At 69.8% G+C, this 115,343-nt stretch carries 110 protein-coding genes, 1 tRNA gene and 2 pseudogenes (1 of these 113 running past the window's edge); 64 read left to right on the top strand and 49 right to left on the bottom strand.

The genetic code is table 11. From position 1 onward, the window contains the following. Both IH26_RS0122240 and IH26_RS58110 read left to right on the top strand, forming a co-directional pair. A protein-coding gene (locus IH26_RS0122240) for a GntR family transcriptional regulator (RefSeq protein WP_030438160.1) crosses the window boundary here: on the top strand, positions 1-22 show its final stretch. 791 nt of this gene lie to the left of the window's left edge; the window shows 22 of its 813 coding nt (coding positions 792-813); its start codon lies beyond the left edge, outside the window; it ends in the stop codon at positions 20-22. A 46-nt stretch (positions 23-68) separates the two neighbouring features. Then, positions 69-896 (top strand): glycosyltransferase family 2 protein, encoded by an 828-nt coding sequence (locus IH26_RS58110; RefSeq protein ID WP_084598995.1) that lies wholly within the window; start codon positions 69-71, stop codon positions 894-896. A 28-nt stretch (positions 897-924) separates the two neighbouring features. On the opposite strand, the gene IH26_RS0122235 is transcribed toward IH26_RS58110, so the two are convergent. After that, complete coding sequence (locus IH26_RS0122235; protein ID WP_030438159.1) at positions 925-1,392, bottom strand: NUDIX domain-containing protein; 468 nt, start codon at positions 1,390-1,392, stop codon at positions 925-927. 3 nt (positions 1,393-1,395) lie between these two features. Beyond that, positions 1,396-2,160, bottom strand: a complete 765-nt coding sequence (locus IH26_RS0122230) for a helix-turn-helix domain-containing protein (RefSeq protein WP_245665387.1) — start codon at positions 2,158-2,160, stop codon at positions 1,396-1,398. 163 nt (positions 2,161-2,323) lie between these two features. Between IH26_RS0122230 and IH26_RS0122225 the strand changes: the two genes are divergently transcribed. Then, positions 2,324-3,220, top strand: coding sequence for an SAM-dependent methyltransferase (locus IH26_RS0122225; protein WP_084598994.1), 897 nt, complete (start codon positions 2,324-2,326; stop codon positions 3,218-3,220). A gap of 29 nt (positions 3,221-3,249) precedes the next feature. Then, on the top strand, positions 3,250-3,615 hold the full coding sequence (locus tag IH26_RS0122220; RefSeq protein ID WP_030438156.1) for a hypothetical protein: 366 nt from the start codon (positions 3,250-3,252) through the stop codon (positions 3,613-3,615). A 7-nt stretch (positions 3,616-3,622) separates the two neighbouring features. Here the strand turns inward: IH26_RS0122220 and IH26_RS0122215 are convergent, their stop codons facing one another. The 4 genes from IH26_RS0122215 to IH26_RS0122205 form a co-directional block, all read right to left on the bottom strand. Further along, positions 3,623-4,114, bottom strand: a complete 492-nt coding sequence (locus IH26_RS0122215; protein WP_245665385.1) for a hypothetical protein — start codon at positions 4,112-4,114, stop codon at positions 3,623-3,625. 356 nt (positions 4,115-4,470) lie between these two features. After that, positions 4,471-4,845 (bottom strand): STAS domain-containing protein, encoded by a 375-nt coding sequence (locus tag IH26_RS0122210; RefSeq protein WP_034215821.1) that lies wholly within the window; start codon positions 4,843-4,845, stop codon positions 4,471-4,473. Between the two features lie 158 nt (positions 4,846-5,003). After that, on the bottom strand, positions 5,004-5,213 hold the full coding sequence (locus IH26_RS58105; RefSeq protein ID WP_084598993.1) for a hypothetical protein: 210 nt from the start codon (positions 5,211-5,213) through the stop codon (positions 5,004-5,006). A gap of 389 nt (positions 5,214-5,602) precedes the next feature. Beyond that, positions 5,603-5,692: transfer RNA gene (locus IH26_RS0122205), tRNA-Ser, on the bottom strand. Positions 5,693-5,810: 118 nt separating this feature from the next. On the opposite strand from IH26_RS0122205, the gene deoD reads away from it, so the two are divergent. Continuing rightward, positions 5,811-6,527 carry a purine-nucleoside phosphorylase gene (gene deoD / locus IH26_RS0122200; protein WP_030438153.1) on the top strand — a complete coding sequence of 239 codons (717 nt, stop codon included), beginning with the start codon at positions 5,811-5,813 and terminating at the stop codon, positions 6,525-6,527. A gap of 147 nt (positions 6,528-6,674) precedes the next feature. Here deoD and IH26_RS0122195 read toward each other — a convergent pair whose 3' ends face one another. The 3 genes from IH26_RS0122195 to IH26_RS63010 all read right to left on the bottom strand — a co-directional run bounded on the left by IH26_RS0122195 (position 6,675) and on the right by IH26_RS63010 (position 8,718). After that, positions 6,675-7,127, bottom strand: coding sequence for a nucleoside deaminase (locus IH26_RS0122195; RefSeq protein ID WP_281179764.1), 453 nt, complete (start codon positions 7,125-7,127; stop codon positions 6,675-6,677). A 247-nt stretch (positions 7,128-7,374) separates the two neighbouring features. Further along, positions 7,375-7,893, bottom strand: coding sequence for a tRNA adenosine deaminase-associated protein (locus IH26_RS0122185; RefSeq protein ID WP_030438150.1), 519 nt, complete (start codon positions 7,891-7,893; stop codon positions 7,375-7,377). A 351-nt stretch (positions 7,894-8,244) separates the two neighbouring features. Next, positions 8,245-8,718 carry a hypothetical protein gene (locus IH26_RS63010; RefSeq protein ID WP_245665383.1) on the bottom strand — a complete coding sequence of 158 codons (474 nt, stop codon included), beginning with the start codon at positions 8,716-8,718 and terminating at the stop codon, positions 8,245-8,247. Between the two features lie 562 nt (positions 8,719-9,280). Here IH26_RS63010 and IH26_RS0122170 point away from each other — a divergent pair. Continuing rightward, positions 9,281-10,237 carry a prephenate dehydrogenase gene (locus IH26_RS0122170; RefSeq protein ID WP_030438148.1) on the top strand — a complete coding sequence of 319 codons (957 nt, stop codon included), beginning with the start codon at positions 9,281-9,283 and terminating at the stop codon, positions 10,235-10,237. A gap of 44 nt (positions 10,238-10,281) precedes the next feature. Then, positions 10,282-10,854, top strand: coding sequence for a DinB family protein (locus IH26_RS0122165; RefSeq protein WP_030438147.1), 573 nt, complete (start codon positions 10,282-10,284; stop codon positions 10,852-10,854). A gap of 21 nt (positions 10,855-10,875) precedes the next feature. On the opposite strand, the gene mtnA is transcribed toward IH26_RS0122165, so the two are convergent. After that, entirely contained in the window at positions 10,876-11,838 is a 963-nt protein-coding gene (gene mtnA / locus IH26_RS0122160) for an S-methyl-5-thioribose-1-phosphate isomerase (RefSeq protein ID WP_030438146.1), read from the bottom strand. A 31-nt stretch (positions 11,839-11,869) separates the two neighbouring features. On the opposite strand from mtnA, the gene IH26_RS0122155 reads away from it, so the two are divergent. The 11 genes from IH26_RS0122155 to IH26_RS0122105 all read left to right on the top strand — a co-directional run bounded on the left by IH26_RS0122155 (position 11,870) and on the right by IH26_RS0122105 (position 23,885). Beyond that, positions 11,870-12,928: a PHP domain-containing protein gene (locus IH26_RS0122155; RefSeq protein ID WP_030438145.1), complete on the top strand. Its 1,059-nt coding sequence runs from the start codon at positions 11,870-11,872 to the stop codon at positions 12,926-12,928. Positions 12,929-12,971: 43 nt separating this feature from the next. After that, positions 12,972-14,642 (top strand): DUF885 domain-containing protein, encoded by a 1,671-nt coding sequence (locus IH26_RS0122150; protein WP_030438144.1) that lies wholly within the window; start codon positions 12,972-12,974, stop codon positions 14,640-14,642. A gap of 503 nt (positions 14,643-15,145) precedes the next feature. Next, a complete protein-coding gene (locus IH26_RS0122145; RefSeq protein WP_245665381.1) occupies positions 15,146-16,225 on the top strand; it encodes a hypothetical protein in 1,080 nt (359 codons plus the stop codon). Continuing rightward, on the top strand, positions 16,212-19,241 hold the full coding sequence (locus tag IH26_RS0122140; RefSeq protein WP_030438142.1) for a nitrate- and nitrite sensing domain-containing protein: 3,030 nt from the start codon (positions 16,212-16,214) through the stop codon (positions 19,239-19,241). The genes IH26_RS0122145 and IH26_RS0122140 overlap by 14 nt, the downstream gene beginning before the upstream one ends. After that, entirely contained in the window at positions 19,238-19,705 is a 468-nt protein-coding gene (locus tag IH26_RS0122135) for a roadblock/LC7 domain-containing protein (RefSeq protein WP_030438141.1), read from the top strand. Before IH26_RS0122140 ends, IH26_RS0122135 begins: the two co-directional genes overlap by 4 nt. Next, entirely contained in the window at positions 19,702-20,160 is a 459-nt protein-coding gene (locus IH26_RS0122130; RefSeq protein WP_030438140.1) for a DUF742 domain-containing protein, read from the top strand. Before IH26_RS0122135 ends, IH26_RS0122130 begins: the two co-directional genes overlap by 4 nt. Next, a complete protein-coding gene (locus IH26_RS0122125; protein WP_030438139.1) occupies positions 20,138-20,767 on the top strand; it encodes a GTP-binding protein in 630 nt (209 codons plus the stop codon). The genes IH26_RS0122130 and IH26_RS0122125 overlap by 23 nt, the downstream gene beginning before the upstream one ends. A 93-nt stretch (positions 20,768-20,860) precedes the next feature. Then, the gene (locus IH26_RS0122120; RefSeq protein ID WP_030438138.1) at positions 20,861-21,775 is read left to right on the top strand and encodes a chromosomal replication initiator protein DnaA; all 915 of its coding nucleotides are present in this window, start codon (positions 20,861-20,863) and stop codon (positions 21,773-21,775) included. 180 nt (positions 21,776-21,955) lie between these two features. Beyond that, entirely contained in the window at positions 21,956-23,050 is a 1,095-nt protein-coding gene (locus IH26_RS0122115; RefSeq protein WP_030438137.1) for a UDP-N-acetylglucosamine 2-epimerase, read from the top strand. Between the two features lie 16 nt (positions 23,051-23,066). Further along, the gene (locus IH26_RS0122110; RefSeq protein WP_030438136.1) at positions 23,067-23,417 is read left to right on the top strand and encodes a hypothetical protein; all 351 of its coding nucleotides are present in this window, start codon (positions 23,067-23,069) and stop codon (positions 23,415-23,417) included. 30 nt (positions 23,418-23,447) lie between these two features. Further along, the gene (locus tag IH26_RS0122105; RefSeq protein WP_030438135.1) at positions 23,448-23,885 is read left to right on the top strand and encodes a VOC family protein; all 438 of its coding nucleotides are present in this window, start codon (positions 23,448-23,450) and stop codon (positions 23,883-23,885) included. Between the two features lie 2 nt (positions 23,886-23,887). Here IH26_RS0122105 and IH26_RS0122100 read toward each other — a convergent pair whose 3' ends face one another. After that, positions 23,888-24,643 (bottom strand): dienelactone hydrolase family protein, encoded by a 756-nt coding sequence (locus IH26_RS0122100; RefSeq protein ID WP_030438134.1) that lies wholly within the window; start codon positions 24,641-24,643, stop codon positions 23,888-23,890. A gap of 78 nt (positions 24,644-24,721) precedes the next feature. On the opposite strand from IH26_RS0122100, the gene IH26_RS0122095 reads away from it, so the two are divergent. Next, positions 24,722-25,279: a TetR/AcrR family transcriptional regulator gene (locus IH26_RS0122095; protein ID WP_030438133.1), complete on the top strand. Its 558-nt coding sequence runs from the start codon at positions 24,722-24,724 to the stop codon at positions 25,277-25,279. 114 nt (positions 25,280-25,393) lie between these two features. After that, complete coding sequence (locus IH26_RS0122090) at positions 25,394-26,830, top strand: cellulose binding domain-containing protein (RefSeq protein WP_030438132.1); 1,437 nt, start codon at positions 25,394-25,396, stop codon at positions 26,828-26,830. 77 nt (positions 26,831-26,907) lie between these two features. On the opposite strand, the gene IH26_RS0122085 is transcribed toward IH26_RS0122090, so the two are convergent. Continuing rightward, a complete protein-coding gene (locus tag IH26_RS0122085; protein ID WP_030438131.1) occupies positions 26,908-27,507 on the bottom strand; it encodes a TetR/AcrR family transcriptional regulator in 600 nt (199 codons plus the stop codon). 99 nt (positions 27,508-27,606) lie between these two features. Here IH26_RS0122085 and IH26_RS0122080 point away from each other — a divergent pair, with 99 nt between their 5' ends. The 3 genes from IH26_RS0122080 (at position 27,607) to IH26_RS0122065 (ending at position 32,089) form a co-directional block, all read left to right on the top strand. Beyond that, the gene (locus IH26_RS0122080; protein WP_030438130.1) at positions 27,607-29,196 is read left to right on the top strand and encodes an MDR family MFS transporter; all 1,590 of its coding nucleotides are present in this window, start codon (positions 27,607-27,609) and stop codon (positions 29,194-29,196) included. Between the two features lie 38 nt (positions 29,197-29,234). Next, positions 29,235-30,803 (top strand): GGDEF domain-containing protein, encoded by a 1,569-nt coding sequence (locus tag IH26_RS0122075; protein ID WP_030438129.1) that lies wholly within the window; start codon positions 29,235-29,237, stop codon positions 30,801-30,803. 1,052 nt (positions 30,804-31,855) lie between these two features. Next, positions 31,856-32,089 carry a DUF397 domain-containing protein gene (locus IH26_RS0122065; RefSeq protein WP_030438127.1) on the top strand — a complete coding sequence of 78 codons (234 nt, stop codon included), beginning with the start codon at positions 31,856-31,858 and terminating at the stop codon, positions 32,087-32,089. Between the two features lie 189 nt (positions 32,090-32,278). Here the strand turns inward: IH26_RS0122065 and IH26_RS0122060 are convergent, their stop codons facing one another. After that, positions 32,279-33,184: a helix-turn-helix domain-containing protein gene (locus tag IH26_RS0122060; RefSeq protein ID WP_051808388.1), complete on the bottom strand. Its 906-nt coding sequence runs from the start codon at positions 33,182-33,184 to the stop codon at positions 32,279-32,281. Positions 33,185-33,495: 311 nt separating this feature from the next. Between IH26_RS0122060 and IH26_RS0122055 the strand changes: the two genes are divergently transcribed. Together IH26_RS0122055 and IH26_RS0122050 are read left to right on the top strand one after the other, a co-directional pair. Next, positions 33,496-33,843: a hypothetical protein gene (locus IH26_RS0122055; RefSeq protein WP_245665377.1), complete on the top strand. Its 348-nt coding sequence runs from the start codon at positions 33,496-33,498 to the stop codon at positions 33,841-33,843. Next, positions 33,840-34,031, top strand: coding sequence for a hypothetical protein (locus tag IH26_RS0122050; RefSeq protein ID WP_030438124.1), 192 nt, complete (start codon positions 33,840-33,842; stop codon positions 34,029-34,031). Before IH26_RS0122055 ends, IH26_RS0122050 begins: the two co-directional genes overlap by 4 nt. A 368-nt stretch (positions 34,032-34,399) precedes the next feature. On the opposite strand, the gene IH26_RS0122045 is transcribed toward IH26_RS0122050, so the two are convergent. After that, positions 34,400-35,167 carry a potassium channel family protein gene (locus IH26_RS0122045; RefSeq protein ID WP_030438123.1) on the bottom strand — a complete coding sequence of 256 codons (768 nt, stop codon included), beginning with the start codon at positions 35,165-35,167 and terminating at the stop codon, positions 34,400-34,402. Positions 35,168-35,457: 290 nt separating this feature from the next. Between IH26_RS0122045 and IH26_RS0122040 the strand changes: the two genes are divergently transcribed. Then, positions 35,458-35,757: a DUF3040 domain-containing protein gene (locus tag IH26_RS0122040; RefSeq protein WP_030438122.1), complete on the top strand. Its 300-nt coding sequence runs from the start codon at positions 35,458-35,460 to the stop codon at positions 35,755-35,757. Here the strand turns inward: IH26_RS0122040 and IH26_RS0122035 are convergent. Next, on the bottom strand, positions 35,744-36,580 hold the full coding sequence (locus IH26_RS0122035) for a phosphoribosylaminoimidazolesuccinocarboxamide synthase (protein WP_030438121.1): 837 nt from the start codon (positions 36,578-36,580) through the stop codon (positions 35,744-35,746). The genes IH26_RS0122040 and IH26_RS0122035 overlap by 14 nt on opposite strands. Before the next feature lie 102 nt (positions 36,581-36,682). On the opposite strand from IH26_RS0122035, the gene IH26_RS0122030 reads away from it, so the two are divergent. Together IH26_RS0122030 and IH26_RS0122025 are read left to right on the top strand one after the other, a co-directional pair. Continuing rightward, a complete protein-coding gene (locus tag IH26_RS0122030) occupies positions 36,683-39,790 on the top strand; it encodes a DUF3427 domain-containing protein (RefSeq protein ID WP_211268727.1) in 3,108 nt (1,035 codons plus the stop codon). 59 nt (positions 39,791-39,849) lie between these two features. Then, on the top strand, positions 39,850-40,722 hold the full coding sequence (locus tag IH26_RS0122025; protein WP_034215820.1) for a YDG/SRA domain-containing protein: 873 nt from the start codon (positions 39,850-39,852) through the stop codon (positions 40,720-40,722). Here IH26_RS0122025 and IH26_RS0122020 read toward each other — a convergent pair. The 3 genes from IH26_RS0122020 to IH26_RS0122010 all read right to left on the bottom strand — a co-directional run bounded on the left by IH26_RS0122020 (position 40,710) and on the right by IH26_RS0122010 (position 43,930). Next, positions 40,710-41,816 (bottom strand): outer membrane protein assembly factor BamB family protein, encoded by a 1,107-nt coding sequence (locus tag IH26_RS0122020; RefSeq protein ID WP_084598992.1) that lies wholly within the window; start codon positions 41,814-41,816, stop codon positions 40,710-40,712. The two genes, IH26_RS0122025 and IH26_RS0122020, sit on opposite strands and share 13 nt — an antisense overlap. Positions 41,817-41,969: 153 nt before the next feature. Continuing rightward, a complete protein-coding gene (locus IH26_RS0122015) occupies positions 41,970-43,247 on the bottom strand; it encodes a sensor histidine kinase (protein ID WP_034215819.1) in 1,278 nt (425 codons plus the stop codon). Then, entirely contained in the window at positions 43,244-43,930 is a 687-nt protein-coding gene (locus IH26_RS0122010) for a response regulator transcription factor (protein WP_030438116.1), read from the bottom strand. Before IH26_RS0122010 ends, IH26_RS0122015 begins: the two co-directional genes overlap by 4 nt. Before the next feature lie 36 nt (positions 43,931-43,966). On the opposite strand from IH26_RS0122010, the gene IH26_RS0122005 reads away from it, so the two are divergent. Next, the gene (locus IH26_RS0122005; RefSeq protein WP_030438115.1) at positions 43,967-44,536 is read left to right on the top strand and encodes a hypothetical protein; all 570 of its coding nucleotides are present in this window, start codon (positions 43,967-43,969) and stop codon (positions 44,534-44,536) included. On the opposite strand, the gene IH26_RS0122000 is transcribed toward IH26_RS0122005, so the two are convergent. Next, positions 44,517-45,578: an acyltransferase family protein gene (locus tag IH26_RS0122000; protein ID WP_169789795.1), complete on the bottom strand. Its 1,062-nt coding sequence runs from the start codon at positions 45,576-45,578 to the stop codon at positions 44,517-44,519. The genes IH26_RS0122005 and IH26_RS0122000 overlap by 20 nt on opposite strands. Positions 45,579-45,784: 206 nt before the next feature. On the opposite strand from IH26_RS0122000, the gene IH26_RS0121995 reads away from it, so the two are divergent. Further along, positions 45,785-46,036 carry a hypothetical protein gene (locus IH26_RS0121995; RefSeq protein ID WP_245665375.1) on the top strand — a complete coding sequence of 84 codons (252 nt, stop codon included), beginning with the start codon at positions 45,785-45,787 and terminating at the stop codon, positions 46,034-46,036. On the opposite strand, the gene IH26_RS59930 is transcribed toward IH26_RS0121995, so the two are convergent. Continuing rightward, positions 46,030-46,242, bottom strand: coding sequence for a hypothetical protein (locus IH26_RS59930; protein WP_157437320.1), 213 nt, complete (start codon positions 46,240-46,242; stop codon positions 46,030-46,032). The genes IH26_RS0121995 and IH26_RS59930 overlap by 7 nt on opposite strands. Positions 46,243-46,255: 13 nt before the next feature. Between IH26_RS59930 and IH26_RS0121990 the strand changes: the two genes are divergently transcribed. The 3 genes from IH26_RS0121990 to IH26_RS0121975 all read left to right on the top strand — a co-directional run bounded on the left by IH26_RS0121990 (position 46,256) and on the right by IH26_RS0121975 (position 47,227). After that, a complete protein-coding gene (locus IH26_RS0121990) occupies positions 46,256-46,519 on the top strand; it encodes a DNA repair ATPase (protein WP_030438112.1) in 264 nt (87 codons plus the stop codon). A gap of 175 nt (positions 46,520-46,694) precedes the next feature. Then, on the top strand, positions 46,695-46,868 hold the full coding sequence (locus IH26_RS62185) for a hypothetical protein (protein WP_157437319.1): 174 nt from the start codon (positions 46,695-46,697) through the stop codon (positions 46,866-46,868). A gap of 23 nt (positions 46,869-46,891) precedes the next feature. Then, positions 46,892-47,227: a cupin domain-containing protein gene (locus IH26_RS0121975; protein ID WP_030438111.1), complete on the top strand. Its 336-nt coding sequence runs from the start codon at positions 46,892-46,894 to the stop codon at positions 47,225-47,227. On the opposite strand, the gene IH26_RS0121970 is transcribed toward IH26_RS0121975, so the two are convergent. Both IH26_RS0121970 and IH26_RS0121965 read right to left on the bottom strand, forming a co-directional pair. Next, entirely contained in the window at positions 47,224-47,988 is a 765-nt protein-coding gene (locus IH26_RS0121970; RefSeq protein WP_030438110.1) for a glycosyltransferase family 2 protein, read from the bottom strand. The two genes, IH26_RS0121975 and IH26_RS0121970, sit on opposite strands and share 4 nt — an antisense overlap. Before the next feature lie 33 nt (positions 47,989-48,021). Further along, positions 48,022-48,744, bottom strand: coding sequence for a class I SAM-dependent methyltransferase (locus IH26_RS0121965; protein ID WP_030438109.1), 723 nt, complete (start codon positions 48,742-48,744; stop codon positions 48,022-48,024). Between the two features lie 116 nt (positions 48,745-48,860). Here IH26_RS0121965 and IH26_RS0121960 point away from each other — a divergent pair, with 116 nt between their 5' ends. The 3 genes from IH26_RS0121960 (at position 48,861) to IH26_RS0121950 (ending at position 53,545) form a co-directional block, all read left to right on the top strand. Next, positions 48,861-51,176 (top strand): hypothetical protein, encoded by a 2,316-nt coding sequence (locus IH26_RS0121960; protein WP_157437318.1) that lies wholly within the window; start codon positions 48,861-48,863, stop codon positions 51,174-51,176. A gap of 67 nt (positions 51,177-51,243) precedes the next feature. Next, the gene (locus IH26_RS0121955) at positions 51,244-51,699 is read left to right on the top strand and encodes a GtrA family protein (RefSeq protein ID WP_245665373.1); all 456 of its coding nucleotides are present in this window, start codon (positions 51,244-51,246) and stop codon (positions 51,697-51,699) included. A gap of 229 nt (positions 51,700-51,928) precedes the next feature. Continuing rightward, positions 51,929-53,545 (top strand): choice-of-anchor D domain-containing protein, encoded by a 1,617-nt coding sequence (locus tag IH26_RS0121950; RefSeq protein ID WP_030438106.1) that lies wholly within the window; start codon positions 51,929-51,931, stop codon positions 53,543-53,545. A 70-nt stretch (positions 53,546-53,615) separates the two neighbouring features. On the opposite strand, the gene IH26_RS0121945 is transcribed toward IH26_RS0121950, so the two are convergent. The 12 genes from IH26_RS0121945 to IH26_RS0121890 all read right to left on the bottom strand — a co-directional run bounded on the left by IH26_RS0121945 (position 53,616) and on the right by IH26_RS0121890 (position 67,342). Beyond that, positions 53,616-54,431, bottom strand: coding sequence for a phosphate ABC transporter ATP-binding protein (locus IH26_RS0121945; RefSeq protein ID WP_425394393.1), 816 nt, complete (start codon positions 54,429-54,431; stop codon positions 53,616-53,618). 13 nt (positions 54,432-54,444) lie between these two features. After that, positions 54,445-55,452: a sortase gene (locus IH26_RS0121940; protein ID WP_245665371.1), complete on the bottom strand. Its 1,008-nt coding sequence runs from the start codon at positions 55,450-55,452 to the stop codon at positions 54,445-54,447. Continuing rightward, a complete protein-coding gene (locus IH26_RS0121935) occupies positions 55,449-56,246 on the bottom strand; it encodes a hypothetical protein (protein WP_051808384.1) in 798 nt (265 codons plus the stop codon). Before IH26_RS0121935 ends, IH26_RS0121940 begins: the two co-directional genes overlap by 4 nt. A 13-nt stretch (positions 56,247-56,259) precedes the next feature. Next, complete coding sequence (locus IH26_RS0121930; protein ID WP_157437316.1) at positions 56,260-56,931, bottom strand: hypothetical protein; 672 nt, start codon at positions 56,929-56,931, stop codon at positions 56,260-56,262. Beyond that, complete coding sequence (locus tag IH26_RS0121925) at positions 56,918-57,919, bottom strand: WxL protein peptidoglycan domain-containing protein (protein ID WP_051808382.1); 1,002 nt, start codon at positions 57,917-57,919, stop codon at positions 56,918-56,920. Before IH26_RS0121925 ends, IH26_RS0121930 begins: the two co-directional genes overlap by 14 nt. Positions 57,920-57,989: 70 nt before the next feature. Continuing rightward, entirely contained in the window at positions 57,990-59,570 is a 1,581-nt protein-coding gene (locus IH26_RS0121920; protein ID WP_030438100.1) for an Ig-like domain-containing protein, read from the bottom strand. A 25-nt stretch (positions 59,571-59,595) separates the two neighbouring features. Then, positions 59,596-60,576 (bottom strand): hypothetical protein, encoded by a 981-nt coding sequence (locus IH26_RS0121915; RefSeq protein WP_030438099.1) that lies wholly within the window; start codon positions 60,574-60,576, stop codon positions 59,596-59,598. Between the two features lie 125 nt (positions 60,577-60,701). Further along, the gene (locus IH26_RS0121910; RefSeq protein WP_030438098.1) at positions 60,702-63,080 is read right to left on the bottom strand and encodes a hypothetical protein; all 2,379 of its coding nucleotides are present in this window, start codon (positions 63,078-63,080) and stop codon (positions 60,702-60,704) included. After that, positions 63,077-64,687, bottom strand: coding sequence for a phosphate ABC transporter substrate-binding protein PstS (gene pstS, locus IH26_RS0121905; protein ID WP_030438097.1), 1,611 nt, complete (start codon positions 64,685-64,687; stop codon positions 63,077-63,079). Before pstS ends, IH26_RS0121910 begins: the two co-directional genes overlap by 4 nt. A 2-nt stretch (positions 64,688-64,689) precedes the next feature. Further along, complete coding sequence (gene pstA / locus IH26_RS0121900) at positions 64,690-65,907, bottom strand: phosphate ABC transporter permease PstA (RefSeq protein ID WP_084598990.1); 1,218 nt, start codon at positions 65,905-65,907, stop codon at positions 64,690-64,692. Then, positions 65,907-66,896 (bottom strand): phosphate ABC transporter permease subunit PstC, encoded by a 990-nt coding sequence (gene pstC, locus IH26_RS0121895; RefSeq protein ID WP_030438095.1) that lies wholly within the window; start codon positions 66,894-66,896, stop codon positions 65,907-65,909. The genes pstA and pstC overlap by 1 nt, the downstream gene beginning before the upstream one ends. Before the next feature lie 146 nt (positions 66,897-67,042). Beyond that, complete coding sequence (locus IH26_RS0121890) at positions 67,043-67,342, bottom strand: hypothetical protein (RefSeq protein ID WP_157437314.1); 300 nt, start codon at positions 67,340-67,342, stop codon at positions 67,043-67,045. A 182-nt stretch (positions 67,343-67,524) separates the two neighbouring features. Here IH26_RS0121890 and IH26_RS0121885 point away from each other — a divergent pair, with 182 nt between their 5' ends. Further along, entirely contained in the window at positions 67,525-68,658 is a 1,134-nt protein-coding gene (locus tag IH26_RS0121885) for an aromatic ring-hydroxylating oxygenase subunit alpha (protein ID WP_030438093.1), read from the top strand. Positions 68,659-68,679: 21 nt separating this feature from the next. Here the strand turns inward: IH26_RS0121885 and IH26_RS53800 are convergent, their stop codons facing one another. Then, positions 68,680-69,672 carry an ABC transporter permease gene (locus IH26_RS53800; protein WP_051808381.1) on the bottom strand — a complete coding sequence of 331 codons (993 nt, stop codon included), beginning with the start codon at positions 69,670-69,672 and terminating at the stop codon, positions 68,680-68,682. Further along, a complete protein-coding gene (locus IH26_RS62180) occupies positions 69,669-70,217 on the bottom strand; it encodes an efflux RND transporter periplasmic adaptor subunit (RefSeq protein WP_051808380.1) in 549 nt (182 codons plus the stop codon). Before IH26_RS62180 ends, IH26_RS53800 begins: the two co-directional genes overlap by 4 nt. Between IH26_RS62180 and IH26_RS64555 the strand changes: the two are divergent. Next, positions 70,105-70,521, top strand: a pseudogene (locus IH26_RS64555) (sensor histidine kinase); the annotation flags it as partial. The gene IH26_RS62180 and the pseudogene IH26_RS64555 overlap by 113 nt on opposite strands. 213 nt (positions 70,522-70,734) lie before the next feature. On the opposite strand, the gene gabT reads toward IH26_RS64555, so the two are convergent. Then, complete coding sequence (gene gabT, locus IH26_RS0121865) at positions 70,735-72,057, bottom strand: 4-aminobutyrate--2-oxoglutarate transaminase (RefSeq protein ID WP_030438090.1); 1,323 nt, start codon at positions 72,055-72,057, stop codon at positions 70,735-70,737. Between the two features lie 82 nt (positions 72,058-72,139). Here gabT and IH26_RS0121860 point away from each other — a divergent pair, with 82 nt between their 5' ends. The 12 genes and pseudogenes from IH26_RS0121860 (at position 72,140) to IH26_RS0121805 (ending at position 86,720) form a co-directional block, all read left to right on the top strand. Beyond that, positions 72,140-73,612, top strand: a complete 1,473-nt coding sequence (locus tag IH26_RS0121860) for a PucR family transcriptional regulator (protein ID WP_030438089.1) — start codon at positions 72,140-72,142, stop codon at positions 73,610-73,612. Between the two features lie 61 nt (positions 73,613-73,673). After that, a complete protein-coding gene (locus IH26_RS64235) occupies positions 73,674-74,129 on the top strand; it encodes a DUF2752 domain-containing protein (RefSeq protein WP_342668295.1) in 456 nt (151 codons plus the stop codon). Positions 74,130-74,141: 12 nt separating this feature from the next. Next, positions 74,142-74,780, top strand: a complete 639-nt coding sequence (locus IH26_RS0121850) for an RDD family protein (RefSeq protein WP_030438087.1) — start codon at positions 74,142-74,144, stop codon at positions 74,778-74,780. Between the two features lie 193 nt (positions 74,781-74,973). Continuing rightward, positions 74,974-76,638, top strand: coding sequence for a DUF4331 domain-containing protein (locus tag IH26_RS0121845; protein WP_030438086.1), 1,665 nt, complete (start codon positions 74,974-74,976; stop codon positions 76,636-76,638). Between the two features lie 61 nt (positions 76,639-76,699). After that, entirely contained in the window at positions 76,700-77,989 is a 1,290-nt protein-coding gene (locus IH26_RS0121840) for a tetratricopeptide repeat protein (RefSeq protein WP_034215818.1), read from the top strand. Then, positions 77,986-79,578 (top strand): hypothetical protein, encoded by a 1,593-nt coding sequence (locus IH26_RS0121835; RefSeq protein ID WP_030438084.1) that lies wholly within the window; start codon positions 77,986-77,988, stop codon positions 79,576-79,578. The genes IH26_RS0121840 and IH26_RS0121835 overlap by 4 nt, the downstream gene beginning before the upstream one ends. 119 nt (positions 79,579-79,697) lie before the next feature. Further along, positions 79,698-79,949: pseudogene (locus IH26_RS64550) on the top strand (hypothetical protein); the annotation flags it as partial. A gap of 67 nt (positions 79,950-80,016) precedes the next feature. Further along, the gene (locus tag IH26_RS58090) at positions 80,017-80,175 is read left to right on the top strand and encodes a cellulose binding domain-containing protein (RefSeq protein ID WP_084599004.1); all 159 of its coding nucleotides are present in this window, start codon (positions 80,017-80,019) and stop codon (positions 80,173-80,175) included. Between the two features lie 112 nt (positions 80,176-80,287). Further along, positions 80,288-81,415 (top strand): serine hydrolase domain-containing protein, encoded by a 1,128-nt coding sequence (locus tag IH26_RS0121825; RefSeq protein WP_030438082.1) that lies wholly within the window; start codon positions 80,288-80,290, stop codon positions 81,413-81,415. A 1,109-nt stretch (positions 81,416-82,524) separates the two neighbouring features. Then, the gene (locus tag IH26_RS0121815) at positions 82,525-85,317 is read left to right on the top strand and encodes a helix-turn-helix transcriptional regulator (RefSeq protein ID WP_030438081.1); all 2,793 of its coding nucleotides are present in this window, start codon (positions 82,525-82,527) and stop codon (positions 85,315-85,317) included. Positions 85,318-85,353: 36 nt separating this feature from the next. Continuing rightward, a complete protein-coding gene (locus IH26_RS0121810) occupies positions 85,354-86,040 on the top strand; it encodes an FAD-dependent monooxygenase (RefSeq protein WP_245665367.1) in 687 nt (228 codons plus the stop codon). A 68-nt stretch (positions 86,041-86,108) separates the two neighbouring features. After that, positions 86,109-86,720: a hypothetical protein gene (locus tag IH26_RS0121805; RefSeq protein WP_030438079.1), complete on the top strand. Its 612-nt coding sequence runs from the start codon at positions 86,109-86,111 to the stop codon at positions 86,718-86,720. Between the two features lie 6 nt (positions 86,721-86,726). On the opposite strand, the gene IH26_RS0121800 is transcribed toward IH26_RS0121805, so the two are convergent. The 9 genes from IH26_RS0121800 to IH26_RS0121760 all read right to left on the bottom strand — a co-directional run bounded on the left by IH26_RS0121800 (position 86,727) and on the right by IH26_RS0121760 (position 96,349). Further along, on the bottom strand, positions 86,727-87,443 hold the full coding sequence (locus IH26_RS0121800) for a hypothetical protein (protein ID WP_034215833.1): 717 nt from the start codon (positions 87,441-87,443) through the stop codon (positions 86,727-86,729). A 95-nt stretch (positions 87,444-87,538) separates the two neighbouring features. Continuing rightward, positions 87,539-88,855, bottom strand: coding sequence for a lipase family protein (locus IH26_RS0121795; RefSeq protein ID WP_030438077.1), 1,317 nt, complete (start codon positions 88,853-88,855; stop codon positions 87,539-87,541). A gap of 81 nt (positions 88,856-88,936) precedes the next feature. Further along, on the bottom strand, positions 88,937-89,437 hold the full coding sequence (locus tag IH26_RS0121790) for a DUF6518 family protein (RefSeq protein ID WP_051808379.1): 501 nt from the start codon (positions 89,435-89,437) through the stop codon (positions 88,937-88,939). A gap of 18 nt (positions 89,438-89,455) precedes the next feature. Then, positions 89,456-91,960 (bottom strand): hypothetical protein, encoded by a 2,505-nt coding sequence (locus IH26_RS0121785; RefSeq protein WP_030438075.1) that lies wholly within the window; start codon positions 91,958-91,960, stop codon positions 89,456-89,458. A gap of 36 nt (positions 91,961-91,996) precedes the next feature. Next, a complete protein-coding gene (locus IH26_RS56005) occupies positions 91,997-93,436 on the bottom strand; it encodes a class I SAM-dependent methyltransferase (protein WP_051808378.1) in 1,440 nt (479 codons plus the stop codon). Next, the gene (locus IH26_RS0121775) at positions 93,433-94,398 is read right to left on the bottom strand and encodes an L-histidine N(alpha)-methyltransferase (RefSeq protein ID WP_157437313.1); all 966 of its coding nucleotides are present in this window, start codon (positions 94,396-94,398) and stop codon (positions 93,433-93,435) included. Before IH26_RS0121775 ends, IH26_RS56005 begins: the two co-directional genes overlap by 4 nt. Before the next feature lie 163 nt (positions 94,399-94,561). Further along, positions 94,562-94,942, bottom strand: coding sequence for a hypothetical protein (locus tag IH26_RS0121770; protein WP_030438072.1), 381 nt, complete (start codon positions 94,940-94,942; stop codon positions 94,562-94,564). Between the two features lie 95 nt (positions 94,943-95,037). Beyond that, positions 95,038-95,805 (bottom strand): hypothetical protein, encoded by a 768-nt coding sequence (locus IH26_RS0121765; RefSeq protein WP_030438071.1) that lies wholly within the window; start codon positions 95,803-95,805, stop codon positions 95,038-95,040. A gap of 31 nt (positions 95,806-95,836) precedes the next feature. Next, entirely contained in the window at positions 95,837-96,349 is a 513-nt protein-coding gene (locus IH26_RS0121760) for a SigE family RNA polymerase sigma factor (protein WP_245665365.1), read from the bottom strand. 93 nt (positions 96,350-96,442) lie between these two features. Here IH26_RS0121760 and IH26_RS0121755 point away from each other — a divergent pair, with 93 nt between their 5' ends. Next, on the top strand, positions 96,443-97,900 hold the full coding sequence (locus IH26_RS0121755; RefSeq protein ID WP_169789794.1) for an Ig-like domain-containing protein: 1,458 nt from the start codon (positions 96,443-96,445) through the stop codon (positions 97,898-97,900). A gap of 74 nt (positions 97,901-97,974) precedes the next feature. Beyond that, on the top strand, positions 97,975-99,900 hold the full coding sequence (locus tag IH26_RS0121750) for a prealbumin-like fold domain-containing protein (RefSeq protein WP_030438068.1): 1,926 nt from the start codon (positions 97,975-97,977) through the stop codon (positions 99,898-99,900). Here IH26_RS0121750 and IH26_RS0121745 read toward each other — a convergent pair. Further along, positions 99,879-100,337 carry a hypothetical protein gene (locus IH26_RS0121745; RefSeq protein WP_157437312.1) on the bottom strand — a complete coding sequence of 153 codons (459 nt, stop codon included), beginning with the start codon at positions 100,335-100,337 and terminating at the stop codon, positions 99,879-99,881. The two genes, IH26_RS0121750 and IH26_RS0121745, sit on opposite strands and share 22 nt — an antisense overlap. 75 nt (positions 100,338-100,412) lie before the next feature. Between IH26_RS0121745 and IH26_RS0121740 the strand changes: the two genes are divergently transcribed. The 9 genes from IH26_RS0121740 (at position 100,413) to IH26_RS0121700 (ending at position 109,234) form a co-directional block, all read left to right on the top strand. Continuing rightward, complete coding sequence (locus IH26_RS0121740; protein WP_051808377.1) at positions 100,413-101,222, top strand: IS110 family transposase; 810 nt, start codon at positions 100,413-100,415, stop codon at positions 101,220-101,222. Positions 101,223-102,378: 1,156 nt separating this feature from the next. After that, positions 102,379-104,127: an RICIN domain-containing protein gene (locus IH26_RS0121735; RefSeq protein ID WP_157437311.1), complete on the top strand. Its 1,749-nt coding sequence runs from the start codon at positions 102,379-102,381 to the stop codon at positions 104,125-104,127. Between the two features lie 11 nt (positions 104,128-104,138). Then, entirely contained in the window at positions 104,139-105,365 is a 1,227-nt protein-coding gene (locus tag IH26_RS0121730; RefSeq protein ID WP_169789793.1) for a NucA/NucB deoxyribonuclease domain-containing protein, read from the top strand. Between the two features lie 79 nt (positions 105,366-105,444). After that, complete coding sequence (locus IH26_RS0121725) at positions 105,445-105,891, top strand: hypothetical protein (protein ID WP_030438063.1); 447 nt, start codon at positions 105,445-105,447, stop codon at positions 105,889-105,891. Further along, positions 105,881-106,324 (top strand): hypothetical protein, encoded by a 444-nt coding sequence (locus IH26_RS0121720; protein ID WP_157437310.1) that lies wholly within the window; start codon positions 105,881-105,883, stop codon positions 106,322-106,324. Before IH26_RS0121725 ends, IH26_RS0121720 begins: the two co-directional genes overlap by 11 nt. Before the next feature lie 282 nt (positions 106,325-106,606). Continuing rightward, positions 106,607-106,969 carry a PadR family transcriptional regulator gene (locus tag IH26_RS0121715; RefSeq protein ID WP_030438061.1) on the top strand — a complete coding sequence of 121 codons (363 nt, stop codon included), beginning with the start codon at positions 106,607-106,609 and terminating at the stop codon, positions 106,967-106,969. A gap of 85 nt (positions 106,970-107,054) precedes the next feature. Further along, positions 107,055-107,471, top strand: a complete 417-nt coding sequence (locus tag IH26_RS0121710) for a hypothetical protein (RefSeq protein WP_157437309.1) — start codon at positions 107,055-107,057, stop codon at positions 107,469-107,471. A 93-nt stretch (positions 107,472-107,564) separates the two neighbouring features. After that, positions 107,565-108,443: an ABC transporter ATP-binding protein gene (locus tag IH26_RS0121705; protein WP_034215817.1), complete on the top strand. Its 879-nt coding sequence runs from the start codon at positions 107,565-107,567 to the stop codon at positions 108,441-108,443. Then, the gene (locus IH26_RS0121700; protein WP_030438058.1) at positions 108,440-109,234 is read left to right on the top strand and encodes an ABC transporter permease; all 795 of its coding nucleotides are present in this window, start codon (positions 108,440-108,442) and stop codon (positions 109,232-109,234) included. Before IH26_RS0121705 ends, IH26_RS0121700 begins: the two co-directional genes overlap by 4 nt. Positions 109,235-109,424: 190 nt before the next feature. Here the strand turns inward: IH26_RS0121700 and IH26_RS0121695 are convergent, their stop codons facing one another. Further along, the gene (locus tag IH26_RS0121695) at positions 109,425-109,619 is read right to left on the bottom strand and encodes a hypothetical protein (protein ID WP_030438057.1); all 195 of its coding nucleotides are present in this window, start codon (positions 109,617-109,619) and stop codon (positions 109,425-109,427) included. An 831-nt stretch (positions 109,620-110,450) separates the two neighbouring features. Here IH26_RS0121695 and IH26_RS0121685 point away from each other — a divergent pair. Both IH26_RS0121685 and IH26_RS63005 read left to right on the top strand, forming a co-directional pair. Next, positions 110,451-113,051, top strand: coding sequence for a right-handed parallel beta-helix repeat-containing protein (locus tag IH26_RS0121685; RefSeq protein WP_030438056.1), 2,601 nt, complete (start codon positions 110,451-110,453; stop codon positions 113,049-113,051). 357 nt (positions 113,052-113,408) lie between these two features. Beyond that, the gene (locus tag IH26_RS63005; protein ID WP_245665363.1) at positions 113,409-114,341 is read left to right on the top strand and encodes a transposase; all 933 of its coding nucleotides are present in this window, start codon (positions 113,409-113,411) and stop codon (positions 114,339-114,341) included. A gap of 87 nt (positions 114,342-114,428) precedes the next feature. Here the strand turns inward: IH26_RS63005 and IH26_RS0121675 are convergent, their stop codons facing one another. Then, positions 114,429-115,136 (bottom strand): IS6 family transposase, encoded by a 708-nt coding sequence (locus IH26_RS0121675; protein WP_030438055.1) that lies wholly within the window; start codon positions 115,134-115,136, stop codon positions 114,429-114,431. Here IH26_RS0121675 and IH26_RS62175 point away from each other — a divergent pair. Next, positions 115,096-115,343 (top strand): hypothetical protein (locus IH26_RS62175; RefSeq protein WP_211268731.1); only part of this gene is annotated, 248 nt, incomplete at its 3' end. The genes IH26_RS0121675 and IH26_RS62175 overlap by 41 nt on opposite strands.

Below are 115,343 nucleotides of genomic sequence, written 5' to 3'. Positions count from 1 at the left end.
GACTCCACTAAAGAAGTGGTAACCGCCTCCACCAATTCCACCTCCATTGCAGACAGAAAGAGGCCAACGTGCCAACATTGTCGATACTCACAGCCGCATATGCCCCGAGTGCCGGATTCCTGCCCGAGACGATAGCCAGCGTGGCGAGTCTGGAGATGCCGCCTGGCTGGGACGTTGAGTGGATCGTCCAGGAAGACGGAGACACGCCAGTGCTCGGCCGGCACTTCACCGACCTACCCGGCGTGCGGTACGCGGCCAACAGGACGCGGTTAGGCATTGGCGGCACGCGCAACCTCGCCTTGGAAAGGGCCTCGGGAAGCCTTTTGCGGGTGCTCGATGTTGACGACCTACTATTACCCGGTGCGGCTGCTGACCTGATTCCCTACTTCACAGACAACCGGATTCATTGGGCGGTGGGCCAAGCCGATGACCTAATGACCGACGGTCGGCGTATCTCATGGGATCCGTTGATTCCGACCGGGCTCGTTAAGGCGGGGGCCGTAAACGACTACGCGATAGAGAACGGCGGAAACTGGCCTATCCACTGCGCCGGGTTGACGGCGCGAACCGAAACGGTACGTGCCCTAGGAGGCTGGGCGGCCTCGATCACCGACGAAGACCTTATCCTTTTCGCAGCACTGTCGGAGGTGTCCGACGGCTACAACCATCCGGCGATCAGCTGGCTATATCGACAGCACTCCGGTCAGGCGACCCGCACAGACGAATGGCGCAGCAAGAGCGAATCAGGCCGCCGGATGGCACTCCAGAGGGCACACGCTGCACGAAGGCTGAAGCTCGCAATCGACCACAACTCGGCACCTGAACCTGGAGAGGCCGTCCGCGAGTTCCGGGTAGATCGAGCGCTCAAAGATCGAGAAATGAACGAGTATCTCTGACCCGTGGAACCGGCGAAGCAGGGTGCTCTTATTGAAGATAGGGCATCTTATCGTCTACGTAGGCAGCTATCTGCCGCCGCATGCTGGGATGAACGTCCAGCGTTCCCAACGCGTCTAAACTGAACCATCTAACATCGCTGGCTTCGTCGTTCGAGGTGGGTTCCCCACGGACAGGCCGGGCGAGATACGTTATCTCGAACTCCTGCCGAATCTCGCCATCGGTATACGCGACGATGTGGTTCGGCTCGGAGAAGATGCCGACAAGTGACAAGATTTCCACCCGGATTCCGGTCTCTTCCTCGGTTTCCCTGATGGCGCACTCGGTAGGGGTTTCGCCCAACTCCATCTTTCCCATCGGCAGAGCCCATTGCCCTGTGTCTCGTCGCTTCTGCATCAGGATCCGGCCGGTATCGTCGACGACAAGCGCCCCGCAGGCGGGTACTAAAGTGTTAGCGGTAGGCGCAGCTTCTTGAAACCAGTACTCGACGCGTCCCATAACTCAGACCTCAGCCCCTATCCACGGGAGGGCGGAATTCCACGTGCTCTCGAAGCTCTGCATGTAGTGGTCGAATATCGTCCCGCCATCTGTGCGGCGGAAATGATAGGTCGGATTCAGGCTGGCTGGCGCTCCGTACGCGTGAGTATTCGCCAACAGATCGTCATCGTATCGGAACATGCTTGTGTACAGAGTGGCGTCGTGTAGCCGGATCTCACAGCCTTCAACGTCGATTAGCGGCAGATAGTAGGTAAGGCTGGCCCGAATCTTTGCTGCTAGCGTGCCCCCCAAGCGCTCTTCGCGATCCCGAATAGCCACAGCCTCCGACTTTGGATTGCCGAAGCAAAGGCGAATACGGACATTGTGAGATGCCCGCTCAGTAAGCATCGCAGCGACCCGCGGTTGGGTCTGTGCAAAGAAAGTGCCGCTGTGAATCAAGACATCGATAGCCTGTTGCGAGTTCGTCAACAATCCGAGCCAGGTTTCACGCGGAACGCTGGCCCGATCTGGATACAGCTCGACCAGTTCAGCCTGAGACGCACCGGCGCGCCGCGACGGCGAACGGGTGAGAACGCGCGGCCACAAGAACGTTTCGTCAGCGTCGAGCAGCCTCGCAGCGATCCACCGATGCTTCCGATGCGGAACGCGGTCGAGGCTGATCCAACGTTCAACGCTCTTGGCGTCGACGCCACATTCAACGGCTAGTTGATCGGTAGAGACGCCCCGGCGGAGCATCGTCGTTCGTAACCGCTCGTTCACACCAACCATTTGACAGGGATGCGCGGGGACGTTTCAAGTCCGTCCGGTGACGTTCTGCGGGCTCCGAAAGGTCCCTCACACGGCCCGCAGAGTGAGGGAGACGTCCCGGGCGACGTGTTGGAGTGAGGACTAGATAGGAAGCCATGAAACCTGGGAGCGACCGGAGGCACTGATGCAAGACGTGGCAATCGGTATCGACGCCAGGTTGGCCGGAAGCCACCAGGGGGCTACGAGCGTGCGGGATCCGCTTGACGAATCCGTTCCGAATGCGGCTCGACGGTATGACCACTGGCTGGGCGGGAAAGACAACTTCGCCGCTGACCGTACTTCCGGCGAAGAGGTCAGGAAGCGCTGGCCGGGCATCGTCACGGCGGTCCGGGAAAATCGGCTGTTCCTCGGGCGTGCGGTCCGCTACGCCGCGAAAGAGCGGGGCATCCGGCAGTTCCTGGACATCGGGACCGGCATGCCCGCCGTCGAGAACACCCACGAGGTAGCCCAGCAGATCGCACCCGAAGCCCGGGTCGTCTACGTCGACAACGATCCCCTTGTGCTGGTCCACGCTCGGGCTCTGCTCACCAGCCGGCCAGAAGGCCAAACGGCGTACGTGGAAGCCGATCTACGCGACCCGGACCGGATCCTTGAACACGCGAGGCAGACCCTCGACCTCGGCCGACCGGTGGCGTTGATGCTGCTCGCCGTACTGCACTTCCTCCCCGACCTGGACCAGGCCTACAAGGTCGTGCGCCGTCTGACGGCCGAGTTGGCGCCGGGGAGCCTGCTCGTGCTCTCACACGGCAGCTACGACCTCATCCCGCCTGACATCGCCTGGCGGCTCACTCATGAGACCTATCCCGGCCGCGACGACTTCTTCCCGCGTACCGGAGATGAGGTCTCCCGGTTTTTCGAGGGCTGGGAGTTGCTCGACCTGGACGACACCGGCAGCGACGGCGGAACACGGCTCCCGGGCATCATCAGCGACTGGGGTCCAGGGCTACGCACGTCCAACGAAGTGATTCCCGGACCGCGCGAGGTGTCGATGTGGGGCGGGGTCGCCCGCAAGCCGAGCTAGCCGTTTCACCCGAGGGAGCACTGATCGAGATGGCCGAGCGACGCCACTACCCAGAAGCAGCGATCATCCACGTCCCGCACTGCGTCGAAGGGCAAGAGCTACCCGCGCTCCCCATCGGGTCCGTAGCCGAGTCGCTGCCCAATTACCGGCTGCACTTCTGCTTCCCCCTGGAGTGGGTGGACAAGCCGATTGCGGAGATCGCAAGGATCGGCATCGTCCCGATGGTCACGTGGGAGACGCCGGACTACGGACCACACACCTACGTCCCGGACCGATCCGGCAGGTGGCCGCTCCCGCCAGACGCCATCGACTTCCCGTGCAGGGTCTGCCGAGGCACGCACGGCGCGGAGCTGGAGAAGCTGCTCGGCGCGTCAACCCGGCAGCGGTCACGGTGAGCTGGGCCTACTTCGAGGTGCAGGCGTCCAACCGGACGTAGCCGCCGCACCAGGTCGGCGCGTCGACGGCCACGACCTGCCACCCGTTGTCTTCACGGGTCTGGAACCGCCACGTACGCGCCTGACTGCGATAGCCCCCTCCGCCACCTTGAGTGCCCCACCAGGTCGCGGAGACGTCCGTGGTCACCTCGGCGCGGCCGTTGACGACCGGGGCGACGGTCAGCGCCCCGTATTCGAGCTTGGACGGCGGCGGCGTCGTGCCATCCATCGCCTTGCGATAGGCGCGCCACCCTGCCAACAGCGTGTCCTGATGGTCGTTGTCCAGAACCGGCAAGAGGCCCTGGTCGTTGTTGTAGCCGAGGGCCGACAGGTACTCATCGGCCGCCGCGTCCGGCGACGGCGCGCCCTTGCTCGCCTCGATCGTCTCCCGCAGGACCCACGCGACCGGAACGCCCACCACTCCGCCCCCGCAGCACAGCAGGAACGTCGGTAGAAGCACGAACGTCGCGTACCGGCGACCGACCGACCAGTGAGCAAATCGGGCGGCTCTACGGCGCTCCCAGCGCTCATACCGGGCCTTGATCCTCGCCAAGCCTCGCGGCTCCTGCGCGCCCGTAGTGATCATTCGAGCACGGTAGGCACCATGGTCAACTTTGTCGATGCGGTTCTCGGAACCGTCTCAGTTTCCGTCTCGTTCGTCTCAGTCCGGCAGCGTTGCTGATCATCCTTGGGGCCGCAGACGGGCAGGTCGCGGATGGTACCGGGTGATCACGAACGTGGGCCCGCAGACTTGGAAAGCGTGTTGGGTTAACACCCTCACGAGTTCGAATCTCGTATCCTCCGCCAGCCGATCGATCAGGGCCGGACCCCCACGCGGGTCCGGCCCTGACGTTTCAGAGCTGCGGCGATCGCGTCGTCCACCTCGGGGAAGATCGCGAAGTACTTGCTCAGCCCCACCGTCTCCAGCAGGCGCTGCAGGAACGGGTTGGCACCGGCGAAACTCAGCCAGCCGCCGCGCGCGGTGATCACCTGCTTGCTCGTGATGAAGGCGCTCAGCCCGACCGAGTCGCAGAACTTGAGGTCGGTGAGGTCGACGACGATCCGCGGGACCGGGCGTTCCAGCAGATCGGCCAGGGTCGCTCGGAGGGCGCCGGCGGTGTCGGCGTCGAGCTCACCCTTGAGATGCAGCACCGCGATGTCGCAGCGGTGGTCGGTGACTGTGGCCTGCATGGGGTGAAACGTTAAATCCGGACCGTTGCTTGCCGCCGGACAAGCGGTCCGATTTGCCAGCCTTACGCGTACGGGCCGGACCCCCGAGGGGATCCGGCCCGTAGAAAAATCGGCTGGCCGATGAGGTCAAGCAGGCGGCGCAGCCGGCCCAAGGCGCTCTAGATCTCGCGCCACTGCCAGCGTGGCCCGCGCCACGCGTCCGCCAGGATCATCGCGGAAGCGCGTCCTGGACAGTTCTGCACCTTTGACTTGCCTTCCGGGCCGCCCATCTGAGCTTCGACTTCCCAGACGCTGCCATCGGTGCGTACGAAGACGTCGCGGCGCGCAAGCCGGACGTCACCATTCCACCAGTGATGCTCAACTCTCACATGTCAAATCTAGGACAGTTCCCGGACATTGGCCTAGGGCAATCTTGCGAAAAGTTCTCACCAGCCGGTTGGAGCGCATTGTCTGATCCGGTGGTTTTTGCCTGCGTGACTTGCGCGACAGCGACGGTATTAGGTCCGTCCCCCATCCGTGACTGCGGGTAATCGGCCCAGCTAGCCAGTTGGCCCATCGGACGGCGAAACGGGATCGTTACGTGCAGGACATCTGATCATGGAGAACACCCGAACGGCGGAGGCCCGGAGCGACGTACGGACGACCGCTCTTTCCGCACGGAGCGTAACTCTTGCCAGTAACTGAAAGCACGGACAAAGCGACCGCTCAGTGGCCACTAAAAAGGCCCGGCGACTCCGTCTGGAGCCGCCGGGCTTGATGGCGGTGGTGAAGGGATTTGAACCCTTGGAGGGCTTGCACCCTCACACGCTTTCGAGGCGTGCTCCTTAGGCCGCTCGGACACACCACCGCGAAGAAGGTTACCGGACGCTCGACCGGCCCCGCCGCCGGGTCACCCATTGCCCCGCCGTACCGCCCTGACCTGGCAGGATCGACGGCATGACCAAGCGAGCAGAGGAGCACGAAGCATGAGCGTGCACATCGGCGGGCAGCCGGGCGACATCGCCGAGCGGGTTCTGCTCCCCGGCGACCCGATGCGGGCGAAATGGATCGCCGAGACCTTCCTGCAGGACGCGAAGTGCTACACCCAGGTCCGCGGCATGCTCGGCTTCACCGGCACCTACCAGGGCGTCCGCGTGTCGGTGCAGGGCTCCGGCATGGGCATGCCGTCGGCGTCGATCTACACCCACGAGCTGATCAACGAGTACGGCGTACGGTCGGTGATCCGGATCGGATCGTGCGGCGCGCTGGCGATGGACCTGCGACTCGGCGACGTGATCGCGGCGATCGGCTCGGCGACCGACTCCAACATGAACCGGACCCGCTTCGACGGCCTGGTCGACTACGCCCCGGTCGCCGATTTCGGCCTGCTGCGTACCGCGGTCGAGGTGGCCGAGCGGCGCGGCACGGCGATGCGGGTGGGCCCGATCCTGGCCGCCGACGCGTTCTACACCGATCGGCCCGATCTCTACGACGCGCTGGCCGACTACGGCGTCCTCGCGGTCGAGATGGAGTCCGCGGCCATCTACACGATCGCGGCGCGTTACGGCGCCAAGGCGCTGACCATCCTCACCGTGAGCGATCACATCAAGACCGGCGAGAAGATGGACTCGGCCCAGCGGGAGCAGGGCTTCGGCGACATGGTGCGGATCGGGCTCGAGACCGCAATCTCCGGCGCGTCCTGAGCAGGCTGCCGCGGCGTCACTCTCCGCGACGCCGCGGCCGCCTTGGCCGTACGAGTGACTTCTGCGCCAACCGCAACGGCGACACCGACCGAGGTACTCCCCCGTCCGACCACCCCGCCACCGCCCTTGACCGGACTGAAGACTGGTCTACCGGAAGAAGTCCCGCACGAGCGCCGAGCACTCCGCCTCGAGCACCCCGGAGTAGACCGCCGGCCGATGATTGAGCCGGCGGTCGCGCACCACGTCCCAGAGCGACCCGACCGCGCCGGTCTTGGGCTCCCACGCCCCGAAGACGAGCGTCGACACTCGGGCCAGCACGAGCGCCCCGGCGCACATCGTGCAGGGCTCCAGCGTGACCACCAGCGTGCAGCCCTCGAGCCGCCAGCTCCCGGCGATGACCGCGGCCCGGCGCAGCGCCAGGATCTCGGCGTGCCCGGTCGGATCCCCGGTCGCCTCCCGCTCGTTGCCGGCGGCGGCCAGCTCGACCCCGTCCGGGCCGTAGACGACCGCCCCCACGGGCACGTCCTCCGGATACGCCGAGGCGACCTCGATCGCCCGCCGCATCCAGACTTCGTGTTGTGGAACGGGAGCGAGGCTCACGCTGAGCCGGCCGGGCGTGGACTCGTGGCCCTCGCGACGGAGTCACGCGCGGCGGCCCACTCGCGGTCGGTGCGCTCGCCCACGCTGAGCCGGCCCGGGCGTGGACTCGTGACCCTCGCGACGGAGTCACGCGCGGCGGCCCACTCGCGGTCGGTGCGCTCGCCCACGCTGAGCCGGCCCGGGCGTGGACTCGTGGCCCTCGCGACGGAGTCACGCGCGGCGGCCCACTCGCGGTCGGTGCGCTCGCTCACGCCTCGCGCAGCTCTTCCACCTCGTCGCCGCAGCCGATCCGCTGGCAGATCTCGGCGGTCACGTCGGAGGGCAGCATGCCCTCCTGGCCGCAGAGGGCCAGCAGCCGGTGCGCGCTGATCCCGAGGTCGGCCAGCAACTCCGCGTCGCCGACCGGGTCGGCGTCCGGATCCGTCGACGGCCGGTCGCCGTCCTCGTCGTCGCCCGAGCCGGCGGTCAGCTCGTCGATCTCGAGCGCCGGCGCCTCGATCTCACCGAGCAGCACCTGCCCGATCCGCGACTCCTCGACGAACGCCGAGTCGGAACCGAACACCCGCAGGTCCTCGCCCTCGTCCAGGCGCAGGACCGCCAAATACTGATCGTCGCTCTCGACGAAGAGCAGCGCCAAATCGGCGTCCGGCTCGACGTCGCGAAGCGCGTCCACCACCTCGTCGATGTCGGCGAGGCCGGTCAGGTCCAGCTCGGACGCCGTCCACCCGTTCTTGCCCCGTGCGGCGGCGGCAGCGAAAGTCGACAAGATCTCCCCCAACGCGACTTTTGTCTTCAGCGAGTGACGGTAGCCGGAAGAACGGCGGGCGCGGCGCGCCACGCCCCCAAATGGGTAGGAAGTCAGTTCGCCAGGCGACGGCGAACGGCGATGAGCTCCCGGAGACGCGCCCCGCGCAGCCGTTGCGGCTGGGCGGCCTCGCGGGCCTTCGCATCGGCGAGTGCCGCTAGCAATTCCAAACGGCGACGGCGACGATCGGGGTCGAGCCGTGGCGTTGAGGAGGCCATGCAGCCGAGATTGCCTACCGCCGCGTCACACGTCAAGTCCCCGTGCGGACCGCGACGAGGACGGCACATCCGGTCGCCGCAAAACCCGAGTGATTCACCACAAAGGCCAGTTGTACGTGTCGATCCAGCGGGCCCCGACGAAGGCCACCGCGATCGACAGCCCGAGCCCACTGGCCAGGGCGATCCCGACCGCGACCCCCCGGTCGCCGAGCACGGTCAGCACGATCGTCATCGCCCACGCGGTGATTGATGCCACGATCGTCCACCACGCGTACGAGGCGAGGTCGTGGGCGAGGCCGCCGAAGAGCGCGAGCCACAGCAGCGTCGCCCCGAACCCGGACAGCACGGGCGCCGCGAGGATCGGGTGCGGTTCCCGGTAGATCGGGTGGGAGTGGCCCGGAAAGAGCCCCGACGGCGGCCGGCCGTGCCCGCCGAGCCCATAGGACGGCGAACCGGGCACCGGCGCGCCCGACGACTGCCCGAACGGCGCGGGGCCGCCCGACGACTGCCCGAACGACGCGGGCCCGCCGGGCTGCTGCGCCGCGAGCGACGACTGCCCGAACGCCATCGGCGCGCCAGATGGCTGCCCGAACGGCGTCGGCGCGACCGAGGACTGACCGAACGGCGAAGGCGCGACTGAGGAGTGACCGAACTGAGGGGGAGCGGCGAAAGGGCCGGGCGGCGCAGGCACGGCGAAAGGGCCGGACGGCGCGGGCACGGCGGGATGGCCGGGCGGGGCCGGAACGGCGGGTTGGCCGGGCGGCCCGGGCACTGCGGTCGGCGGTGTCGCCGGCCAGGACGGCTGCCTGTCGGTCACTGCCCCTCCTCCGCGTGCCACGACTGCTCCCCGCAAGCCTAGCGAGCGCTTCCCGGAACGAGCGGCCGAGCGGGCGGACATACGCGCGGGGCCGCACCCTCGCCCAAGGGATGCGGCCCCGCACTGCCGGGAGAAAAGCCTGTCGCCGTGGATCTCGGAAGAAAGTCCACTTTCCGCCGGAAGATCACATATGAACCATAAGCCGCGGTAGATCACCTCAGCCAGGCGCAAAACGGGCAGAAAGCGCAGGTGAGACGGGGGATGCCCGACCTGTCCGAACGGCTGATCTTGGCAAGTGTGGGAGAGTTCCGGGGTGGACGTGGCGGTCATCGGTCTCGGGCTCATCGGCGGGTCCCTGCTGCAAGCGCTCGCCGCGGCCGGGCACCGGGCGATCGGCTACGACGCCGATCCGGCGACCTGTGAGCTGGCCCGCGCCGAGGGCTGGACGGTGGCCGGGTCGGTCGCCGAGGCGATCGCCGGTGCCGAGGTCGCGGCCCTCGCCGTACCGCTGCCGGTCCTGCCCGAAGTCCTCGCCGAGCTGACGGCGTACGACGGCCTGGTCACCGACGTCACCTCGGTCAAAGGCCCGGTGCGCGAGTTGGCCGCCAAGCACGGCCCGCGGCGCTTCGTCGGCGGGCACCCGATGGCCGGCAAGGAGACCTCCGGCTTCGCGGCGGCCGAGCCGGGGCTGTTCGACGGCTGCGCCTGGGTGCTCTGCCTGGAGCCGGGCGAGACCGACCTCGCCGATTGGCTGACCCTGGCCGCCCTGTTCACCGCGATGGGCGCCCGCGTCGTCCCGGTCACCGCGGCCGAGCACGACCGGGCGGTCGCCCAGATCAGTCACGTGCCGCACCTGTTCGCCAGCGCGCTGGCCCGCCAGCTCGAGGGCAACCCGCTGGCCGGCACTCTCGGGGCCGGCTCGTTCCGGGACGGCACCCGGGTCGCCGCCACCCGCGCCGAGCTGATCGTGGCGATGTGCGGCGGCAACGCGACCGCCGTCCGCGAGGTGCTGCGCGGCCTGCTCGACGGCCTGGAGCGGATGGACGCGGCGCTCGCCACCGACCCGGTCCGCTTCCTCACCCCGTTGGTCGCGGCCGGCTCGGAGCTGCGCCGCCACTGGCCGGCCCGCGGCGGCACCCCGGCCGAGCTGCCGGCCGACGCCGACGGGCTGCTCGATCTGGGTCGCGGCGGCGGCTGGGTCATCGCGGTCGCCGAAAGTCGTGTCAGCGTCACGACAATCCGGCCGGAAACTGACCGCAATGATTCTTAGGGTCATGGGTGACGGAGAAAGCACCCGGACTTAGGAGACATACCATGCCCGGTCAGGTCGGCCCGGTGAACAACGAGCAGGAGGGCCTGCTCGCCTACCTCGCCCAGATGCGGTACGTGGTCCGGTTGACCGCCTACGGCCTCACCGAGGAACAGCTGCGCGCCACTCCCACGGCCAGCGCGCTCAGCGTCGGCGGCATCATCAAGCACTGCGCCTCGACCGAGGAGAACTGGCTCGCCACCATCCGTCGCGAACCACCGTCGATGGACTACGAGAGGTACGCGGCGAATTTCAAGCTGGCCGACGGCGAGACGATCGAGGAGGTCTTCGCCCGCTACGACCGGGTCGCCGGGGAGCTGGAGAAGACGGTCAACGAGATCGGCGACCTCGACTACCGGATCGACATCGACCACCACGCGCCGTGGGACCGCAAGGACCTGACCCACTGGACCGTACGGTGGATCCTCCTGCACCTGATCGAGGAAGTCGCCCGGCACACCGGCCACGCCGACATCATTCGCGAGTCGGTGGACGGCGGCACGGCCATCGGGTTGATGGCCGCGGCCGAGGGCTGGCCGGCGACCTCCTGGCTCAAGCCCTGGAAGAAGGAGAGCTAGACGCGGAGCGAAGCGGAGCCATCAGACTCTGTCTCCCCGGTCCAGCCGGATCACCCGCTGGTCGGTGACGATCGCGGTGACCAGGTCGCGCGGTGTCACGTCGAAGGCCGGGTTCACCGCGTCGGACCAGGGAGTGACCTCGGCGGCGCCGCGGTCCTCGATCGGGACCGCGTCGCCGCCCGGGGTGCTCACGTCCACAGTCGACTCCGGGGCGACCACCACGAATGGCAGGCCGGCTCGGCGCGCGCCGAGGGCGTGCGCGTACGTGCCGATCTTGTTGATCACGTCGCCGTTCGCGCAGATCCGGTCGGCGCCGAGGATCACGCCATCCACCTCGCCGCGGGCCATCAGGAACGGGCCGGCCGAGTCGACCGCCACCCGGTGCGGCACGCCCCACTGGGACAGCTCCCAGGCGGTCAGCCGGGCGCCCTGCAACAGCGGCCGGGTCTCGCTGGCGATCACCCCGGTCAGCGCGCCCCGGCGGTGCAGCTCGTAGACCACGCCCAGCGCGGTGCCGAGGGTGACCGTGGCCAGCCCGCCGGTGTTGCAGTGGGTGAGCAGCCGGAGCCGCGGGCCGCACAGGTCGATCATCAGGTCGGCGCCGAGCGACGCCATCGCCTGCGAGGCCGCCACCTCCTCGTCGCGGATCGCACAGGCCTCGGCCAGCACGGCCTCCGGCCCGCGGGACAGCAGCCCGGCCGCCCGGTGGACGCCGCGGGCCAGGTTGACCGCGGTCGGCCGGGCGTGCTCCAGCCGGTGCACCGCGGCGGCCAGCGCCCGCGGATCGTCGCCGTGCACCCGCGCGGCCAGCGCCACGCCGAACGCGCCCGCCACCCCGAGGGCCGGGGCACCGCGCACCGCCAGCGACTGGATCGCGGCGACCAGCTCGGGCACCGTGTGCAGCCGCAGGACACGTACCTCCTTGGGGAGCACCGTCTGATCGATGATCTCGACGGCCCCGTCCACCCAGTCGATCGTCCGCACAGGCCGAGCGTAATCGTCTTAGGCTTGCGCAATGCCAACTCGTGATCCGGTCGACGATCTGCGGCGCATCGCCTTCTACCTGGAGCGGGCCAACGAGGCGACCTACCGGGTGCGTGCGTTCCGCTCGGCCGCCGCCGCGATCGCCAAGCTGCCGGCCGATGAGCTGGCCGAGCGCGCCGCCGCCGGCACGCTGGCCGAGCTGCCCGGGGTCGGCGAGGTCACCGCCCGCTGCATCGCCGAGTCGCTGGCCGGCGAGGAGCCGGTCTACCTGCGCCGGGTGCGTTCGACCGAGGGCACCGACCTGCCGGTCGCCGCGGCCGCGCTGCGGGCGGCGCTGCGCGGCGACTGCCACTCCCATTCGGACTGGTCGGACGGCGGCTCGCCGATCGAGGAGATGGCCCTCGCCGCGGTCGAGCTGGGCCACGAGTACCTGGTGCTCACCGACCACTCGCCCCGGCTGACCGTCGCCAACGGGCTGTCCCCGGCCCGCCTGCGCCGGCAGCTCGACCGGGTCGCCGCGCTCAACGACGCGCTGCCGGAGGGCTTCCAGGTGCTCACCGGGATAGAGGTGGACATCCTCGAGGACGGCGCGCTCGACCAGGAGGACGAGCTGCTGGCCCGGCTCGACGTGGTGGTCGGCTCGGTGCACAGCAAGCTGCGTGACGAATCGCCGCGGATGACCCGGCGGATGCTGGCCGCGATCGCCAACCCGCACCTGGACATCCTCGGCCACATGACCGGCCGCAAGGTCGCCGCGGCCGGCGAGGGCGACAAGGGGCACCGGGCCGGGCGTACCCGCCCGCCGAGCACGTTCGACCTGGAGAAGGTGATCGAGGCGTGTCTCGAGCACGGCAAGGCCATCGAGATCAACTCGCGGCCGGACCGGCTCGACCCGCCCAAGCGGATGCTGACCGTGGCGGTCGAGGCCGGGTGCCTGTTCAGCATCGACACCGATGCGCACGCGCCCGGCCAGCTCGACTGGCTGCGCAACGGCTGCGAACGCGCCGCGCTCTGCGGGGTGCCGGCCGAGCGCGTGGTAAACACCTGGCCGATCGAGCGGCTACGGGAGTGGACCGCCGGACACAAGTGATACAGGGCGGCGTACGGCCCGGGTCGTCCCGTAGGGTCGCGACGTGGGACGAATTGACGACCTCGCCGACCGCTATGTCGCCGAGTGGGCCGAGCTGAGCCCCCTCGGCGCCACCCATGTCGGCATTGCCGGCCACGACGACAAGATTGACGACCTTTCCCCGGCCGGCTATACCGCCCAGGCCGAGCTGGCCCGCCGCACGCTCAACGAGCTCGACATCACCGAGCCCGAGCACGAGACCGAGCAGGTGGCCAAGGACGCGATGATGGAGCGGCTCGGGCTGGAGCTGGCGACGTATGACGCCGGCTACGCCAAGAGCGCGGTCAGCGTGATCTCCAGTGCCCTGCACGGGCTGCGCGGGGTCTTCGACATCATGCCCACCGAGGGCGAGCAGGCGGTCGCCAACATCGCGGCCCGGCTCAACGGCTTCGCCCCGGCGCTGGAGCAGTACAAGACGACCCTGCGGGACGAGGCCGCGGCCGGCCGGGTCAGCGCCCGCGCCCAGCTGCTGGCCGTCGCCGAGCAGTGCGACGCGTGGAGCGACCCGGGCCGCGACGACTTCTTCCACGGGCTGACCCGCCGGCTCTCGGCGAGCGGTGCGCTGGCCGGCGAGCTCGACCGCGGGGCCACCGCGGCCACCGCCGCCACCGCCGACTTCGCCGCGTTCCTGCGCGACGAGATGGCCCCGGTCGGCCGGGCGAAGGAGGCAGTCGGCGAGGAGAGGTATTCGCTGGCCTCCCAGTACTTCCTCGGCGCCAAGGTCGACCTGCACGATACGTATCTCTGGGGCTTCGCCGAGCTGCACCGGCTCGAGCGCGAGATGGCCGTCGTCTCCGCGGCGATCGCCGGCTCGGGCGCCACGGTCGACCAGGCGGTGGCGACCCTCGACACCGACCCGGCCAAGCGCATTCCGGGCAAGGAGGCCTTCCGCGACTGGATGCAGCAACTGGCCGACAAGGCGATCAGCGAGCTCGACGGGACGCATTTCGACATCGAGCCGCCGGCCCGCAAGATCGAATGCTGCCTCACCCCGACCAGCGACGGCGGTATCTACTACACCGGCCCGAGCGAGGACTTCTCCCGGCCCGGCCGGATGTGGTGGGCGGTGCCCGAGGGCATCACCGAGTTCTCCACCTGGCGCGAGGTCACGACGGTGTACCACGAGGGCGCGCCCGGCCATCACCTCCAGATCAGCCAGACCATGCTGCGCGCCGACCTGCTCAACCGCTGGCGCCGCCTGCTCTGCTGGTGCTCGGGCCACGGCGAGGGCTGGGCCCTGTACGCCGAGCGCCTGATGGACGAGCTGGGCTACCTGGAGGACCCGGGCGACCGGCTCGGCATGCTCGACGGCCAGGCGCTGCGCGCGGCCCGGGTGATCGTCGATATCGGCATGCACCTGGAGTACGAGATTCCCCGGGACAACCCGTTCGGCTTCCACCCGGGCGAGCGCTGGACCCCGCAGCTGGGCTGGGAGTTCCTCCGGGCGCACACCCGGGTGGCCGACGAGGTGCTGCGCTTCGAGTGGAAGCGGTACCTCGGCTGGCCGGGGCAGGCCCCGTCGTACAAGGTGGGCGAGCGGATCTGGATGCAGGCCCGAGAAGAGACGAAACAGCGCAAGGGCGCCGATTTCGACCTCAAGGCGTTCCACCGTGACGCATTGAACTTGGGCTCGCTCGGCCTTGATCCGTTGCGTAAGGCACTCGCCCGCCTGTGACCTTTTTCGGCTTTTCCCCGGTGTGTGCCGGGGAAAAGCCCGTTTTGCACTGCGGCCGACATTACTAAGCGCAATTCTCATTCCGCTGCGCAATCAGACGACTACGCTGCGTCAATTAGACGCCGAGTCATAATCGTTATCTATTGCGAATCTTGTAGCTTTTCGTTAGACGGCCTTCCGGTTACCATCCTCGCGGTAGCCAACCGGCTCCGGAACCGGTGTGCGCTGCGGCTGAGCCCAACCTGACGGGGTCGAGACGCGCACCGACAACGACCGTCGGACGGGCCTGGCATCCCCCGATCAGCCGAGAGAAATCTGGCCCTTGGCGAGGGCGTTTCTGAGGATTTCTCGGAGTAGATTGGCCCGGATCCGTGCGCCCAACTGGCTACGGACAGTAGCCGGTCACCATCGGCTCATCGCGTGTTGCATGGCGGAGGACGAAAGCAATGAACAGCCGGCGAACCCGTTTACGCTCCGCGCTCGCGGTGATTTTGACGGTTTTGGTGCTGGTACCCAGTGCGGTCCTGTTCGGCCGGGTTTGGCAGGAGAACTCACGCCAGACCACGCAGACCGACCTGGAGAAGAAGGGCATCGAGTACATCGCCGCCCTGACCCCGCTGATCAGCGCCCTGACCGAGTCGCAGACCTCGGCGATCCAGGGCGTGACCGCGCCGCCCGACTCACTCAACGCGGCCGTCGCCAAGGTCGCGGCCGCCGACGCCAAGCTCGGCGACGATCTGAAGACCAAGGAGCGCTGGGCCGATCTCACCACCAAGATCGCCAAGCTGCCCAAGGCTTCCGGCGGTCCGCTGGCCGTCCTGCAGGCACACATCGAGGTGTCCGACCTCGCGCTCGCGCTGTACGGCGCTGTCCGCCGCAACTCGCAGCTGAGCCGCGACCCGGCCAGTGACATGAACAACCTGCAGCAGGCGGTGGCGATCGACATGCCGAAGACCGTCACGCTGGTGAGCCGGGCGGGCGACTTCGCGAACATCGCGCAGACCGCGACCGCCGCCACCCGCGGCACGATCGCGGTGCAGTTCGGCGCGGAACTAGCCGCCGCACAGGACGCGGTGAACGCCCTCACCGATGACCTGCAGGCCGCCGTGGACGACACCACCAGCCCGACGCTGAGCGGGTCGCTGGTCACCACGCTCGACTCGTTCCGCCGCGGCTTCGAGTCGATGACCCGCGGCGCCAACCAGGGCAGCACCCCGAACGTCGCCACCATGTCCACCGCCGAGACCGCTCTGCAGAGCGCGCTGGGCCAGTTGGCCACCGTCACCCTCCGGGAGATGGCCAAGCTGCTCGACGACCGGTCCGACTCGCTGGCGTACAAGCGGGCCGAGGCCGTGGCCATGGGCCTGCTCGCGGTCCTGCTGGTGCTCGCCGCGCTGATCCTGCCGGCGCTCGGCCGGCGCCGCGACGCTCAGCCGGTCGGCCGCCCGGTCGGCGAGTCCACGCGGGACATCCCGTCCGCCGCCGTCGCGGCGCCCGGCAGCTACGGCGGCCAGTACGACGTGGCCCCGGCGTACGGCGACATCGACCCGACACGGCGGGAGCGGTCCGGTGCTCTTCGGTAAGTTCCGCATCCTGGGCAAACTCGCCCTGCTCGTGCTCGTCCCGCTGCTCGGCGTCGTGGCGCTGAGCATCCCGATCATCGTCACGCGCATCAACGACGCCCGGGACGCGCAGACGACGTCCGACAACATCGAGCTGGCCACCAAGGTCAGCACCGCGGTGCAGCAGTTGCAGGAGGAGCGCCTGCTCTCGATCGGCTTCATGTTCGGCCTGATCCAGGAGCCCGAACTGGTCGTGCAGAGCGCCAACGCGACCGATGCCGTGGCCCGCATCGACGACGGCGGCCAGCCGCTCAACAAGGATCTGCGGCGCGCGATCCGCAACGTGTCCCGATTGGACAACACCCGGCAGAACGTGATCAACCGGGCCATCCGCCCGGACACCCTGGTCACCGAGTTCACCGAGAGCATCACGCCGCTGATCGACGGTTTGCAGCTGTCCGCTTCCGCCGATCTGAAGACCGGCGTCGGCCGGCAGGTCTTCGCCCTCGACCAGGCGCTGCGCACCGACGACATGATCAGCCAGGCGTCCGGCTACCTGGTCGTCGCCACGATCACCAGGAACCCCGGCTTCGTCAGTCTCTTCTACTCGACGCTGGTGCAACTGCAACAGGTGATCAAGAACGCGCAGGCGTTCTTCACCGACGCCCAGTACAAGCTCTACATCGGCGCCCAGGACGCGTTCTCGTCCCGGGTCGGCTCGGACTTCCTGACCCAGGCCGCGATCAACCCGAACACCGCGGTCGCCTCGCTGAACATCAAGACGCTGTTCCCGTCGCTGCGCTCGGTGCTCGTTCTCGGTGGCTTCGTGGAGAAGCGGGTCGCCGCGGACGTGCAGACGATCGTGACGAACAACCGGGACACGGCGCTGCGGGACGCCTTCCTCATCGGTGGCGGCTCGCTGCTCCTGCTGCTCCTGGTGATCGCGCTGAGCATCTTCATGGCCCGCGCGGTCGCCCGGCCGCTGCAGCGCCTCACCGGCTCCGCCGACCGGATCGCCCGCGCCGCCGAGGCCGAGCTCGAGCGGGTCGCCGACGACGAGGCGGAGGCGGTACGCCCGATCCGCCTCGACCCGGTCGACGTCGAGGCCCAGGACGAGATCGGCGACCTGGCCCGGGCGTTCGACCGGGTGCAGACCACCGCCGCCCGGCTGGTGGAGCGCCAGGTGCTCGGCCGGCGCAACGTCGCCCAGATGTTCGGGCACGTCGGACGGCGTACCCAGAACCTGGTCGGCCGCCAGCTGGCCCTGATCGACAACCTGGAGCGCAGGGAGACCGACAGCGATCGGCTCCGCGAGCTCTACCGGCTCGACCACATGTCGTCGCGTCTGCGCCGGAACGCGTCCTCGCTGGTCGTGCTCTCCGGTGGGGCCGGTGCGAACGAGCACATGGCGCCGCTGGCGCTGTCCGATGTGGTGCGTCTCGCCCTCGGTGAGATCGAGGACTACACCCGCATCGACGTCGACGTGCCCGAGGAGATCGTGGTCGTGCCGGCCGTCCTCGCCGACCTGACCCTGATGCTCGCCGAGCTGATGGAGAACGCGACCGCCTTCTCCCCGCCGCACACCCGGGTGCTGATCTCGGCGACCGAACTGCGCGGCGGCGCCCGCCTGGCGATCGTCGACAACGGCCTGGGCATGTCGCCCGAGCGGCTCGCCGAGGAGAATTCCCGGCTCACCCACCGCGAGCGCCTCGACCTGGTGCCCAGTGAGGTGCTCGGCCTCTTCGTGGTCGGCCGCCTCGCCCGCCGGCACGGCATCGAGGTCACGCTGACCGACACTCCCGGCGGTGGCATCACGGTCTGGCTCGACCTCAACCCGTCGCACCTGGTCTCCCGGGTGCTCGCCACCACGTCGATGGGCGTGCCGTCGTTCGCGGCCCCGGCGACCAACATGCCGACCCACCACACGGCCGAGTTCGCCCAGGTGATCGCCGGTTCCCAGGCCCGCGCCTCGGTGCCCGGCAGCCAGCTGCCGTTCGACGCGAACGTGCTTGAGCGGGCGACCCGTACGCTCGAGTCGGGGCACTCGTGGAACGCGTTCCAGGCGCCGGTCCGGGCCGACGCCGCCCCGGCCGTCGACGCTCCGGCCATCGACGGCCCGGTCATCGACGGCCCGATCTACGACGCGGAACCGGTCTACGACGCCGAGCCGGTCTACTCGCCCGCGCAGATCTACCAGCCGCCGGTCGGGCCCGACCTGGGCGTGCCGGTGGCCGGCCGGGTGCCGGCCTCGCTGCCGGAGCTGCCGGCGGCCGGCCCCTCGGCGTGGAACCAGCACCCGATCGAGGCGCCCCAGCCGACCTGGAACGCGCCGCGACCGTCCGAGACCGCGTGGAGCGTGCCGCAGCCGCTCGAGACGTCGCAGCCGACCTGGAGCACGCCGCAGCCGGAGATCGCGCCGCCGACGTGGAACAGCCCGGAGCTGGAGCCGGCCGCCCCACCCACGCCGGTCATCCCGCACCAGCGGACCGACGAGGACCAGCGGTACGGCACGCCGCCGGTTCCGGAGGCATACGCCCACCCGTACCCCGAAGCCCACCCGTACCCCCAGGCCCAGCCGTACCCCCAGGCCCAGCCGTACCCCCAGCCTCGCCCGGAGGTCCGGCCGTACCCGGAGGTCCAGCCCGAACCGGAGCGCGGCGCCGGCGCGCCGCTTCGCCGCCGGGTGCCCGGCAGCCAGTTGCCGCAGGAAACCGGCACCCGGCTGCCCACCGCTCCGCCCTCCCAGGACGACGCGGTCGCGGCCCGGGCCGCGTTCGACGCCTTCGAGGCCGGCGTCAGCCGTGCCCAGTGGGACGCCGCCGAGACCGAGATGACGGCGCCGCCATCGGCCGGTCACACCCCCCTCGCCCGGCGGGTACCGGGCGCCACCCTTCCGGCGGACGTGCAGAACACGCCGCCTCCGCCCGCTCCGGCACCTCCGCTCGATCCGGATGCCGCACGAGCACTGATGGAACAGTTCGAGTACGGCGTCGCACTCGCACTGAACGAAACTCAACCCGAGGGACAACCGCGATGACTAGCCCCTACTCCACGGAAACCGGCAATGGCCACTACGGCCAGGCCCAGCTGAGCGCCGAGGCGAAGACCTTCAATTGGCTTCTCGACTCGTTCACCTCCGGCACCGCGGGTGTGATCGAGGCCATCGCCGTCTCCTCCGACGGCCTGCTCATGGCGATGTCCGCGATCAAGGACCGGCCGAACGCCGAGCGGCTCGCCGCGGTGGTCTCGGGTCTGACCAGCCTGGCCGGCGGCGCCGCCAGCTGGTACCGGCTGGGCGCGCTGAACCGGGTCATCATCGACATGGCCGACGGCTACCTGCTGGTCACGGCCATCAGCGCGGGCTCGGTGCTCGGCGTCATCGCGGACCGTACGGCGAACCTGGGCACCCTCGCGTACGAGATGACCCTCTTCGCCACCCGGGCCGGCGGCGCTCTCAGCCCGCGTCTGATCGCGGAATTGAAGAACGCCGTCCAGCAATGACCTATTCGGACCCCGACGACCCGGCGCCCCCGGCTCGGCCGAGCGTCCGACCCTTCCTGCAGTCTGGCCCGTCGTCGGTCGGCGGCTACCGCCCCACCCCCAGCGGGGAACCGCCGGCCGACGACCAGGCCACGACCCTGCGCCCGTTCGTCATCACGTCCGGACGCACCGACGGCGCCGATCCCGAGATTGGGATGGAGACCCAGGTGACCGTCAACCACGCCGCGACGCCCATGCGGCTTTCGCCGGAGATGCGCGCCATCGTTGCGCTCTGTGGAGATCCTCTGTCCGTGGCCGAGATATCCGCTCGGCTGCGCCTGCACCTCGGCGTCACCCGGATCCTCGTCGGTGACCTGCGCGCCGCGGGCCAGCTGGACGTCCATGTGCTGGACAACGAGACCCCCGACCCCGAAACCATCATGCGAGTGATCCGTGGACTTCGAGCAATCACCTGACCATTTCGTCGGCACCGCGCGTGTCGGCGGCCGCGGCGCGCCGAAGAAGGCGCCGGTCCCGGTGAAGATCATCGTGGCGGGTGGCTTCGGTGTCGGAAAGACGACAACTGTGGGCGCGATCTCGGAGATCTCTCCGCTCACCACCGAGGCGGAGATGACCTCGGAGTCGGTCGGCATCGACAATCCCGGCCAGGCGACCATGAAGACCACGACCACGATCGCGATGGACTTCGGCGTGCTGACCATCGATCAGACGCTGAAGCTCTACATCTTCGGTACGCCCGGCCAGTCCCGCTTCGCCTTCATGTGGGACGACCTGATCAAGGGCGCGCTCGGCGCATTAGTAGTGGTGGACACGGCTCGGATCGACGACTGCTACCCCGCGGTCGACTACTTCGAGCGGGCCGGTCTGCCGTTCGTGGTCGGCGTGAACACGTTCAACGGGCAGATGAATTACAGCCTCGAGGAGGTCCGCTGGGCGCTTGCGGTGCGTGACGATGTGCCGGTTCTCTCATTCGACGCGCGCTTCCGCGCCTCGGTCCGCGACGCCCTCCTGGTGGTCCTCGACCAGGCTCTGGACAAGGCGATTCGAGCCAGGTCCACGTAGGGTGTGCGCTGCGTAGCACAGATCGAGGTTTTCAAATCGGCCTTCCAGCGGGCAGAGTGGATGGGACCCACCCGCACTAGGAAGGATGGTGACGTGCGAGGCGGACTGGACGACGCGCTCGACAAGCTCGCGCGCCGTGATGAGCTGCGCAGGCGCGCCGCCGGAGAGGCCACCGGGACCTCACCGGCCGTGACCGAGCTGGTCGAGGCGATCGCTGGAGTCGTGGCACGCCATCCCGAACTCGGTGTGACCGTGGGTGCGGAGGGCTCGGGCGAGCCCGTGCTGCTGCATTTCTTCTTCGCCGAGGGCCAGGTGCAGGTCAGCGCGGACAATCCGGTGCAGCCCGAGGTGCCGGCCGCCCGGCACGCCGACGTCGTCGAGATCGACCTGGAGCCGGAGCCGTATTCCGCGCCGCCGTCGCCGGCCGCCGACCCGCGCCGCTTCAGCCACGACGACCAGGATCGCTACGGACCGGCCAGTTACGGGTACGCCGAGACGCCGTACTACGCCGAGTCGGACACGGCCGAGCGCCGGTACGGGTCGTTCGACAACCCGCCGGCCGACGACCGCTACCCGTCGCCGGACCCCGGCGAGACCTCGCGCGACCTCGGGGCCCGCATGCGTGACCTGGGCATGGCCTCGCGCGACCCCGGGTTCCCCGCGCCGTCGGCTCCGGAGTACCCGCCGCACCCGTACGCGGCCACCCCGCCGCCGCCCGTGCCGCCGCAGACCTCGAGGTACCAGGACCCGCAGGCCACCCACCGGATCCGGGCCGACCGCTACCACGACCCGGCCGAGAACGAGGCCACCGAGCGCCTGGTCACCGAGCGGCTGGTCACCGAGCGCCTGGCGCCGCAGCCGCAGCGGGGCGACTCCATGCCCTCACCGCTGCCGAAGCCGATCCCGCTGCAGGTGGAGCGCCCGGAGGAGACCGAGATGGCCGCCCGTCGGCTCGCCGCCCTGCTGCGCGACGACCCGTCGCTGCTCAACAACGGCCACCAAGGGTAATCGTCCGCCGGTCGACATTGCGTTGAGTAACTGGGGAACCGAGAGTTCGCCCGGTTTGTTCGTGTCTGGGATGTCTGGGTTGGGCCGTTCGGCCACAATGAGTGGCGACGGCTTGCGTCACGCTGTGTGACTGCATAGCGTCCTGAATCGCCGCTGACCCCCGCAGTCCCCGGAGAGAACATGTCGCTGCCCGAAGTCCACCTCGCCGGTGGCACGTGCGCCGAGGCGCTCCGGCTCGTGCCGGTCGCGATCGCCATGCGTGAGCAGGGCCTTGTCACCCCGGTCCTGCTCGCCGGCGGGCCGGAGCCGACCGCCGTGGCCAAGACCTACATCGCCGGCGGGCTCGCCGCCGACGTCACCCTGCCGGCCTCGGCCGACCTCGCGACGGCGCTCCGGCGGTACGACCAGCTGTGGGCGGTACGCACCCCGGCCGCCGTCGTCGTGCGCGGCGACAACCTCGGCGCGGCGCTGGCCGCGTACTGGCGCCGCGTGCCGGTCATGCACATGGACGCCGGGCGTCGCTCCGGCTCGCTGGTCGCCGACGACGCGGACGGCGACCGCCGGCTGCTCGCCCAGATCGCCACCGTGCACCTGGCCCCCGCGCCGCTCGCCGCGATGAACCTGCTCGACGAGCGGGTGGTCGCCGGGGACGTGCTGCTCACCGGCGGCACCGCGGTCGAGGCGGCCCGGCTGCTCGCCGAGCGCACCCGGGAGCCGCTCGTGCCGCGGGCCAACCGCGTCCAGGCGGCCCGGCTGCTGGCCGAGCGCACCGGACGCCCGATCGAACCGCAGGCCAACCGCGTCGTGGTGGCCGGGGTCAGCGCCGAGTTCGAGGAGCCGGTGCGGGCGGCGCTCCTCGCGATCACCGCGAACCAGCCCGACCTGGACGTGTTCGGCGGGCTGACGATGCCGTACCCGGAGCGGTCCCGGCTGGTGGCGGCCGCCGAGGTGGTGCTCACCGACGACGCGGACCTGGCCGAGGAGGCGCTTGCGGCCGGCCGTCCGGTGCTGGTGCCGGGCGACGGTGGCGGCCTGACCGAGGCGATCCACGGGGGCAGCGCCCGGCAGGTCGACGCCGAGGCCGGCGCGATCGTGGCGGCGATGGCCGAACTGCTGGAGAGCCGGGTCCGCCGGGACTCGATGGGCGTCGCCGGCACCCCGTACGGCGATGGTCACGCCGCCGCCCGGATCGCCCAGGCCACCGCCGCGCTACTAGGCCACGGCCAGTTCCCCGACCCGATGCCCGCCCGGTCGCAGGCCGGCGTGCACCACTGAGAGCCAGGAGACGACCATGGACGTTATCGGGTTCTGGACCCGGTCGTGGACCAGCGACGACAGCACCGCCGTCCGCAAGCTGCTCGCGCCGGACGTCGAGGTGGAGTGGAACCTCGACGCGCCGGTCGACGACGAGGAGCTGCTGCAGGTGCAGCACCGGATCGCGGCGTTCGCCGAGACCGTCACGGTGGCCGGCGAGACGCTCGCCGACGACGGGGCGACGCTGGTGTATGACCTGGTCGCGCCGTTCGGCACGGCCCGGATGGTGGAGTTCCTCGCGGTCGTCGACGGCCGGGTCACCGAGGTGCGCCAGGTCTACGACGTGACGCTGCTCGACCGCTACTTCCCGGGTCTCTACGAGAACTGAAATGTCGTACCCCGGGGCTACCGTCCCTCCATGCCTTACGACTTCCAGGTAGTTGTCGACAGCGCCGACCCGCACACACTGGCCGACTGGTGGGCCGAGACGCTCGAGTGGCCGGTCGAGGAGCAGGACGAGTCCGTCATCAAGGACATGGTCGCCCGCGGCTTCGCGACCGACGACGAGACTATGACGCACCGGGGCCGGCTGGTCTGGCGAACCGGGGCGGCGATCCGGCACCCCGAGCCGTTTCCGGGCGGCAAGCCCCGGCGCGTGCTGTTCCAACACGTGCCGGAGGCGAAGACGGTGAAGAACCGCCTGCACCTCGACGTGTGGGTGGGCGCCGACCAGCGGGACGCCGCGCGCGACGCGTTGGTCGCCCGCGGCGCCACCTACCTCTACTCGCAGTCGCAGGGCCCGCATTCGTGGCACACGATGGCCGACATCGAGGGCAACGAGTTCTGCATCAGCTGAGGTCAGCTGACCGGCGACACGCGGTCGAGCAGGGCGAAGAGGGTGGTCCAGTGCCGCTGTTCGGCGGCCGCGTCGTACATTGCGGTGTCGCTCATGGTGAAGCCGTGCGGCGCGCCCTCGTAGACCTCGGAGGTGTACGTGACGCCGGCGTCGGCCAGTGCCGCCTCGAAAATCTTGATCTGCTCGGCCGACATCGACCGGTCGTGGTCGGCGAAGCCGAAGTAGACCTCGCCGGTGATGCTGCCGACCGCGAGGTGTGCGCTGTCCGGCTCGTCGGTGACGATCCCGCCGGCGTGGTAGCCGGCCATCGCCTTGATCCGGTCGGGGCGCTGCTCCATCGCGCGCAGCGCGTTGCGCCCGCCCATGCAGTAGCCCACGGCCACCACCGGCCCGGCGGCGACGCCCGGCTGGGCGGCGAGGAAGTCGAGGTAGGCATCGGTGTCCGCGCCGACCCGGGCCGGCGTGAGCAGGTGCATCATCGGCATCAGCCGGCCGAAGGCGGCGCCGCGCTTCTCCGGGTCGGTCAGCTCCTCGGCGCTGACCAGCGGCGGCCGGGCGCTGCGGTAGAGGAGGTTGGGCACCAGCACGGCGTAGCCGCGCTCGGCGATCCGCTCGGCCATCTCCTGCAGCCGTGGCCGCAGCCCGAAGGCGTCCATGAACATCAGCACGCCCGGGAACGGGCCGTCGCCATCCGGCTTGACCAGGTACGCGTCCGCCGCGCCGTCCGCGGTCGGAATCTGCACGGCTGTCATCTGCATCTCCGCATCTCCTTTGATCATGGGCAACCTAGCACCAACCGGGGAGGCATCCCCGGTCCGATCGGTACCCTGTCCCCCATGGCCACTCGACTCCGCGCCGACGCCGAGCGCAACCGCGCCGCGTTGCTGGCCGCGGCCCGGGAGGTCTTCGGCGAGCAGGGGCTGGACGCCTCGCTCGACGAGATAGCCCGGCGGGCGGGCGTGGGCAACGCCACGCTCTACCGCCGCTTCCCCACCCGCCGCGACCTGATCGCCGAGGTCTTCGCCGGCCAGATGACCGAGTACGTCGAGCTGGCCGAGCTCGCGCTGCACGAGCCCGACCCGTGGGACGCGTTCGTCGGCTACCTCACCCGGCTCTTCGAGCTGCAGGCCGCCGACCGCGGGCTGGCCGAGTTACTGGTCTCGACCGGCTTCGACGACGACGAGCGGCTCTCGGCGCTGCGCACGGCCGCCCAGCGCGGGGCCAGCGAGGTGATCGCCCGGGCCCAGCAGGCCGGCGTCCTGCGGGCCGATTTCACCCGGCGGGATTTCGGCCTGCTGATGCGCGCGAATGCCGGCGTGGTGCGCGCGTCGCTCGAGCCGGACGCCTGGAGACGCCAGCTCGTGCTGCTGCTGGACGGCCTCGCGAGCCGGTGACTCGCCCGCTACCAGCGGTCATTTAAGGATGTTTAAGGTCCATACAAGGTCGTTTAAACGCCCCGGACCGAAGAATCGACTCCCATCGTCAATCCCTGCGATCGGAGTCATCCCATGCAACGCAGCCGTCTGCGTCTCGCCATCTACGCCTCGGCGGCCGTGGTCGCCGTCGGCGGGGGCGTCGGCGCGGCCGTCGCGGCCACCACCCCGACCACCAAGGCCGCGGGCGTGCTCACCGCTACCTTCAGCAAGGACAGCGACTGGAGCACGGGCTACCAGGCGAAATACACGATCACGAACGGCACCGGGGCGGCCGTGAACGGCTGGCAACTGGCCTTCGGGCTGCCGTCGACCGCGAAGCTGGGCAGTTTCTGGGACGCCACGATCACCACCTCGGGCGGCGTCTCGACCGCCAAGAACCCGAGCTGGGAGACCTCGATCCCGGCCGGCGGCACGGCCTCGTTCGGCTTCGTCGTGGCCGGCAGCGGCGCGCCGACCAGCTGCACGATCAACGGCGCGTCCTGCTCGGGCGGCGCGACGCCGACCACGGCGCCGACGACCAAGCCGACCACGACCCCGCCGACCACGAAACCGACGGCGACGCCGACCACCAAGCCGCCGACCACGGCACCCACCACCACGCCGCCGGCCACCACGCCGCCCAGTGGCGGGAAGGTGCTGGTCGCCCCGTACGTGGACATGGGTTTGCTCTCGAATGGCACTACCTCCCTCGCCCAGCTGGGCAGCAGCGGGAACCTCAAGTCCTTCAGCCTGGCCTTCGTGACCAGCGCCGGCTGCAAGGCGAGCTGGTTCAACGCCTTCGACCCGCGGCAGAAGCAGTTCGCCGACCAGATCGCGGCGGTACGCGCGGCCGGCGGTGACGTGAAGGTGTCCTTCGGCGGCGCGACCGGCATCGAGCTCGCCCAGGCCTGCACCAGCGTCTCCGCGCTGCAGGCCGAGTACCAGGCGGTCGTCTCGGCGTACGGGCTCAGGTACATCGACCTGGACATCGAGGGCGCGGCGGTGGCCGACCCGACCACGATCGCCCGCCGCTCGAGCGCCCTGGCCGCCCTGCAGAAGGCCAACCCGGGCCTGAAGATCTCGCTGACCCTGCCGGTGCTGCCCGAGGGCCTCACCGCCGACGGCCTCAACGTGGTCAAGTCGGCCAAGGACGCCGGCGTGGACCTGGACCTGGTCAACATCATGGCGATGGACTACGGCCGCTCCGGCCAGGACTACGGCGATCTTGCCATCCAGGCCGCGAAGTCGACCAAGGACCAGATCAAGTCGATCTACGGCAACAGCGACGCCGCCGCCTTCAAGATGCTCGGCGTCACCCCGATGCTCGGCCAGAACGACGACGGCGGGAAGTTCCTGCAGAGCGACGCCAAGGACCTGGTCGGCTTCGCCAACGCCAACCACCTCGGGTTCCTCTCGTTCTGGGAGCTGAACCGGGACAAGAACGCCTGCACGGGCGCCCTCTTCCAGTGCACCAACGTGAGCCAGGCCCCGTTCGAGTTCAGCAAGATCTTCGCCGGCTTCACCGGCTAGGAAGCATTCCTCTCATCCCCAGTAGGGAGGGGGAGCGCGGCTCCGGGCCCCCACCCGGAGCCGCGCTCTTTCTATGGCTAGGCGAAGCCGCGGCCCGCGTTGGCCAGCGCTTCCTCCGCGATCTCCCACAGCGAGGTCCCGACCGGGGCGTCGAGCCACATGTTGAACGAGACCCGCAGCGCCGCCAGGAAGGCCGCGGCGGTCATCCGCGCGCGTATCCCTCGCGGGTCCGCCTCGGCCATCCGGCCGGCCACCTCGGCGGCCAGCTCGCGTTCGACCCCGGCGAACGTCTGCACCTGCGCGGCGATCAGCGTCGGATGGCTCCGCAGCAGCCGGCTCTGCGCCACCCGCCGGGCGTCGAGCTCACCCAGCTCGCCGTTGAACGTGGCGGCGGCCGCGGTGAGTGCCGCCCACGGCGACTCGGCGGTGGGCCGCGCCCGCACCGCCTCGATCAAACCCCGGATCCGGCGGGAGTCGCCGTACATCAGCGCTTCCTCTTTGCTCCCGAAGTAGTTCGAGAACGTACGCCGGGAGACGCCGGCCTCGTCGGCGATCGCCTCCACGGTGATCCGATCCAGGCCGTGCTCGGTCGCCAGCCGGACCGCGGCATCGTGCAGGGCCTGCCGGGTGGCGGCCTTCTTCCGTTCGCGCAGCCCCGGCTCCGCCGTCGTGCTCATGGACGAAGCGTACCGGCGTGTGACTTGCTTCTCAATGAGAAAGATTGCGCAATGCGCAAGCTTCGCCGGTTGTTGCTGAAGAACATGAGTACGAAACCCATGACGCACCGCCAGATCATGGAGGCCCTCTCCGGCCTCCTGCTGGTCCTCTTCGTGGCGATGGCCAGCTCGACCATCGTCTCCACCGCGCTCCCGAGGATCATCGGTGCGCTCGACGGGTCGCAGACCCAGTACACCTGGGTGGTCACCGCCAGCCTGTTGACCGCCACCGCCTCGACCCCGATCTGGGGCAAGCTGGCCGACCTCTACAGCAAGAAGCTGCTGGTCCAGATCTCGATCGTGGTGTTCGTGCTCGGCTCAATGGTGGCCGGCATGAGCCAGACCGCCGGCCAGTTGATCGCGGCCCGCGCCTTCCAGGGCCTGGGCATGGGCGGTGTGCAGGCGCTCGTGCAGATCGCGATCGCCGCGATGATCCCGCCGCGGGAACGCGGCCGATACAACGGCTACCTCGGCGGCGTGATGGCCGTGGCCACCGTCGGCGGCCCGCTGCTCGGCGGCCTGATCGTCGACACCAGCTGGCTGGGCTGGCGCTGGTGCTTCTACATCGGCGTGCCGATCGCGGTGATCGCGCTGGTGGTCCTCCAGAAGACCCTGAACCTCGCGGTCATCAAGCGCGAGAACGTCAAGGTCGACTACGTCGGCGCCACGCTGATCGCCCTCGGCGTGAGCACGCTGCTCGTCTGGGTGTCATTCGTGGACAGCTCGTTCGCCTGGCTTTCCTGGCAGACGTACGCGATGGTCGGCGCCGGCCTGGCGATCCTCGCCCTCGCCGTCCGGGTGGAGACCCGGGTCGCCGAGCCGGTGGTCCCGATCCAGATCGTCAAGCAGCCCACGACGGCTCTGTCGATCATCGCGAGCCTCGCGGTCGGCATGGCCATGTTCGGCGGCTCGGTCTTCCTCGGCCAGTACTTCCAGATCGGCCGCGGCTACAGCCCGACCGAGGCGGGCCTGCTGACCATCCCGATGATGGCCGGCGTGCTGGTCTCCTCGACCGTCGCCGGACGCCTGATCAGCATCAGCGGCCGGATCAAGCCGTACCTCGTCGCCGGGACCTTGATCCTGGTCGGCGGTTTCGCCGGGCTCTCGCTGCTCGACCACGACACCAGCCTTTGGTACGTCGGCGGCGCCATGGCGCTGGTCGGCATCGGCGTCGGCATGACGATGCAGAACCTCGTGCTCGCGGTGCAGAACACGGTGGCACTGAAGGACATCGGCGCGGCCAGCTCGACGGTGGCGTTCTTCCGGTCGCTCGGCGGCACGATCGGCGTCTCGGTGCTGGGTGCCGTGCTGGCCCACCGGGTCACCGACAACCTGACCCACGAGCTCGCGGCCGCCGGTGTTCCGGCGAGTGGCGCGTCCGCCTCGAGCACGCTGAACCTCTCCGCGCTGCCGGCCGCGATCCAGCACCTGGTCCGGGTCGCGTACGGCGACGCCACCGGGCACATCTTCCTGATCTCGGCGGCCATCGCGGTGGTCGGCGTGATCGCGGCGCTGCTGATGAAGCCCACGGCGCTGCGCTCGACGGTCGATGCCGTCCAGCCCACGGAGGAGCCCGCCGGTGATTCACCCGGCGTGGCGCGAGATGGATCACGTGGGCGCGCCGAAGATCTTGCGCTTACCGAGAGCTAGCCTTTGTAAGCGGAGTGCTGTTGGGAGGGGTGGACCGGGTGGACGAGGAGCGATTATCCGCTGCTCTCCTGGAGCTCGAGGATGAGATCAACTGGGACGCCGCGGCGATGCTCGAGCGGGCCGTCCACCTCGAGCGGGAGGCGCGCGCCCTCGGCGACGAGCTGCTCGTCGCCCGAGCCCGGCTCGCCCAGGCCAACCTGCACATGCGGGCCGGCGACGTGGCCGAGGCGGCCCAGCGCATCTGGAAGGTGCACCAGTGGGCGATCGAGCACGACGCCCGCCGGCTGACCGCGCGTACGCACCTGGTCTGGGCCAACATCCACCGGCACCTCGGCGATGCCGCGCAGTGCCTGGAGCATTCGGTGCTCAGCGTCGAGCTGCTCGACGAGACCGCGACCGACCACATGCGGATCTGGCATCGGGCCAAGCTCGGCGACGCGCTCAGCCTCAGCGGGTCGATGGACGCCGCCCGGCTGCGCTACCGCCAGGCCGCCGACCTGGCGATCCGCCTGGGCCGTCCGGATCTTCTGCTCGCCGTCCTGAACAATCACGCGTACGCCGAGTTCGCGGCCGGCCAGCACGAGGCGGCCCAGCGGCTCGCCGCCCGGCTGCAGGAGGTCGCCGAGCGGCACGGCTTCGAGCTCGACGCCTCGCTGCTGGACACGATCGGCGCCATCCAGATCGAGAACGGGCAGCACGCCGAGGCCGAGAAGACCCTGCTCGCCTGCATCGACTGGCACAACGACGGCAACCAGGACGACGCCGACGCGCTGCCGGAATACCTGCTGACCCTGGCCCGGGCGCAGCGCGGCCTCGGCGCGTACGGCCGGGCCCAGCGCAGCCTGGCGGCGTCCCGCCGGCTCTGTGCGGAGCGCGAGCTCGGAAACGTGCTGGTCCGGGTGCACCAGGAGCAGGCCGAGCTGCACGCCGCCCAGGGCCAGTTCGCCGAGGCGTACGCGACGCACAAGCTGTTCTTCGAGGCCCACCAGCGGCAGTATTCGCTGCAGCGGGAGGCGCAGGCGCGGACCAGGCAGGTGATGTTCGAGACCGCCGAGGCCCGGCAGGAGGCCGAGCGGTTCCGCGAGCAGGCCCGCCGTGACCCGCTGACCGGCCTGCGCAACCGGCGCTACCTCAACGAGCAGCTGCCCGGGCTGATCGCGACCGACCCCGGCCTGACCGTGGCGATCGTCGACATCGACCACTTCAAGCGGATCAACGACGAGCTCTCGCACGACGTCGGCGACCAGGTGCTGGTGCAGGCGGCCAAGCTGCTGGAGACCGAGCTGGCCGCGATCGCGCCGGACGGATTCGTGGTGCGCCTGGGCGGCGAGGAGTTCGTGCTGGTGCTGCCGGAGACGCCGGTCGCCCGGGCCGTCGATCGGCTGGACGGGCTCCGGCGTACGCTCCGGGGCTTCGCCTGGGAGTCGCTCACCGCGGGCGTTCCGGTCACGGTGAGCATCGGCGTGGCCGGCGTCGCGGACGCCGCGAAACCGACTCAAGCTGCGCTTTTGTCCATTGCGGACCAGCACCTGTACGCCGCCAAGCACGGCGGACGCGATCGCGTGGTGTGGTCCGGCGCCCGGCTGGGCCGAGCCTCGGCGGCCTGACGAACATTGCCGGGGGCGGACCGGGAACCGCCCTTGGGTAGCGGTCCCCGGCCAGTACCCCCTGATCCACCGAGCAGGCGTGAGTTACTCGGCAGCGGGTGGACCGGTCGGGCGGCCAGGCACGGGGGAACCAGACCGCCCGACCGGCGTCGGGCGCGCCCTTAAAGGGCGCTTGCGGGTGCTTCGGCGTTACACCCGCAATCGCGGCCTCTTCCGCGCCAGCGGGGCCGGAAGGCACTCCGCTCGTATCAGTATGTGGCGGCGGCCGGCCCACAGGCCGGCCTCGTTGAGCTCGACGGCCTCCGCCTGGAGCCAGGTGGCGCCGTCGCGGATGACCGATCTTTCCCAGGCGACGTGCACAATGCGTAACCGAAGCGTACCGCTGCCATGACGATAGTCCGACTCCGCGAACTCGTGCGCGGGCCAGCGGGGCAGGCGCGGCTCGAGGCGGCCGCCGCGGAAGATGAGCGCCGTCGGGACGGGCACCGGCGGGCCGGGCAGCTGCCCGGCGCGTCGGCCCCGCGCGCAACGCAGCAGATCACTCGCGCGCGTCGGAATCACCCTCCTCGGCCGGCGGCCGAGGAGCGGCCGACGTGGCATCGGGGCGGCTCAGGGCATACCTGACGCCGCCAAATCGGTGGGTCACCACGGCGGCTCGGGTCGTCGCGGCGAGCACGTCATCGGTCGGTGGCTCGTCTCGGTAGACGAGCGGCGGGTTGCCCCGACGCGGCGTTTCCGCCCCATCGGGGTCGCCCGGGTCAACATGTTCGGGGCCGATGTTGGGTATGGACATCTCGTCACCTCTCGCTCGGACGCCCCCGCCAGGGAGCCCATCGCCGAGGCCGCAGACGCCGTTTCCGCGACCGAGCCGTCACTTAAAGATGTCACCCTTAGTGACACCCATAGAGTTCCGTACGTGCGTTATCATGCTCACAATCACGTGAGTACGCAAGGCCAAATGCACGTGCATTTGCACAACGTGTGATGCGGCGGTTGCCACGAGAGACCACCTCCGGCCGATCCCCGGGCGGAGCAAACCAAGGGAGCTTCGAATGACGCACGCGGTTAACGGCATCCCCGCCGGCCAGTTGGACGGTGTCACCTGGCAGAAGAGCCGGCGCAGCAACCCCAGCGGCAACTGCGTCGAGTGCGCCGTGCTGCCCACCGGCGAGGTCGCCGTGCGCAACTCCCGGGACCCCGAGGGGCCGGCGCTGATCTACACGCCGGCCGAGATCGAGGCCTTCATCCTGGGCGTTCGTGACGGCGACTTCGACAACCTGCTCTGATCTCGCTCACTGAGCAGCCAAGCGAAGGGCGCCGGGCGTGACGCGCTCATAGCCGCGTCACGCCCGGGCCGAATCCGACAATCCTTCGACACGCGGCCCAAGGCCCCCCGCCAAACGCCTGGCCGCGCGAACGACGAAGGGCCGCGTCACCCCGCGGCCCTCGCTTTGATTTCCTTCTGGCGTACGCCGTCAGGCCGGCCGGCCGACCTCGTGCAGGAGCTTGCCGAGGATCTCGGGCGTGTGGTTCGGCGGCTCGGCGTCGATGCAGACCCGCTCCATCGCCATCGCGTACTGGTCGACGTCCTCGCGCTTGTCCAGGTAGATCGCGCTGGTCAGCTGCTCGACGTAGACGACGTCGGGCAGTTCCGGCTCGGGGAAGCGCAGGATCGCGAACGGCCCGCCAGCGGCGGCATGCCCGCCCGCGTTGAACGGAATGATCTGCAGCCGTACGTTCGGCTTCTTCGCCGCCTCGATCAGGGCCTCGATCTGCGCCCGCATCACCTCGACGCCACCGATCGGGCGGCGCAGCACGGCCTCGTCGATGACCGCCCACAGCTGCGGCGCATCCGGCCGGTCGAGGACCTGCTGGCGCTGCCGGCGCAGCTCGACCCGGCGATCCATCTGCTCAGGCGTCACGCCGGCGTGGCCGAGCATGATGACCGCCCGGGAGTATTCCGGGGTCTGCAGCAGGCCGGGGACGAACTGGATCTCATACGTACGGATCAGCGACGCGGCCGCCTCGAGCCCCAGGTACGACTGGAACCAGCTGGGCAGGATGTCGCCGTACTGCTGCCACCAGCCGGGGTTGTTCGCCTGGCGGGCCAGGACGAGCAGCGCCTCGCGCTCGTCCGGATCGTTCACGCCGTAGAGCGTCAGCAGGTCGGCGACGTCGCGTTCCTTGAAGCTGACTCGGCCGAGCTCCATCCGGCTGATCTTCGAGCCCGAGGCACGGATCTCCCACCCGGCATCTTCCCGGGTGATCGCTTTGGTTTCCCGCAGACGGCGGAGCTGGGCACCGAGCAGGATGCGCAGCACTGTCGGGCCGCTGCCCGGTGCCTCCTCCTGCGAACCCGCGCTCACCTGACTCCTCGTCATCGCTGTCCAGGGCTGCCGGCCGCAGTCCCTACGCATCCTAAAGGGGAGATCGTCCGCAACGAAACAGCACCAGCGTATCTCCGGAGCGTGACGCTCGAAGCATTCGCCCGGTGCGGATGCACGTGCAGACGGCCTTGCGGACGCACCGCATGGCGAGGATGATAGCTGACAGAAACGCTCCGCCCGTTGACACACCGTGCTGGCTGGCGAGGCGTGCCACACAGTTCGGCTTCTCGGCCGACGCGTACCGGATGGATGGCTATCAAAGTCACCCTGACGACCGAGTCCCCGAGATTTGGAGGGTCATCTCGATGTCCATGGCACCGTCCCCGCCTCCGCACGCCACGCCGACGACACCTGTCACGCCGACGATCGCCCCACCCCAGCGCGACCCGGCCGATGTGGCCCCCGCCGACAGCTACCACCCCGCCGACCCGGTCTGGGTCTACCGCGACGGCTGGCGCGCCGGGATCATCGAGGCGGCTTCCCCCCGCGCCGTGACCGTGACGTATCGCCCCGGCGCCCACCGTGGCACCGGCGTCGACACCTTCACCGCCCCGTACGTGACGGCCCGCTCCTCGGAGGACGCGCTGGACAAGCGCGATCGCGGCCGGCGGATCACCCCGGCCGGCCTCCCGCTGCGGGGCTCGGCGGCATGACCGGGGCCGTGGCGGTCGCGGCCCTGGTGGGCCTGCTCAGCCTGCTGAGCGGGGTGGCCCTGGGGTGGTATCTGCGGCGGTCCAACGACTGGTGCCCGGCCTGTGGCAACCAGCTCGCCTGTGAGGGGTGCGGATCGGGGGCGGCGTGGCCCAAGCGTTCGCTCGCCTCGACGACGCAACAGCACTGAGTAAGAGAGAAAGACAGAGCCGGCGCACTCGCGCCGGCTCTTTGCGTTTCCCCGGAACGGGTGAAATGCTGCCGCCAGCCGACTACGGACAGTGAGCATGGGCCGAGAATCGCTGCCGGCTAATCACCCAATGGGTCGAAATTGAAGTTGTGACGGAACAAGTCCTACTCCCTCTTGAGGCCTCAACGGCGGCAAAGTCGCAGGTGGCGGCGCCTCTCCGAGCCGTTTGGGGTGCTCGTCCGGTTCGCGGAAGAGGGGCAAATCCCGGAAAAGGGCGTCCAATCTCGACTTAGATGCGGTGAATGCGGCCACCGAGAGGTTTTCCGATCAGTGCGAATACGCCGTGGTCTCGTCCGCCGCCGTTCCGCTCAGGGGCGCGGGTCCGGGTCCTTGCTGCGGGACTTCAACTCGGCGACCTCGGCCTGGAGCTTGCGGATCTCGCGCAGCAGGAGGGCGATGTCGGCCCGGGTGGCGGCGCCGCCCGGACGCTCGTTGTCCGAGACCCGGTCGACGATCCAGCTGGCCAGGGAGCCGGTGGTGAAACCAATCAAGCCCAGGCCTCCGACCATCAGGGCGAGCGCGACCAGGCGGCCCTCGACCGTCTGCGGGTAGAGGTCGCCGTACCCGACCGTGGTGATCGTGCAGACCGCCCACCACAGGGCCTCCGGGTAGCTCTCGATGGTGCTGCCCGGGTGGCCGCGCTCGGCCTCCAGCACGGCCAGGCCGGCCACCAGCACGATCAGCACGGTGCCGGCGATGACGTAGACGGCCAGGCGGCCCCGCGTCCAGTGGGCGGCGTGCCGGTTGATCACCCGGAGGGCGTTGAGCAGGCGCAGGGCGCGCAGCGGGCGGAGCACGGGCAGGACCAGGATGGCCAGGTCGAACCAGTGCGACCGGATGAACCAGGACTTGTCGATCGCCAGCCGCAGGCGGATCAGGTACTCGACGCAGAAGATGGCCCAGAGCCCGACGTCGGCGAACTCGCAGGCGCGGCGCGCGACCGGGTGCATGGCCGGGTCCAGGATCGGCCAGGCGTATACGGCGATGAACAGCACCGAGAGCATGGTGAGGGGATAGGCGGTCGCGCGTTCCCACCGGCGGAGTCGGTGCTCAGAGCTGTGGCGTTCGGAGCTCATGATCGCAGCTTGCCTGATCAATGTTGCGGTTCGTCGGGCTTTTCGACCTTGGCGGGGGCGTTCGGGGGCTTTGCCGGGGCTACGGGGCGGCCTCTGGTGGCTTTCGCCGGGTTCGCTGGAAAGTCGGGGGCGAGGCGTTGGCGAGAAGTGCGGTTCGGCGGCCGCTGCGGGTGGGGCGTTGTCGCGCGTACGGTAAAAGCAGTCTGCTCTTGATCTGTCTGGGCAGATGGCGAAACCGGGCGTTTCGCGGGCGGGGCGCCGGGTAGCCGGTGGGGCGGAGGTGGTCCCCCGTGCTCGAGCCCAACGAGAAGGCGGCGTTTGACGGCATGGTCTGCCGGCTGCGCGCGGATGATCCCAAGTTTTCGCAGAAGGTCGACCGGATGTGCCGGCCTCGTCGACGCTTCTACCAGACGATGGCCATTCTGCTGTGGACGATGGCACCGTTCAGCATCTTCTACGGCGGCTGGACCGGCGTTTTCATGGCGATCGTGGGCGCCGCGTATGGCGGACACCTCTGGATCAAGCGGGGTGGCGGCGGGGGTCAGATGTTGGGCTCGTCCGCCCGCCGTCCCAGGACTAGCTCCAGCTAGACCCGGTCAGCCGCTCATATACCTCGATGTACCGGTTACGCGTGGCCTCGACCACCTCATCGGGAATCGCCGGGCCCGGGTCGGTGCGGTCCCAGTCGAGGCCGCCGGACCAGTCGCGGAGGAACTGCTTGTCGAGGTAGCGCTGGGTGCCGCCCGGTTTCCACTCGTCGGCGGCCCAGAATCGGGACGAGTCGGGCGTCAGGAGCTCGTCGGCCAGCTTCAGGGCGCCGTCCTCGGCCAGGCCCAGCTCGATCTTGGTGTCGGCGATGATGATGCCGCTCTTCTGCGCCACCTCCTGGCCGCGGCGGTAGACCTCCAGGGTGATCCGCCTGAGCTCGGCGGCGCGGGCCTTGCCTACCTCGGCCTCCACATCGGCGTAGGTCATGAACTCGTCGTGCCCCTCGCCGACGGGGGCTTTGGTCGTCGGCGTGTAGATCGGCTCGGGGAGCTGGGAGGCCTCGATCAAGCCAGGCGGCAGGCTGACGCCGGAGATGGCGCCGTCGCGCTCGTACTCCTTGAGGCCGGAGCCGGCCAGGTAGCCACGGGCGATGCACTCGACCATGACCATGTCGAGGCGCTCGCAGCGGATGGCCCGCCCTTGCCATTCACCCGGCACGTCGGTGGCGGAGATGACGTGGTTGGGGATGACGTCGCTGAGCTGGTCGAACCACCAGAGGGAGAGCTGGGTGAGGATCTTGCCCTTGTCGGGGATGGGCGTGGGCAGGATGACGTCATAGATCGAGATCCGATCGGAGGCGACCAGGAGGAGGTCAGCGCCGTCGGTGTAGATGTCACGGACCTTGCCCGAGTGCAACAGCTCCACGTGCTCCCCTTCGCGACACTCGCCCGTTTGCCAGCCTTACGCTATCCGACCCACCGGAGCTAGACAGACGGCGCCCGTAGATCAATGGGGCAGACTGACGCGGTGAGTGACGACCTGGTGGCGGGCCTGTACGAAACGGTGATGACCGAGGCGCTCGAGGCACAGCTCGAGGCGGTCGACGCCTCGCTGGTTCGGCGGGTCCGGTTGCGCGACGCCGAGGCGCCCGACCGCATCGCTCAACTGCTGGCCCGGCAGGTCATTCGAGCGCTCGAGGCCGTGCCACAGAGCGACCGGGTCGCTGTCGGCATCGAGGTCGCCCAGTTGCTGACCGACACGCTGGCCGCTCGGCTTCCTAAGGTCAACGTGGGGAACGATCGGCCCACGGCGCCGGGCGAAGTGCTGGACGCGATCGGCGAGTGGCAGGCGGACAACTCCGTCCGGTTCCCCGGCCGTCCGCTCATCCCGCTGCTGGACACAACCCTACTGACCAACGCGCCCGGCGAGCCGCGGGTCGGCAGCCAGGTGCTTCAGGAGATCGAGTCGGCGGACGCCATCGACATCGTGATGGCGTTCGTTCGCCGGAGCGGCCTGCGGCCCCTCCGCGACGCACTCCGGCGGCACCTCGAGAAGGGCAAGCCACTCCGGCTGCTCACCACCACGTACACCGGTTCCACGGAGGCCGCCGCGTTGGACGAGCTCGTCGGCATGGGCGCCCGGGTGCGGGTTTCCTACGACATTTCCACGACCCGGCTGCACGCCAAGGCGTGGCTCTTCCATCGGCACAGCGCGTTCAGCACGGCGTACGTGGGCTCGTCCAACCTGACCCATTCGGCGCAGAACGCCGGCATGGAGTGGAATGTCCGGGTATCCGCGGCCCGTAACCTCGACGTGATCGACAAGATCGAGGCCGTCTTCAACACCTACTGGGAAAGCGTCGACTTCGTCGAGTACGTCAAGGACGAGTTCGAGGAATCGCTCGATCGAATGCGCCGCTCCGACAAGCGCGAAGCGGCCGTCCTCAGCCCGGTCGAGATTCGCCCGGAACCCTTCCAGGAGCGTCTGCTTGAGTTGATCGAGGTATCGCGGCTCAAGGGGCGTCACCGCAATCTGCTGGTCTCCGCGACCGGCACCGGAAAGACCGTGATGGCGGCCGTTTTCTACGCCCGACTGCGAGCGAAGCTGCCGCGGGCGCGTCTCCTCTTCGTGGCACATCGCCGCGAGATCCTGGAAAAGAGTCGGGCAACGTTCCGGCAGACCCTGCGCGATCATGCGTTTGGCGAGATGTGGGTGGACGGCTCCCGCCCACAGGACTTCGACCACGTCTTCGCCTCCGTGCAGAGCCTGACGCACGCCAACCTCGACCGGCTCGCGGCCGATCACTTCGATGTGGTCATCATCGACGAGTTCCACCACGCGGCCGCGCCGTCCTATGAAACGCTACTCACCCGGCTAGCGCCTCGCGAGTTGCTCGGGTTGACGGCGACGCCGGAACGGACCGACGGGTTGCCGATCCTCCATTGGTTCGGCGACCGCATCGCGGCCGAGCTACGGCTTTGGGACGCGATCGAGCAGCATCGGCTCTCGCCCTTTCTCTACTACGGCATCCATGACGGCACTGACCTGAGCGACGTGCCGTGGCGACGGGGTCAGGGCTACGACGTCGAGGCGCTGACCGACAAGTACACCGAGAACGACGGCTGGGCCCGACTCGTCTTTGCGCAGCTCGCCGACCACGTCGACGACATAGCCACGATTCGGTGCCTAGGGTTCTGCGTCAGCGTCGCGCATGCCCACTACATGGCTGATCGGTTCGTGGAGCTGGGAGTCAAGGCAGTCGCCGTCTCGGGCAAATCCTCGGATCGGGAGCGTGAAAAGGCGTTGGCCGACTTGGCGGCCGGCCGCGTTCAGGTGGTCTTCTCGGTTGACCTATTCAACGAGGGCGTCGACATCCCCACCGTGGACACGCTGCTGATGCTGCGCCCGACCGAGAGCGCCACACTCTTCCTTCAACAGCTCGGCCGTGGGCTGCGGCAGGCTCGAGACAAGTCGGCGTGCACGGTCCTCGACTTCGTGGGCACGCATCGTCGGGAGTTCCGGTTCGATCGCCGCTACCGCGCGCTGCTTGGTGGTAGCCGCCGCGAGTTGGAGCGAGCGATCGAGAACGGCTTCCCGTTCCTGCCGGCCGGCTGCCACATGGAGTTGGACCGAGTCGCCCAGGAGATTGTGCTGCGCAGCATCCGGGAGGCGGTTCCGTCGACGTGGCGGGTCAAGGTCGAGGAGTTGCGGACGCTTCATCGTGATCGCAGTGCCGTGTCGCTCACCGAATACCTGGACGAGACCGGGCTTGAGCTCGCCGACATCTACGCCAACAACCGCACGTGGTCGGAGATGCTGGAGGCGGCCGGGGTGCCGGTGGCGCCGGCCGGCAGGTATGAGCAGCCACTGCGTCGAGCGGTCGGGCGCCTCCAGCACATTGACGACCGCCAGCGCCTCGACGGATACCGCGCGCTGCTCGACGGCGGAAAACCGGACACCGAATCGATGAGTAGAACCGAGCGGCGGCTGCTGCGGATGCTGGTGGCTAACCTCGGCGATCAGGTATTGACCGACAAGAATGGGCTGAAGGACGCTTCCCTCCAACGCGGCGCCGACATGGTGTGGGCGCATCCGCAAGTGATCTCCGAGCTTCGCGAGCTCGTGACGACGCTGCACGACGCCCCGAACCATCTGCAGCACGCCGCCCTCGACGGGATCCCGCTGCAAGTGCACAGCCGGTACACCCGGTTGGAGATGCTGGCCGCGGTCGGTGAGGAGACCCGCGCCAAGACTCCGGAGTGGCGCGAGGGCGTCTATGACGCGTCCGCGGTGCGAGCCGACCTGCTGGCCTTCACGCTCGACAAGACCAGTGGCGACTTTTCGCCGACTACCCGCTATCGCGACTACGCCATCAGCCCGGAGCTGATCCATTGGGAAAGTCAGTCGACCACCTCGGCGGACAGTCCGACCGGGCGTCGTTATCGGGAGCACGTCAAGATGGATCGCTCGATTCTGCTGTTCGCACGGGCGAGCACCGACGATCGGGCGTTCTGGTTCCTCGGGCCGGCTACGTATGTGAGCCACGAGGGCGAGCGGCCGATGGCGGTGACGTGGCGACTGCATACGCCACTCTCCGGTGACCTGTTTGCCGCCTTTGCTGCTGCGGTTGCCTAGGAAGTTGATCAAAAGGTTCTAGGCATGGGGCTACGGACGATCAAGGTTCCATCGGGACCATGCCTGAACGGACTTACGGGGAGATCGATGGATTCCCACCTGGCTCCACGTTCACCAGTCGCGAAGATCTCGCCGCAACCGGCGTGCATCGGCCCCTCCAGGCCGGTATTTGCGGAGGTCGGGACGGCGCCGAATCCATCGTCGTGTCCGGCGGATACCCCGACGACGAGGATTTCGGCGACGAACTGATCTACACCGGGCAAGGCGGCCTGAAGGGTAGAAAGCAGGTCAAGGACCAGGAGCTTAAGTCGGGAAACATCGGGCTAGCGCGAAGTGCCATCGAGGGCTATCCGGTGCGGGTCATCCGCGGCGAAGGCGGCGACACCTCCTACTCGCCCGCGAAAGGCTTGCGTTACGACGGCCTCTATCGGGTTGTGGACTTCTGGCATGAGACCCGCAATAGGCGCCGCATTTGGCGCTTCCGGCTGGTCGCGGAGGACGAGCAGGGCCTCGATCGGACCGAGCCGGGACGGCCAACCCCGACCGCTCGTCGAGCGACGACCATCCAGCGCATCGTGCGCAGCACGGCTAAAGCGCAGCGCGTCAAGCTGATCCACCGCCACCAGTGCCAGGTGTGCGACCTCGCCATCAGCACGCCGACCGGCGACTACGCCGAGGCGGCGCACATCAAGGCTCTCGGCAAACCACACAACGGACCGGACGAAGAGAGCAATATCCTGTGTCTGTGCCCCAACCACCACGTCATGTTTGACGCCGGCGCTATCTACATCGACGAGGTTTGGATGGTCTGGGACAGCGCGAACGACCAGCCGATTCGCGAACTACGGCGTCATGGCCGACACAAAATCAACCGCACCTACGTGGAGTACCACCGAAAACACCATGCTCTTTCCCGGGCTCAGGGTGCGTAGCTTAACAGGACGCCCTGGTTGACGACTACCAGGCGGCCGCCCGCGACGACGTCGTTGCCGCGGTAGGTGGGGGCTATGGCGACGCCGGTGACCGGGTTGAGGATGGGGCCGCCCAGGTAGAGGAGGTCGGCTGCGCGGACCGGCTGGGAGAGGGGCTTGGGCAGGGTGCGGGACCACAGGCTGCGGCCGCTGGGCACGCTCAAGGCCTCGACCACGCCGCCGACCACGCGGAAGACTCGCCAGCCGTCCGTGGCCAGCAAGTCGTTGGAGGCGCCGCGCGCGCTCCACAGCACGGCCCCGGTTGCGGCGCTGATTGCCGACAACGAGCCGCCGTTGGTGACCAGGAAGCGGTCGCTCGTAGGGGTCGCCGCCTTGGCTAGCCAGAAGCCTGGCTTTGTCCACAGGAGAGCGCCCGTCGTAATGGCCACCGCTGAGGTGTGGTGCGTATCCGTCAGGAGGAGGCGGCCGTTGGCGGAGACGTTCGTGGCCTGGAAGCCGGCCTTGCGCCAAGCCACCTTCCCGTCCCCGATGTGGTACGCGATGGTGGCCTGCGCATCCGACGGGGAATTGCCGGAGATGACGGCCATTCCCTTGTCGACGGCCAGGGAGTACACCGGGATGTCGGTCTTCACTTTCCAGCGGACGTGGCCGGTGCTCACGTCCAGAGCGACGACCAGGCCGTTCGGGTCGCTCTGGGAGAAGCAGTCGCTGGTGCCGAGGATCAGGCTGGTGCCGTCGACGGCCATGGCGGGCGTTTCGGTGCCGACCGGGTCGGGCCAGTTGAAGTGCCAGGACGGGGCGCCGGAAGCGGCGTTGTAGGCGGAAATGCCGTACTGGTCGGTGGCGATCACGCGGCCGGCGGCGACCAGCGGGGCCGAGAAGCCGGCGCAGGCGGCCTGTTTGCGGAGCTGGACGGTCCAGCTGCGCTTCAGGTGGGCGATCGTGCCCAGGGTGATCGCCGACTCGTGCGGGTTGTAGTAGCTGTCCTCGGCGTCGTAGCCGGGGTGCGGCCATTCGGCGGGAGTGGCCGCGCGGGCCGGCCCCGGGAAGCCGAGCGTCAAGATCAAAAGCCAGACCAAGGATGGTGTACGCACGGCGCGACCGTACGTCCCAAAGGGGTGCTGACGTGCGGAAACGGCGGAAGGCGGCCCGAAAGTTCCCCGAGACGGGCCGCCCTCCGTCTCTCACCAGCGCGACTGACCCTAGGGCGGGCCGTCATAAAGGAGCCTTAACGGATCCGAAAGGCATCATGAAACCAGTTGGGGGCCGAACATGATGCCGACCCGGGCGCCGCCGAGGGGACTGCGGGCGATCACCAGCCGGCCGGCGGCGGAGGAAGCGGCGCGGCGGACGATGTCCAGGCCCAGGCCGGTGGAGCCAGCGCCGCTGAAGCCGCGCTGCACCGCCCGGGACGGGTCGGGGATGCCGGGGCCGGCGTCGTCGACCAGCAGGCCGGCCGGGGAGATGCTCACCCGGAAGGCGGTGCGTTCGGGGGTGTGCGAGAAGACGTTACCGAGCATCGCGTCGACGACCAGGATCAGCTCGCTGCGCGGGAGCGGCAGCATCACCGGCACGTCGCCGCCGACCACCTCCCACGGGCGTTCCTGATCTTCGGCCAGCACCGACCAGAAGGCCAGCCGGTCGGCCAGCACCTCGACCAGGTCGGTGCGCTCCTGCCCGCGGGCCTCGACGCCGAGCCGGGCGCCGGTGATGATCGCCTCGAGCTCCTCGTCGAGCAGGTCGCAGGCCTGTCGCATCCGGTCGGCCACCGGGCCCGGTGGCATGGCCTCGGCGTCCAGGCGCAGCGCGGTCAACGGCGTACGCAAGCGGTGGGAAAGGTCCGCGGCCAGCTCTCGTTCCTTGTCCAGGAGGCTGCGCAGGTCGTCGGCCATGGTGTTGAAGGCGTTCGCGGCGTCGCGCAGCTCGCGCGGCCCGATCGGCTCGACCCGGGTGGCCAGGTCGCCGGCGCCGAGCCGGCGGGTGGAGCTGGCCAGCTGCCGGGTGGCCCGCACGAGCTGGCCGCCGAGCCGGTCGGCGAGCAGCGTCGAGCCGGCGACCAGCACGATCGCCAGGCCGCCGAGGATGAACCAGGCCGTCCACACGCCGCGGCGCATCTCGGCGTCCGGCACGTAGACCTCGACCACCACGGTCCGGCCGTCGGTCAGCACGGTCGGCTGCAGGTAGGCGACCCCGCCGGGCGCCGGCGCCAGCACCGAGCGGCGGTCCTGCGCGGCCAGCGAGATCTGCGCCTGGTCGGTGTGCGAGACGCCGATCGGAGAGACATCCGGCAGGTGTACGGCGAGCCGCCCCGCACTACCCGCGGCCGTGCTCGCCACCGCGTTGGTCAGCAGCGTCGGATCGGCGTCCACCCCGAGCACGGTGACCAGCGAGGTGGCCTGTTGCCGGGCGTCGCTGACCGCCCGGTCGTGCGCGATCTGCCGGGTCGCCACCGCCAGGGGCACGAGAAACGCGAGCGCCACCATCGAGGTGATGGCCAGCGCGAGCCGGTTCAGAGCCCATCTCATCGGGGATCGACCATCATCACGCCGACGCCGCGCACGGTGTGCAGGAACCGGGGCTGCGCCGCCGTCTCCCCGAGCTTCCGGCGCAACCACGAGATGTGTACGTCGATGGTCTGCTCCTCGCCGATCCGGGCCTGGTTCCACACCTCGTTCATCAGTTCCCGCCGGCTGATCACCTGGCCGACCCGCTCGGCCAGGTAGGCCAGCACGTCGAACTCGCGGCGGGTCAGCTGCAGCGGCTGCCCGCGCAGCTCGGCCCGGCGCTGCCGGGGGTGGATGACCAGCTCGCCGACGACGATCTCCTGCTGGATCGGCTCCGGCGCGGTGCGCGCCCGGCGCAGCACCGCCGCGATCCGGGCCAGGATGTGCCCGCCGGAGAACGGCTTGGTCACGTAGTCGTCGGCGCCGGCGCTGAGCAGGCTGATGATGTCGGACTCGGAGCGGCGCGCGGTGGCCACGATGACCGGCACGTCGGAGACCGAGCGCATCATCCGCAGCGCGTCGGTGCCGTCGATGTCGGGCAGCCCGAGGTCGAGGATGACCAGGTCGGGCCGCTGCTCGGTGACGATCTTCAGCGCTTCCGCGGCGCGGCCGACCGGCCGCACGACGTGCCCCGCATCGGTCAGCGCGCGGGAGAGCGCGGCCGTGATGATGCGGTCGTCCTCGACCAGCAGGATCAACGCCATGGCGTACACCATAGGGGCATCTGAGACCATGGTTACGTGGGATCTTCCCGGTGGACTCCGATCGCGGGGTGGGCGGCCGCCACCGCGACCAGCATCGTGCTGGCCAGCGCGGCCATCCTGCCGGTGCTGCGGGCGAGCGAGCCGCAGGACTCCGCCCTCGCCCAGCTCCCGGCGGCGGCGACGAGTTTCCCGGCTCCCTTGCCGAGTGTGACCACGCCCGAGACAAAACCGGGCGCGTCACCGACCAGCCACCGGCCGCGGACCAGCGCGGCCACGCTGAAGCCGACGACCAAGCCGGCGACCAAGGCCACCGCGCCGCCGACCACGACCGAGGACGGCTGGACGGTGACCACCGCGGACGACGGGCTGCGCACCTATGTGCGGTCGTTCCAGTGCGCGGGCGGCCAGGCGGTGATCAAGGTGACCTCCGACTCCGTGGTCTCGCTGATCACGGCCACCCCGGCCGACGGTTTCGCCGTGGAGAAGGTGCAGAACACGAAGGACAACCTGGCCGTCTACTTCAACGAGACGAACCACAGCTTCATCATCCACGTGACCTGGTTCACCGATAAGCCGTTCGCCGAGGTCAGCGAGGTCGGGAAGTAACGCTCCGGAGCGGGTCCTCCACCAGGGCGTACGTGAGAATCGCCAGCACCACGCTGAGCAGCACGAGCCCGGCCCGGGTGAGCCCGGTGAGCGGCCCGAAGGCCTCGGCCGCGATGGTCAGCACCGGCCAGTGCCAGAGACCGAGCGAGTACGAGATGCGGCCCAGCCAGCGCAGCGGCGCCACCCCGAGGATCGCGTCCCCGCGCCCGGCCAGCACCAGCACGGTGGCCACCACCGCCAGCACCGCGGCCGGCCCGGGGTACGGCGTGCCGTCGTCGAAGGCGAGCGCCGCCACGACGATGCCGGCCAGACCCGTCCCCGCCAGCGCGGCGGACACGCCGGCCGGTATGCGATCGAGGCGGCCGGCCACCAGCGCGAGCAGGCAGCCGGCCCCCACCTCCCACGCCCGGCCGGCCGGCGAGAAGTACGCCGGGGAGAAATACGCCGAGCCGGCCAGCGACGCGACGAAGGCGAGCGCGAGCACGACCGGTATGGCGTGCCGCAGGCCCAGCCAGATCAGCAGGGCCAGCAGCGCCGGCCAGACGAAATAGAACTGCTCCTCGACCGCGAGCGACCAGAAGTGCTGGAGCGGCGAGGGCGCGCCCGGCGACTCCAGGTAGTCGACGCCCTGAGCGGCGAAGTTGAAGTTGGACGCGAACAGCGCGGCCCACCGGCCGTCCGAGGCGATCTCGTCGCCGCGGAGCGAACCGAGCCAGTGGTAGCCGGCCAGGGTCACGGTGACCAGCACGACGCTCGAAGCCGGGAGGATGCGCCGGGCGCGGCGGCCGTAGAAACGTAGGAGCGCGAGGCGACCGGTCGCGGCCATCTCGCGCAGGAGCAAGGAAGTGATGAGGAACCCGGAGATGACGAAGAAGACGTCGATCCCGAGGTAGCCGCCCCCCAGGCCGGGCAGGCCGGCGTCGTAGAGGACGACCGCGGCGATCGCGATCGCGCGCAGCCCCTCGATGTCCGGACGGAAGGGGACCGCGGGCCCGGCCGCGCGAATCGCGACCGGGCGTACCTCGGTTGTCGTCCCTGCCATCGCCGAGGACATTAGCAATCAGATAGGTCGAAATCGGGCATTGACTCGACGATGACGCGTCCGGCGGGAAGATTTCCGAACGCCCGGCGCGATCCGGCGGCCCATGGTATTTCGATCGACTTGACCATAGCTGTCACCCTGGCCTTCGGCTCGGACGAAACGGGCGTCACCGGTCGGTGAAATGGCTCGATGTCCTCATCGGACTGTTGCGGCCGGCCGCCGCCGAATCCCGCGCCGACTTCGTCGGCCGCACCTGCGTCATCCGCACCGGGCGGGTGACCGGCACCTTCGGCCAGGCCGAGGTGCACGCCGAGGACGGCTCCTCCGCCATCGTGCAGGTCCGCCAGGTCGGCGCGGACGACCTGCACGCGGGCGTCGTCGCCCTGCTTTACGAATACGACCCGGCGGGCGAATTCTTCTGGGTCATTCCCTTCGACATCGCCATGAAAGGCTATTGATGGACGCTGTCTCCACCGGTCGTGCCATCCTGATTGTCGTCGTCCTCGTCGCTCTCGGCGGGCTCTTCTTCCTGAGCCGCCTCTTCCGCAAAGTCGAGCAGGGCAAGGCGCTGATCATCTCCAAGGTTCGGCGGGTGGACGTCACCTTCACCGGGGCCGTCGTGCTGCCACCAGGAGACCCGGCGGCGGTACCTGGTTTTCAACACGCGGACCCGGGACGTGCGGCGGCCGGACGGGATCGGGCAGGCGTGCCGGCGACTGCCCGAGGACCAGGGGATCATCTTTCCCGGCGGGTACTGCCTGGCCACCGGCGTGGCCCGGACGTTCGACGCGGAGACCGCGGATCTCGAATACGAGCGGGTGGTGCGGTCGGTCAACGGCGAGGACGTGCTCTACGTCTTCCACGCCCGCCAGACCGGCCGCTACCTGCTGCTCCCCTACAACGTGATCCGCAAGGAGGTCGCCACCCCGATCGCCTGCTGATCGGGGACAACCTGGCGCGGCAGATCGGGGCGGCCGAGCTCGCCGAGCGGATCGTGCCGGCCATGAACGACGACGAGGTCGAGGCGGTGCTCGACGACCACTACGCCGGCGAGGCGCAGACGCTGGCCTCGGCGCCGAGGCGAACCTGCTGAAGCTGGCCGAGCTGCGCGGACGGATGACCCCCGCGCAGGTGACCCGGTGGGCCGAGGTGAAGGCGGCCTACCTGCGGGCGAAAGCGCTGGGCGGCAGCGGCGAGGACCCGGTCGCCCGGGCGGTCGGCGCGGTCGGCCTGCTCGCCGATCGGGTGGGTGACATCTCGTCCGCGATCGGCCGGCTGCGGTCTTCTTGATCCGTTCCGGCTATCGTTCGGGCATGGATGGAGTTTCGGTGTTCCGCCTGGCCGACGTGGTGGTCAAGCACGCGCCCGCCGACCCCGGGGACGTGGTGTCGGGCGAGCCGACGCTCGGCACCACCCTGGTCACCACGCTCGGCGACACCGGGGTGGAGATCGGCGTCTGGGAGATGAGCGTGGGCACGGTCCGGGACGTCGAGGTGGACGAGGTCTTCGTCGTGCTGGCCGGCTCGGCGGTCATCTCGGCGTCCGGCTCGTCGGTGGCGGTCGGGCCCGGCGATCTGGTCAGGCTGACCGCCGGCACCGCGACCACCTGGGAGGTCACCTCCCCGATCCGCAAGCTGTACGTGGCCTAGCCACCGACCTTCACGCGCGGGCGGGCCTCGCCAGGCTGGTACCCCCGCCGGATCCGCCGTCGGGTGAACCTCATCCGGAACACCAGTCCGATCATCTCGAAACCGAGCTTGAGCGTCTTGCCGAGGTCGCCGGTGACCGACGACACTCCGACCCGCTGCTGGTAGTTGACCGGGACCTGGACGAGCTTGGACCGCATGATGACGGCCAGCAGCAACATCTCGAGGCCGTACGCCGACCCGTCCAGCCGGGACTTGTCGAGGATCATGTCCGCCTGCTCCCGGCTCATCACCCGGAAAGTGCAGCCGACGTCGCTCAGGTACGAGGTGTTGTACAGCACCTCGACCATCTTGGCGACGGCCCAGTTCCCCCACTGGAGGAACCAGCCCATGTTGGCGCCCTCCCAGATGAAGTTGGAGACCGTACGGGACCCGATCACGTAGTCGCACTCGGACTGGAAGGCGAGCAGCTTGTGCAGGTCGGCGGGCTTGAACGTGCCATCCGGCTCACAGATCGCGATGAGGTCGGTGTTCGCCTCGCGCAGCCCTCGCTTGATCGCCGCACCGTAGCCCTGTCGCGTCTCGATGACCTCCCGGGCCACGGTCTTGGCGACCTCGTCCGACGTACCCTCGGCGGCATTGTTGTTGACCACGATGATCTCGTCGACGAGTCCCAGGGCCGCGAACTGGTTGACGACCTCGGCGATGCTGTCCTTCTCGTTGTACGTCGGGAGTACGACCGACAGCGACTTGCCGTTCCACATCGGGGCTTACCTCCGTCGGATGCGATGGACTGACTAGCGGGCCGCGACGAGCAGCATCTGACCCGCGAACGGCTTGACGGGCGATCGCAGGTACCACGGGACGAGAAAAGTGAGCTTGGAGCCGCGGGACTTCATGGTGAGCGGCAGGAAGCGCGGCAACACCTTTTCGACGGTGAAGCCCTCGGAGACCAGATAGTCCTGGAGTGACTGATCCGTGAAGATCGCGACGTGGGTGAAGTCGTCGAAGTACCGACCCGGGTTCAGCCGGAAGTTGGGCTGCAGGAGAATCAGCCGGCCGCCCGGCCGCAACACCCGGCGGGCCTCCCCGAGAAGCCGGGACGCGTGCTCGCGGTCCAGGTGCTCCAGGAGGTTCGAGGCGAAGACGAGGTCGAAGCTGCCGTTCTCGAAGGCGCTGAGGTCCGTGCAGTCACCGACTACGGGCGTCACATGGCTCGCCGCCGCACGCTTGACAGTCGCGTCAAGATCCATCGCCACGACCCGCCGCGCCCGCACGTTGTTGGCGAAGTCGCACCAGCCGGCTCCGAGCTCGAGGACCTCCGCATCCGGCGTTATCCAGCGCGCGAGGTACTCGCAAAGGTGTTTCCACACCTTTGCCCGGTTTTCGTCATGCGTGAGCCTGGTCTCGAAGTAGCCACTGACATAAACGCCGGTGTCGGTGTCGGCGTCAGCACGATTGTCGCCCTCGAGTCCGGTTTGGACCGGAACGTCGGAGGGCTCAGGGTCGGTTTGCGGCACGGGGCAGAACCTTAGCGTCTCGACCTGCACTCTTTGAAGTCCGCGGAGGTACAGATCATCGGTCGCGTGCTGTCTATACTCCCTCCGGATCCGAGCCGCCCGAGGTAGGAGCGTGTGTGGCACAGCCCAAAGCTGACATCGAGCCGTCGCCGACACCCGTGACGCCGGTACCCGCTGCGCCGACAAGGTCCTCGGCGATCCCGCGGGTCCTCGGTGCCGCGGTCGCCGTGCTCCTGGTTGGCGGGCTGCTGGCGTGCGCGGTGGTGGGTGGGATGCCCGTGCCGCACGTACTCGTGGCGATTCTCGTCGTGCTCGTGACGCAGCTGCTGCCGGGAGCGCTGGCCTGGCGGGTGGCGCGGCCTCGGGACGGCTGGCTTCTCGAAGACCTGGCGATGGGCTTCGCGATCGGTTCGGTCCTTGCCATCGGAGCTCAGGTCGTGGCCGGGCTCACCGAACAGCGGTGGGTCGCCTTCAGCCCGATCGCCGTCGCGGTGGTCCTCGTTCTCGTGCCGGGGACGCGAAACCGGCTGCGCACCGCGCGAACCGGTCCGCTGCCGTGGTGGTGGGCGTCCTCGGTCGCCCTGGTGGCCCTGGTCACGCTGCCGCAGATACGCTCCTACTTCCGCGGCGTACCGCTGCACTGGGCCAGCGGCGCCCGGGCGATCGACGTCGACGCGTACCTTCATCTGGCGCTCGCCGCTCAGCTCGCCAACCGCGGGCCCACGACCTTCCCCTGGGTTCAGAGCGAGTCCCTCGCGTACCACTGGTTCAGCCATGCCTGGGTGGCTCAGGTCTCGGTGGCGTCCGGCGTCCCGCTCGACGAGGTGCTGTTCCGGTTCATGGCGGTCCTCATGCCGATCGTGGTGGTGTTCGCCATCGCGACGGCAGCCGTACGGCTGACCGGCCGCGCCTGGGCAGGTCCGCTCGCGGGCCTGCTGGCCTTCGCCGGTGGCGATCTCAATGTGCTCGGCGAACCACACGCGAGCGGCACCCCGGTCGCCCCGCTGTCGCCGAGCCTCGGACTCGCGATCCCCATGCTGGTGGCCGCCGCCAGCGTCCTCGCCCTTCGGTGGAACAAATCGATGTCCCGGGGCGCTGGCCTGCCCCTGCTAGTGGTGCTCTGCCTCGGCGCGTCGGGTACGAAGGGGTCGACACTTCCGCTTGTCGTCGCGGGACTCGGTCTCGCCCTGGTCGCGATGCTTGTCTTCGACCGTTCCCGCGTCCTGACCGTCGCCGGCGACCTCGCCGTGGTGGTCGGCTGCCTTCTCTTCACGCTCGTGGTCGTCTTCCACGGCTCGGGTGAGGGCCTGCACCTCAGTCTGTCGGACGCCGCCGAGCAGGTACCCGCGGCGAAATGGCTGGGCAACCCGCACACGCCGGTGCAGACGGCGCTGCTCCTGGCGATCAGTGTCGCCGGGATCCTCGCCCGCACCGCCGGGGTTTTCGTGCTGCCCTTCTCCCGCACCGAGCGCCGCAGCCCCATGCCGTGGCTGCTCATCGGTGCGGGGTTGGCGGGCGCCGGGGCGGCCGCGGCGTTCGCCCATCCCGGGGGGAGCCAGTGGTATTTCGCACGTACCGCGATTCCGCTGCTCGTCATCGGCTCGGCGATGGGCCTGGCCGCCCTGGCCGGCGTGCTGGGTCCGCGGCGGTTCACGCGAGCACTGATCGTGAGCGTCCCCGCCGGCGTCGCTCTCGTCTGGCTCGGACCCGCCGTCCTGGGACCCTTGCGGCCAGGTCGGTGGAGCCTGGCCGTGTCCATGATCGCCGTCGGTCTGGCCGTGGTGGTGGCCGCCGGCGCCGCCGGCGCGGTGTGGACTCGTGGCCGGGTGAACCGGCTGCGGCTGGCCGGCGCCGCCATGGTGCTGACCGTGCTGGCCGGCGGAGTGCTGATTTCGGTCTGGGACCTCATGTTCCCAGCGCCCGGGCAGACGCCGGTCTCACAGATAACCCAGGCGATCTCGGGCACGCCCGTGCGGACCGCGTCGGTCAACGGCCTCCTGACGGCAAGCCGCGGGCAGATCGACGCGGCCCGGTGGATCCGCGACCACTCCGACGTCGATGACGTGGTCATGACGAACCGCCATTGCACGACGCCGATGGAGCCGGTCAACTGCGACAGCCGCCACTGGACGGTCGCGGCCTTCAGCGAGCGGCAGGTCCTGCTGGAGGGCTGGACCGCGACGCCGATGTCCGCGAAGCTCGGGCCCAAGGGCCGAGACTCCATCACCGTCAACTATTGGAAGCCGGACCTGCTGCGACTCAATGACGGCTTCATCGCCGATCCCACCGAGAACGCCGCTCAGGAGCTGCGACGGCGGGGCGTGCGGTGGATCTTCGTCGATCACACCCGGCCGTACGCGGCGACGCTCGAGCCGTACGCGACACTTCGATTCCAGAGTCCAGGCGTGGATGTCTACGAATTCCCGAAGTAACGGAGGAATCAGGGTGGCCCCGCTCCGTCGCTGGTACGACGGGCTGCGTCGGCACAGCCTGCGCCTGATGAAGTACGGCCTGGTCGGGATCGTCGGCTTCGTCGCCGACGTGGGCGGTTTCAACCTGCTCCGCTTCGCCGGCGGACACGGCCCGCTCTATGAGATGCCGTTGGCCGCGAAGGCCATCTCGACCGCGATGGGCGTCGTCGTGGCCTGGCTCGGTCACCGCTATTGGACCTTCCGGGAGAATCGGCGCTTCGCGGTTCACCGCGAATTCGTCGAGTTCGTCGTGGTGTCGCTGATCGGCCTGGGGATCTCCTTGGCGCCGCTCGCGATCTCGCACTATGCCCTGGGGCTGCGCAGTCCACTGGCGGACAACATCTCCGCCAACATCGTCGGCCTGGGCCTGGCGACCGCCTTCCGCTATTGGGCCATGCACACCCGGGTTTTCACGGAGATGCGCTCCACCCACCAGGCGCCCGATGTATGGCAAAGCGACCCGTCCGACCGAAGCTCCCGCTGACCCGAATACAGGGCTGCCGGGCGTGGCCGGATCGTGATGAACTTCGACCTGCCGAACCATCTTTTCGGGCCATTCGCATTCAGCGCCATCGTGCTAACGTGCGTCTGCTCATCCACGACCACCTAAACGGGGGTAACGCGTGCGAAGTCTGCATGCCGCAATTGTCGGAGCTGTAGTCATGGCGTCCACTTTGGCCGCCACACCTGCTTTCGCTGCGGATGATCTGCCAGTGACCACCTCACCGGGCTCGTTGTCGTTCGGCGACCAGAAGGTGGGGGAGCCGGGAGCCGAAAGCCTGGTAACGGTCACGTCGACCAGCGCCACGGCGCTCACGTTGGGTACGGCGACCATCACCGGCACCGACGCCCAGGCATTCACCAAGAAGACCGACACCTGTTCCGGCGCGACGTTGGCGCAGAATCAGACGTGTCAGATCGGAGTGGTGCCGAACGCCACGAAGGTCGGCTCGCAGACGGCGACGCTGACCGTGTCGGACACCGGCACCTCCACCAAGACCGTTCCGCTGTCGCTCACCGGAAGCGTCGGCGCGAAGGGCGCGTACTACGCGGTCACGCCGGCCCGGGTGCTCGACACGCGTAGCGGCGTGGGCGCGCCCGCCGCGATGCTCGGCGCTCAGCAGTCCCTCGACCTGCAGGTGACCGGCCGTGGCGGCGTGCCGTCCGTCGGCGTGTCCGCGGTAGTCCTGAACGTCACCGTGACCGGCAGCACCGCGGGAAGCTTCCTGACGGTCTACCCGACCGGCGCGGACCGGCCCACCGCGTCGTCCATCAACTTCGCCAAGGGCTGGACCGGCGCCAACTCGGTGACCATCGGCGTCGGCGATGGCGGCAAGGTGCGGATCTACAACCAGTACGGCGCCACGCACGTGATCGCCGACGTGGTCGGGTTCTACGCGGCCGACAGCACCGTCATTCCCTCGGCCGGAAACACCGATGCGGACTTCTACCCGTTGACGCCCAAGCGCTGGATCGACACCCGGGCCGACGGCAACGCGGGCCGGCTCGGCAACGGCGATTACTACCAGCTGGGCTGGGACTTCGGTGCCTTCAACCCGTACGTCCGGGCGGTCGCGGTGAACATCACCGCGGTCAGCCCGACCGGCAACGGGTACCTGTCGGCGTGGAACGGCAACTCCAGCGCGTTCCCGACGACGTCGACGCTCAACTACACGACCGGCAAGAACGTTCCCAACATGGCCATCGTGCCGACCTCGCCCTGCAATGAGACGTGGTGCAACGCCAGCGGGATTCCCATGATCGGCGTCATCAACACGACGTCGGGGGGCGCGGCGACCCATCTCATCGTCGACATCGTCGGTGTGTACGACAACGCGACGCCCGGGGCCGCGGACAGCCTTCGGTTCCACCCGATCACTCCGCAGCGGATCACCGACACCCGCAGCGGCCTGGGATACCCGACGGCGTTCGGACCGGGCGTCTCGGGCACCGTGACGGCGCCCGCCAGTGTCTCGCAGGCGTCCGCACTCGCCTTCAACGTCACCGCGGTCAACCCGACCGCCAGCACCTACCTGACCCTCTGGCCGGCTGGTATCGCCCAGCCCACGGTCAGCAACCTCAACCCCGCCGCCGGCCAGACCGTTGCGAACGCCGCAATCGTCGGGCTCGGCACGAACAAGGCGTTCAGCATCTACAACGCCGGCGGCTCGACCAACGTACTCGTGGATGTCGTCGGTACCTTCCAGAGCCTCTTCCCGACGGCCGCGGCGAGCACCGCAGGCCAGCGGCAGGCGCAGGCCAAAGTCCAGTCGACCTCCGGCGCCAGCCGGAGCGGGACGGCGGTAAACGGAATCCACGGCACCCGCTGATCTGATCGCTTGACAAAAAGGCTCCGGCCGGGATTGACCCGGCCGGAGCCTTTGTCATAAGCGCGAGCAATTACCCGAAGCGGCCGTTGACGTAGTCGGCGGTGCGGGGGTCGATCGGCTCGTTGAACATCTTGTCGGTCGGGCCGTGCTCCACGATGTGCCCGGGCGTGCCCTGCTCGGCCAGGAAGAACGCGCACTGCTGGGAGACCCGCGCGGCCTGCTGCATGTTGTGCGTGACGATCACGATGGTCACCTCGTGGGCCAGCTCCCCGATCGTCTCCTCGATCCGGCGGGTCGAGGTGGGGTCGAGCGCCGAGCACGGTTCGTCCATCAACAACACCTGCGGGCGTACGGCCAGGGAGCGCGCGATGCACAGCCGCTGCTGCTGCCCGCCGGAGAGCGCGCCGCCCGGCTGCCGCAGCCGTTCCCGCACCTCGCGCCAGAGCCCCGCCTTGGTGAGACACTCCTCGACCAGGCCGTCCTTGTCGCCGCGGGACGCCCGGGTGCCGGTCAGCTTGAGACCGGCCAGCACGTTGTCGTAGATCGACATCGCCGGGAACGGGTTCGGCTTCTGGAAGACCATCCCGATCCTCTTGCGCGCCTCGGTGACCTTGACGCTCGGGTCGTAGATGTCCTGCCCGTCCAGCCACACCTCGCCGGCCAGCGACGCGGTCGGGATCAGCTCGTGCATCCGGTTGAGGATGCGCAGGAAGGTCGACTTGCCGCAGCCGGACGGGCCGATCAGCGCGGTCACCATCCGGGCCGGCATGCTCAGCGACACCCGGTCGAGGACCTTGTGCTGGCCGAACCAGGCGGAGATCGAGTGCGCGTCGAGCGCCACGGCGTCATAGGCGGACACCGCCGGCATGACTTGGGTTTCGGTCACGGTAGCTCCTCGATCAGATCAGGTTGGGCACGAGCTGGGCGCACTGGCCGGCGACCAGGACGCCGAGCAGGGCGACGACGGGCAGGCCGATCAGCCAGGCGTGCCAGGGGCCGAGGCGGTGCCGCACCCAGGTCAGGGCGAGGGCCGCGGCCACCAGCAACTGTCCCCAGAGGACGAGCGGGACGAGCGCCATCACGTCGATCTCCATGACCGCGTCCTTGTGCGGCAGGATCGCCGAGCTGATCGCGAGCCGTGGGGTGTCCTGGGCCGGCGAGGTGAGCTTGGCGTCGACCCGCAGCACGTCGCTGGGCTCGTAGGCCGGGCCGTCGGCGGTGACCAGGGTCAGCCGCCCTTCGCCGGCCGCGAGGGCGGGTGGTTGCGGTTCGCCGGTCCGGCGAACACCCATGACCACGTACGTGTGCCGGCCCTGCCCGGTGATCACGGTGATCGGATCGCCACCCTGCAGCTCGCCGAGCCGGGCGAACGGCCCGCCGAACGCGGCCCGGCGGCCCATGATCACGCTGGCCCCCTGCTGGCCGGGGAAGACCGTGTCGCGGCGGTGGCCCGGCCCGCGGGTGAGCACGCCCGAGTCGGTGCCCTCGAAGACCACCTCCTTGACGCCGATCCGGGGGATGACCAGCAGCGCGACCGCCTCGCCCGCGGGCAGCGCGTCCTTGCCGGAGTCGTCGAAGTGGTTCACCGGGGCGGTGGCCTTGGCGAGTTCGGCGCGGAAGTCGGCGTATGCGACCTGCTGCGCCCGCGCGTGCGAGAGCGACCCGAGCACGGTCATCTGCGCGACGAAGCCGAGGGCGACCGCGGCCAGGATGGTCAGCGCCGCCCCGGCCAGCGGCGGCCCGGAGAGGCGCGACCGCCGGGGCGCGGGCGGGGTGCGGCGCTGCGGCTCGGGGCGGGAGGCGGGCGGCGACGGCGGGGGCGGCGCGATCGGCGGGGCCGGGCTGACCGGCGCGGCCGGGTTCGGGGTCTCCGCCGCGCTGGTGACCGGGGCGCTGATGGTGCTCACCACCGAGCCGGTTGGGGCCGGTCGAACCGCATCGTGCCGAGCACGATGCAGCCGCCGGCGATGAGCAGCGCGACACCGAGGGCGAACAGCCCGGCGGCCGGCGGCCCGGTCTTCGGCAGGGTGCCGGTGGTGGCCGCGGCGGTGGTCGTCGCGGTGGTGGCCGGGGTGGTCGGCGCCGTCGTGGTCGACGAGGTGGTCGGTTCGGTGGTCGGCGGCTCCGTCGTCGGCTCGGTGGTGGCCGTGGCGGACGGCGTCGCCGAGGCGGATGCCGACGCCGAGCTGGATGCGCCGGCCGACGGCTCGCCGGTGCTGTCCGGGAAGACGTTGGCGCCGGTGACGTACGCGGTGGAACTGGTGAAGTGCATCCACCCGGTGAAGGTGCCGACGACATCACCCGGGAAGAGCGTCCGGCACTCGACGGTGACCAGATAGTAGCCCGGGTCGACCTGGGTGGCGCCGGCGTCCTTGGCCACGTCCAGCATGCTGTTCTCGAGCTGCACCGGGAACGGGTCGGTGGTGGAGAGGTTGACGCTCTGCGGGTTGGTGATCTGGAGTCCGGGCTGGAAGACGCCGGGGCCGGTGACCGTGGCCCGGTAACCGTCGGCCGCCTTCGGGCACGGGCCGGCGGTCAGCACGGTCGGCGCCGACTGGTCGGTGCCGGTGGCCGGGTTGAAGGTGAGCTGGTTGGGCGCCACCGCCGCCTGCGCCGGCGCCGCGGCCATCAGCGCCACCCCGCCGGCGGCCATCAGGACGACGCCGATCGACGCCGCCCACGTGCGGATTGATCGCTTCACGGTCGGTTCCTCCTCAGTGGTGGGTGGCGGACCGGCGGCCGAAGCGGCGCCCGGTCTCGAAGGCCAGCAGGACGGCGGCGCCCCCGGCGGCGATCCAGCCGACCGGGAGCCCGCCGCGAGACGTGGCCTGGGGCGCGGACACGAGCCGGGTGGCGCTCGGCACGGCCGTCTCGGGCTGCTCCTGGGTCGCCGCCGGCGCCGTGGTCGGGGCCGCGGCCGGCGGCGAGCTCATCGTGTTCGGGCCGGACGCCTTGTACCGGGTCGGCGAGGTGAACGTCAGGGCGCCGGTGAACTGCGCGAACTTGGTGCCCTGGAAGGAGTCGACACAGTAGACGGCGACGTCGTACCGGCCCTGGAGCGTGGTGCGGTTGTCGGCCGCGAAATCCTTCATCGTCTCGGCGAAGTAGACGTCGAAGGGGTCGGTGTGCGACATCCCGGCCGCGGTCGGCGTGGTGATGATCTGGCCGGCGGCCGGGAAGCCGTGCCCCTTCGCCACCGCCAGGTAGCTGTCCGCCTGGCTGGGGCAGCCGGCCGAGGTACGCGCCTTGATCGCCGCCTCGGCGATGCTGTTCGACGGGAAGAAGCTCAGCGTGCCGCTCGGCGTGGCGCCCGCCGGAACGGGGGTCGCGAGCAGCAGCGCGGCAGTCGCCAGGCCGGCGGCGCGGATCAGGTCACGCGGTCGCATCGGCACCCCGGCGGCGGCGCAGGTAACGGGCGCCGCACCAGGCGCCGGCCAGCAGCATGATCCCGCCGATGACCGCGAGCAGCCCCCACGAGACGGCCCAGTAGCCGTGGTCCCGGCTGACCGTGTAGAGCGGCAGCTTCTCGTCGCCGGCCTGGGCCATCGGGTCGGCGGTCACCGAGCCGGTCAGCCAGAACGCCGGGAAGCCGGTCTTCACCACGGCGATCATGTCGACCGCGTCGCCGGGCAGGATCTCCGGGACGTCGGCGATGCCGTCGGCGGTCGTGTGCGAGCCCCACAGCGTGCCGACCGTGACCTTCTGGTGTGCGCCCAGGCGTACGTTGCCGGTGTTGCGCACCCGGTAGGTCAGCGTGGTCCTGCCGCCGGCGAACGGGTTGGCGGTCGGGTGGTAGGTGGCGGTCAGCCCCTCGACCGTGAGCCGCGGCGTGAGCTCGCCGCTGACCCGCAGGTAGACCCGGGCGCCCACGCGCTGGTCGACGGCGACCTTGTTGCCCTTGGCGTCGTTGCCGATCGAGGTGAGCGAGGCGACGATGCCGGCGCTGTGGTCGCCGGGCGTCGCGCCGGTCGGGACCTTCAGCGTGAACGGGAGGACCACCCGGGCGCGGGCGGGCACCGTCACCGAGGACTTGGAGAGCGACACCCAGGTGCCGGCGTCGTCCGAGGTCCGGCCGGCGGCGAGCAGGTCGAAACCGCCGGTACGCGGGGTGAAGGCGTCGCTCGCGTACACCTTGAGGGTGAGCGGCCTGGTGCCGGCGTTGGAGATCTCCACCTGGTCGCTGAAGACGCCGCCGGGGGTCGCCGCGTACGCGAAGGTGGGCCGGTCGTCCGGGCCGTTCCTGCCGGTCGGGCGGACGCCGAAGGTCGCCCGTCCGCCGCTGTTGGCGTCGCCGGGCGCGGCCGTGGCGGGCGCCCCGGAGACGAGACCGAGCAGGACACCCAGCAGTGCCGTGGCAGCAATCGCTCGCCGCATGAGGACCGTCCTTCAAGCAAAGGGGGTGTGCGGGGCGGGCGGTGACCCGCCCCGCACGAAAACAGGTGGATCAGATGGCGGTGATGGTGAGCGTGGCCGAGTAGGTGCCCGCCACCGTGGTGGTCGGGGCCTGCAGGGCCACCGAGGCGCTCACGTGCGCCGTGCCCATGCCCGCGCCGGCCGCGGCGGCGGCGAGGGTGCGGCTGCTGGCCAGGCCGACGCCGGACGGGGCGGCCGCGCCGGGCGCGATCGCATCGGCCGGGTTGACCTGCGCACCGGCGGTGACGGTCTGCGACGGCGACTTGTCGACGACCTTCGGGGTCCAACCGAGGTTGGCCGCGTTGATCGAGTGGCTCTTGCCGTCGGAGAAGTCGGACACCTGGCCGGACACGTTCCAGCCGAGGTTGCCGGCCCGGGTGTCGGTCACGGTGAGCGAGTTCAGGTTGCCCGCGGTGGTCAGCTTGGACGCGTCCGACGCGAGCGCCGGGTCCGGGAGCACGACCGGGTCGGTGCTGCCGACGCTGATCGTCAGCGCGCCGCTCGCCACGGTGGTGGAGATCGTTTGCGACGCGGTGCCGCCCTTGAACGGCGTGACGGTCACGGCCACGGCCGGGGACTCGGAGGCGGCGTACGCGCCCGAGTCGGCCGGCACGAAGCGGGCGGCCAGCGAGTGGTCACCCTCGGCCAGGCTGCTGGTGGTGAGGGTGGCGGTGCCGTTGGCCACGGTCACGGCCGCGCCCAGGTTCGCACCGGCATCCAGGAACTGGATCTTGCCCGCGGCACCGCTCGGGCTGACCGAGGCGCTGAGGGTGATCGGCGAGAACTTCTCGACCGAGCCGCTCGGGTTGACGACCAGCGCGGTGGTGGTCGCGGTGGCCGCCGCCGCGTTCACGACCAGGTTCGTCGCGGCCGAGGCGGAGCCGTTGACCCCCGGCGAGGTGCTGGTGAACACCGCGGTGATCGCGTGCGTGCCCGAGGCCAGCGCCGCGGTCGCCAGCGAGGCGACGCCGCCGCTGACCGCCACCGCGCTGCCCAGGTTGTTCGCGCCGTCCTTGAACTGCACCGAGCCGGTGGCCGTCGCCGGGGCGACGGTCGCCTTCAGGGTGACGGTGTCACCGACGTTGACCGGGCCGGCCGGCGTGACGTCGAGCGAGGTGCTCGACGGCGTCGACGCGTTCGGGTCGGTGGACTGGTACGCGGTCGCCGAGGTGAAGTAGAAGGCGCCGGTGAAGGTGCCCTTCACGTCCTGCGAGAACGCGTCCAGGCACTGGACGGTCAGGTCGTACTCGCCGGCCACGATCGTGGTACCGAGGTCCGTGGCGACGTCCTTGAAGCTGTTCTCGACCTGGACGTCGAACGGGTCCGTGGTGGAGAAGTTGACCGACTGCGGCTGGGTGACCTGCACGCCGGGGGCGAACGCGCCCGGGCCGGTCAGCACGGCCCGGTACGAGTCCGAGTCGGTCGAGCAGCCGGCCGAGGTGTGCACCTTCGGCGCGGTCAGGTCGGTGCCGGTGGCCGGGTTGTTGGTGAGCGTGCCGAGGGTGCCGGCCGGCGGGGCGGCCAGCGCGGCGCCGCCGGTGACGCCGAGGACGGCGGCCGCGGTCGCCGCGGTGGCCACCGAGGCCACCGCGATCCGAGACTTGATACGCATGGCTATCTACTCGCCTTCGAGTCGATTACGGCGTGCGGAGGGTGGTGTCGCCACACGACGCGTGGGGCGCGAAGCCGTACTTCTTGATCGTGTTGCTGTTGGCGCAGACCTGGGAGGTCGGGCCGACGAAGACGCTCGCGTAGTTCGAGTCGGTCAGCTTCGCGGTCGGAACGACGTTGTAGACGTCGCGGACCATCGTCGAGGAGGTGTTCAGCACGGTCGGCGCGGTGCCGTCCAGCTGAGCGAGCACGATCTTGCCGTGCACGTCCGGGACCACCGCGGTGGTCTGCGACAGGTACTGGGCGATCGAGTAGGGCACGACCTGCTTCGGGTCGGTGATCAGCGTGCCGTTGTTCTCCTGCAGCGGGTTACCGGTAGCGTCGGTCTGCCCGATGCAGGTGTGGTTCGCCTGCGAGGTGAAGTCGGCCGCGTCGGTGAAGCCGAGCGACTTGAGGAAGAAGGAACGCGTGCCGGATCCGAACTGCGGGAGCATCGGCTTGTAGTTGGCGCCGGCGCCGCAGTTGTAGATCGTGGTCAGGTTCGCCTTGGTCAGCGTGCGGGAGATGCTGCTGTCCGAGCGCACGGCGTAGGTGACCGCGTCCACCCCGAACGGGATGTAGGTCAGGTTCTTGCCCGGGTACGACGCCGAGTTGTTGCTCGACGAGCGGGCGAAGTCGAGGCAGCCGTTGGCGGCGTCGAGCGAGGCGACCAGGGCGGTCACGCCGGCACCGGAACCGGCGGGCCGGTTGATGACGCAGGCGGCGTTGTCCTTGGTCTGGATCTGGGCGGTGCCGAACGCGTCGTACGACGCGATCACCTTCGTGCCGCCGATGGTCACGACGTTGGACAGGCCGTTCATGACGCCCTCGGTGGTGTCCGAGCCGACGCCGGCGAGGGTGCGGAAGGTGGGCGACCCGCTCGGGTCGGCCTGCGCCGGGGAGGCCGTGAAGGCGAGTGCCCCCACCAGCCCGACCCCGACCACAGCCAGGAACCGTTTGTTCTGCACTGCGGCTATCCTTTTCTGTGCGAATGCGCGTCGGGCTGATGCCCGGCCGCGATCCCGGCAGCTGCCGGCTGCCGGTGCTGTGGCCAGGAGCGCCAACTCCTGGCCACAGACGTCTTCAGTCGGACTTACCGACCCCCTCTCCGGGCCCGCAGCAGGAAGATCGGCCCGACGAACGCCGCGACCAGGCCGACGGCCAGCGCGACGATCAGGGCGTACCGCAGGTTCCCGACGGGGTGCCCGGGTGTCGGATTGGTCTGGGCGACCGGCACCGGCGAGCCGTGGCCGGCCGGGGTCGGCGCCTGCGCGGCGAGACTCGGCGCGACACCGGCGGCCGGCCCGGTCCTGGTCGGCTTCGGGCTGGCCGGCACGCCGGTGGCGGTGCCGCCGCCGGCCGGCGCCGGGGCCGGGGTGGTGACGACCGGGACCGGCTGGCCCGCGGTCTTCTCGATGGTGTCGGCGGCCCGCAGGGTCAGCGCGCGCAGCGCCTCCGGGAGCGGGGCGTAGCCGAACGGCAGGGTGCCCGGCTGGACGCCCGGGGTCTGGCCGTCGTTCGCGGCGTACCGGAGCAGCTTCGCGTAGTCGGCGCCGGCGTCCTGCTTGACCGCGGACGGGACGGTGGCCGCGTACACCACGGTGGTCAGCGGGTACGCCGAGGGGTTGGCGCTGGCCGGATTCGGTTCCAGCACGTTCGGCACGGTCTTCGACGAGGTCATCGAGGCCACCCCGGCGGTCAGCGAGGCCGTGGTCGGCGCCACGAACTGCCCGGCGTGGTTCTGCAGCTGGGCCATCGGCAGGCCGTACCGCGCGGCGGTCGCCACGTCGGTGACGGCCAGGACCGCCCGCTTGCCCGGGGCCTGCGGCGGCCCCTTCTTCCAGCCGATCACGTCGCCGCTGGAGTTCCGCGAGGTGGCGTTGTGCACGAGCGTGTCGCCGCGGGCGTCGAAGCGCGCCGCGTCGTGCATGTTGGTGGCGTACGGGTGCATGTCGAGCGTGCAGTACGGATGGAACTGGCCGTCGTCCGCGCGCTGCTGGATGCAGTACAGGTCGCTCTTCGGGAAGTTGTCCTTGGGCCAGGTCTGCGCCGAGTAGACCGGATTGACCTTCATGCCCCACGGGTCGGGGCTGCCGGTCATGAACGCCTTCCCGTCCGGGTCGGCCATGATCCAGTTCCACAGCCGGGTGGCGAGGTCGGTCTGGCCGGTGGGCAGCAGCATGTCGCCGATCCCGAGGGTCAGCTGCTTGGTGAAGTCCGGGTTGAGCTTCGTGAACTCCGGGTCCGAGCCGATCGAGATCGGGTTGTTCTTGACCGTCTCCCGGGAGATGTCGGCACCCGCCCGGTACGACTGGGTGAGCAGCTTGGCGACCAGGCGCGGGGTGAGCTTCAGGCTGCCGACGCGTCGGCCCTCGCGCAATCGGTCCTGATCGGACGCGTCGACGCCGGACTGCCACTCGATGTTCAGGGCGATCGCCAGGCCGGAGACGGCGACCGGCGCGTACACCTGTGGTCTGGTCGGGTCGGGTGTCGCGGGCTCGTCCAGGAAGACCAGGTTGGGCGCGGTGCCGGCCAGGTTCAGCCGAGCCAGGTCGTCGGTGACCTGGGAGTAGCCGAACACCCGCCCGCCGTTCGCGCACAGCGCCGGCTGCCAGCGCAGGATCGCCTCGGTCATCGGCTCGGCGCCCAGCGTGCGCTGCTCGGCCGTGCCGAGCGGGCAGGGCTGGCCGATCTTCTGGAACTTCAGCGGGATGGTGATGTGGTTGGCCCAGTTGGTCATCTCCAGCGGCGACGAGTCCAGCCAGTTGTGCGGCCGGGCATCGCCGGTGCTGCCGTTGATCTCCTTGTCGCCGCGCGGCACGACCACCAGGAAGCACTCCCGGGGGCTGCCGTCGGCCAGCGCCTCGCCGCAGCCCAGGCCGGGCGCCTCGGTGGCGGTCTGCACCTCGAAGAACTCCTCGCCGGTGCCGTCCGCGAGGGTCCGGCCGTACGGGATCTCGTTGGTGGTGGTGGCGTCGTAGAACTCGCCGAGCCCGGTGATCGGGACCGTCTTGCCGGTGGCCGACGCGAACGGCACGTACTCGGGCTCGCCGCTCGTCGACTTGATCGTCTCCTTCGGGTCGGTCCAGCCGGCGCCGAACAGGTTGCCGTAGGTCACCTGCCGGCTGCCGGTCCAGCCGCCGCCGCGGTTGTCGGTGTAGAGGGCGCCGAACTGGCACTGCGTACGGTCCGGGCCGGTGGCCGGGTCGCCCCAGCACTGCATGATCTGCAGGTAGTCGCGGAAGACGCTGGTGTCCACGGTGGGTGTGCCGCCGGTCCAGGTGACGTTCACGACCTGGTTGATCAGGTTCGTGGTCTGGCTGACCGTGACCTTGAGGTTGGCGAACTCGCCGGTGCCGGAGACGGTGACGGACGAGTCGTCGTCGGCCGACGCCGCGGACTGCGGGTAGACCAGCGCGGTGAGCGCGGCCAGCACGACGGCGACCAGGGCCGCCGACCATTTGCGGGTCATCGCCGACCACCCCGCAGCAGGCGCGCGGCGAGCGGCGGGCCGACCGTGAGGCCGAGCAGCAGGGCGCACGAGACGATGATCAGGACGAGCTTGAGCGTGGGGTCGAGCTGGTTGGAGAGCGAGACCGGGATGGCCGAGACGCTGTCCGCGCCGCCCCCGGCGCCCCCGACGACTTGCCCGGTATCGGGGTCGATCACCGCGCCCGCGCTCGGCACGCCGCCCGGTGTCGTGCCGGCCGCGGCGGTCGCCGATGCACTCGGGTTCGCCCCGGTCTTCGTACCCCCGGGGGTGTTGTTCTTGCCACCGTTGCCCGTGGTCGGGGTGTCGCCCTTCGCGCCCGCGGTGCCGCCGGTGCACTGGGTGGCGCCGACGTGGTCACAGGACTGCGGATTGGGCGCGTTCTTCGCCAGCGTGTTCGACCCGTCGGTGGAGAACGTCGGGTTGTTGCACTTCTTGATGTCGATGGCCTTCGCGTCCACGCCCGGGATCCGGCGCACCTGCTCGAGACCGGCCTGCACCAGGTTGATCGGCAGTGGCGAGTAGCCGAGGCTGTCCGCCTGTTGCTGGCCCTCGCAGAGGAAGTAGTAGGAGAAGTCGCCGAGCGTCTTGCCCTTGGCCGCCTTGAACCGGTCGTTCTCCTTGTCCACCGGAATGATCATGTAGCTGTAGCTGGACAGCGGGTACGTGCGCCGGTCCGGGTTGGTGTAGACCCCGCGCAGATCCTGGGTGAGGTAGTCGGGCGAGGACTTGTCCTGGTTGATCTTCGCGGCCAGCAGCCCCACCGCCACCGACTGGGCGGTCGGCTCGATGTAGTAGTCGGCGTGGTTGCGGATCTTCGCGACCGGGAAGTGCAGGTTCAGCGCGTACGAGTATTCGACATAGGTGATCGCGCCGACGCTGGCGTCCTGGGCGACGTACCCGGCCACGCCGGTCGAGCTCGATTGGGCCGTGGTCGACGTGCCCGGGATCAGCGGGTAGATCGAGGTGACCCCGCACGGCGACTTGCGGCCCGCCTTGGCGCAGTACGCGTTCCACAGCGCCGGGTACTGGCTGGCCATCCAGGTGGAGAACTGGGCCGTGGTGCCGGAGCCGTCCGACCGGACCACCGGGACGATCTGCCGGGCCGGCAGCGCGAGCCCCGGGTTGTCCTGGAGGATCGCCGGGTCGTTCCACTTGGTGATCACGTTCGTGAAGATCTTGACGAGCGTGTCGCCGGAGAGCCGGAGGTTGGTCACCCGGTTCTTGCCGATCGTCAGGTTGTACATGAACGCGGTGCCGCCGGCGACGATCGGCATGTACGCGTACGGGAACTTCGGCTTCGCCTCGGAGCCCGCGTTGTCGTCCTTGCCGTACGGGATCTCGCTGACCCCGAAGTCGGTGAGGCCGCTGGCGAACTGGTTCCGGCCGTCGGTCGAGCCGGTGCCGGCGTAGTCGATGCGCATGCCGTACTGCTGGACGTTGGACGCCCACTGCTGGATCGCATTCTGGCTCCAGGTCGAGCCGGCGCCGTTGATCGGGACGTACGCCGCGGCCGCGGCCGGCAGTTGGCCGGTCAGCAAGAGCGTGAGCGCCACGGCTGCCGCCACCGCGAACACGCGCCTGAGCATGGTCACTGTTCCTCTTTTCTGGTGGTGCGCATACGGCGGGCGAAGCGGGACACGTCGCGGGCCGACTGCCGGGCGCGCGCCCGCTGCTGCCGCGGCGACAGATCCTGCGGGGCGCGACCGCCGGCCAGCCGGGCGATGAGGAACAGGATCAGGACCAGCGCGAGCAGCAGCGCCGCGGTGCCGAAGCCACGGGCCACCACGTTCGGTTGCGGCGACTTGATCAGGGTGAAGGTGGCCAGCGGCAGCGACACCTGTGGCCCGTGGAACGGGTCGGCGTTCAGCGCCGCCGTGTACCCGGCGGTCAGCAGCACCGGCGAGGTCTCCCCGACGCCGCGCGCGGTGGCCAGGATGATCGCGGTGGCCAGGCCGGGCCGGGCGGTCGGCAGCACCACCGTGCGTACCGTCTTCCAGCGGCTGGCGCCCAGCGCGAGCGACGCCTCCTTGAGGTTGCCCGGCACCAGGCGCAGCACCACGTCGGCGGCCCGGATCATGATCGGCAGCATCATCACGGTGATCGCCAGCGACGCCGCGAGGCCGGACTTGTCGAAGTGCAGGTTCAGGCCGAGACGCTGCTGCTCGTCGTGGATCAGCAGCACGGCGGCGTAGATGAACAGACCGGCCACGATGGACGGCAGCGCGGTCATCGCCTCCACCACGGTCCGCACGAAGCGGGTGAAGCCGCCGCGCAGCTCGGCGAGGAACAGCGCGCAGAGCAGGCCCAGCGGCACCGTGATGACCAGCGCGAGGCCGATCTGCTCGAGCGTGCCGACCACCGCGTGCAGCGCGCCGCCGACGGTCAGCGGCTGCAGCGGCCCGGCCAGTTGCAGGTCCTGGGTGAAGAAGTTCCAGTGGACCAGCGCCCGGTAGCCCTTCCACACCGTGAAGCTCACGACGCAGACCAGGGCCAGGAGCAGCAGCGCGGCCAGCCCGTGCACGACCGCGCCGACCAGCCGGTCGCGGACCGCCGGGCCGTCGGCGTCCAGCCAGACCAGCGCGGCGTAGAAGACCAGGAACATGACGAACGAGACGACCACGAAGCCGAGCAAGCCGGAGAACGGGGCCAGCCAGTAGTAGATCAACGCGGTGGCGCTGATCCCGGCGATCAGGGCGCCCAGCGCGACCGTGACGTCGGCGCCGGAGACGGTCGCGGTGACCCGGCGCTCCTCCGGCTCGCTCGGTTCCGGCTGAACCCCAGGCACCAGATGCGGAACGGTGGTCATCAGGCCTCGCTCTCGGCGCCCGAGCGGCTGCGGGCCACGATCGAGCCGGCCGCGAAGTTCACGATCAGGGTGAGGACGAACAGCGCGACGCCGGCGGCCATCAGCGCGGAGAGGGCGACCGGGCCGGACTCGCCGTACCGCAGGGCGATCAGCGCGGAGACCGAGTTGGCGCCGTTCTGCAGCACGTGCGGCTGGATCACGAAGACCGGCGAGATGATCAGGTAGACCGCGATGGTCTCGCCGAGCGCCCGGCCCAGGCCGAGCATCGTGCCGCCGATCATGCCGCCCCGGCCGAACGGGATGACCACCGAGCGGATCATGCCCCAGCGGGTGGCGCCCAGCGCGTACGCACCCTCCCGCTCGCCGATCGGGGCCTGGGAGAACGCCTCCCGCATGATCGAGCAGATCACCGGGGTCACCATCAGCGCCACCACCATGCCGGCGATGAACGTCGATGAGGTGTAGACCGTCTCGGTGGCCAGCGGGTCGCGCGGGTCGGAGCCGGTCACCTTGAACAGCGGGAACCAGGCGAAGTAGGTGGACAGCCAGCGGGCCAGGCCGATCACGTTGCCCTGCAGGAAGGCGAAGCCCCACAGTCCGTAGACGACGCTCGGGACGGCCGCCATCAGGTCGACCATGTTGATCAGCAGCCGGCGCACGCGGGCCGGGGCGTACTCGGAGACGTACAGGGCCATGCCGGTGGCCAGCGGGACGGCGATGCTGATCGCCACGCCGGCGATCAGGATCGTGCCGGTGAGCACGGCGGCGATGCCGAAATGGTGGGAGTCGGGCTCCCACTCCTCGGTGGTCAGGAACGACCAGCCGGCGATCCGCAGCGCCCCGATCGCCTTGCTGAACAGGAAGGCGCCGACCAGCACCATCAGCACCAGCACGGCCGCGCCGGCACAGCGCAGGATGATGCGGAACACCCGATCCTGCCCGCCGGACGGCCGGAGCCGGCGTCGCTGCTCGAGCGGCGCGCTCGTCATACCTGTCCCGCCTTACGTGACTCTTAAGTAACACCGTGCGCGCTCAGCGAAACGATGTTGGCTTTACGTAAGGCCGGGGTTATGTGAACGACGGACGAATGCCGCCCATGGTTTGGCGCCGTAACGGGCGAGACGGCCCGCAACGCTCACCGGCGGGGATCGAGGTCGACGAGTTCGGCGGCCGGGATCAGATCGAGGGCTATCGTTGCAGCCTGATCGGCCTGGATGCGGCGCTGATAGTCGCGGCTCGACAGCGCCACCACCACGTCGCCGGCCAGGATGCGCCAGGACCAGGAGGACGGGCCGGCGCGCACGATGGTGATCCGCAGGTCGGCGACGTTGAGCTGGAGCCAGCGGACCGCCGTACGGCAGGAATCGGGGTCGGCATAGGCGATCGGGGCCCTGGCCAGGTCACGGTTGTTGGTGGCGAGGAGTCGCCAGGACATCGACCCGTCCAAGCGGTGTCGGAGCATCCGAAAACGCGCAGCAGCCACGGGGCCGGTCGCTCCTCGAGGAAAAGATCGTTTGGATCGCGCGCCCTATAACGTGGCGGCTTTGCGTACACAGCCGACGCACAGCGCATGAACAGCGGGCTTTAAAGAAACGACGGGCTGGAGATACTGGCCCCATGACCCAGCACACCCCCGCCGCGCCGATCGACGCCGACTCTCTCGATGCCGTGTTGCGGCCGTTCGGGCGGTCCCGCACGCTGCCCGCCGCCGCCTACACCGACCAGAAAGTTCTCGACTGGGAGCTCCGCCACCTGTTCGCCGGCGCCTGGACCTGCCTGGGCCGCGCCGACGAGGTCCGGCGCGAGCAGAGCCAGCGCGCCTTCTCGGTGGGCGGCATCGGCGTGCTGCTCACCTTCCACGAGAGCGCCGTCCGGGCGTTCGCCAACGTGTGCCGGCATCGCGGGCACGAACTGCTGCCGGAGGGCGGGGCGGCCGACCGGATCGCCGTGGTGTGCCCGTACCACGGCTGGGCCTACCGCCTCGACGGGACGCTCAGCACCGCCACCGCGATGCGCGAGGTGAGCGACTTCGACCCGGGCGCGCACGGGCTGGTCGAGCTGCCCGCGGTGGTGTGGGAGGGCTGGCTGTTCGTCAACGCGACCGGCGAGGCGCCGCCGTTCGCCGAGCATCTGGGCGAGCTGGACGGGCTGCTGCGCCCGTACCGGCCGGCCGAACTGCGGCTGCGCGCGGCGCACGACTACCGGGTGGCCGCCAACTGGAAGGTGATCGTCGAGAACTACCAGGAGTGCTACCACTGCCCGCAGATCCATCCCGAGCTGTGCCGGGTCTCCCCGCCGAACTCGGGCAACAACTGGGATCTGCCGGGCGCGTGGGTGGGCGGCTCGATGGACCTGCGGGAGCACGCGGAGACGATGTCGGTCGACGGGCGCGGCGCCGGGGTGTTCATCGACGGCGCCCCGCCAGGTACCGTCCGCTACGTCGCGCTCTTCCCGAACCTGCTGGTCTCCGCCCACCCCGACTACGTGATGACGCACCGATTGTGGCCGGTGTCGCCGGGCGTGACCGAGGTCGAGTGCCGGTGGTACTTCCCCGAGGAGATCACCGATCCGGCGTACGCGGTGGACTTCTGGGACCTCACCAACCGGCAGGACTGGGCGGCGTGCGAGTCGGTCCAGCGCGGGGCCGGCTCCCCGCACTTCCGGCCGGGCCCGCTCGCCCCGAACGAGGACGCGGTGTACCGGTGGACGACGCTGGTCGGCCGCGCGTACGCGACCGGCAGCGTCTACTGAGCGTCGTCCACCGAGCGGACCTCAAACCGTGCGCAACGCCTCGGTCGGCGAGAGCCGCGCGGCCCGCAGCGCCGGCACCAGCCCGGCGATCGCACCGATCACGACGGCGGCCGCGATCCCGCCGGCCCACGCCTCCACCGGCACCACCACCTGCCAGCCCTTGCCGCGGGCGTAGACCACGGTGGCGACGATCCCGGCGGCCACCCCGGCCGCGCCGCCGAGCACGGTGAGCAGCACCGCCTCGGCCAGGAACTGCCCGCGGACCTGCCGGCGGGTCGCGCCCAGCGCCCGCCGCAGGCCGATCTCCGAGCGCCGCTCCAGTACCGAGATGATCATGATGTTGGCGACGCCGACCGCGCCGACGATCAGCGCCACCACGCCGAGCCCGAGGAACAGGCTGTCGAACGCGCCCTCGGCCGCGGCCCGGGCGGTCAGCGCGTCGGACGGCTGGCTGATGTCGACCTCGCTCGGCGACTCCGGGTTCGCCGTCTGGGCCAGCACCGCCTGCACCTGCGCGACCCGGTCGGTGTCGGCCCGCACGTACAGCTTGCTCGGCGGCCCGGCGACCGCCCGGCCGTGCTCGATCTCGACGTAGTCCAGGTAGTGCTCGGCCGCCGGGTATCCGATCAGGACACTGCTGTCCAGCTCGGTGGCGAGCAGCGCGGGCTGCAGAATACCGGCCACGTAGAACCACTGGCCGCCGAGCCAGACCCGCCGGCCGGGGGTGACCCGGTCGAAGCCGAGCCGCTGCGCCGCGACCGCGCCGAGCACCGCCACCGGCTGGGTGGCGGTCGCCTCGTTGAGCCAGCGGCCCTGGGCGATGCCGGTCGCCGCACCGCCGGAAGGTTGAGGCTCGCGGCCCGTACGGTCAGCGCGTTGGTGCTGATCGCCGGGATCAGCGGGCTGCGGTAGACCTTCGCGTCGTCGATGGCCGCGCAGGTCGATGCCGTGCAGCACGGTCACGTCGCCGTACGCCTTGGTCACCTCGGCCAGCTCGAGAACGGGTTCGGTCATGTCGACGGCACTACCACTCGGTCGCCGGCCCGGAGATCGCCGGTCACCTGCACCATCCCGGCCGCGTCGTCGAAGAGGCCGAGCTTTACCGGCACGGTCTCCCGCCCGCCGGCCCCGACCCGCTCGACCGCGTATCCGGCGCCCGCCCCGATCAGCGAGGTCACCGGCACGATCAGCGCGTTCTTCACCCCGGCCGTGGTGATCTGCACCCGGACCGGCGCGGCGCCGAGCGTCCCGGCGTCCGCCGGCTTGTCCAGGCTCAGGTAGACCGGGACGGTCGCGCTGCCGTCCTTGCCCTGGGTGGCGACCGTGCCGATCCGGCTGATCCGGCCGCCGGTGACCCGGTTGTCCGGCAGCGTGATCTGCGCCTTGTTGCCGACCTTGACCTGGGCCTGCTGTGACGCGTTGAGCTGCACTACGACCTCTCGGCGGGTGGTCTCGGCGGTCCCGAACGGGCTGCCGGGCGCGGCCCGGCCGCCGAGTTGCGCGGTGCGGGTGGAGATCCGGACCGGCCCGGGGAGGACGACCGCATCGGCGAGGCTCAACGACGATTTATCCGATAAATCAGACAGGCGCGGCAGCAAGCGCGGCCTGGCCCGGCACGAACACGTCGATCTCTCCGAGATCGCCGGCCGGACGGTGGCGGCTTACCGGGTGGGCGCTCCGCTTGCGGGCGTACGCCTGGCGGCAAGCATCGAAACGGCGTGGACCAGCGGCGATCCGGCCCTGGTCGAGCGGTTGGTGGCCAACCTGGTGGACAACGCGCTGGCGTACAACGTGCCGAACGGCTCGGTGACGGTGACCACCGGCGTGCGCGACGGCCGAGCCGTACTCACCGTCGCCAACACCGGCGAGCCGATCCCGCCCGACCGGGTCGACGACCTGTTCGAGCCGTTCCAGCGGCTGGACCGCACGGCGGGGCCGGGCCGGGCACCACGGCCTCGGCCTGTCCATCGTGCGAGCCATCGCCGCCGCCCACGACGCGACTGTCGAGGCACGCCCCGGCCCGGCCGGCGGCCTGCACGTCGAGGTCACCTTCGGCGACACCCCGGTCGTACGGGCTCAGCCCGCCACCTTGCGGACGGCCTCGGCCAGCACGTCGACCGCGTCGTCGAGCAGCTCGAAGTCGATCACCAGCGGCGGCAGCAGCCGGACCACGTTCGAGTAGGTGCCGCAGGTCAGCACCAGCACGCCGCGCTCGTGGCAGTACTTGGCCACCGCCGCGGCCGTGGTCGGCGACGGTGTCTTGCCGCCGGGCTCCACGAACTCCAGGGCCAGCATCGCGCCCCGGCCGCGGACGTCGCCGACCGCCGGGACCGATCCGGCGAGCTCGCGCAGCCTCGGTAGCACCCGCGCGCCGATCTCGGCGGCCCGGCCGGCCAGGTCCTGCCGCTCGATCGACTCCAGCGCGCCGAGCGCGGCCGCGCAGGCGATCGGGTTTCCGGCGTACGTGCCGCCCAGCCCGCCCACGTGCACGGAGTCCATGATCTCGGCGCGGCCGGTCACCGCGGAGAGCGGCAGCCCGCCGCCGAGCGCCTTCGCCGTGCAGACCAGGTCGGGGACGATGCCCTCGTGCTCGACCGCGAACATCCTGCCGGTCCGGGCCAGCCCGGTCTGCACCTCGTCGGCCACGAAGACGATCCCGTTCGCCCGGCAGAACTCGGCCACCCGCGGCAGGAAGCCCTCGGCCGGCACGACGAAACCGCCCTCGCCGGCGATCGGCTCGGCCACCACGGCGGCGACCCGGTCCACCCCGATCTGGGTCCGCAGCACGTCCGCGAACCGGGCGTACGCCTCCTCGGCGGGCGCGCCGCGGAACGGGTCGGCGGTCGGCACCCGGTAGATCTCCGGCGAGAACGGGCCGAACGAGTGCTTGTACGGCATCTGCTTCGCGGTCATCGCCATGGTCAGCGACGTACGCCCGTGGTAGGCGTGATCGAAGACCACCACCGCGGGCCGCCCGGTGTACGCCCGGGAGATCTTGACGGCGTTCTCCACCGCCTCGGCCCCCGTGGTGAACAGCGCCGTCCGCTTCTCGTGGTCGCCGGGGGTGAGCCGGTTGAGGGCCGCCGCCACCTCGACGAACCCGTCGTACTCGGTGACCATGAAGCACGTATGGGTGAACCTCCCGGCCTGCTCGCGGACCCGCTCGACCACCCCCGGGTCGGACGCGCCCACGCTGGTCACCGCGATCCCGCAGCCCAGGTCGACCAGGTGGTTGCCGTCGACGTCGACGACGATGCCGCCGCCGGCCCGCTCGACGAAGATCGGCAGCGTGACGCCGAAGCCGGACGGCACCTCCCGCTGCCGCCGGGCGTGCCGCTCCCGGGAGAGCGGCCCGGGGATCTCGGTGTGCAGGATGCGCCGCTGCTCGATATCCGTCATGGAGTCATGCTAGGTTCGTCGGCTGTCGACCCCGACCTGCCGGAATGTCGAATCCCAGCCCACCGGACACTACAATCCGTCCATGCCGGTTACCGCCGCGGAGTTGCTCGCCATGCCGGCCCTCGGGCTGCGCCTGGTGACCGGCGACCCCGCCGCGACGATCCGCTGGGCGCACTCGGCCGAGCTGCTCGACCCGGCGCCCTGGCTGGCCGGCGGCGAGCTGGTGCTGACCATCGGGCTGCGGCTGCCGCGGTCGGCCGCCGGCCAGCGGCAGTACGTCGACCGGCTCGCCGACGCGCACGTCACCGGCCTCGGCTTCGGCGTCGGGCTGGGTCACGACCGCATCCCGCCGGCGGTCGCCCGCCAGTGCACGGCCCGCGGCCTGCTGCTGGTCGAGGTGCCGCTGCCCACCCCGTTCCTGGCGATCAGCGAGGCCGTCGCCGGCCTGCTCGCCCGGCAGGCGGGCGCCGCCGTCCGCCGTACGCTCGAACACCAGCAGCGGATGGCCCGGGCCGCGCTGAACGCCGGGGTGGCCGGCATCGTGCGCAGCCTCGCCCGGGCCCTGGACGCCGAGGTGGTGGTGACCGACGCGCACCACCTGATCCTGGCCGCCTCCCCCGGCGACGGCGCCGGCCTCCTCGGCCGGGCCACCGCCGAGCTGGGCGCCGAGGCCCGCTCCGGCACCCCGCTCGGGCTCAGCGTCTCGGCCGGCGACGAGCACCTGATGGTCCAGTCGCTCGGCGTCGGCGGCACCCGGCAGGGCCTGCTCGCCGTCGCCACCCACCGCGACCTGCACCACCCCGAGCAGCTGCTGCTCACCCACGCGGCGTCGCTGCTCTCGCTGGAGCTGGAACGCCCCCGCGAGCTGGTCGAGGCGCACCGCGGCCTGCGCTCGGCGGTGCTCGGCCTGCTGCTCGACGGCGACCTGCCGGCCGAGGTGGCGCGCCGGCCGCTGCGCTTCTTCGGCTTCGCCCCCGCCGACCGGCTGGTGGTGGTGCTGGCGCAGCCGGCGAGCCCGCACGTCGAGCCTTGCCTCGAGGGCCTGCCCGGCCGCCCCTACCTGCTCGCGGCCCGGGCGGACGGAGTGGTCGTGGTGGTACGCGCCGAGGACGAGGCGGCCGTGCTCGCGACGCTCGGGGCGGCCGACGTCACGCTCGGGGTCAGCGGCGCCACCACCGCGGGCGGCCTGCCGGCGGCGTTGCGGACGGCGGTGCAGGCCGCGACCGGCGCGCGCGCGGCGCGCCGGCGGGTGGCCCGCTTCGGTGACCAGCGGCTGCCCACCCTGCTGGCCCAGGAGGCGGTACGCAGCGCGGTCGGCCACCTCGCCGACGACCTGCTCGCCCCGCTCGCCGACCAGCCGCTGCTGTGCCGGTCGCTCGACGTCTTTCTGCAGCACAACGGGGTGTGGGAGACGGCGTCGCGGGCGCTCGGCGTGCACCGGCACACGCTGCGGCACCGGATGGCCCGGGTGGCCGAGCTGACCGGCCTCGACCTCGACTCCGCCCAGGACCGGGCCGCCCTGTTGCTGGCCCTGCTCGCGCGCAAACTGTCTTAAAGTTGGCACTACTCGCGGCGTTACCTGCGCTTTTGGTACTCGCGCCGCGCCGAATCCGGCAATTACTATCGCGTTCTCAGCTCATCAAACGATCACCCCGGGGGCCAGTCTGCGCACCTTCTCCGTCCCGGAACGAGTCGGCGGTTTCGGCCTGCTCGTCGGGTTCGGCGCTGCGCTCTGGCCGGCGTTCACCCAGCACACGGGCGTCGGGCTGCCGTGCCCGCTGCGGACGCTGACCGGCGTGCCCTGCCCGGTGTGCGGCCTGACGACCGCGGCGGTGGCGCTGGTCCGCGGCCAGGCCGCGGCGGCCTTCTCGGCCAACCCCATGATCTTCGGGCTGGCGACGCTGGCCGTCGCCGCCGTCCCGCTCGTGGTGTTGCGCGCCACGGGTGTACTGGAACCACCGGAACCGTGGCCGGCTGCTCGGCGACGGTGGGCGCAACGGCTCGTCTGGCCGCTCGTGTTCGCGAGCTGGCTCTTCCAACTGCATCGGCTCGGGATCGGCCGGGCCTCGTAAAGGAATGCCGAGATGACTTACCCACCCAGCAACGATCCTCAGTACGGGCAGCAGCCCCCGCCGTACGGGCAGCAGCCCCCGCAGTACGGGCAGCCCCAACCGCCGGTGTACGGCCAACCGCAACAGCCGCAGTACGGGCAGCAGCCGCAGTACGGCCAGCAGCCCGCACAGTACGGGCAGCAGCAGTACGGCCAGCAGCCCGCGCAGTACGGGCAGCAGTACGGCACGCCCGGCGGCTACGGCGTCGCGGCCGTCAACTACGCCAGCTGGGCGCAGCGCGTCGGCGGTTACCTCATCGACGGCGTGGTGCTCCTGCCGGTCTACATCGTCGCTGCGGTTCTGGCCGGCCACGGCACCATCGCCAACATCATCGCCATCATCGTCTACCTGGCCGGCATCGTCGCCGTGTTCTACAACCGCTGGTTCCTCGGCGGAAAGACCGGCCAGACGTGGGGCCGCAAGGCGCTCGGCATCCGCATGGTGAGCGAGGAAACCGGTCAGCCGATCGGCGCCGGCATGGCGTTCGTCCGCGACCTGTGCCACGCCCTCGACTCGCTCGCCTGCTACGTCGGCTGGCTGTTCCCGCTCTGGGACGCCAAGCGGCAGACCTTCGCCGACAAGATCATGAAGACCATCGTCGTCTCCGCCTGACCGTCAACTGAACGAAGGCGTGGCCCGGCCGGGATCGGCCGGGCCACGCTTTTACCGCAAGGCCCTCAGGTTCGTCGCCACGAGCGGCCCGGATGGGTCGCGGACGGGAATCTCACACGCACCTAGCCGCCACGCCGGCGGGGGCGAATCCGTGCCGAGAAGTCACTGCTCCGGCACGGGAGGACAGACCATCATGACCGTCAAACGTGTGGCGGCCGCGCTCGGCGTGAGCGCGCTGCTCGTCGGCACGGTGTACGGGCTGGGCCCCGGCACCGCCTCGGCCTCGAGTCACCGGGAGGCGCCGCTGGTCGCCGCCGACCCGGCGATCGACAACACCGACCTGTACGCGTTCGCCAGCCCGGAACGCCCGGGCTACGTCACCTTCATCGCCAACTGGCAGCCGTTCGAGGAGCCCAACGGCGGCCCCAACTTCTACCCGTTCGCCACCGACGCCACGTACCTCATCAAGGTCGACAGCGACGGCGACGCCAAGCCCGACGCGACGTTCCGCTGGACGTTCCACAACATCGACAAGCGCGGGAACAACACCTTCCTCTACAACAACGGCCCGGTCACCTCGATCGACGACGAGAACCTGCTCTTCCGGCAGACCTACACGCTGGAGTCGTCGTTCCACGGCGAGCCGTTCAAGGTACGCGCGCAGGACGTGCCGGTGGCGCCGTCCCGGGTCGGCCCGGCGTCGATGCCCGACTACGGCACGCTGCGCTCGCAGGCGACCCGCACCCTGCCCGGCGGCTGGAAGATCTTCGCCGGCCAGGCCGACGACCCGTTCTTCCTCGACCTGCGGGTCTTCGACCTGCTGTACGGCGGGAACCTGAGCGAGACCGGGCAGGACACGCTGGCCGGCTACAACGTGAACACCATCGCCATCCAGGTGCCGTTCAAGGACGTCGCGCTGCGCGGGGATGCGAAACGGAACCCGAACATCGGCATTTGGACCACCACCGAACGAGATCGCGTACGGGTGGCCGACGGCACCTCGTCCGGCGGCCGGGTGCAGGTGTCCCGCCTCGGCAATCCGCTGGTCAACGAGGTGGTCGTGCCGGCCGGGCTGAAGGACACCTTCAACGCGACCCCGCCCGACCGGGACGCGAAGATCCCGGCGCTGGTCAGGCGGGTCACCAACCCGGAGGTGCCGCAGCTGATCCAGAAGATCTACCAGGTGCCGGCGCCCGCGACGCCGCGCAACGACCTGGTCGAGATCTTCCTGACCGGCATCACCACGAAGGCCGGCGGCCCGATCAAGGCGGACCTGAACTCGCAGCTCGACAACGCGGACGTGGCGGCGGGCCGGTTCACCCCGTCGGAACAGTTGCGGCTGAACCTGTCGGTACCGGTCAGCGCCCAGCCGAACCGGCTCGGCGTGCTCGGCGGCGACCTGCAGGGCTTCCCGAACGGGCGGCGGCTCACCGACGACGTGGTCGACATCGAGTTGCAGGCCCTGGAGGGCGCGGCGCAGACCGGCAAGCTGGTCGACGCGCTGGCCGCGGGCGACAAGGTGGACGCGAACAACCAGCCGTTCGGGGCGAAGTTCCCGTACGTCGCCCTGCCCAACACCGCGAGCGTCAACACCACCGGTGGCATGACGGCGGCCCAGCCCCAAAGTGCCGGGTCCGGCACTCCTGACGTGGAGCAGTCGTCCGGCGCGGTCGCCGCTCCCGCCGACGAGACCACGCCGGGCAGGACGTGGATGACCAAGCCGGTGGCGTACGCGACCGGCGCGACCAGCGTCGGCGCGCTGATCCTGGCCGCCGGACTGTTCACCTTTCTGCGCCGGCGCCGCCCGACGCAGCCGGCAACCAGCGCCTTCGACCCTGACCAGACGATGCGGATGTGACCGCCGGGTGGGCGCGCTCTGGTGGGCGCGCCCATCCCGCTGTCCCCTTTGGAGGATCCCGATGCGCCGCATTCTGACCAGCCTCGCGCTCGCCGCCGCCGTCCTAGCGGTTGCCGGCATCGCGTTCCGGCCGCACACCGCGCCGCCCCGTTCCGTCGCCCAAGCCCAGCCCGTCGACGTCCTGGCCGACCGGGTCGCCCGCGCCCAGCAGCACCTGCGCGACGTGCCCGGCGACTGGGGTGGCTGGGCCGCTCTCGGCGCCACCTACCTCGAACAGGCCCGGGTCACCGCCGACTCGGCCCTCTACCCGCAGGCCGAGCGGGCCGCCCGCAAGTCGCTGGCGCTGCGCCGGGACGGCAACGGCGGCGCGCTGGTCGTGCTCGGCGCGCTGGCCAACGCCCGGCACGACTTCGCCGCCGCCCGCGACCAGGCCGAGGCCGCGCTGCGGATCGACAGCGCCGACGCCGACGCGTACGGCGTGCTCGCCGACGCGCTCACCCAGCTCGGCGACGCGCAGGGCGCGACCGGCGCGGTGCAGCGGATGCTCGACACCCGGCCCGGCCTGGCCGCCTACGCGCGCGCCTCCTACGACCTCGAGCTGCGCGGCCGGATCGCCGACGCCACCGGGCTCATGCGCCGGGCGCTGAACGACGCGGTCGACCCGCACGACGCCGCCTTCTGCCATACCCAGCTCGGCGATCTCGCCTTCGGCCGCGGCGACCTGCGTACGGCCGGCGACGAGTACGCGGCCGCCCGCGCCGCCGACCCGGCCTCGGTCGCGGCCCAGCGCGGTCACGCCCGGGTCCGGGCCGCTCAGGGCGATCTCTCCGGCGCGCTGGCCGACTATGCCGACCTGACCGCCCGGCTGCCCGGACCGTCCTACCTGATCGAGTACGCCGAGCTGCTCAACGTCGCCGCCCAGCCCTCGGAAGCCGACGGGCAACTGGCGCTGGCGGCGGCCGCCCAGCGGCTCTTCACCGCGAACGGCGGCCGGGACGACCTGGCCACCGCGCAGCTGGCGCTGGCCGAGGGCCGGCCCGCCGACGCGGTCAAGGCGGCGAGCGCCGAGTGGGCCCGGCGGCACCATCCGGACGTCGCGGACACGCTGGCCTGGTCGCTGCACCTGGCGGGCCGGGACGCCGAGGCATTGGCCTACGCGCGGACGGCGATCGCGGGCGGGGCGCATCCGGCCACATACGCGTACCACCTCGGCCTGATCCACCTGTCCCTCGGCCACCGCGCCGAGGCGCGCGCCGAACTCGCCCGCGCACTGGCCACCAACCCGTACTTCTCCCCGGTCGACGGGCCGAACGCCCGCCGCGCCCTGTCCGCCCTCGGAGACGCCCGATGAGCCGACTCGCCCGCCCGCTGCTCGTGCTGGCCGCCGCCGTCCTGGCCGGCCTGCTCGTCCCGGCCGCACCCGCCCAGGCGCACCCGATGGGCAACTTCTCGATCAACCAGTACGAGGAGCTCACCGTCCACGCCGACCGCGTCGACGTGCTCGCGCTCTCGGACATCGCGGAGATCCCGACCTTGCAGGAGAAGCCCCTGATCGACACCGACGGGGACGGCCGACTGTCGGACGCCGAGCGGGCCGCCTACGCCACCGCGGAGTGCCGGCGGTTCGCGGACGCGTTCGCCGTCACCGCCGACGGCAAGCCTCTGACGTGGACGGTCACCGATCCCGGCTATCGCCTCGCGCCCGGGGCGGGTGGCCTCTCCACCGGCCGGCTGTCCTGCTCCTTCGCCGCGCCGGCCCTCTTCGCCGTGCCGGCCCCCTTTGACGTGCCGGCCAGGGCCACGACCCTGCGGGTCGACAACCGCTATCGGCCCGGCCGGGTGGGTTGGCGTGAGCTCACTGCCCACGGCGATGGCGTACGCATCGACAGCCCCCTGCCGGCCCAGAGCGTGAGCGCCCGGCTCACCACGTATCCGCGCGAGCTGCTGACCTCGGCCCCCGACGTGCACACCGCGACGATCCGGGTCGGCGACGCCGCCGGCGGCGCGGCGGGCGGCGGCGCGGCGGGCGGCGGCGCGGCGGGTGGCGGCGCGGCGGGCACCCCGGCCCGGCTCGCCGCGAGCGGCCCGAGCTGGCTGACGTCCGCGCAGAGCCGGGTCGAGTCGGTGGTCGGCGGCCGGTTGACGCCGCTGGTGCTCGGCCTGGCGTTCGTGCTGGCCCTGCTGCTAGGTGCGGGCCACGCGGCCCTGCCCGGCCACGGCAAGACGGTGATGGCGGCCTACTTCGCCGGCCGCCACGGCCGAATCCGCGACGCGCTGGCGGTAGGCGGCACGGTCACCCTGGCCCACACCGGCGGCGTGCTGGCGGTGGGCCTACTGCTGAGCACGTCAACAGCCCTGGTCGGGGAGCAACTACTGGCCTGGCTCGGCGCCGTCAGCGGCATCCTGGTAGCGGCCGTCGGCATCGCCATGCTGATCTCCGCCCGCAAAGCCCGCCGCCACCCCACCCAGCACGCCCACGCCCACAGCGACCACAGCCACGCCCATGACGATCACAGCCACGCCCACGACGATCACAGCCACAGCGATGGCCAGGCGCACGGACACGAACACGGGCATCGTCACCACCGACCGGGCGGCCGGCTCGGCCTGGCCGGGATCGGACTCGCCGGCGGCCTTGTCCCCAGCCCCTCCGCGCTGGTCGTGCTGCTCGGAGCGATCGGGCTGGGCCGCGCCGGACTGGGCGTCCTGCTGGTGCTGGCCTACGGGATCGGCATGGCCGGCACCCTCACCGCGGTCGGGCTCCTGCTGGTCGTCGCCCAGCGCAGGCTGGGCGGGCTGATCGCCAGAGGCGGCCGCGCGGCCCACTTCGGCGGCCTGGTGAGCCGGGTGACCAGTCGCGTTTCGGCCGGCGCCCCGACAGCGACGGCTGCCCTCGTCGTCCTGGTCGGCCTCGGCATGGGAGTCCGTGCAGTGGTGTAGCCGCCGAACCGGCCGGTTAGCGCAAGACGGGCGCGCGGCGAGCGCGAGTAGGCAGCTCAGCCCGGAAGCGGCGGCAAAGGCGCAACCAACGACGGCGCCGGCCGGGAAGGCGGGGACCGGTGTTCGCCTCGTACTTTCGGAAGGTTTTGATCTTTCGGAAGTTTCGGGCCGTGCCGCCACTCCCGGACGCCGGCGCGCTGCCCGCTAACGCCAAGCTGCCCGATCCGTTCAAGAAGCTGGACGGCACCCGGACCGCCAGCCCCGCCGACTGGACCTGTCGGCGGGAGGAGATCAAGAAGCTGTCCGAGAAGTTCGTCTACGGGGAGCAGCCGTCGCTCGGCGACGCGTTCGGCTCGTTCACCGGCGCGCCGACCCGGCTGCCGGTGGACACGCACGAGGTGGTCGGCATGATCGCGCCGCGCGCCGACCGGCGCGACGATCACCAACGCCTGGAACGCCGACCGAAGCGGCAACAGCGGCGCGGTCCAGTTCAGCAACGTCGCCTACAACGGGCAGGTCCCGGCCGGTGGCTACACCGAGTTCGGCTTCCAGGCGACCGGCAACAGTAGGGCCATGGTCCCGACCTGTGGCACGTGATCGGGGTGGGGCTACCCCTACCCCGTTTTGTCGGGTTGCCGGGATCGGAACGGGCACCGCCATCGAGAAGCATCAAAAGAGTCGTTGATCGATTCCTAAAAGGAGCTTTTCGATGCTCACTCGCAAGGCGCTCGCCACCGCCGTAGCCGCCGCCCTGTTGACCGCCGCAGTCGCCCAGCCGGCGGTCGCGGCGACCGCCGCCCTGCCGACGCACGATCCGGTCCGCACCGAGTTGACCGCGCTGGTCGACACCGACGGGTTCCCCGGCGCGCTCGCCTCGGTGACCGACCGCCGGGGCCGGATCCGCCAGCCGACCGCCGGAGTCGCCGTGCTCGGCACCAACCGCCCGGTCCCCGTCGACGGCCAGGTCCGGATCGGCAGCAACACCAAGACCTTCGTCGCCGTGGTGATGCTGCAGCTGGTCGCCGAGCACCGGGTGCGGCTGGACGCGCCGGTCGACACGTACCTGCCCGGCCTGCTGCGCGGCGACGGCATCGACGGGCGGCGGATCACCGTACGGCAGCTGCTGCAGCACACCAGCGGTCTGCCGAACTACACCGAGTTCCTCGGCGTGGACGACCTCTCGCTGCGCTTCCGCCACTTCCAGCCGCAGGACCTGGTCGACGTCGCCCTGGCCCATCCGGCCGACTTCGCACCCGGCACGAAGTGGGAGTACAGCAACACCAACTACATCGTCGCCGGGCTGATCATCGAGAAGGTCACCGGCCGGCCGCTCGCCCAGCAGATCACCGACCGGGTGATCCGCAAGGCCGGCCTGCGGGACACCTACTTCCCGGGCAACGGCGAGTTCGGCATCCGCGAGCGGCACCCGCACGGCTACACCCCCGACGCGAACGGCGCGCCGTTCGACATCACCGTCCTCGACCCGTCCTGGGCCTGGGCCGCCGGCGAAATGGTGTCGACCCCCTCCGACCTGAACAAGTTCTTCGCCGAGCTGATCGCCGGCAAGCTGCTGCCCGCGGCCCAACTCGCCGAGATGCGCACCACGGTGCCCGCCGACCTCTGGCCCGGCGCCCGCTACGGCCTGGGCCTGATCAGCTCCCCCCTGAGCTGCGGCGGCGTCGCCTGGGGCCACGGCGGCGACATCCCCGGCTACGAGACCCGCACCGAGGTCACCGCCGACGGCCGCGCCGCGACGGTCGCCATCACCTCGCTGCCCGACACCGAGCAGAAAGCGAACGACGTCCTCCACGTGGTCGACACCGCCCTCTGCAGCTGAGAAGGTCGCTGGAAGTTGGCTCCCGGCATCGCCCGGGAGCCGCTTCGCGCCCCTACTTCCCAAAGATCAAAACCCTGCGAAAGTACGAGGCGAGCACGAGCCCCCACCTTCCCGGCCGGCGCCGTCGTTGGTTGCGCCTTTGCCGCCGCTTCCGGGCTGAGCTGCCCACTTGCGCTCGATACCCGACCGACTGTCCACGATCTACCGTTGATCCGCTCAAATGCATCGCCGGCGCGGGTGGGCGCTACGGCCGATACGTCGTCGGTAGCCGCCGGAAGTGCCTACCACAGCTACTGATGGTCGGGGTGGGTTGGACAACGAGCTGCACGACCGGTACCCGGGCGAGCCCGGTGCCGAGGAGTTCCGCGAGGCGCTGCGGGCCGTCAAGGCCACCGCCTGACGTCCGCCAGCAGGCACTACCCTCCTCCGATGGCCGACCGCACCACCGCGGAGGTGTAGCTGACCGTGGCCGAGGTCGCGGCTGCCGTGGATCAAACCTCGCGCCCATCGGCTCGCGCGGGGCACGGATCCGGGTCCGCTTATCCGGCTGGTGACGGCGCCATGGTCGGGCCGGTGCCGGTTCGGGGTATCGGCCGCCGGCTGTGATCGGGTGCCTGGAAGGGGACATGGAAGTGGCCGCCGGTGGCGCTTCGCGCGTTGGACGGGCTTGTCCCCCGAGGCCATCTGCGCATGCATGGACGGCACGCCGCTGCAAGGCCCGTGCGCTGAGGCTGCTCGATGCCAAGTGCCGGGCAACCGATAACGCCCGGCCCGGTAACTCGGTTGTACTAACGAGACAGCCAAGCACACAAACCGAAGGCATCGCCATCCATTGATCGATTGGACTCCGGCCGCCGAGTACGGCAGGGTGTCGCACCGACACGTTCCGTACTCAATGGTCAACCGGTTGAAAACCATGCCGTAACGGCGGTCGGGCGGAGCCCGGAACAATGAGGATTATTCACGACGGCCAAGGCCACTTGCATGAGCTGCGGCAAACCTGCAACTCGAGGTAGGTCGTGAATAACCCTCAGTCTTAATTTGATCACCTCCGGCGGCCACGGCCGGCGGATCACGGCCCGTCTTGTGAGAGGGACGGTGGAGCGCGGGTGAGAGACCATATCGTCGGCCGCGATCGGGAGCTCGCGGTCATCCGTAAGGCTTTGCAGGACACCGACGCCGGGGCAGGGGGCTGCCTCGTCGTCACCGGACCGCCGGGTATCGGCAAGTCGCGGCTGTTGCGCGCGGCCGGCGACTACGCGGACGAGCGGGACATCGCGGTCGCCGCCCGAGAGGCGTTCCGGCACGACCACACCGCGCCGCTGGTCACGCTGGCCGGGGCGTTGCGTGCGTGCAGCCCGCCGGCCAGCGAGTTCGGCTGGCTGTCCGATCCGGACGCGTCGGGGGGCAACTACGCGAAGATCGACCGGCTGCGGGACTGCCTGGAGCGGTACTCGAACCGGCAGCCGCTGCTGGTGGTGATCGACGACGCGCACTGGATGGACGAGCTCAGTGCCCTCGCCGTACGGGAATTGGTCCCTGCTCTTGCTTCTTCGCCGGTTCGCTGGCTGCTGGCCGGCCGGTCGCAGCCGGCCGAACTCGACGCCCCGGGCCGGCAGACCCTGGACTGGCTGGCCGAGCGGGCGACCACGATCCACCTGGACGTGCTCGACGACGCGGCCACCGCCCAGCTGTGCGCGGACGTGCTCGGCGCCGAGGTGGACGACACCGTGCTGGCCCTGGCGGCCGGCTGCGGCGGGCACCCGCTGCGCCTGGAGAAGCTGCTGTCCGCCCTGCTCAGCACCGATCAGATCATGGTCGCCGACGGGATCGCGACAGTGGTCGGCGAGGACCTGCCGTCGAGCTTCGTCGCGACCGTACGCGAGATCATGGGCTCCCTCCCGCCGGAGGCTCAGTGGCTGCTGCGCGCGACCTCGGTGCTGGACCGGCCGTTCACCATCGAGAACGCGGCCCGGCTGATGGGCCGCGAGCCGGTCGCCCTGTTCGACGCGATCGACCAGGTCACCGCCGCCGGCCTGCTGGTCGAGGACCAGGACGGCCTGGTCTTCCAGCACGACCTCGTGCACCAGGCGGTGCGCAGCACACTGTCCGGTTCGGTGGCCCGCCACCTGCATCAGGAGGCCGCCACGATGGCCCGCGAGCAGGGCCTCCCACCCGCCGAGATCGCCGAACACCTCTTGCGTACGGGCCCGGCCGGCACCCGCGCAGCAGTGGACATGCTCCGCGACACCGCCGCCTCGGTCGCGCTCACCGCCCCGGGCGCCGCGGCCGACCTGATGCTGCAGGCGCTGCACGCGGTCGGCGAGCACGATCCGGCCCGGCCCGCGATGGTGGCCGAGGCGGTCGGCCTGCTCGCCTCGGCCGCCCGCGTCTCGCTGGCCCAGGAGCTGGGCGAGGAGGCGCTGCGCAACGGCCTCGCCCCGGAGACCCGCACGGCGCTGCAGCTCGGCCTGGCCGAGGCGTCCAAGCACGCTGGCCAGAACGCCAAGGCCGCCGAGTACGCCGACGACGGCCTGAGCGAACCCGCCGTGGCGATGACCACCCAGGCCCGGCTGCACGCGATCCGCGCGCACGCCACGTTCTATCTGGACGACTACCCGGCCGCCGACACCTCCGGCGCGGAAGCGGATCGGATCGGCCGCGTGCACGACCCCGGCGCGGCCGTCTTCGGGCTCACCGCGCGCAGCCTGGTCGCGCAGGCCGAAGGCCGGATCACCGACGCGTTCACGCACGCGGCCGCCGCCACCGACCTGGCCGACACGGCCGGCGGCGCGGCGCTGCACCGGCATCCGCGGATCTGGCTGGCCAACGCGCTGACCTCGCTGGACCGCTTCGACGAGGCGGAACGGACGCTGCGCCGCGGCCGCCGGGAGGCCGAGGGCCTGGGCACCGGCTGGGCCCGCCCGCTGCTGCACTACTTCTCGGCCGCGCTGCTGACCGTGCGCGGCCGGCTGGACGAGGCGGTGGCCGAGGCGGACGCCGGGGTGGCCATTTCGGAGCAGGTCACCGCGTACGCGCTGACCGTGCCTTTGCTCGGCATCCAGGCCAAGCTGGCCGTGCTGCGCGGCGACCTCGACCAGGCGCGCTGGTGCGTCGGCCGGATGACCGAGCTGCTCGCCGGCGGGATCACCGCGCCGCCGGAGGACGTCGAGTGGCCGCGAGCCCGGCTGCTGATCGCCGAGGGCGCGCTGGGCGACGCCTTCGAGCTGCTCAGCCCGGTGTACGAGCGGCCGACTTTGATCGTGCAGGAGCCGCGGGCCGCCGCCACGCTGGTCGGGCTGGCCGTGCAGGTCGGCGCCCAGCACAAGGCCGCCGCGGTGGTCGAGGCGACCGCCCGGCTGGCCCAGCGCAATCCGGGCCTGCACGCGGCGGCCGGCGCGGCCGCGCACGCCGCCGGGATCCTGTATCGGGACCCGCGGCAGCTGTGCACCGCGGTGGCCGAGTTCCGCCGGGCCGGCCGCCCGCTCGCGCTGGCCTCGGCGCTGGAGGATTCGGCGCTGCTGGGCCGCGACCAAACCGATCGTTCGACCGTACGGGCGTGGTACGACGAGGCGATGCGGTTGCTCACCGCGGCCGGGGCGCACGGCGCGATCCGGCAGCTGCAGGAGGGCCTCGGCGCCTGGCGCGGCATGGCGCCCGCCCCGGCCCCGGTCGACGAGACCGCGCCCTGCCTGCCGCAGCTGTCCCGGGCCGAGCGGGCGGTCGCGATGCTGGTCGGGCAGGGCCTGACCAACATCGGGGTGGGCCGTCAGCTGCACCTGTCCCCGCACACAGTGGACAGCCACCTCCGCAAGATCTTCATGAAGCTGGATCTGCACAGCCGGGTCGAGCTGGCCGCGGTGGTCGCCCGGGAGTGTCACCACAATCCCGGAGTCACGTGATACCGCGAGCGGCCCGCGCCGCCCGAGCATGGCGTCATGCCGGATTTTCGTACGCGGGTGCTCGTGGTCGGGGCCGGCCAGTCCGGCTGTGTGCTGGCCCTGGAGCTGGCCCGTAACGGCGTGCCGTGCGTGCTGCTGGAGCGGGCCTCCCGCCCGCCGGGGCGCCCCGAGCTGGCCGTGCTGCGCGCCGCCGCGCGCGACCATCCGCTGATCGACCTGCGGGAGGGCTGGACCTTCACCGGCCTGCGGCTGGAGGCGGACCGCACGGTGGCGACCGTGATCGACCGGGGGACGCGCGCCCGGCACGTCGTCGAGGCGGAGTATCTGGCGGGCTGCGACGGCGGGCAGAGCACCGTACGCCGAAGCCTTGATGTTGTTCTCGAGGACGCGCTGCCGGTCGACGTTTCCCGGCTCCTCGAGGCGACGCCGTGGGACGGGGCGCTGGGCATCGCCCGCACCTACCGAAGGGGTACGTCCTTCCTGGTCGGTGAGTCGGCGCACCGCTTCCACCCGCCGTCGCGCTCGGCCGAGCTCTCCGTGCGGGACGCGGCCGACCTGGGCGCGAAGCTGGCGGCCGTGCTGACCGGCCGCGGCGAGATCGGACTGCTGGACAGCTACGAGGGCGAGCGGCGGCCGTGCGCGGTGCTCGAACGGGAGGCGCTGATACGCGCGCTCGGCGGCCCCGCGTCGGGACATCCAACCCAGGACCACGTGAACACGTGATGCGCGGGATGCCACCGTCCAGACACGCTCTGTCAGGGCACCAAAGGGGACAAACGTTAGGGATGGCGATGACGACGGCACCGACCGCACCGACTGCTTCGGAACGCTTCCAGCACACCGTCGTGGCTGGATGGATGAGGCGGCTCTCCGAGAACACGTCGCCGCGCCGCAACCACTGGCAGACCAAACTGATCTACTACCGGGCCGCCGCCGACGTGCTCGCGGCCCCGACCGGCGCGCCGCTGAACTGGCGCAGCATCGTCACCGCGGCCGGCCCCAAGGGCTGCCGCAGCACGTTCTACGAGGTCGCCGGCTCGCACGCGCGGCACCGGATGGTCGACGAGCTGATCAACGACGGCGGCTGCGACTCGATCCAGATCGCGCTGCGCTACCTGCGGTCCGACCCGGTCGAGCAGCTCATCGACGAGACGAAGGTGTGGTCGTTCTGGCCGTACCGGCAACGGCTGCTGCCCAGGCTGGCGCTGCTGCCGGCGGACGAGGCGGAGGCCGAGCTGGGCGAGACGCTGACCGCCTGGGCGCGCCGGTACCCGGCGCTGGCCGACGCGGTCGAGCACACCCCGCCGGCCTGCGCCGTCGAGGACCTCACCGTGATCCACGAGGGACTGGTCTCCGGCACCCAGGCCGCCCAGCGCCTGACCGACCGGCTCGCCGACCGCTGACGAGCGCTACGCCGCCTGCAGGGCCATGTCGGTCTTGAGGCACTGCTCGTCGGCCGGGGCGACGCCGTACGCGCGCAGCGCCGTGGAGACGCGCCGGGCCACCGCGGCGGCCTCGTCCACCGGGCAGCGGGCGGAGAGCTCCAGCAGGTACGAGCCGTCCGGGTAGTCCCAGCGTTCGGCGCGGACGCCGTGGTCGAGGCCGCGCAGCTTGACGCTCTGGCACCGTACGTCGATCGGCCCGAAGACGACGAGATCGCCGAGGTCCACCGCCGGCGCGTACCGATCGAGGAGTTTGCGCTGGCCCGGCGAGAGCAGCCGGGTCAGCGGCCGGCCCGCGGCGATCGCCTTGGCCACGGCGCCCCGGGCGAGCCGCTCCTTCAGCGCGCCCGAGCAGACCGCGTGCCCGGGCAGCGCGTCGATCTCCATCTGGAACCGGTCGGCCTGCCGCAGCCAGCGCGGCACCCGGCCGGGCACGACCGGCCGGAGCTTCACCACGGCGTCGTCCCGGCGGCCCGCCCGGTCCCGGAACCGGATGATCACGCCGCGCCGGTAGAGGTCGAGGGCGGGGGTGTCGAGGAAGTAGACGCGCCGGGCCGAGCCGGTCGCCCGGTCGAGGCCGAGCGAGCGGCCGTCGCGGACCGGCACGACCAGCTTGAGCTCGACCTGGTCGGCCTGGCGTGCCAGGGTCCGCAGCGGGTCAGGCTGCCAGAATCCCGTCTTCACCCGGTTGCCTCTCCGACTCGTGACGGAGCCGCATACCCCGTACACCAGTCGTTAACCTTACGTCAACCTAAGGGTGGTCTCCAAAGATCGGCGCGTCACGGCTGGATCGGCAGGATCCCGCACGTGGAGATCGCCGGCACGCCGGCCAGCCGCTGCCCGAGCCAGTCCACGGCCGTGCCCTGGTCGGCGAGCAGCGGCCCGACGTGGTTCAGCAGCGGGCTGCCCACGCTCGGCAGGAGGACCGGGGCGTACACGACCTTGGCGCCGAGCTTGCACCAGTCGGCCGCCATCGTGCGGGCCTGGGCGTGCGGCACCAGGTTGTCGCTGATGCCGGTGGCGACCCGGACGACGCCGGTCGGCTTCCTCGTGCCGATCAACTGCTCGGCCACGTACGCCTTGAGGCTGGGCTCGGACCTGATGATGTCGGCGAGCGACTGGCCGGTCGTCGTCCACGAGGAGCTGTGCTGGTCGAGGTAGCCGAGGATCGCGTCGCCGACGCACATGGTGGACAGGTCCTTGAGCGCGGCCCGGCCGGCGTCGCTGAGGTACTTGTCGAGCAGCGGCTCCAGCTCCGGCTCGGACTGGGCGAAACCGTTGACCGCCCAGGCCAGCGCGCCGACCAGCTCGGAGCCGTCGATCGCGGCGGTGACCGCGGCGAGGTCGGCCGGTGGGGCGCCGGCGTAGGTGGCCGTCAGGCTGACGTCCGGGGCGTAGGACGCCTGGAGTTCGGCGGCCGAGGCGACCGCGCCGCCGCCCTGGCTGTAGCCGTACAGGCCGACCGCGGACTTCGCGGTGAGCGACGTGTCCGGGAGCGCCTTGACCGCGCGGGCCGCGTCCAGCACGGCATGACCCTCGTCAACCCGATTGACGTACGTGTGCAGCCGGTCCGTCGTGCCGAGGCCCACGTAGTCGGTCTCCACGACGGCGATGCCCTTGGCGAGCAGGCGGTACATGGCCAGGATCTCGTAGCCGACGGAGAGGGTGGTCTGATTCCCCTCGGTCCCGATGATCAGGCCGCGCTGCAGGGCGAGCGAGGTGGAGCACTGGTCGCCCTGGCCCATCGTGCCGGGCGCGAGCACCACCAGCGGCCGCGGCCCGGACCAGGAGGCGGCCGGCTCGATGTAGGCGCCGGTCACCGCGACCGGGTTGCCGTTCGAGTCGGTGGACTTGTACATGATCCGGGTCGCCTTGCCCGGCAGGGTCGAGCCAAGGCCCGGCAGGGACAGCGCGAGCGGCAGGGGCTCGCTGCGGATCAGCGAGCCGTCGGCCGTCGGCAGGGTCGCCGGCGGCGTGTAGAAATCGGGGATGGTGACGCCGCGGGAGGTGACCGTGGCGTGCGCCGGAAGCGGGGAGAAGCTCGCCACGACCGCGGCGGCGAGCAGGGCGACGGGGATGCGGGTGCGCAGGGACATGTCCGGCCTCCAAGGGGGCTCCGCCTGCCTGGTTACCGGACGGTAACTTGGCAAAACGAGACCTTCCAGAGGCCAGAACTCTCACTCCCGCACAGCTCGCCGGCGCACCAGAACCGTCACCACCAGGGCAAGAACGACGAGCAGGACGGCGTACGACCGCTGCCCGGCACGCGTGGCCACGACCGCCGCCTCGGCCAGCAGCACCCCGCCCGGCAGGAAGATCGCGACGATCCGAGACCTTCCCGGCGTACGTGCGAAATAGCCCCCGGCCCCGAAGACCGCGCCGACCGCGACGCCCAGCGCCATCCAGACCAGCGCCGTCGCGTTGTACGCGTTCCCCAGCTCGTCGTGCTGGATCAGGTAGGCCGCCACGTAGTAGGCCGGCACCGCGATCACCAGCATCGCCGCCCCGGCCGCGGCGCTCGGCCACACCCGCCACCGGGCCCGCCAGGTCAGCAGGAACGCCGCCACCGCCCACACCGCCGGGGAGTTGCCGAGCCCGCCGAACGGGAACGGCACGTACTTGATCCAGACGAAGTCGAGGAACCCCAGCAGCAGCCCGGCCACGGGCGTGATCACCATGCCGGGAGGGTAGAAGCCTCACGCTCGTGCCGGTCGCCCCTTGTAGGTCAACCCCTCGTCCCACGCCGCGCCCCGGACGGCGCGGCCCAGCTCGATCAGCGCTTCAAGATCATCCGGATTGACCGGCGCCTTGAGCCGGTCCTCCAGTTCGAGGCAACGGGCGAGCCGCTGCTTGTCCCCCTCCACCTGCTGCCAGATGTCGCTGGCCCGGCGCAGGCTGTCCCGTTCCAGCACCGCGGAGCGATCCTTGATCCGATTCTCGAGTGTTTCCGCGATGGCCCTGGCCGCGCGCTTCCACCGTTGCTCGTTCGGCAGGAGCAGCAGACCACCGGACGGCGAGGTGCCCGCCGACGGCGGAGGCGCGTACACCGGGCGCTGCCGGGGCAGGCGCCGGACGGCCGTCTGTCCCAGGAGGGCCTCGCACTCCCGGGCGACCGACACCCGTACCAGGATCGCGAGTTGGGCCGCCGCGAACGGTGCACGCAACGCGTTCTCCGGGACGAACCGGGGCTCGGGCTGGCGGATCGTCTTGCGGTGGATCTCGGCGGTCGCCCAGTGCAGCAGGTTGAGGATGCGTCCGTACGAGGACCGCCAGTCCGCCGCGCCGAGCAACGTGGCCTCCAGGACCAGCGCCAGGTCGATCTCCCGGTCGGTCTTCGTCCACTCGCCGTCGCGCGCCCGCAGCCAGGCCAACGCCGTGTGCACCTCGGGCGCGTCGCCGTCACCGGCCCGGATCAGGGCGGCGACGCACATCGCCGTGGTCGCCTCGTCCCGGTTCCACGATCCGGTGCCACCCTTCCACCAGCCGCCGTACGGGCCGCCCTTGTCCCGGGGGCGCTTCAGCCACTCGCACGCCCGCCGGACCGTGGTGCTGTTCTGATAGGTCTCCCCGGCCCGGCACAGGCCCAGCACCACTCGCGCCGTCACCCACGGCACCCGGCTCGGGTAGAAGAAGCCCTCCGGCTGGCACTGCGCCTCGGCCGTCCGCACCAGCGAGCGACGGAGATCGTCCGCCTTGTGCAGGGCGGTCGCCTCGAAGCCCAGCAGCACCCCGAGCATCCAGGTCCGGTAGAAGCGCTCGAAGTCGATCTGATCGGTGTTCGCCGGGCCGAGGCCGAGGTCCGGCACGCTCAGATAGGCGTCCTCCAGGTCCATGTACCGGGCGATCTCGACGAAGTCCTCGGACTCCCTGGTCGACTGGTCGGCCGGCTCGGGGAGCACCCGTGGCTGGTCGTACCGCCAGCGGCCGCGGACGAACCGCGCGACCTCCTGCCACTGCGAGTGATGCCCCAGTTCGGCAAGGGCTTCGGCGGCGAAGACCGCGGCGCCGACGTTCTCGCCCCAGCCCGGGTCGCGCGCGCAGTGGTCGTCGAGCTGCGTGCCGAGATCGAACAACAGATTCCAGGCCGGCCGGAGGTACGAACGGCCGCCGGTGGCGCCGCCGCGGAAGTCGCCCTGGTCCAGCCGGTGCAGCAGGTCGCTGCCGGCGGAGCGGCCGATCAGCTTCAGGTACTCCCAGATGACGTCGCCCGGTGGGGTCGTGGACCGCAGCCGCCGGATGAGGGTGGGCGCGTCCCGGCCGGAAGCCAGCGAGTAGTGGGCGCTGTTGTGGCTCAGGAACGAGTCCGGGCCCCTGCTGAGGCGGTGGATGAGGTCCTCGGGGAAGCGCCGGCGCACGATCGCCGTCGGCGGCCGGATCTCCAGCAACTTCAGGCAGGCGAACCAGTAGACGATCTCCCTCTCCGGCACGGTCGCGGGCAGGTGGTCGGGCGCCGGGGTCGGCACCCGCCGGAACGACTGGAACAGCGGATCCCGGTCGACAATGGCCGGCCGGCCGGTGGCGAGCACGCGGGCGGGCAGGCGGAAGTCCGTACGGAGCTTCTGGGTGAGGGCGAACGCCGGCCCCACTTCGGACATCCGGTCCTGAACCTGGTTGACCACGACCAGGATGTCGTCGTGCCGCGGCAGCCGCAGCAGCTCCCAGGCGATCGTCTCGGCACCCGCGCGACCGTCCCGGACATCCAGCCACGCGCAGGCATGGCCCTCGCGTTCGAACTGGTAGGCCACGATCGCGGCGCTGATCGTCTTCTGGGTACCCGGGCCGCCCACCAGGACCACGTCCGGCATCTGGGACAGTGACTGATACACCCGCTCGACGGTCTGGTCGGGAGCGCCGAGCTCGTCGATGCCCGGCCGGCTCGACCGGTCGATCTCCGGAAAGTCGTCCCGCCGGCGCTCCAGCACGTCCTCGACCAGGCGGAGCGCCACCAGTCGCAGCGGGCTGAAGCGCCGGTTGACCGCCCGCTCGATGAGCGGCAGATCGACGGAGATCTGCCGGGCGTCCCTGCGCGCATCGGTGCCGACGTCGATCGTCAGCCGTTGACCCGCCACGTCGATCCGATGGGTGAGGATCAGGCTCGGCTCCTCGCCGTCCAAGGCCTTCCGGCGCTCGGCATGGATCTCCTTCCAGGCCGCTTCGAGCCGATCGCCGATGCTCACCGCGCCCAGAAGGCTGTTCCACATCGCAACCCCCGGCATCGCGACGGAGGACGGCACATGTCAGGCGTGAGCGACGATCCGCAAATACGTGGCGGGTTGAAGCTCGCCGTCAACGTGCCCGACCTCGGCTTTCGTAATACGGAATCCGTGTTGGACGAAAATCGACTCGATCTCGCTCTGCCCTCCGATCGGCCTACTCCGCATCCTGCGCACGTACTCACGCGCCGCATCGTGCAGATCGTCGAAGTCGATCTCAAGTAGCCAGTGCGAACTCTTGGCCCGCTCATACAGACGTAGCAAATATTCGGTCTCGGCGCGAGACTGATCCTCGACCGATCTTTCGAGGTCATGCAGTCGCACGGTGGTGACCACGCAGCCGCCCGGCCGCAGCACACGGCGCCAGTTCTCGACCACGCGCTCGGCCTCAACCCGCTCGAATCGGGTCAGGAAGGCGTCGGACACCACCAGGTCGACCGGGCCGAGATCGGCAGCGAATTCTTCGCCCCGATCGAGGAAATCGACCGCGTGGATCGCCACGTCGACACCGTGCCGACGGCCCAGCCAGCGATTGGCCAGTAACGGGGTATGGCACAGGTCGGCCACGTGGACGTCCAGGTTTTCCGGCCGGTCCGCGGCGGCCAGCACATAGGCGAGCATCCCGTAGTCGGCGGCTCCGGTGATCAGCACCCGGGGTCGTGCGTGGGCGTGCAACTCGAGGCGGAGGTGCTCCTCGTAGAACCGGGCGTGCCAATTCGGGCTGCTGACCAGATTGAACAGCCGCAGGTACTGCCAGGAGCCGTGGTACCAGGCGCAGCCGTCCGCGTCGACGTGATCGCCGGTGCACGCGTACTGCGCGATCGAGTGCACCATGTCGGCCGACTCGAGCAGGGGCTCCGGCACGCGCGGCGCCTCGTGCTCGAGCTCGCTGCGCTTCTCCCACAGCTGGTCCCACCGTGCCCGGGCGGTGCGCACCTCCTCCTTGCGGGCGCTGACCACCCAGCTGGGCGGGCCGTTGTCGCCGTACTCCTCGTAGACCACGACCCGGTTGTCCACGATCCACATGTTGGTCATCGGAACTGCCGCGTCGACACTCCCGCCGGCGGGATCCCGCGCCTGCCGATCCCGCGAGCTCGCCCCGGCATAGAGGCGGTGCGCGATGATGCGGCTGGCATTGTCGTCCTCGACCTGGAGCAGGATGCGCTCGGCGTCGGGGTTGCCGAACGGCACCAGATAGAGCCGCCGGACGTCGTGGCCCTTCATGGCGTGCCGGCGCCACACGAGCAGCGAGAACAGATCGAGATTCTTGGGACGCCCGGAGACCGGCACGAGCTGGTAGACCGTGTCGGCGGTGCCGGCAAAGGCCCGGATGAGCTCGGGCAGCGCATTCTCCGGCAACCGGACGACCTGGGGGTCGGTGCCCGAGACGGCGACCTGATGGCTGATCAGTGCCAACCGTGCCTGGAGCAGCAACTCCGCCGTGCGGTCCTGGCCCTGGGTCACGACAGCGCCGGAGCGGCGGCCTGGTCGTCCTCGTCCTTGAACGCGATGACCACGAGGTGGTCGGACGACTCGTCGACGCTCGACACGAAGGGCCGCAGCCCGGCGCAACTCACCAGATCATTGATCTCACTCGGCAGGTAACGCCGGGAGACGAAGCAGCGGACCCGGTGCCCGGGCGGCAACTCGTGATCGTCCAGGAAGAGCGGCCGGGTGAGGATGGCATGCCCCACCACTTCGTCCTTCTCGTAGCTGAGCTCGAAGTCGAGATCAGCGGAATCGATCCCGATCGCGATCAGCGGTTCCAGGGCCGCGGCGCGGAACACCTGATTCCGGTACGGCGTAAGCATCCCCTCCGGATCGGCGTTGCCGGTGCGTAAGGTGGCGCCGACGACCAGCGTGTCCCCGATCCGCAGGCTCCGCTGGATGTTGCGCAGCGCCGCGCCGGGGCGCTCGAAATTGCCGATCGTGTTGCCGAGAAAAAGTGCGGTGATCGGAGCCTCGCCGGTCCGCCACTCGCCGATCGCGGCGGTCGGTTCCGCCTCGACGTCCCAGCCGGCCTGAGCGAAACTGACATCGGGCCGCCGAGACTCGAATCTTTTTCGCGCCATCGCGAGCAGGGACTCGCTGAAGTCGAGCCCGAGAAACGTGGTCGGCGGCTTTTCCGCATCGTGCAACCGGGCCAGCAGGGCAAGAGAACTGACGCCATTTCCGGGGCCGATTTCGGCCAGCGCGGGGACCTCGTCCAGGCCGGCTCGGCGCATCGCCTCGCGAACGAATGAGACGGCACCGGTGACCGACCGATACCCCTCCTGGTGCGCGAGCCGATCGTGGGTGTGGGCGGCGCTACCTGCGTAGGCGAACTTCAGCGGCAACGCACCGCGCACGATCCCCGCCGCGACCGCGTCGCGGTGGCCCGGGCGCTCGAAGTGCGAGGGGACCTTGACCTCGAGAGTGTCGCTCACGTTCGGGCCCTCCACCGGAGGGCGTTGCCTGGCTCCATAGCTAGCTCATCTTCGAGTCATCCGGAGAAAAGTCAAGCATAGTCGCCGCGCGCACACCGGGAGGTATAAAGCGGTCGCGCTACGTGTACATTCGACACTTTTCGTCGGCCCGGCTCTTTCATGATCAGAAGAGTGCGCCCCACCGGATGAGTCCGGGTAGCAGCGCGATCGCCGCCACCAACGAAATGAGGGTGAGCCCGAGCGGTATCCGAACCGCTCGAAGCGATTCCTGCCGATAAAGGTCGCGGACCTGTTGCCGTTCGCGGGGCGAGAAATCGGGCGCGATCTGCAGGTCGGCATCCCGCTCACTGCTCTGCAACACCTGGGCGGCCCAGGTCAGGAAGCCGGCCGCGAGGACCCAGGTGGCCGAGTCGAGTCCGATCGTCAGGGCCGGCGCGTCGCTGTCCGGGCTGGTGGCGACAGAGGTGATCATGTTGATGCCGGCCCCCGCGAAGAGGCCGGCCAGGAAGTTCAACGACGACGAGCCTGGTAGCCAGTTGCGCACGGTGCGTCATTCTTCCGCCGCGCATCGAGCCGAGGCAATGGGGGTAACTCACCCGCGCCCGTTCTGCACGGACGCGGGCAAGGTCACGCTGGACGTCACATGGGTTTGCTGACCGAGACCTTCTCGCCGTAGCCGGACAGCTGCATGATGACCTGCCGGACGTAGGCCGGGTAGTCCTTGGTCTTCTGGTGAGTGACCGTGTAGGACAGCTCGGAGATCTTGCCGCCGGAAACCTTGGCGGTGCCCTGGATCTCCGGGCCGGCGAAGGCGTAACCGTTCGCGGTCTTGGTGACCGTGCCGGCCTTCTGCAGGTACTTCAGCTCCGTGGTCGGGTCGGCGGCGACGCCCGCGGGCGCCTTGCTGTCCCCGCAGAGCAGGACGCCGGTCACGCCGCCCTGGCCGCGGTCGAACCAGTGGGTGTCCTTGGCAACGTATCGGTGGCCGTCCACGACGCGAACCGAGAACACCGAGTTGGTCTTGACGTAGCCGGTCTGGGCGACCGGGTCGACCGCGCCCGAGCAGATGCTCGTGACGTGGTCGATCTGCCACGCCGGGAGGGTCAGCGTGCTCTTGATGCCGAACCTGTAGCTGGTGCCCTCGGTCGAGGTCGCCGCCGCCGCCAGTTCGAAGGCGGGCGACTGCTCGGTGCCGGCCGCGGTCGGTGTGGACGGCTTGGTCGCGCCGCCCCCGCCGAGCGTGACGCCGACCGCCACGGCCGCGAAGGCCAGGGTGGCGGCGCCGGCGACGAGGGTCCGGCGGCGGTTGCGGCGCTTCTGGCCCGCCGCGATCAGGTCGGCGACGGGAGGCGCGCCGGCCGACGTCCGGTCGGCCCATTCGTGCAGGGCCGTCGAAAGGTCGCTCATCAGGGATTTTCCCTTCATAAAAAAGACGAGATCAGCCGTACGTCTCGAGAAGCACTGACTCGGCGCGCAACTTCGCCAGGGCTCGCGAGTGGGTGGATTTGAGTGCGCCGACCGAGCAGCCGAGGACGGCGGCCGCGTCCTTCTCGGTCAGGTCCTCGAAATAGCGCAGGACGATCACGGCGCGCTGCTGCCGGGGCAGTCGCAACACGGCTCGCTGCAGAGCGTCGTGCGGCTCCACCGGCATCGATCGGCTGTCCTGCCGGTCGGGCGTCTCGGCGACGGGCTGCTCCCGCCGCCAGCGTCGCCATCGGCTGACGTTGCCGTTGACCAGCATGCGGCGCAGATACGCATGCGGATCACCGTTGCGGGCAACGCGCCGCCACCGCGTATAGAGCTTGACGAGGCACTCCTGCAGAAGCTCCTCGCCGTGCTGCCGATCACCGGTCAGCAGGCTCGCCGTCCAGAGATAACGGCTCCAACCGGCCGCGACGAAGGCCGCATACCCGGCGTCGCTCGATTCCGTCGGTTCGCTTGGTGGGATCACGGGACTTACACGCGGCACCCCGGGCCGAAGGTTTACCAAAATCCGAACTCTTTTCCGCTACCCTCAGCGCAACGTCGATCATGGGGGATGTCGATGCGACGGGCATCGTTGCGCCGGAGGCTCACGGCCGCCGTACTCGCTGGGTCTCTTGTTCTTGCCGGCAGTGCGCCGGCCTGGGCCGACGACGTCCCGGACACGACACCGCCGACGATCGTCAGCACCGGGATGACCGACGGGCAGTTCGCGCCGGCCGTCTTCCTCTTCACTCCCACCGTCACCGACGACGTGCGGGTCTCCTCGGTCGTCGTGCTGATCCGCGGGAACATCCAGGGCGCGTGCCAGCTCCCGGCCGACGGGCTGTGGCACTGCCGGGCGGTCCTCACGAGCACCATCGTCGCCGACGGCGAGCCGATCGACATCACCGTGCGGGCCGCCGACCCGTCCGGCAACAAATCCCAGGCCACCACGCGAGTACGCGCCAACAACGCCAACCCGACCGGCACGGTCTCACCGGCGCGCGGCACCCCGATGCACAGCGGGCCGATCACCATCACCCTGACCAACGTGTCGAGCGACGTCGTCCGGGTCGTCTCCTCGGACGGGGCCGAGCTCACCGCGGCGCCGTGGAGCTTCCCGTGGCAGGCGGTCAACCGGGCGAAATCACCATCGTTCGACCTGTACGACGAGGCCGGCAACAAGACGACGCTGGCCACCGACTACATCGTCGACGACGACCCGCCGGTCATCCAGAGCGTGGTCAACGAGGCGCCGTACCTGGACAGCATCCTCGACGACGGCACCGGCTGGGTCGGCGACGCGGCGACGCTGATCGCCGCCATCAAGGACGCCTCACCGCTGCGGTACGAGTGGTGGGTCGACGGCGTGCTCAAGTCGACCGGGCAGTACTTCTACTGGCGTACCACCGGGATGACCGCACCGACCGCGACGGTCCAGCTCAAGGTCTGGGACGCAGTGGGCAACTTCGCCACCCGTTCGTACGTGGCGAACATCGACAACAGGCCGCCAGCGCTCGGCTCGCTCAGCCCCGCCTCAGACGCGCTGATCCGCGGCACCACGTTCCCCACCACGATCAAGGTCACCGATCCGCACGGCGTCGCCTATTCCAACTTGCAGGACGCCGACTGGGTGAACGCCGAGCCGGGCAGCTTCACCACCGCGACGCTGAAGAGCGGCCCCGACGGGCTCCGCCGGTTCACCTGGCTGGAGGTCGACCGCCTGGGCAACTACACGACGTACACCCGCCAGGTCATCGTCGACAACACCCGGCCCACCTTGCGGATCACCAAGGCCCCCGCGAACAACGCGAAGCTGACCAAGACCACCACCATCCTGGCGACGGCCGGCGACCGCAACGGCATCGCTCGCCTGCAGTTGCTGGTCAACGGCAAGGCGGTGGCCACCGACACCACGGCGGCCTACAGCTTCTCGCTGAACCCGGCGAAATACGGCAGGACCTTCACCGTCCAGGTACGCGCCTACGACCGGGCCGGCAACACCCAGGACACTGCGAAGCTGACCTACCACCGTTGACGTCGCGACGTGACGGTTCCGTTTCAACCGTTTGGCCGATCAACGTTCGCGGATCTCTGCCGTAGCGTCTCGGCGTGCGTCTCGTTCTCGCCGCCGTCGCGGCCGCCGGCATTCTCGTTTCCGCCGGCGCGGCCGTTGCCCGGGCGGACACGGTGCCGGCCCCCGTCACCAACCCCAGTCATCCGTTCTACGTCGGTCTGCTCTCGCTCGGCGACCTCGCGGTGGACAGCGTCCACCACCAGTTGATCGCCGCCGACCCGAAGAACGGCACGGTGTCGTTCACGCCGTACGCCAGTGGGTACCCGGGCCGGGCGACCGCCGGCCTGACGGGCGTGTCCGGGCTGGCGCTGTCGGCCGACTCGACGACGCTCTACGCGGCGGTGCCCGGCATGCGGGCGATCGTCGCGTTCTCCACCGAGACCCAGCGGGCGTACGCGCGCTACGACACCGCCGGGGTGCCCGCCACCGACGTGGTGGTGGCGGGCGGGAAGCTCTGGTTCACCTACCCCGGCAACTTCGGCTCCGTCGACCTGGACAGCAAAGCGGTCACGCTGCACAGCTACACCGGGATTCCGCCGTTCACCAACTACACCCCGTTGATCGCCGCCGTCCCCGGCGCGCCCAACCTGATCGCGTTGGGCGAAGACGGCCGGGTCGCCTTCGGCAACGGCATCGCCGTCTACGACGTCTCGACGGGGACCGACCGACTGGTCGCGCAGAAGTCGTCCATCGACGGCGTCGGCTACCTGAACAGCATCGAACTGTCCCCCGACGGCAGCGAGGTGATCGCCGGCGGCTCCAGCGGCGTTTTCCGGCTCTCCAGCACCGACCTGAGCGTCCTCGGCCAGTACGCCACCACCATCGGTACCGCGATGGACGTCGCCGCCGACGGCCGGATCGCCATCGCCAGCCGTACGCCTCTGGGCGAGACCGACGTCGTCACCCGCGAGGTCGACGGCGAGCACGCCTACCACCTCGCCGACGAGATCACGCCCAACGGGGTCGTCTGGGATCCCGACGGCAAGCGGCTGTTCCTGGTCACCGGCTCGGGCAACCACCACTACCAGGCGCTGTACGAACCGGTGACCACCCGCATCACGTTCACCGGCCCGCACGCCGCCTGGCGTAACGAGCAGTCCGTCTTCACCGGCGTCGTGTCCGGCGGGGTGCCCGCCGGCTCCACGCTGACGATCACCCGCGACGACGCCGAACAGCAGAAGCGGCCGATCGCCACCGTGACCACCGACGCCAACGGCCAGTTCTCCTTCACCGACACGCCGACCGACCGCGACATCAACACCTGGACCGCCACCTACGCCGGCGACGCCGACCACCTGCCCTCGTCCGGATGGATCCCGGAGGACGTGCAGGGCGACTGGCCCGACCTGACGCTGACCCGCAACGGCTCGGTGAACGCGTACGGCACGAAGACCACCGTGACCGCCCACCTCGGCGCCACCCGAAACAGCCGAATCGTCGAGCTGTGGCTCGACCCGGCCGGCAACGACCAGCCGAACCACCTGGTGCGCAAGGCCGCGGTCGACGCCAACGGCAACCTGAGCATCACCGTGCCGCTCACCCGCAACGCCGTCGTGACAGCAACCTTCGCCGGCGACAACTGGTATCAGCCGCACGTGGAACAGTCGGTGCTCTACACGAAGGTCAACGTCAACACCGCGATCACCAAGCAGTACCGGACCGCCTCCGGCTACTACTACTTCCGCAAGGCCACGAACCCGGTCTTCACCACGACGATGACCCCCGGCTCGGGCCGCAAGCAGCGCCTCTCGTTCGAGTACTACTCCGGTGGCGCCTGGCACGCGTGGAAGGCATACACGCTGGCGCTCACCAGCGCGGGCAAGTCCACGTACACCCTGACCGGAACCCACTCCGTCGGCGCCAAGTACCGCGTGCGCGCCGCCTACCTCCCCACCACCTCAGGCGACACCCTCAACTACACGACGTACGGCACCTACCGCTACTTCACCTTCACCAAGTAACCGGGGCGGGGCCTCACGGCTGCCAGCGCGCCGGCGAGGAGAAACAGTTGACTGAGCACGAGCCAGGTCTGATCCGCGGGGCGGTGCGGGCGGAAGGGCGACGCGAGCAGCATTGTCCCGGGTAACAGCGCCCACCAGCGGGCGGCGGTTGTTTGCGAGGTCAGCGCCGCGAGAAGCATGGCCGCGGCGAGGGCAATGAACAGGTAGCTGACCTCGGGGATGGCACCGGAAAGGAACGTGGCCAGCAACGCGATGGTGCCGAGCCGCACCGGCGGAACACTAGGCATGCTGCTGAGCGAGACTCGCCCGACGACGCTGGCGACCACGACGCCGGCGGCCAGCAATCTCGCGGCCGGCGACAGATGGTGCGCTTCGGCCCAGCCGCGGAGCGTCAGGTTGTTCACCGCTTCCGCCCCATGCAGGATCAGCGCGGCCACCGCGGCCGACGCACCGCCGGCGACGGAAGCGTGAGCCACCGCCGGGCGGCGAGTACCTCCTGAGCGACTTCCTCGTTGCGCGGTCCGAAGCGGCGGGCCAAGACCGATAAGGCCGACGCGAAACTGCTGCGCGAGCTGCTCGCAGCGGGCCGGCTGCCCGAGTGCTACATCCCGCCGGAACAGGTCCTCGAATGGCGGGCTCTGCTCGAGCTCCACCAAGATTTGCGGACCCAGCACACCGCCTGGGCGCAACGCATCCAAGCGGTCTGCTTCCATCACGGCACCACCGCACCCGGGCAGGCCGGAATCATCCGCGGCGACCGGGCCCGGCTCCGAACGATCGTCGACGAGCAACTGTCGGTCTCCGGCCGGCTGCAGGTCAACACCGCCCTGGCCATCATGGACGTGCTCGCCGACCACCTCGACCGGCTGCGCCGCCGGCTGCTGTCGACCGCCCGTGGCGTCAAAGGCGCCCGGGTCCTGATGCACGAGATCTACGGCGTCGGCCCGCTCAGCTCGCTCGCGTTGTGCGCCTGGCTCGGCGGCGCCGACCGGTTCTCCTCATCGCGCAAGGCGGTCCGGTTCGTCGGGCTGGACATCACCGTGCACTCCTCGGACGGCAAACGCAGCCCGGGCCGGCTCTCCTGGCAGGGCCCGGAGGTGCTGCGCTGGCTGCTGTTCGAGGCCGCCAAGACCTCCGCCCGCCCGTGCGCACCCGGCTACAGCTACTACACCCAAGTCAAGGATCGTTACGACGCCAACCGGGCCTGCCTGTCACAGGCCCGCCGGATCGTCCGGCAGACCGCGCACATCCTGACCGGGCTCGGCGACGACGCGTTCACCATCGTCGCCCAACCGGCCGCACCCACGACCATCGCCCGCTGAACCAAGTACGGCACCGGATCCGGCGAGGAACCGGCCAGTCCACCATCAACCGATGACGGGCACCAACCGCGGCCAGCTCCCGGCACGCACTTGTCAGACCGCGCCACCACCGACATCACCGTCGATGACCGCGGACGGCCTAATGAGACTGAGCGGCCGCACCCCGGCAGGGGGCCACCCGATCAATCATCATGTCGCGGACACGACGTCGCGTCCGACGGCCGTAGGTAAGTCTGGCTGCCACCCCGCCACCACCCCGTACGGCAACGCGAGCGACCAACCCAAACCCCCGAGGAGCCGCGACACCGGCACACCGCCCCACACCCGAAACTCGCCAAGCCCACCCCGGCGAGACACCACCACCCTGCTCAAACCACTTCAAACAGACACGAAAATACCTCTGGACAGATTCCCGCGTGCAGGTAAGCGCGCGGCCCGCTGATCCGGACTGCGGCGCAACCGGATGGTGTCGACCGGTCGTGGTCATCCCTCGCGCACGAACTGGATCTCCATTCGATGCCGAAGGTTGTCGTCGTCTGAGGTACGAGCGATCTGCACGGCCTGAGCAACTTGGTCACCCATCACGCTAAGTAGCGCTCGACTCGCGGCATGTCAGGATGGTGCGCCGGGTAGCCAATGCTTGCGTCAGCGGAGGTGCCGTGCGACGTCGATACGCCGGATAGAGCGGCCGACGAGTCGGTGGCGCTCGCTGCGGACCTATGCTCGACCGTTTCGCTGCGTGCGCCTGAACGTTTTCGGCTGGGCGGTGATCGCGTCGCTGGTGCTGGCCGGTGCTGGAATCGGGTACGGCGTTGGTCGCTTCGTCGGTAGTACTGAGCCTCGCTGTTCCCAGCCAATCTGAGGTTTCCCTCCCTCCCTACCGAGCGCAGAGCAGGACCAGCGGCCACTGTTAACAGGGTGGACAACTCACGCCGATCCATGGAAGCATAGACCAACATCGAATTTCTGTCGTCGGTCGCGGCGACACCCCAGCGGGGGGCGGGTGATTTCTGCGGCCGTCGACAGCGCTGCGTGCGTGTGCGTGGCCGGAGTATTCCGGTTGCCGGACCTTTCGCCCCCGACGTTTCTCGTTGGAGGCGTTGCCTTGCGATTGCGGTGCAAATCTGTTCTCCGAGGCCGGTTACGACCTGCGCTCATGGCTATGCTGCTCATCCTGCCGACAACGGTCCTGACGAACTATCTGAGCGAGGTGCCGGCCGGCGCGGCGGTTTCGGCTCCGCTGGTCATCGGCTTGACCGATCGCTCCGTGGTTCTGGCCGCTACCGCGAAGACGACCGGGTCCTACCTCACGATGGCGGCGTATGTGCCGGACACCAACGCCAACGCGAGCCTGCAACGGTGGACCTTCGAAAGCGTCACGAAAACGACGCTCGGCTACATCTTCTTGGTGCGCAACGCGGCGTCCGGCTTGTGCATGACGCCCAACGCGCATTTCGGTGTGTATCTGCAGCCGTGCAATCTCTCCGGCTCATGGCTCTACACCAACACGGCGCCCACGACCGCGACGGGATACCGGCTGCGGGCGTTCGCCAGTGGCAGGGCCGGCGAGTGCCTGAACGCCGACAGTCATCCCAGCACCGACCCGAGCCGTATCAACCAGGACTCGTGCTACTCCAGTGACGAGTCAGGCGAGCGGTGGCGGGTCCGTCCTGGGGTGGGCATCTGCCCCACGGTGGACGTGACCGCCACATGCCAGAGCTACAACCCGCCGCGGACCGGGTTGTTCGGGAATTGGAAGCAGTCACTCGCCTCGTTCACCAGCGGGAAGAACGCCGAGATCGGGCAATACCTGGGTGGCAAGACGGTCGACAGCCAGTTCTTCGACCGGGTGCCGGACTGGTTCGAGGTCGGCTGGGGAAATGCCTACACCACCGGGAACGGCACCACTTCGCCGACGATCACGGACGAGGCGTACTGGCTGGAGAGCGCACCGGGATTCGCCGAGTACCACAGCCTGAGCGCCGCAGCCGGAGGCTCCGTCGGTGACGGACGCAACCACACGTACATGGCACTCAGCTCGCCAGGCGGCAAGGTGGACATCCTGTACGACTACGACACCGTCGGCACCACCACGCACTCGGAGGGCTCCGGTATCTCCTACCTCGAGACCGGCGTCACCAAGCGCGACGACGGCACCGCGGTCCTGCCGAGCGGGATCGAGCACCGGGTGCAGGCGCTCGACCCGAACGGGGTGTGGCAACGGCTGCCCGCCGCGGCAACGGTGGTCAACGACCGGCAGTGCGACGGTCCCTCGACCACGCTGCCCTCGGCCGCACCCAACTGCGTCGGCGTGTCGATCAAAACCGTGGCGAACCCGAACAGCGGATCGGACATGGATAGCATCGGCTTCACCCAGCCCGCCGCGGCGACGCCCGTCGGCCCGCTCGCCCCGTCGATCCCGTCGGCAACGATCAACGGAGTCAACCAGCAGCAGTTGCACGCCTGCATGCAGAACACGCCGACCGACTGCCTCCGCATCGTGCCGGGTCTCGGCGCCTGCGTCGCCGCCCGGCTGCAATGCAACCTCGGCGCAAGAGCCCCGGCGAAACTCAGTCGGACACGGCAGTCCGCGATGACCGCGGCGCAGGCCCGGGTCGCGGCCAGAAAGGAGCTGCGCACCCAGAACGGCAAGCCGCCTGGGTCGAAAATCGCGCTGATCGTCAAGACCGTACCGGCCGGCGCCCTGCGCTCGTCGCTTCTCGCGCCCGGTGAGCCGCTGCTGGTCGTCTCGGGCACGGCCATGGTGTCTGGTTTCCAGCACGGCCGCGCCGCAGCCGGCTCGTACCGCGGCTTCGTGCTCGCTTATGACGCCGCGACCGGCGTCCTGGTGGATGCATGCCTCGGAACCGCCTGCACCAACCGTCCGACCACGGCTTCGAAGTAGGGGTGCGGGGAATGCGAAATCGCTGGAAGCTCAAGGCAATAGCCCTGTCCACGATCGCCGTGATACTCACAGCGGTGGCACCAGGCCCGGTCGCCGCCTCCGCGGCCGACGGTGACCAGTTGACGTTCGTCACCACCATGCGGCCGATGACCGGCGCGGTCGGAGGTCAGGCCAAGGCTGCGGCCCAACTGCAGGACGACCCGGTCGACCTGCGCGCCGAGTGTGAGCTGCGCAAGCCGCAGGCGTCGGCCACGCTGGAAGGATGGCTCCGGGATCGGATGCTGGCCTGCAAGACTGGCAGCCTGACCACCACGGCCATCGACCTTGAGACGGGCAAGGAGGCCGGCCACGCCGACTACGACCTCTGGGTGCTCGGTTACGCCAACAACGGGGTCCGTCAGGTCGACTACTTGGTCAGCGCCGAGAACATCGAGTTCAAGACCGAACCCGGCTATGTGATCAACTGGCCGCTCACCACGCTGCAGTTCTCGATTCAGGGCTGCCCAGGATCGCCGACCGTCACCTGCACCGATCAGACCGGCCTGACCGACGAATTCGCGAACTGGCTGCTGAAGCCGAGTCGTGGCCTGACCTACACGTCGGACCCGGCGACCGGCGCCGGCGCCGAACTGCTGGTCCCGATGGGCCTCACGATGACTGTGCAGGTGATTCCCGCCCCGGGCGACGAGATCGTTCCCGGCTTGCCGACGTCTGTCTTCGAGTCGAGGGTCCGGTTCGACTCGGCGGGCCAGACGGTGGTGGGGCGCAACTACGGCTCCGTCTTCACGTCGGCGCCGCTCATCTACCGGCTGTGGCTCAGCAGCGACACCCATCCCAAGTCGGCGCTGCACATCTACGACGCGCTGCATCGGCCGCAGCGCACCTTCCCGAGCTGGGTCGGCAAATCCGTTCCGGGCGGGAGCGCGGACGAACCCCTGCACCGGTTGACCGACAGCGGCAAGATCGAGGAAAACCGGGCCGTGTCGATCGCCACCTGCAAGGACGTCTGGGGTCCGGACTACGCGACCGGCGGGCTTGAATGTGACGAGTTCCCGTTCGCCTCGACCTACGAGGGCGCGAAGTACGGAACCGAAGCCAACGGCGGGTTCAAACGCTATTCGGTCCGCCCTATTCCGGCCGCGGACAACAACGACGGCGGCGGAAACCGGCTGAGGGACTTCTACTGGCAGAACCGAATACTCGACAACGAGGCGTTTTACGTCGACATTATCCCGTAGTAATGTCAGGTAGGTCCGGCTTTGCCGGGCCTACCCCCAGGTCCCGAGCTGAGAGGGCGCCGTGCCCAAATCATTTCGAGTGATCCTGCCGTACCGGTACTTCGCCGTGTGTGACTGGATCAGCGAGCCGGGCGTCGCCGAGACGAACGCCCTACTGGCGCTGGCCCGAAGCGATATCGCGGCGTCCGACGGGCGCCAGATCATCGTCTGCCCGGCGTCGGAATCCGCCGTCACCGTGCATTTCGAACACCTCGGCGACGCCCCGGTCGGCGGCGATGACGCGTGGGACGGCGACGTCGACCTGCGGGTGGAATGCCCGAGCGGAACGATCTACATCGACCAGCCTTCGGCCCTGGCGATCGACCTCGAGGACGCGCTCGCCGCGGGAGCCGGCACCTACGCTGCCCGCGTCGCGTGGCGTGGACGCGAGGCCGGCGACGGCCACGAGGAATATCTGGTACAGATGTGGCGCACCGGCCCCGTATCGGACGCGACGCTCGCGGAGCTGGAGTCCGATGAGGACTAGGGTGGCGCTCGCTGTCGTGGCGATCGGGCTCTCCGGCGCCTGTGCCGGGCCGTCGGCGGCCCGGAACGAGCCGGGTCAGCTGCAGTTCTCCAACTCGACGGTGTCGCCGCATACGGGTCCGGTGGCGAACTACCGGGAGGCGTACGACAACGCCCTTCGCTTCGCGACCATCTGGGTGCGCAAGGATATCGAGACGACGGAGTGGCGGTCACAACTCGCTGAGCTGGCGACGTCCGATCTACAGAACCGGATCCACACCGACGCCTTTACGCGGCCGGTCGCCGGCAGCCTCCGCGGCGACATCGGATCCCGGGTCAGCCGGCCCGACCGCATCGAGTTCGTGGTCGACACCGACGACGGCGTGAAGGCCATCGTCATGGTCCCGGAGAACTCCCACTGGCGGGTCGACGACATCCAACCGGCGCGCCCATGACCAGCACAACTCAGAGGACGTCTGACTAACGTATTTTATAGTGCTATGTAATTGTGTGGAGCCAGCTCAAACCGTCCTGGTGGGGCCAAATGAAACCGTCATAGCCAGCCGGCCGGCCTGGAGTTGCAGGATTGTTCGGCGAGCATGCGCGGCGCGGGCGGTGATAAGGCGGTCGCCACCACCGGCGAAGCACGCACCGTTCTGAGCGCAGAACGCCTCCTGCGGCGGCGCGCCCTCGCGCACCCGTTGACACTGTATCCGTGACGGATATAGTGTCCTGGCATGTCAGGCGATGCTTCGCAAGGGCCACTCACGCCGGCGGTGCTTCACATCCTGCTCGCGCTCGCGGGCGGGGACCGGCACGGCTACGGGATCATGAAGGAGGTCGAGGCGGACTCGCACCGCAAGGTCAAGATGGGTCCGGGCACGCTGTACGGATCGCTGCGTCGCATGATCGACGCCGGTCTGATCCGGGAGAGCGACAAGAGGGCCGATCCCGACCTGGACGACCAGCGGCGGGTCTATTACCAGATCACTGGGACCGGTCGCGCCGCGCTCGCCGCGGAGCTGGACCGGTACCGCGAGGTCGTGGCGATTGCCCAACAGACACGACTGCTGCCCGGGGCGTCGGCACATGGCGCATAAGCGCGCGATGAGGCGGTACCGGGCGCTGTACGGGGCGTTGCTGCGCCTGTATCCTCGCCCGTTTCGTGAGCGTTTCGGGGAGGGAATGGAACAGCTCTTCGGTGATCTCTGCGGGGAGCGCGTCGCCGCTGAACGAAGCCCTCTTCCGGTCGTCTCATGGATGTTCCTGGAGACCGGGATAGGAATTCTCAGAGAAAATCTGGCCACCATGCGAATGAGTTTGATGATCAGGAAGCCGAGTGCGTGGTTGCCGATCGTGCTGCCGCTGGCCGTCCTGACGTTTGTGCTCGGCCATGTCGCGATGTACGGCATCGTGACCACCGGCGACGAGGGAACCCCAGCCCATATCTTTCAATTGTGGGTACTCCTGCAGGTCCTGGCGGTTGCCGTGTTCGCGGCGAAATGGCTGCCCCGCGCACCAAGAGCCGCGGCGACCATTCTCGTGCTGCAGGTAGCCAGCGCGGCCATACCGATGGGGACGGTCTTCGTCCTCGGATGGTGATCGGGTCGCCTCCGGGCCGTGTCGGTCAGGCCGACCTAGATTTCATTTCCTGCCACATTCCTGGCACATTCTTCTCGCGTCCGGGGGGATCCGATGATCGAAGCACACGGCCTTACCCGACGGTACGGCGGTAGGACCGCCGTCGACGGGCTCACCTTCACCGTGAGGCCGGGAATAGTCACGGGCTTCCTCGGCCCGAACGGCGCCGGCAAGTCCACCACCATGCGGATGATCCTGGGCCTGGACCGACCCTCCGCGGGCTCGGTGACGGTGAACGGCCGCCCGTACGCGCAGCACTGCGCACCCCTGCGGGAAGTCGGTGCGTTGCTCGAGGCAACGGCGTTCCACGCCGGTCGCTCGGCATTCGACCACCTGCACGCCTTGGCCGCCACCCACGGCATCCCCCGCCGCCGGGTCGCGGAGGTGCTGGACCAGGTCGGCCTGGGTGAGGTCGCCCACCGGCGGGCCGGAGGCTTGTCCCTCGGCATGGGCCAGCGACTGGGCATCGCCGCGATGCTGCTGGGGGACCCCCGGACGCTGCTGCTCGACGAGCCGGTCAACGGGCTTGATCCGGAGGGAATCGTGTGGATCCGCAACCTGATGAAGGGCATGGCGGCGACCGGCCGGACCGTATTCGTGTCATCACACCTGTTGGGCGAGATGGCCCAGACCGCCGAGCGGCTCATCGTAGTCAGCCGCGGCACGTTGATCGCCGACACGTCGGTGGCCGAGTTCCTGCAACGCGCCTCGCCCGCCAGAGTGCAGGTCCGCACGCCGCAGGCAGCCCGGTTCAGCGAACTGCTGGCCGGCCCCGGCGTGACAATCGTCAAGCTCGCCGATGATCGGCTGGACGTCGGTGGACTGACCAGCGACCAGATCGGGCAGGCGGCCACCCATCACTCCATCACGCTTCTCGAGCTGTCCGTGCACCACCCATCCCTGGAGGAGGCATTCATGGGGTTGACGTCGTGACCACGGCGAACGGCGTGACCCAGCTCCGAGTACTCACCGCCGAATGGATCAAGCTCCGATCCCTGCGCTCCACCCGGTGGACGCTCGCGATCGCGGCCGTGTCGATGGTCGGCCTGGGGATGCTGCTGAGTTGGTCGTTCGCCAACCGGATCAGTGATGGCCGTTCCCAAGCCGGCGCCGGCCTGGTGACGGTCCCGGTGCGCGGCGGCATCATTGCCCAACTGGTCATCGGCGTCCTCGGCGTCCTCATCGTCAGCGGCGAGTACTCCTCCGGAACGATCCGCGCCAGCCTGGCCGCGGTGCCTCGCCGTCTGCCAATGCTCTGGGCCAAGGCGGCCGTCTTCGGAACCACCGTGCTCGCCACGATGACCACCGCCTCATTCGTCGCCTTCTTCGCCGGCGAGGAGATCATGCACCGCTCACCCGCCCACGTGTCGGCATCGCTGTCCACGCCAGGTGCGTTACGCGTCGTGATCGGAATCGGGCTCTACCTCACGCTGGTTGCCCTGTTCGCTGTCGCCGTCGCCACGATCGTCCGTGCGACGGCCGCCGCGATAGCGGTGGTCGCGGGCGTCCTGTTGGTCCTGCCGACCCTCGTATCCCTGCTGCCGCCGGACCTGCTGGGCACTGACATCGCCAGGTACCTGCCGAGCAACGCCGGGGCCGCGCTGCTGCAAGCCGGCCCACAGACCGACATGTTGACACCCTGGACCGGCTTCGTATTGTTCGGCTTGTACGTCGCCTTCACCATGCTGCTCGCGGCCCGCCTGTTGCAACGACGCGACGTCTGACCGGCTCACCTCCAGCGTCCCGACCGACAGATCGCCGCCGGCCCAAACAGGGCGGCCGTCGTCGTCAACAAGGTGGCGGCACGCCCGACAGCAGCCGAGTTTCCTTCTGCCCAGCTGGCGATCTTCGGGCAGGTTTGTGCGGCTCAGCGGTGCTGGCGCCACTGGGCTGATCTTTTCCGGTGGTTGTCGGTTAGCCGTCGGTCGGCGCGGTGGTGGTCGGGGTCGGTGTGTACGTCTTGTGGTCGCGGGTGAGGACCCAGAGGACGTCGACGCGGCGGCGGGCGAGGGCGACGAGGGCTTGGTAGTGGTGTTTGCCTTCGGCGCTTTTCTTGTCGTAGTAGGCGCGGGAGATGGGGCAGGTGCGTAGCGCGGTGTAGGCGGACATCCAGAACACGTTGCGTAGCACTGTGGATGCCGAAAACTCGAACGCGGCTCCGACCTGGCACTACGCGTCCGATCGCAGTCGATGCCTGCAACCAACCTGAACATGTTCAGAAAATAAGCCTCGGAGCTTGAACGTGTTCATCCCCTGCGTCCAGCATAGTAGTAACGAAGGAATATGACGCAGCATATGGGGATGCATCCGTGGCATCCGTCATGGACCTCGACGACGCCGGCCGTCGGGTCAAGTATCTGATCCGCGACCGCGGCGGAAATACCCGGCCGTTTTCGACCGGGTCCTCGCCGACGCGGGGATCACGGTGGTGCTCAGCGGCGTCCGGATGCCTCGCATGAACTCAGTCATGGATCCAATCCTGCCGCCAGGAACTGCTCGATCGAACGCTGATCTGGAACCAGACGCACCTGCTGCACGCTTTGCGCGAGTACGAGCGCCACCACAACGATCATCGTCCGCACCGGGGCATCGCGAACGCCCGGCCGCTGCAGCCGCTACCCGACCCGATCACCGATCCCGCGACACTCGACCGTTTGCGCGTCCGCCGACACGATCGCCTCGGCGGCCTCCTCCACGAATACGACCATCCTGCCTGATCTGCCCGGACAGGATTTCCGGCACCCGCAGGGTCAGTGAGCTACCGTACGAGCAGCCCTTCCTGATGTCCGCTCGAGGCGCCGCGCACGAGCAGGATCGTCGATCTCCACCACGCCACCGCTTGCCCGAAACCCTTATTTACCAGGCACCACATTGGGGGTAGCGGCCCGTGATCACCTCCGCTACCGTCGTGTGGCGGTATCGACGGGGAGATGAACGGCTATGGAACGCAGAGCGCGATGGGCGCGGCTGGTGGTTGTGGCGCTGACCGGATTGGCGCCGCTCACCGTCCCGGGCGCCATGCGGCCGGTTTCGGCGGCGACAATGCCTGCCGAGTTGCGGGTGGCCGCTTCGCGCTGTACGGCTACGGCAGACGGTTCGGCGGACCGGCCCTTCTGCACCATCTCGGCGGCGGCGAGTGTCGTGCAGCCGGGGCAGACCGTGGTGGTGGAGCCGGGTATTTATAACGAGTCGGTACACATCACCCGCTCCGGCACGAGTTCCGCGCCGATCACCTTCGTTGCCGTCACCTCCGTACAGGGCATGGTACGCGTGGGTGGCGTCACCGCCCTGATTGCCGACAGCCCGTTTGTTGTATCGAGCCAACATGACGTCGTGCTGCGCGGCTTCGTCATCATGGCCGCCAGTCCGCGTGGGGCCGCGGGTGTCGAGATCGACAACTCGTCGGATGTGACGGTAGACGGCGGCGCAATCCGCGAGGCGCGCGGGCCTGGTGTGGCGATCACGGGTACCTCGAGCAACGTCACGGTCAGCCGGGTGGTGGTGCACGCGAACACCGCGGTGCGGGTGGACGCCGGAGTGACCGGGACGCTGGTGAGCACCAACCAGTTGTGGAGCCCGCAGGCCGCCGGGCCGGCCGTCGAGGTGAGCGACGCGCCGGACACGGTCATCACCAGCAACACCGTGATCAGTAACTGTAAGACTGGAATCGCGGTGCGTGGCGCCGCGGCTGGAACGTTGATGTACAACAACGTCGTCGAGACGGCGTACCGCTCGGCCGGCGGACCTAGGCCGTGCGCCACGCCGAGCGACGCGGTGGGGATCTCCGTGGCCGCCGACTCGCTGCCGCAGACCGTGGCTGACTACAACCTGATCGACCCGATCGGCGGCGGCCCGCTGTACGCGTGGGCCAGCACCGGCTATTCGGACCTCGCGGCCTTCACCGCGGCGACTGGTCAGGGTCATCATGACATCGCCGCGGACCCGCAGGTCGGGCCGGAAGTCGGCGGTGATGACGGTTGGTTTGCCTTCAGGACCAGCTCTCCGGCCCTCGACTCGGCGAACGCCGGCGCACCCGGCGAGCTTGCCACCGATCTGCTAGGCAACTCGCGCGCGGACGACCCCGCGGTCGCCAATACAGGCACGGAGTTCGGCTATGCGGACCGTGGCGCGTTGGAGGAGCTCGGCACCATCTCCCCCGGCGGTGTGACGCTCAACGAGGTGCCCGGTGGAAGCACACTCGACGTGGTCGCCAGTTCCCATCCAAAAGCCGACTGGCCGACCACCGGGCCGGTCGGCGAACTCGCCTACCAGTTCGATGGACAGGCGTACCCGGTGACCACCACCGCGCAGAGCCTGACCCACACGTTCGCGAAGGCCGGCACCAGTTGCGTGCACGTCTACTTCAGCTCCAACGGCTTCCGTAGAGGGTACGACAGCTACATTTCGAACTGCGTGCTGTTGGGTGCCGTGTACACGCCAGTCAGCCCGACCCGGATTCTGGACACCCGGGCCGCCCTCGGCGTGCCCACCACCACTCCGGTCGCGCCCGGAGCCGACGTGGTGCTGCCGATCGGACCCATCAACACGGAAGCCGCGGCGGACATCACCGCCGTCGTGGCCACCGTGACGGTCACCCAACCCACGGCGAGTGGTTTCTTGACGGTGTACCCCGATGGTCAGGAGCTGCCGACCGCCTCGAACCTCAACTTCTCCGCCGGACAGACCGTACCCAACCTGGTGACCATCGCACTCGTCAACGGCAACATCCGGTTCCACAACGGCAGCGGCGGCACCGTGCACATCGTGGCCGACCTGGCTGGCTACTACAGCGGCACCGGCTCCGGGTTCGCGTCCAAACCCCCGGTGCGCGTGCTGGACACCCGCAAGGCCATTGGCACCCCCACAACCAGCCCCGTCCCCGCACACGGGATCGTGCGTCTGGACCTCTCCGGCGTGGTCCCCACAGACACAACGGCCGTCGTGCTCAACGTCACCGCCACCGCACCGGCCGCGGCCGGTTTCCTGACGGTGTACCCCGACGGTCAGTCCGCACCCACCGCCTCGAACCTCAACTTCTCCAGCGGCCAGACCGTCGCAAACCTCGTCCTCGCTTCGGTCCACAACGGAATACTCGACTTCTTCAACGGCTCTGACCGCCCGGTACACGTCATCGCCGACCTCTCCGGCCACTTCGGTACCAGCGAGACACAGCGGTACGTCCCCTCCGTACCGCAACGAATCCTGGACACCCGCCACCCCGGAGCCGGCGAAGCGCCTGCCGTTCCCCCACACGCGACCGTTGCCGCCTACCCGAACATAGCGTGTGACAACTGCCCGTTGCCCACGGCACTGGTCGCCAACGTCACCGTCACCCAACCCACCACAAACGGCTATCTGACCGCCTACCCGAACGGCCAACCGCGACCCACCACCTCCACCCTGAACTTCACCCCCGGCCACACCGTCGCGAACCTCGTCACGGCCGCCAACGGCACCGGTGGCCTGGTCATCTACAACGGCAGCAACGGCACCATCCAGATCGTGGTCGACCAGGAAGGCTTCTACTTCGATACGCAATAACAACGTCCTCGCGGACGCATCGCGGGAACGTTGACGCAGTCTCGCCCGCTACACGGCAGGGCAAACGAGCTAATGGGTCCGAATCCCACTTTGTGGATGCTGACCTTGCAGGTGCCGAAAACACACCGTCCCATCCGCCACTTGGTGGGCCTAATTGCTGACATGTCCGCGCCTGATCGGCGGCGCGACCACGCATTTGCCAAGCCGCCGTCACGCTCCGTAGCGATCAGATTGCGGCAAATGAGATGACATGCGTCGGCCGAGTGCGGCCGGTGGGTTGAGTCGAGTTTCCCTCGTTCGTGGTCTTGACGAACGGGTGTTGGGGGAAGCCTCCTCAACTCAGACGCAGGTTGTACCGTGCCCAGCCGGCCCCGGTTGTCCTGGCCGGACCGGGCCGTCCTGTCCGGCCTGGCCCGGCTGCTACCCACCCCGGTCCGGGCCCATCGGCTGGTCACCCCGGCCACGCTGCTCGGCTGGCACCAGCGGCTGCTGCGCCGCCGTTGGACCTACCCGAGTAAAACCGGTCGGCCGCCGGTCAACGCCGAGGTCCGCGACCTGGTCCGCCGCCTCGCCCGGGAGAACCCGCGATGGGGACACCGACGCGTCCAGGGCGAGCTACTACGGCTGGGCCACCGGGTCGGCGCCGGCACGATCCGGCGCATCCTGGCCACCTGGCGACCCGGACCGGCACCGCGTGATGTGGACACCAGCTGGCGGACGTTTCTGCGCGCGCAAGCGCGCGGCCTTCTGGCGATCGACTTCTTGCACGTCGACACGATCGGGCTCCGGCGGTTGTACGTGCTGGTCGTGATGGAGGTGGCCACCCGCCGGGTGCCCCTGCTCGGGATCACCGCGAACCCGGATCACACCTGGGTCGTGCAGCAGGCCCGCAACCTGATCATGGACCTCGACGACCGGGCCAGCCAGTTCCCGGTTCCTGATCCGCGACCGGGACGGCAAATACAGTGCCGCGTTCGACGAGGTCTTCACCGCCGAAGGCATCACCGTGGTCAAGACCCCACCAAGGACACCCCGGGCGAACTGTTACATCGAACGGTGGGGCCGCAGCCTACGGGCGAGTGCACTGACCGCTTGCTGATCTACAACAGCCGTCACGCCGTCGCGGTGGTCGGCGAGTACGTGAACCACTTCAACAGTCACCGCCCGCATCAAGGCCGGCAGCAGCTACCACCGAACCACGACCCGGCCGTCGTGATCGCGATGGATGCCCCGATCCGATGCCGACAACGCCTCGGCGGCGTGATCAACGAGTATCACCGAGCGGCCTGACCCGATCACCAAAATGCCAGTTCACAGCCCATACACTGAGTTTTGGCACGGTACAACCCACACCGTTGAAACCGCGCTCTACCGAGGTCAGATTGCTCGGGCGAGCTCGGTGAATGCGGTGGCCACCCGTCCGGCGGGCGTGGCATCAATACCGAGCTCGTAGTGGCCGCGGCGAAGGTTCTGCATGAAGGCGTGCCCGGCGATGATCACCTGCGCTGTCCGATCAGTTCGCAGCCCACGCATCGGTCGTAGTCGCTGCTTGAGCTGGCTGTGATCAGCTTCTATCGGGTTGTTCGCGTACTGCTCGACGTGGTGCCACGCCGACGGGATCAGCTCGGCGAGCGCGGCCGGATAGATCACCGCCGCGTCAGTGACCACCTCATTCGGCCTAACCTTCAGCGTGGTCAGTGCCCGCCGGAAGAACCGACGGGTAGCCTCGACATCTCGACGTGGCGGTACCAGCACGTCGATGACCTGCCCAAATTGGTCGATCGCGCGGTAGACGCACCGCCAAACACCGTTGACCTTGACGTACGTCTCATCGACATGCCACCTCTCGCCAGGGGCGTAACGGGTGAACCGGGCTGCGTCGGCCAACAGCGGCGCGAACCGCTGCACCCAACGGAACACGTTGACATGGTCGACCTCGACCCCGCGTTCGGCCAGGAGTTCCTGCACGTCTCGATAGGAAAGATTGAAACGCAGGTACCAGCGCACCGCGACCACGATCACCTCGGGCGGAAACCGAAACCCAGTGAACGCCGACTTCGGTGGCGACCAGGAGCGAGAACGGATCGACAACTTCACTGGTCAAGCTTGCCTCGATCTTGCGGACCCCCAACGCAACGGAGCCGCATTGACCCTTGCGGAACCCGAGAGCCTTCTGCAGAGCCGTCATGCCTGCACTGGTATAGCTCTCCGTGCCGACGAGTTGCCCTCACCAGGTGAGTGGCAGCGTGGCGAGGTGCTGGGTGATCGCCGTCGCGAGGATCTGGTGGTCGT

This window comes from Actinoplanes subtropicus (genome assembly GCF_000721705.1).
GTDB classification, from domain to species: domain Bacteria; phylum Actinomycetota; class Actinomycetes; order Mycobacteriales; family Micromonosporaceae; genus Actinoplanes; species Actinoplanes subtropicus.
Note: the sequence above shows the minus strand (reverse complement) of the source record. Positions and strands in the feature narration are given on the sequence as shown.

Coding starts and splice junctions, on each gene's coding strand:
- IH26_RS0122235 (WP_030438159.1), bottom strand. CDS start 1,392: ATGGGACGCGTCGAGTACTGGTTTCAAGAAGCTGCGCCTACCGCTAAC.
- IH26_RS0122230 (WP_245665387.1), bottom strand. CDS start 2,160: ATGGTTGGTGTGAACGAGCGGTTACGAACGACGATGCTCCGCCGGGGC.
- IH26_RS0122225 (WP_084598994.1), top strand. CDS start 2,324: ATGCAAGACGTGGCAATCGGTATCGACGCCAGGTTGGCCGGAAGCCAC.
- IH26_RS0122220 (WP_030438156.1), top strand. CDS start 3,250: ATGGCCGAGCGACGCCACTACCCAGAAGCAGCGATCATCCACGTCCCG.
- IH26_RS0122210 (WP_034215821.1), bottom strand. CDS start 4,845: ATGCAGGCCACAGTCACCGACCACCGCTGCGACATCGCGGTGCTGCAT.
- deoD (WP_030438153.1), top strand. CDS start 5,811: ATGAGCGTGCACATCGGCGGGCAGCCGGGCGACATCGCCGAGCGGGTT.
- IH26_RS63010 (WP_245665383.1), bottom strand. CDS start 8,718: ATGGCGTTCGGGCAGTCGTCGCTCGCGGCGCAGCAGCCCGGCGGGCCC.
- IH26_RS0122165 (WP_030438147.1), top strand. CDS start 10,282: ATGCCCGGTCAGGTCGGCCCGGTGAACAACGAGCAGGAGGGCCTGCTC.
- IH26_RS0122155 (WP_030438145.1), top strand. CDS start 11,870: ATGCCAACTCGTGATCCGGTCGACGATCTGCGGCGCATCGCCTTCTAC.
- IH26_RS0122135 (WP_030438141.1), top strand. CDS start 19,238: ATGACTAGCCCCTACTCCACGGAAACCGGCAATGGCCACTACGGCCAG.
- IH26_RS0122130 (WP_030438140.1), top strand. CDS start 19,702: ATGACCTATTCGGACCCCGACGACCCGGCGCCCCCGGCTCGGCCGAGC.
- IH26_RS0122115 (WP_030438137.1), top strand. CDS start 21,956: ATGTCGCTGCCCGAAGTCCACCTCGCCGGTGGCACGTGCGCCGAGGCG.
- IH26_RS0122110 (WP_030438136.1), top strand. CDS start 23,067: ATGGACGTTATCGGGTTCTGGACCCGGTCGTGGACCAGCGACGACAGC.
- IH26_RS0122105 (WP_030438135.1), top strand. CDS start 23,448: ATGCCTTACGACTTCCAGGTAGTTGTCGACAGCGCCGACCCGCACACA.
- IH26_RS0122100 (WP_030438134.1), bottom strand. CDS start 24,643: ATGCAGATGACAGCCGTGCAGATTCCGACCGCGGACGGCGCGGCGGAC.
- IH26_RS0122095 (WP_030438133.1), top strand. CDS start 24,722: ATGGCCACTCGACTCCGCGCCGACGCCGAGCGCAACCGCGCCGCGTTG.
- IH26_RS0122090 (WP_030438132.1), top strand. CDS start 25,394: ATGCAACGCAGCCGTCTGCGTCTCGCCATCTACGCCTCGGCGGCCGTG.
- IH26_RS0122085 (WP_030438131.1), bottom strand. CDS start 27,507: ATGAGCACGACGGCGGAGCCGGGGCTGCGCGAACGGAAGAAGGCCGCC.
- IH26_RS0122080 (WP_030438130.1), top strand. CDS start 27,607: ATGACGCACCGCCAGATCATGGAGGCCCTCTCCGGCCTCCTGCTGGTC.
- IH26_RS0122065 (WP_030438127.1), top strand. CDS start 31,856: ATGACGCACGCGGTTAACGGCATCCCCGCCGGCCAGTTGGACGGTGTC.
- IH26_RS0122060 (WP_051808388.1), bottom strand. CDS start 33,184: ATGACGAGGAGTCAGGTGAGCGCGGGTTCGCAGGAGGAGGCACCGGGC.
- IH26_RS0122055 (WP_245665377.1), top strand. CDS start 33,496: ATGTCCATGGCACCGTCCCCGCCTCCGCACGCCACGCCGACGACACCT.
- IH26_RS0122050 (WP_030438124.1), top strand. CDS start 33,840: ATGACCGGGGCCGTGGCGGTCGCGGCCCTGGTGGGCCTGCTCAGCCTG.
- IH26_RS0122045 (WP_030438123.1), bottom strand. CDS start 35,167: ATGAGCTCCGAACGCCACAGCTCTGAGCACCGACTCCGCCGGTGGGAA.
- IH26_RS0122025 (WP_034215820.1), top strand. CDS start 39,850: ATGCCTGAACGGACTTACGGGGAGATCGATGGATTCCCACCTGGCTCC.
- IH26_RS0122015 (WP_034215819.1), bottom strand. CDS start 43,247: ATGAGATGGGCTCTGAACCGGCTCGCGCTGGCCATCACCTCGATGGTG.
- IH26_RS0122010 (WP_030438116.1), bottom strand. CDS start 43,930: ATGGCGTTGATCCTGCTGGTCGAGGACGACCGCATCATCACGGCCGCG.
- IH26_RS0122000 (WP_169789795.1), bottom strand. CDS start 45,578: ATGGCAGGGACGACAACCGAGGTACGCCCGGTCGCGATTCGCGCGGCC.
- IH26_RS62185 (WP_157437319.1), top strand. CDS start 46,695: ATGACCCCCGCGCAGGTGACCCGGTGGGCCGAGGTGAAGGCGGCCTAC.
- IH26_RS0121975 (WP_030438111.1), top strand. CDS start 46,892: ATGGATGGAGTTTCGGTGTTCCGCCTGGCCGACGTGGTGGTCAAGCAC.
- IH26_RS0121970 (WP_030438110.1), bottom strand. CDS start 47,988: ATGTGGAACGGCAAGTCGCTGTCGGTCGTACTCCCGACGTACAACGAG.
- IH26_RS0121955 (WP_245665373.1), top strand. CDS start 51,244: ATGAAGTACGGCCTGGTCGGGATCGTCGGCTTCGTCGCCGACGTGGGC.
- IH26_RS0121930 (WP_157437316.1), bottom strand. CDS start 56,931: ATGCGACCGCGTGACCTGATCCGCGCCGCCGGCCTGGCGACTGCCGCG.
- IH26_RS0121925 (WP_051808382.1), bottom strand. CDS start 57,919: ATGCGGCGAGCGATTGCTGCCACGGCACTGCTGGGTGTCCTGCTCGGT.
- IH26_RS0121920 (WP_030438100.1), bottom strand. CDS start 59,570: ATGCGTATCAAGTCTCGGATCGCGGTGGCCTCGGTGGCCACCGCGGCG.
- IH26_RS0121910 (WP_030438098.1), bottom strand. CDS start 63,080: ATGACCCGCAAATGGTCGGCGGCCCTGGTCGCCGTCGTGCTGGCCGCG.
- pstS (WP_030438097.1), bottom strand. CDS start 64,687: ATGCTCAGGCGCGTGTTCGCGGTGGCGGCAGCCGTGGCGCTCACGCTC.
- pstA (WP_084598990.1), bottom strand. CDS start 65,907: ATGACCACCGTTCCGCATCTGGTGCCTGGGGTTCAGCCGGAACCGAGC.
- pstC (WP_030438095.1), bottom strand. CDS start 66,896: ATGACGAGCGCGCCGCTCGAGCAGCGACGCCGGCTCCGGCCGTCCGGC.
- IH26_RS0121890 (WP_157437314.1), bottom strand. CDS start 67,342: ATGTCCTGGCGACTCCTCGCCACCAACAACCGTGACCTGGCCAGGGCC.
- IH26_RS0121885 (WP_030438093.1), top strand. CDS start 67,525: ATGACCCAGCACACCCCCGCCGCGCCGATCGACGCCGACTCTCTCGAT.
- IH26_RS53800 (WP_051808381.1), bottom strand. CDS start 69,672: ATGACCGAACCCGTTCTCGAGCTGGCCGAGGTGACCAAGGCGTACGGC.
- gabT (WP_030438090.1), bottom strand. CDS start 72,057: ATGACGGATATCGAGCAGCGGCGCATCCTGCACACCGAGATCCCCGGG.
- IH26_RS0121860 (WP_030438089.1), top strand. CDS start 72,140: ATGCCGGTTACCGCCGCGGAGTTGCTCGCCATGCCGGCCCTCGGGCTG.
- IH26_RS0121850 (WP_030438087.1), top strand. CDS start 74,142: ATGACTTACCCACCCAGCAACGATCCTCAGTACGGGCAGCAGCCCCCG.
- IH26_RS0121845 (WP_030438086.1), top strand. CDS start 74,974: ATGACCGTCAAACGTGTGGCGGCCGCGCTCGGCGTGAGCGCGCTGCTC.
- IH26_RS0121840 (WP_034215818.1), top strand. CDS start 76,700: ATGCGCCGCATTCTGACCAGCCTCGCGCTCGCCGCCGCCGTCCTAGCG.
- IH26_RS0121835 (WP_030438084.1), top strand. CDS start 77,986: ATGAGCCGACTCGCCCGCCCGCTGCTCGTGCTGGCCGCCGCCGTCCTG.
- IH26_RS0121825 (WP_030438082.1), top strand. CDS start 80,288: ATGCTCACTCGCAAGGCGCTCGCCACCGCCGTAGCCGCCGCCCTGTTG.
- IH26_RS0121810 (WP_245665367.1), top strand. CDS start 85,354: ATGCCGGATTTTCGTACGCGGGTGCTCGTGGTCGGGGCCGGCCAGTCC.
- IH26_RS0121805 (WP_030438079.1), top strand. CDS start 86,109: ATGACGACGGCACCGACCGCACCGACTGCTTCGGAACGCTTCCAGCAC.
- IH26_RS0121795 (WP_030438077.1), bottom strand. CDS start 88,855: ATGTCCCTGCGCACCCGCATCCCCGTCGCCCTGCTCGCCGCCGCGGTC.
- IH26_RS0121790 (WP_051808379.1), bottom strand. CDS start 89,437: ATGGTGATCACGCCCGTGGCCGGGCTGCTGCTGGGGTTCCTCGACTTC.
- IH26_RS0121785 (WP_030438075.1), bottom strand. CDS start 91,960: ATGTGGAACAGCCTTCTGGGCGCGGTGAGCATCGGCGATCGGCTCGAA.
- IH26_RS0121765 (WP_030438071.1), bottom strand. CDS start 95,805: ATGAGCGACCTTTCGACGGCCCTGCACGAATGGGCCGACCGGACGTCG.
- IH26_RS0121755 (WP_169789794.1), top strand. CDS start 96,443: ATGCGACGGGCATCGTTGCGCCGGAGGCTCACGGCCGCCGTACTCGCT.
- IH26_RS0121735 (WP_157437311.1), top strand. CDS start 102,379: ATGGCTATGCTGCTCATCCTGCCGACAACGGTCCTGACGAACTATCTG.
- IH26_RS0121730 (WP_169789793.1), top strand. CDS start 104,139: ATGCGAAATCGCTGGAAGCTCAAGGCAATAGCCCTGTCCACGATCGCC.
- IH26_RS0121720 (WP_157437310.1), top strand. CDS start 105,881: ATGAGGACTAGGGTGGCGCTCGCTGTCGTGGCGATCGGGCTCTCCGGC.
- IH26_RS0121715 (WP_030438061.1), top strand. CDS start 106,607: ATGTCAGGCGATGCTTCGCAAGGGCCACTCACGCCGGCGGTGCTTCAC.
- IH26_RS0121710 (WP_157437309.1), top strand. CDS start 107,055: ATGGAACAGCTCTTCGGTGATCTCTGCGGGGAGCGCGTCGCCGCTGAA.
- IH26_RS0121705 (WP_034215817.1), top strand. CDS start 107,565: ATGATCGAAGCACACGGCCTTACCCGACGGTACGGCGGTAGGACCGCC.
- IH26_RS0121695 (WP_030438057.1), bottom strand. CDS start 109,619: ATGTCCGCCTACACCGCGCTACGCACCTGCCCCATCTCCCGCGCCTAC.
- IH26_RS0121685 (WP_030438056.1), top strand. CDS start 110,451: ATGGAACGCAGAGCGCGATGGGCGCGGCTGGTGGTTGTGGCGCTGACC.